Source organism: Salmonella sp. 32120201201600049SM (assembly GCF_017572835.1).
Lineage (GTDB): Bacteria > Pseudomonadota > Gammaproteobacteria > Enterobacterales > Enterobacteriaceae > Salmonella > Salmonella enterica.
Genome location: NZ_JAGESA010000008.1, coordinates 57,672 through 173,014, shown reverse-complemented (window position 1 = coordinate 173,014; position 115,343 = coordinate 57,672). Strand labels below are relative to the sequence as shown.

106 protein-coding genes, 7 tRNA genes and 1 pseudogene (2 of these 114 cut by a window edge) are annotated in these 115,343 nt (G+C 53.3%); 41 read left to right on the top strand and 73 right to left on the bottom strand.

What is annotated here, in order from left to right:
- Together entF and wzz(fepE) are read left to right on the top strand one after the other, a co-directional pair.
- Positions 1-2,269, top strand: the 3' portion of a protein-coding gene (entF, locus tag J4650_RS16625; RefSeq protein WP_023993233.1) for an enterobactin non-ribosomal peptide synthetase EntF. Its footprint begins 1,616 nt before the window's first position; 2,269 of the gene's 3,885 nt are visible here — the last part of the coding sequence; the start codon falls outside the window, past its left edge; it ends in the stop codon at positions 2,267-2,269.
- Positions 2,270-2,518: 249 nt separating this feature from the next.
- On the top strand, positions 2,519-3,655 hold the full coding sequence (gene wzz(fepE) / locus J4650_RS16620; RefSeq protein WP_001139579.1) for an LPS O-antigen length regulator Wzz(fepE): 1,137 nt from the start codon (positions 2,519-2,521) through the stop codon (positions 3,653-3,655).
- Between the two features lie 52 nt (positions 3,656-3,707).
- Here wzz(fepE) and fepC read toward each other — a convergent pair whose 3' ends face one another.
- The 3 genes from fepC to fepD are packed head-to-tail and all read right to left on the bottom strand — an operon-like array spanning position 3,708 to position 6,495.
- Entirely contained in the window at positions 3,708-4,502 is a 795-nt protein-coding gene (gene fepC, locus J4650_RS16615; protein WP_000140622.1) for an iron-enterobactin ABC transporter ATP-binding protein, read from the bottom strand.
- Positions 4,499-5,488, bottom strand: a complete 990-nt coding sequence (fepG, locus tag J4650_RS16610) for an iron-enterobactin ABC transporter permease (RefSeq protein WP_000480055.1) — start codon at positions 5,486-5,488, stop codon at positions 4,499-4,501. Before fepG ends, fepC begins: the two co-directional genes overlap by 4 nt.
- On the bottom strand, positions 5,488-6,495 hold the full coding sequence (fepD, locus tag J4650_RS16605) for a Fe(3+)-siderophore ABC transporter permease (RefSeq protein WP_001277869.1): 1,008 nt from the start codon (positions 6,493-6,495) through the stop codon (positions 5,488-5,490). The genes fepG and fepD overlap by 1 nt, the downstream gene beginning before the upstream one ends.
- Positions 6,496-6,605: 110 nt before the next feature.
- Here fepD and entS point away from each other — a divergent pair, with 110 nt between their 5' ends.
- On the top strand, positions 6,606-7,850 hold the full coding sequence (gene entS, locus J4650_RS16600; protein WP_023993231.1) for an enterobactin transporter EntS: 1,245 nt from the start codon (positions 6,606-6,608) through the stop codon (positions 7,848-7,850).
- A gap of 62 nt (positions 7,851-7,912) precedes the next feature.
- On the opposite strand, the gene fepB is transcribed toward entS, so the two are convergent.
- Positions 7,913-8,869 (bottom strand): Fe2+-enterobactin ABC transporter substrate-binding protein, encoded by a 957-nt coding sequence (gene fepB, locus J4650_RS16595; RefSeq protein ID WP_023993230.1) that lies wholly within the window; start codon positions 8,867-8,869, stop codon positions 7,913-7,915.
- A gap of 307 nt (positions 8,870-9,176) precedes the next feature.
- Here fepB and entC point away from each other — a divergent pair, with 307 nt between their 5' ends.
- From entC to J4650_RS16560, 7 genes are all read left to right on the top strand, one after another.
- Positions 9,177-10,352, top strand: coding sequence for an isochorismate synthase EntC (gene entC / locus J4650_RS16590; protein WP_000367596.1), 1,176 nt, complete (start codon positions 9,177-9,179; stop codon positions 10,350-10,352).
- 9 nt (positions 10,353-10,361) lie between these two features.
- Positions 10,362-11,972: a (2,3-dihydroxybenzoyl)adenylate synthase EntE gene (gene entE / locus J4650_RS16585; protein WP_023993229.1), complete on the top strand. Its 1,611-nt coding sequence runs from the start codon at positions 10,362-10,364 to the stop codon at positions 11,970-11,972.
- Between the two features lie 13 nt (positions 11,973-11,985).
- Positions 11,986-12,843 (top strand): isochorismatase, encoded by an 858-nt coding sequence (locus tag J4650_RS16580; RefSeq protein ID WP_001007166.1) that lies wholly within the window; start codon positions 11,986-11,988, stop codon positions 12,841-12,843.
- Positions 12,843-13,598: a 2,3-dihydro-2,3-dihydroxybenzoate dehydrogenase EntA gene (gene entA, locus J4650_RS16575; RefSeq protein WP_000145518.1), complete on the top strand. Its 756-nt coding sequence runs from the start codon at positions 12,843-12,845 to the stop codon at positions 13,596-13,598. Before J4650_RS16580 ends, entA begins: the two co-directional genes overlap by 1 nt.
- Before the next feature lie 2 nt (positions 13,599-13,600).
- Positions 13,601-14,014 (top strand): proofreading thioesterase EntH, encoded by a 414-nt coding sequence (gene entH / locus J4650_RS16570; RefSeq protein WP_000637966.1) that lies wholly within the window; start codon positions 13,601-13,603, stop codon positions 14,012-14,014.
- 181 nt (positions 14,015-14,195) lie between these two features.
- Complete coding sequence (gene cstA / locus J4650_RS16565; RefSeq protein ID WP_001043108.1) at positions 14,196-16,301, top strand: pyruvate/proton symporter CstA; 2,106 nt, start codon at positions 14,196-14,198, stop codon at positions 16,299-16,301.
- Between the two features lie 63 nt (positions 16,302-16,364).
- A complete protein-coding gene (locus J4650_RS16560) occupies positions 16,365-16,562 on the top strand; it encodes a YbdD/YjiX family protein (protein WP_000460619.1) in 198 nt (65 codons plus the stop codon).
- Positions 16,563-16,597: 35 nt separating this feature from the next.
- Here J4650_RS16560 and J4650_RS16555 read toward each other — a convergent pair whose 3' ends face one another.
- Positions 16,598-17,686, bottom strand: a complete 1,089-nt coding sequence (locus tag J4650_RS16555) for an oxidoreductase (protein ID WP_023993228.1) — start codon at positions 17,684-17,686, stop codon at positions 16,598-16,600.
- Between the two features lie 126 nt (positions 17,687-17,812).
- Here J4650_RS16555 and J4650_RS16550 point away from each other — a divergent pair, with 126 nt between their 5' ends.
- Positions 17,813-18,973, top strand: a complete 1,161-nt coding sequence (locus J4650_RS16550; RefSeq protein WP_023993227.1) for a pyridoxal phosphate-dependent aminotransferase — start codon at positions 17,813-17,815, stop codon at positions 18,971-18,973.
- Here the strand turns inward: J4650_RS16550 and J4650_RS16545 are convergent, their stop codons facing one another.
- From J4650_RS16545 to dsbG, 4 genes are all read right to left on the bottom strand, one after another.
- Complete coding sequence (locus J4650_RS16545; protein WP_001164756.1) at positions 18,974-19,591, bottom strand: ParB/RepB/Spo0J family partition protein; 618 nt, start codon at positions 19,589-19,591, stop codon at positions 18,974-18,976.
- Positions 19,564-20,799 carry a phosphoadenosine phosphosulfate reductase gene (locus tag J4650_RS16540; RefSeq protein ID WP_000118137.1) on the bottom strand — a complete coding sequence of 412 codons (1,236 nt, stop codon included), beginning with the start codon at positions 20,797-20,799 and terminating at the stop codon, positions 19,564-19,566. Before J4650_RS16540 ends, J4650_RS16545 begins: the two co-directional genes overlap by 28 nt.
- 165 nt (positions 20,800-20,964) lie before the next feature.
- On the bottom strand, positions 20,965-21,867 hold the full coding sequence (locus tag J4650_RS16535) for a LysR family transcriptional regulator (RefSeq protein ID WP_023993226.1): 903 nt from the start codon (positions 21,865-21,867) through the stop codon (positions 20,965-20,967).
- A gap of 316 nt (positions 21,868-22,183) precedes the next feature.
- A complete protein-coding gene (dsbG, locus tag J4650_RS16530; RefSeq protein ID WP_023993225.1) occupies positions 22,184-22,930 on the bottom strand; it encodes a thiol:disulfide interchange protein DsbG in 747 nt (248 codons plus the stop codon).
- A gap of 440 nt (positions 22,931-23,370) precedes the next feature.
- On the opposite strand from dsbG, the gene ahpC reads away from it, so the two are divergent.
- The 6 genes from ahpC to J4650_RS16500 all read left to right on the top strand — a co-directional run bounded on the left by ahpC (position 23,371) and on the right by J4650_RS16500 (position 30,227).
- A complete protein-coding gene (ahpC, locus tag J4650_RS16525; protein ID WP_000052802.1) occupies positions 23,371-23,934 on the top strand; it encodes an alkyl hydroperoxide reductase subunit C in 564 nt (187 codons plus the stop codon).
- A gap of 241 nt (positions 23,935-24,175) precedes the next feature.
- On the top strand, positions 24,176-25,741 hold the full coding sequence (gene ahpF, locus J4650_RS16520) for an alkyl hydroperoxide reductase subunit F (protein ID WP_000887644.1): 1,566 nt from the start codon (positions 24,176-24,178) through the stop codon (positions 25,739-25,741).
- Positions 25,742-26,073: 332 nt separating this feature from the next.
- Positions 26,074-26,634, top strand: coding sequence for a molecular chaperone (locus J4650_RS16515; protein ID WP_023993224.1), 561 nt, complete (start codon positions 26,074-26,076; stop codon positions 26,632-26,634).
- Complete coding sequence (locus J4650_RS16510; protein WP_124234982.1) at positions 26,627-28,906, top strand: molybdopterin-dependent oxidoreductase; 2,280 nt, start codon at positions 26,627-26,629, stop codon at positions 28,904-28,906. The genes J4650_RS16515 and J4650_RS16510 overlap by 8 nt, the downstream gene beginning before the upstream one ends.
- Positions 28,903-29,460 carry a 4Fe-4S dicluster domain-containing protein gene (locus J4650_RS16505; RefSeq protein WP_001250381.1) on the top strand — a complete coding sequence of 186 codons (558 nt, stop codon included), beginning with the start codon at positions 28,903-28,905 and terminating at the stop codon, positions 29,458-29,460. The genes J4650_RS16510 and J4650_RS16505 overlap by 4 nt, the downstream gene beginning before the upstream one ends.
- Positions 29,460-30,227, top strand: a complete 768-nt coding sequence (locus J4650_RS16500; protein WP_023993222.1) for a dimethyl sulfoxide reductase anchor subunit family protein — start codon at positions 29,460-29,462, stop codon at positions 30,225-30,227. The genes J4650_RS16505 and J4650_RS16500 overlap by 1 nt, the downstream gene beginning before the upstream one ends.
- 67 nt (positions 30,228-30,294) lie before the next feature.
- On the opposite strand, the gene uspG is transcribed toward J4650_RS16500, so the two are convergent.
- Entirely contained in the window at positions 30,295-30,723 is a 429-nt protein-coding gene (gene uspG, locus J4650_RS16495; protein WP_000278499.1) for a universal stress protein UspG, read from the bottom strand.
- Positions 30,724-30,945: 222 nt separating this feature from the next.
- Here uspG and J4650_RS16490 point away from each other — a divergent pair, with 222 nt between their 5' ends.
- Entirely contained in the window at positions 30,946-32,184 is a 1,239-nt protein-coding gene (locus J4650_RS16490; protein ID WP_000646118.1) for a zinc-dependent alcohol dehydrogenase, read from the top strand.
- Positions 32,185-32,266: 82 nt separating this feature from the next.
- On the opposite strand, the gene rnk is transcribed toward J4650_RS16490, so the two are convergent.
- The 9 genes from rnk to citC all read right to left on the bottom strand — a co-directional run bounded on the left by rnk (position 32,267) and on the right by citC (position 40,565).
- A complete protein-coding gene (gene rnk, locus J4650_RS16485; RefSeq protein WP_000089748.1) occupies positions 32,267-32,677 on the bottom strand; it encodes a nucleoside diphosphate kinase regulator in 411 nt (136 codons plus the stop codon).
- 234 nt (positions 32,678-32,911) lie between these two features.
- Positions 32,912-33,718, bottom strand: a complete 807-nt coding sequence (gene rna, locus J4650_RS16480; protein ID WP_001092579.1) for a ribonuclease I — start codon at positions 33,716-33,718, stop codon at positions 32,912-32,914.
- Positions 33,719-33,827: 109 nt separating this feature from the next.
- Entirely contained in the window at positions 33,828-35,291 is a 1,464-nt protein-coding gene (gene citT / locus J4650_RS16475; protein ID WP_000059029.1) for a citrate/succinate antiporter CitT, read from the bottom strand.
- 37 nt (positions 35,292-35,328) lie between these two features.
- Positions 35,329-36,225 (bottom strand): triphosphoribosyl-dephospho-CoA synthase CitG, encoded by an 897-nt coding sequence (citG, locus tag J4650_RS16470; RefSeq protein WP_023993221.1) that lies wholly within the window; start codon positions 36,223-36,225, stop codon positions 35,329-35,331.
- Positions 36,197-36,748 (bottom strand): citrate lyase holo-[acyl-carrier protein] synthase, encoded by a 552-nt coding sequence (citX, locus tag J4650_RS16465; RefSeq protein WP_023993220.1) that lies wholly within the window; start codon positions 36,746-36,748, stop codon positions 36,197-36,199. Before citX ends, citG begins: the two co-directional genes overlap by 29 nt.
- 3 nt (positions 36,749-36,751) lie before the next feature.
- On the bottom strand, positions 36,752-38,281 hold the full coding sequence (citF, locus tag J4650_RS16460; protein ID WP_023993219.1) for a citrate lyase subunit alpha: 1,530 nt from the start codon (positions 38,279-38,281) through the stop codon (positions 36,752-36,754).
- A 9-nt stretch (positions 38,282-38,290) separates the two neighbouring features.
- The gene (gene citE, locus J4650_RS16455) at positions 38,291-39,199 is read right to left on the bottom strand and encodes a citrate (pro-3S)-lyase subunit beta (RefSeq protein WP_000622342.1); all 909 of its coding nucleotides are present in this window, start codon (positions 39,197-39,199) and stop codon (positions 38,291-38,293) included.
- Positions 39,196-39,492 (bottom strand): citrate lyase acyl carrier protein, encoded by a 297-nt coding sequence (gene citD, locus J4650_RS16450; protein WP_000700679.1) that lies wholly within the window; start codon positions 39,490-39,492, stop codon positions 39,196-39,198. Before citD ends, citE begins: the two co-directional genes overlap by 4 nt.
- Entirely contained in the window at positions 39,489-40,565 is a 1,077-nt protein-coding gene (gene citC, locus J4650_RS16445; protein WP_000467872.1) for a [citrate (pro-3S)-lyase] ligase, read from the bottom strand. The genes citD and citC overlap by 4 nt, the downstream gene beginning before the upstream one ends.
- A 384-nt stretch (positions 40,566-40,949) precedes the next feature.
- Between citC and dpiB the strand changes: the two genes are divergently transcribed.
- Positions 40,950-42,611, top strand: coding sequence for a sensor histidine kinase DpiB (gene dpiB / locus J4650_RS16440; protein WP_023993218.1), 1,662 nt, complete (start codon positions 40,950-40,952; stop codon positions 42,609-42,611).
- The gene (gene dpiA / locus J4650_RS16435) at positions 42,580-43,260 is read left to right on the top strand and encodes a two-component response regulator DpiA (RefSeq protein ID WP_000138778.1); all 681 of its coding nucleotides are present in this window, start codon (positions 42,580-42,582) and stop codon (positions 43,258-43,260) included. The genes dpiB and dpiA overlap by 32 nt, the downstream gene beginning before the upstream one ends.
- A gap of 53 nt (positions 43,261-43,313) precedes the next feature.
- On the opposite strand, the gene dcuC is transcribed toward dpiA, so the two are convergent.
- Positions 43,314-44,699 carry an anaerobic C4-dicarboxylate transporter DcuC gene (gene dcuC / locus J4650_RS16430; RefSeq protein WP_000958619.1) on the bottom strand — a complete coding sequence of 462 codons (1,386 nt, stop codon included), beginning with the start codon at positions 44,697-44,699 and terminating at the stop codon, positions 43,314-43,316.
- Between the two features lie 376 nt (positions 44,700-45,075).
- Here dcuC and pagP point away from each other — a divergent pair, with 376 nt between their 5' ends.
- The gene (pagP, locus tag J4650_RS16425) at positions 45,076-45,648 is read left to right on the top strand and encodes a lipid IV(A) palmitoyltransferase PagP (RefSeq protein WP_001623090.1); all 573 of its coding nucleotides are present in this window, start codon (positions 45,076-45,078) and stop codon (positions 45,646-45,648) included.
- A 187-nt stretch (positions 45,649-45,835) separates the two neighbouring features.
- On the top strand, positions 45,836-46,045 hold the full coding sequence (gene cspE / locus J4650_RS16420; protein ID WP_000034826.1) for a transcription antiterminator/RNA stability regulator CspE: 210 nt from the start codon (positions 45,836-45,838) through the stop codon (positions 46,043-46,045).
- Between the two features lie 57 nt (positions 46,046-46,102).
- On the opposite strand, the gene crcB is transcribed toward cspE, so the two are convergent.
- Positions 46,103-46,486 (bottom strand): fluoride efflux transporter CrcB, encoded by a 384-nt coding sequence (gene crcB / locus J4650_RS16415; RefSeq protein ID WP_000939753.1) that lies wholly within the window; start codon positions 46,484-46,486, stop codon positions 46,103-46,105.
- 90 nt (positions 46,487-46,576) lie between these two features.
- On the opposite strand from crcB, the gene J4650_RS16410 reads away from it, so the two are divergent.
- Both J4650_RS16410 and tatE read left to right on the top strand, forming a co-directional pair.
- Complete coding sequence (locus J4650_RS16410) at positions 46,577-47,365, top strand: deaminated glutathione amidase (protein WP_023993216.1); 789 nt, start codon at positions 46,577-46,579, stop codon at positions 47,363-47,365.
- Between the two features lie 128 nt (positions 47,366-47,493).
- Entirely contained in the window at positions 47,494-47,697 is a 204-nt protein-coding gene (tatE, locus tag J4650_RS16405) for a twin-arginine translocase subunit TatE (protein WP_000503938.1), read from the top strand.
- 85 nt (positions 47,698-47,782) lie between these two features.
- Here the strand turns inward: tatE and lipA are convergent, their stop codons facing one another.
- From lipA to J4650_RS16350, 11 genes are all read right to left on the bottom strand, one after another.
- Positions 47,783-48,748, bottom strand: a complete 966-nt coding sequence (gene lipA, locus J4650_RS16400) for a lipoyl synthase (protein ID WP_000042640.1) — start codon at positions 48,746-48,748, stop codon at positions 47,783-47,785.
- Between the two features lie 205 nt (positions 48,749-48,953).
- Positions 48,954-49,907, bottom strand: a complete 954-nt coding sequence (locus tag J4650_RS16395) for a YbeF family transcriptional regulator (protein WP_023993215.1) — start codon at positions 49,905-49,907, stop codon at positions 48,954-48,956.
- A 301-nt stretch (positions 49,908-50,208) separates the two neighbouring features.
- The gene (gene lipB, locus J4650_RS16390) at positions 50,209-50,850 is read right to left on the bottom strand and encodes a lipoyl(octanoyl) transferase LipB (protein WP_000284009.1); all 642 of its coding nucleotides are present in this window, start codon (positions 50,848-50,850) and stop codon (positions 50,209-50,211) included.
- Positions 50,851-50,949: 99 nt separating this feature from the next.
- Positions 50,950-51,213 (bottom strand): DUF493 family protein YbeD, encoded by a 264-nt coding sequence (ybeD, locus tag J4650_RS16385; RefSeq protein ID WP_124234983.1) that lies wholly within the window; start codon positions 51,211-51,213, stop codon positions 50,950-50,952.
- Between the two features lie 107 nt (positions 51,214-51,320).
- A complete protein-coding gene (gene dacA, locus J4650_RS16380; protein ID WP_000858711.1) occupies positions 51,321-52,532 on the bottom strand; it encodes a D-alanyl-D-alanine carboxypeptidase DacA in 1,212 nt (403 codons plus the stop codon).
- A gap of 139 nt (positions 52,533-52,671) precedes the next feature.
- Positions 52,672-53,805, bottom strand: coding sequence for an endolytic peptidoglycan transglycosylase RlpA (gene rlpA, locus J4650_RS16375; protein ID WP_023993214.1), 1,134 nt, complete (start codon positions 53,803-53,805; stop codon positions 52,672-52,674).
- A 10-nt stretch (positions 53,806-53,815) separates the two neighbouring features.
- Positions 53,816-54,928 carry a peptidoglycan glycosyltransferase MrdB gene (mrdB, locus tag J4650_RS16370; protein WP_000131713.1) on the bottom strand — a complete coding sequence of 371 codons (1,113 nt, stop codon included), beginning with the start codon at positions 54,926-54,928 and terminating at the stop codon, positions 53,816-53,818.
- Positions 54,929-54,930: 2 nt separating this feature from the next.
- Positions 54,931-56,832 (bottom strand): peptidoglycan DD-transpeptidase MrdA, encoded by a 1,902-nt coding sequence (gene mrdA, locus J4650_RS16365; RefSeq protein WP_000828700.1) that lies wholly within the window; start codon positions 56,830-56,832, stop codon positions 54,931-54,933.
- 30 nt (positions 56,833-56,862) lie between these two features.
- Positions 56,863-57,330, bottom strand: coding sequence for a 23S rRNA (pseudouridine(1915)-N(3))-methyltransferase RlmH (gene rlmH / locus J4650_RS16360; protein ID WP_000776107.1), 468 nt, complete (start codon positions 57,328-57,330; stop codon positions 56,863-56,865).
- Between the two features lie 3 nt (positions 57,331-57,333).
- Positions 57,334-57,651, bottom strand: a complete 318-nt coding sequence (rsfS, locus tag J4650_RS16355; protein ID WP_001161670.1) for a ribosome silencing factor — start codon at positions 57,649-57,651, stop codon at positions 57,334-57,336.
- 328 nt (positions 57,652-57,979) lie between these two features.
- Complete coding sequence (locus J4650_RS16350) at positions 57,980-58,588, bottom strand: adenosylcobalamin/alpha-ribazole phosphatase (protein WP_023993213.1); 609 nt, start codon at positions 58,586-58,588, stop codon at positions 57,980-57,982.
- Between the two features lie 96 nt (positions 58,589-58,684).
- Here J4650_RS16350 and cobD point away from each other — a divergent pair, with 96 nt between their 5' ends.
- Positions 58,685-59,779: a threonine-phosphate decarboxylase CobD gene (gene cobD / locus J4650_RS16345; RefSeq protein WP_124234984.1), complete on the top strand. Its 1,095-nt coding sequence runs from the start codon at positions 58,685-58,687 to the stop codon at positions 59,777-59,779.
- On the opposite strand, the gene nadD is transcribed toward cobD, so the two are convergent.
- From nadD to leuS, 4 genes are read right to left on the bottom strand one after another with little or no spacing between them, the layout of a single operon-like run.
- Positions 59,754-60,395 carry a nicotinate-nucleotide adenylyltransferase gene (nadD, locus tag J4650_RS16340; protein WP_001518902.1) on the bottom strand — a complete coding sequence of 214 codons (642 nt, stop codon included), beginning with the start codon at positions 60,393-60,395 and terminating at the stop codon, positions 59,754-59,756. The genes cobD and nadD overlap by 26 nt on opposite strands.
- A gap of 1 nt (position 60,396) precedes the next feature.
- The gene (holA, locus tag J4650_RS16335; RefSeq protein ID WP_023993212.1) at positions 60,397-61,428 is read right to left on the bottom strand and encodes a DNA polymerase III subunit delta; all 1,032 of its coding nucleotides are present in this window, start codon (positions 61,426-61,428) and stop codon (positions 60,397-60,399) included.
- Positions 61,428-62,018, bottom strand: coding sequence for an LPS assembly lipoprotein LptE (lptE, locus tag J4650_RS16330; protein WP_001269950.1), 591 nt, complete (start codon positions 62,016-62,018; stop codon positions 61,428-61,430). Before lptE ends, holA begins: the two co-directional genes overlap by 1 nt.
- Positions 62,019-62,032: 14 nt before the next feature.
- Positions 62,033-64,615 (bottom strand): leucine--tRNA ligase, encoded by a 2,583-nt coding sequence (gene leuS / locus J4650_RS16325; protein WP_023993211.1) that lies wholly within the window; start codon positions 64,613-64,615, stop codon positions 62,033-62,035.
- Positions 64,616-64,851: 236 nt separating this feature from the next.
- Here leuS and J4650_RS16320 point away from each other — a divergent pair, with 236 nt between their 5' ends.
- The 5 genes from J4650_RS16320 (at position 64,852) to J4650_RS16300 (ending at position 69,947) form a co-directional block, all read left to right on the top strand.
- Positions 64,852-65,193, top strand: coding sequence for a UxaA family hydrolase (locus J4650_RS16320; protein ID WP_001574029.1), 342 nt, complete (start codon positions 64,852-64,854; stop codon positions 65,191-65,193).
- A gap of 16 nt (positions 65,194-65,209) precedes the next feature.
- Positions 65,210-66,382 (top strand): UxaA family hydrolase, encoded by a 1,173-nt coding sequence (locus tag J4650_RS16315; RefSeq protein WP_001670689.1) that lies wholly within the window; start codon positions 65,210-65,212, stop codon positions 66,380-66,382.
- Between the two features lie 49 nt (positions 66,383-66,431).
- Complete coding sequence (locus tag J4650_RS16310) at positions 66,432-67,385, top strand: 2-keto-3-deoxygluconate permease (RefSeq protein WP_023993210.1); 954 nt, start codon at positions 66,432-66,434, stop codon at positions 67,383-67,385.
- Positions 67,386-67,452: 67 nt separating this feature from the next.
- The gene (locus tag J4650_RS16305; RefSeq protein WP_001044182.1) at positions 67,453-69,381 is read left to right on the top strand and encodes a sigma-54-dependent Fis family transcriptional regulator; all 1,929 of its coding nucleotides are present in this window, start codon (positions 67,453-67,455) and stop codon (positions 69,379-69,381) included.
- A gap of 92 nt (positions 69,382-69,473) precedes the next feature.
- Positions 69,474-69,947 carry a zinc ribbon-containing protein gene (locus J4650_RS16300; RefSeq protein WP_001044885.1) on the top strand — a complete coding sequence of 158 codons (474 nt, stop codon included), beginning with the start codon at positions 69,474-69,476 and terminating at the stop codon, positions 69,945-69,947.
- 38 nt (positions 69,948-69,985) lie between these two features.
- On the opposite strand, the gene J4650_RS16295 is transcribed toward J4650_RS16300, so the two are convergent.
- Complete coding sequence (locus J4650_RS16295) at positions 69,986-70,981, bottom strand: tetratricopeptide repeat protein (RefSeq protein ID WP_023993209.1); 996 nt, start codon at positions 70,979-70,981, stop codon at positions 69,986-69,988.
- A gap of 124 nt (positions 70,982-71,105) precedes the next feature.
- Here J4650_RS16295 and J4650_RS16290 point away from each other — a divergent pair, with 124 nt between their 5' ends.
- Genes J4650_RS16290 through J4650_RS16275 form a run of 4 tightly spaced genes read left to right on the top strand, consistent with a single transcriptional unit; the run spans position 71,106 to position 75,419 of the window.
- Entirely contained in the window at positions 71,106-71,813 is a 708-nt protein-coding gene (locus J4650_RS16290; RefSeq protein ID WP_001575803.1) for a DUF1266 domain-containing protein, read from the top strand.
- Entirely contained in the window at positions 71,810-73,243 is a 1,434-nt protein-coding gene (locus J4650_RS16285) for a J domain-containing protein (protein ID WP_000845201.1), read from the top strand. Before J4650_RS16290 ends, J4650_RS16285 begins: the two co-directional genes overlap by 4 nt.
- A gap of 11 nt (positions 73,244-73,254) precedes the next feature.
- On the top strand, positions 73,255-73,950 hold the full coding sequence (locus tag J4650_RS16280; RefSeq protein WP_000356622.1) for a DUF1266 domain-containing protein: 696 nt from the start codon (positions 73,255-73,257) through the stop codon (positions 73,948-73,950).
- On the top strand, positions 73,947-75,419 hold the full coding sequence (locus tag J4650_RS16275) for a J domain-containing protein (protein ID WP_023993208.1): 1,473 nt from the start codon (positions 73,947-73,949) through the stop codon (positions 75,417-75,419). The genes J4650_RS16280 and J4650_RS16275 overlap by 4 nt, the downstream gene beginning before the upstream one ends.
- Positions 75,420-75,440: 21 nt before the next feature.
- On the opposite strand, the gene J4650_RS16270 is transcribed toward J4650_RS16275, so the two are convergent.
- From J4650_RS16270 to miaB, 12 genes are all read right to left on the bottom strand, one after another.
- Entirely contained in the window at positions 75,441-77,120 is a 1,680-nt protein-coding gene (locus J4650_RS16270) for a molecular chaperone HscC (protein ID WP_000368025.1), read from the bottom strand.
- A gap of 75 nt (positions 77,121-77,195) precedes the next feature.
- Entirely contained in the window at positions 77,196-78,434 is a 1,239-nt protein-coding gene (locus J4650_RS16265) for a hypothetical protein (protein ID WP_000498894.1), read from the bottom strand.
- Between the two features lie 31 nt (positions 78,435-78,465).
- The gene (rihA, locus tag J4650_RS16260) at positions 78,466-79,401 is read right to left on the bottom strand and encodes a pyrimidine-specific ribonucleoside hydrolase RihA (RefSeq protein ID WP_001207422.1); all 936 of its coding nucleotides are present in this window, start codon (positions 79,399-79,401) and stop codon (positions 78,466-78,468) included.
- A gap of 116 nt (positions 79,402-79,517) precedes the next feature.
- The gene (gene gltL / locus J4650_RS16255; protein ID WP_000631369.1) at positions 79,518-80,243 is read right to left on the bottom strand and encodes a glutamate/aspartate ABC transporter ATP-binding protein GltL; all 726 of its coding nucleotides are present in this window, start codon (positions 80,241-80,243) and stop codon (positions 79,518-79,520) included.
- Positions 80,243-80,917, bottom strand: a complete 675-nt coding sequence (gene gltK, locus J4650_RS16250) for a glutamate/aspartate ABC transporter permease GltK (RefSeq protein ID WP_000272794.1) — start codon at positions 80,915-80,917, stop codon at positions 80,243-80,245. Before gltK ends, gltL begins: the two co-directional genes overlap by 1 nt.
- Entirely contained in the window at positions 80,917-81,657 is a 741-nt protein-coding gene (gene gltJ / locus J4650_RS16245; protein WP_000020930.1) for a glutamate/aspartate ABC transporter permease GltJ, read from the bottom strand. Before gltJ ends, gltK begins: the two co-directional genes overlap by 1 nt.
- Positions 81,658-81,816: 159 nt before the next feature.
- Positions 81,817-82,725: an amino acid ABC transporter substrate-binding protein gene (locus J4650_RS16240; protein ID WP_001531395.1), complete on the bottom strand. Its 909-nt coding sequence runs from the start codon at positions 82,723-82,725 to the stop codon at positions 81,817-81,819.
- Positions 82,726-83,079: 354 nt separating this feature from the next.
- Positions 83,080-84,618 carry an apolipoprotein N-acyltransferase gene (gene lnt / locus J4650_RS16235; RefSeq protein ID WP_001575804.1) on the bottom strand — a complete coding sequence of 513 codons (1,539 nt, stop codon included), beginning with the start codon at positions 84,616-84,618 and terminating at the stop codon, positions 83,080-83,082.
- Between the two features lie 19 nt (positions 84,619-84,637).
- Entirely contained in the window at positions 84,638-85,516 is an 879-nt protein-coding gene (gene corC / locus J4650_RS16230) for a CNNM family magnesium/cobalt transport protein CorC (protein WP_001278615.1), read from the bottom strand.
- Between the two features lie 157 nt (positions 85,517-85,673).
- Positions 85,674-86,147: an rRNA maturation RNase YbeY gene (gene ybeY, locus J4650_RS16225; protein WP_023993207.1), complete on the bottom strand. Its 474-nt coding sequence runs from the start codon at positions 86,145-86,147 to the stop codon at positions 85,674-85,676.
- A complete protein-coding gene (locus J4650_RS16220; protein ID WP_001018045.1) occupies positions 86,144-87,190 on the bottom strand; it encodes a PhoH family protein in 1,047 nt (348 codons plus the stop codon). Before J4650_RS16220 ends, ybeY begins: the two co-directional genes overlap by 4 nt.
- A 204-nt stretch (positions 87,191-87,394) precedes the next feature.
- Positions 87,395-88,819, bottom strand: coding sequence for a tRNA (N6-isopentenyl adenosine(37)-C2)-methylthiotransferase MiaB (gene miaB / locus J4650_RS16215; RefSeq protein ID WP_001519200.1), 1,425 nt, complete (start codon positions 88,817-88,819; stop codon positions 87,395-87,397).
- Positions 88,820-88,962: 143 nt separating this feature from the next.
- Between miaB and ubiF the strand changes: the two genes are divergently transcribed.
- Complete coding sequence (gene ubiF / locus J4650_RS16210; protein WP_023993206.1) at positions 88,963-90,138, top strand: 3-demethoxyubiquinol 3-hydroxylase; 1,176 nt, start codon at positions 88,963-88,965, stop codon at positions 90,136-90,138.
- Positions 90,139-90,204: 66 nt separating this feature from the next.
- Here ubiF and J4650_RS16205 read toward each other — a convergent pair whose 3' ends face one another.
- The 13 genes from J4650_RS16205 to nagB form a co-directional block, all read right to left on the bottom strand.
- Positions 90,205-90,780, bottom strand: a complete 576-nt coding sequence (locus J4650_RS16205; protein WP_001109076.1) for a hypothetical protein — start codon at positions 90,778-90,780, stop codon at positions 90,205-90,207.
- A 135-nt stretch (positions 90,781-90,915) separates the two neighbouring features.
- A tRNA-Gln gene (locus tag J4650_RS16200) sits at positions 90,916-90,990 on the bottom strand.
- 43 nt (positions 90,991-91,033) lie between these two features.
- Positions 91,034-91,108 (bottom strand) — tRNA-Gln (locus J4650_RS16195).
- Between the two features lie 46 nt (positions 91,109-91,154).
- Positions 91,155-91,231: transfer RNA gene (locus J4650_RS16190), tRNA-Met, on the bottom strand.
- 15 nt (positions 91,232-91,246) lie between these two features.
- A tRNA-Gln gene (locus J4650_RS16185) sits at positions 91,247-91,321 on the bottom strand.
- A 35-nt stretch (positions 91,322-91,356) separates the two neighbouring features.
- Positions 91,357-91,431, bottom strand: a tRNA-Gln gene (locus J4650_RS16180).
- A gap of 23 nt (positions 91,432-91,454) precedes the next feature.
- Positions 91,455-91,539 (bottom strand) — tRNA-Leu (locus J4650_RS16175).
- Between the two features lie 8 nt (positions 91,540-91,547).
- A tRNA-Met gene (locus J4650_RS16170) sits at positions 91,548-91,624 on the bottom strand.
- 221 nt (positions 91,625-91,845) lie between these two features.
- Positions 91,846-93,510 carry an asparagine synthase B gene (asnB, locus tag J4650_RS16165; RefSeq protein WP_000337034.1) on the bottom strand — a complete coding sequence of 555 codons (1,665 nt, stop codon included), beginning with the start codon at positions 93,508-93,510 and terminating at the stop codon, positions 91,846-91,848.
- A gap of 289 nt (positions 93,511-93,799) precedes the next feature.
- Entirely contained in the window at positions 93,800-94,552 is a 753-nt protein-coding gene (nagD, locus tag J4650_RS16160; RefSeq protein ID WP_000153143.1) for a ribonucleotide monophosphatase NagD, read from the bottom strand.
- A 46-nt stretch (positions 94,553-94,598) separates the two neighbouring features.
- Positions 94,599-95,819 (bottom strand): DNA-binding transcriptional regulator NagC, encoded by a 1,221-nt coding sequence (nagC, locus tag J4650_RS16155; RefSeq protein ID WP_000187578.1) that lies wholly within the window; start codon positions 95,817-95,819, stop codon positions 94,599-94,601.
- Positions 95,820-95,823: 4 nt separating this feature from the next.
- Entirely contained in the window at positions 95,824-96,978 is a 1,155-nt protein-coding gene (gene nagA / locus J4650_RS16150) for an N-acetylglucosamine-6-phosphate deacetylase (protein ID WP_000271186.1), read from the bottom strand.
- Positions 96,979-97,037: 59 nt separating this feature from the next.
- A complete protein-coding gene (nagB, locus tag J4650_RS16145; protein WP_001237059.1) occupies positions 97,038-97,838 on the bottom strand; it encodes a glucosamine-6-phosphate deaminase in 801 nt (266 codons plus the stop codon).
- A 326-nt stretch (positions 97,839-98,164) separates the two neighbouring features.
- Between nagB and nagE the strand changes: the two genes are divergently transcribed.
- The 4 genes from nagE (at position 98,165) to chiQ (ending at position 104,444) form a co-directional block, all read left to right on the top strand.
- Positions 98,165-100,117, top strand: coding sequence for a PTS N-acetyl glucosamine transporter subunit IIABC (nagE, locus tag J4650_RS16140; RefSeq protein ID WP_124234985.1), 1,953 nt, complete (start codon positions 98,165-98,167; stop codon positions 100,115-100,117).
- Positions 100,118-100,327: 210 nt separating this feature from the next.
- Entirely contained in the window at positions 100,328-101,995 is a 1,668-nt protein-coding gene (gene glnS, locus J4650_RS16135; RefSeq protein ID WP_023993204.1) for a glutamine--tRNA ligase, read from the top strand.
- A gap of 660 nt (positions 101,996-102,655) precedes the next feature.
- On the top strand, positions 102,656-104,062 hold the full coding sequence (gene chiP, locus J4650_RS16130) for a chitoporin (RefSeq protein WP_001258803.1): 1,407 nt from the start codon (positions 102,656-102,658) through the stop codon (positions 104,060-104,062).
- A gap of 49 nt (positions 104,063-104,111) precedes the next feature.
- Positions 104,112-104,444 carry a ChiQ/YbfN family lipoprotein gene (chiQ, locus tag J4650_RS16125; RefSeq protein ID WP_000722260.1) on the top strand — a complete coding sequence of 111 codons (333 nt, stop codon included), beginning with the start codon at positions 104,112-104,114 and terminating at the stop codon, positions 104,442-104,444.
- A gap of 48 nt (positions 104,445-104,492) precedes the next feature.
- Here chiQ and tcuC read toward each other — a convergent pair whose 3' ends face one another.
- From tcuC to ybfF, 9 genes and pseudogenes are all read right to left on the bottom strand, one after another.
- Positions 104,493-105,797 carry a tricarballylate/proton symporter TcuC gene (tcuC, locus tag J4650_RS16120; protein ID WP_000057014.1) on the bottom strand — a complete coding sequence of 435 codons (1,305 nt, stop codon included), beginning with the start codon at positions 105,795-105,797 and terminating at the stop codon, positions 104,493-104,495.
- Between the two features lie 50 nt (positions 105,798-105,847).
- The gene (tcuB, locus tag J4650_RS16115) at positions 105,848-106,987 is read right to left on the bottom strand and encodes a tricarballylate utilization protein TcuB (protein ID WP_020839477.1); all 1,140 of its coding nucleotides are present in this window, start codon (positions 106,985-106,987) and stop codon (positions 105,848-105,850) included.
- Positions 106,974-108,377, bottom strand: a complete 1,404-nt coding sequence (gene tcuA, locus J4650_RS16110; RefSeq protein WP_000228705.1) for an FAD-dependent tricarballylate dehydrogenase TcuA — start codon at positions 108,375-108,377, stop codon at positions 106,974-106,976. Before tcuA ends, tcuB begins: the two co-directional genes overlap by 14 nt.
- Positions 108,378-108,474: 97 nt before the next feature.
- Positions 108,475-109,401 (bottom strand): tricarballylate utilization LysR family transcriptional regulator TcuR, encoded by a 927-nt coding sequence (tcuR, locus tag J4650_RS16105; RefSeq protein ID WP_000423371.1) that lies wholly within the window; start codon positions 109,399-109,401, stop codon positions 108,475-108,477.
- Positions 109,402-109,515: 114 nt separating this feature from the next.
- On the bottom strand, positions 109,516-109,968 hold the full coding sequence (fur, locus tag J4650_RS16100) for a ferric iron uptake transcriptional regulator (RefSeq protein ID WP_000131699.1): 453 nt from the start codon (positions 109,966-109,968) through the stop codon (positions 109,516-109,518).
- Positions 109,961-110,046: pseudogene (locus J4650_RS16095) on the bottom strand (ryhB-regulated fur leader peptide). The gene fur and the pseudogene J4650_RS16095 overlap by 8 nt, the downstream one beginning before the upstream one ends.
- A 203-nt stretch (positions 110,047-110,249) precedes the next feature.
- A complete protein-coding gene (fldA, locus tag J4650_RS16090) occupies positions 110,250-110,780 on the bottom strand; it encodes a flavodoxin FldA (RefSeq protein WP_001018621.1) in 531 nt (176 codons plus the stop codon).
- 150 nt (positions 110,781-110,930) lie between these two features.
- A complete protein-coding gene (gene ybfE, locus J4650_RS16085; protein WP_001040939.1) occupies positions 110,931-111,224 on the bottom strand; it encodes a LexA regulated protein in 294 nt (97 codons plus the stop codon).
- A gap of 133 nt (positions 111,225-111,357) precedes the next feature.
- Entirely contained in the window at positions 111,358-112,128 is a 771-nt protein-coding gene (ybfF, locus tag J4650_RS16080; RefSeq protein WP_000773245.1) for an esterase, read from the bottom strand.
- Positions 112,129-112,312: 184 nt separating this feature from the next.
- Here ybfF and seqA point away from each other — a divergent pair, with 184 nt between their 5' ends.
- Positions 112,313-112,855 carry a replication initiation negative regulator SeqA gene (gene seqA, locus J4650_RS16075; protein WP_000848395.1) on the top strand — a complete coding sequence of 181 codons (543 nt, stop codon included), beginning with the start codon at positions 112,313-112,315 and terminating at the stop codon, positions 112,853-112,855.
- Positions 112,856-112,879: 24 nt separating this feature from the next.
- Positions 112,880-114,520, top strand: coding sequence for a phosphoglucomutase (alpha-D-glucose-1,6-bisphosphate-dependent) (pgm, locus tag J4650_RS16070; protein WP_000974372.1), 1,641 nt, complete (start codon positions 112,880-112,882; stop codon positions 114,518-114,520).
- A gap of 114 nt (positions 114,521-114,634) precedes the next feature.
- Here the strand turns inward: pgm and J4650_RS16065 are convergent, their stop codons facing one another.
- On the bottom strand, positions 114,635-115,120 hold the full coding sequence (locus J4650_RS16065) for a pyridoxamine 5'-phosphate oxidase family protein (RefSeq protein ID WP_058109327.1): 486 nt from the start codon (positions 115,118-115,120) through the stop codon (positions 114,635-114,637).
- Between the two features lie 64 nt (positions 115,121-115,184).
- Positions 115,185-115,343, bottom strand: the final stretch of a protein-coding gene (gene potE / locus J4650_RS16060) for a putrescine-ornithine antiporter (RefSeq protein WP_000042658.1). 1,161 nt of this gene lie beyond the right edge of the window; 159 of the gene's 1,320 nt are visible here — the last part of the coding sequence; its start codon lies off the right edge, out of view — the gene reads right to left on this strand; the stop codon is at positions 115,185-115,187.

Genomic DNA, 115,343 nt, shown 5'->3' with positions numbered 1-115,343 from the left:
TCCTGACGATCGGCTGCGAATGATGCTGGAAGATGCGCAGCCGAAACTGTTAATTACGACTCAGGCGCAGCTGGCGCGCTTTCACGATATTCCGGGGATGGAATATTTGTGTTATAGCCAACCGCTACCGGTCAGTGACGCCACTCCGCTGGGGCTGTCGTTACCGCATCATACCGCTTACATCATTTTCACCTCTGGCTCGACGGGCAGGCCGAAAGGGGTGATGGTGGGACAAACGGCGATAGTCAACCGGCTGCTGTGGATGCAGGATCACTATCCGTTGACGGCGGATGATGTAGTAGCGCAAAAAACGCCGTGCAGTTTTGACGTCTCAGTATGGGAGTTTTTCTGGCCGTTTATCGCCGGGGCGAAACTGGTGATGGCTGAACCGGAAGCGCATCGCGACCCGCTCGCGATGCAGCGGTTCTTTGCGCAATACGGCGTCACGACCACCCATTTTGTGCCGTCGATGCTGGCGGCCTTTATTGCCTCGCTCACGCCAGCGTCGGCTGGGAAAAGCTGCGCTTCCTTAAAGCGCGTTTTCTGTAGCGGCGAGGCCCTGCCGACGGCGCTGTGTCGCGAATGGGAGACGTTAACCAACGCGCCGCTACACAATCTGTACGGGCCAACGGAGGCCGCGGTGGATGTGAGCTGGTATCCGGCCTGTGGCGATGAGCTGGCGGCTGTTGACGGCAACAGTATCCCGATTGGTTATCCCGTCTGGAATACCGGTTTACGTATTCTCGATGCACATATGCAGCCGGTGCCGCCGGGCGTGGCTGGCGATCTCTATCTTACCGGTATCCAACTGGCGCAGGGCTATCTGGGGCGTCCGGATCTTACCGCCAGCCGTTTTATCGCCGATCCTTTTGCGCCAGGCGAACGGATGTACCGTACCGGAGATGTGGCGCGCTGGCTGGATTCCGGCGCGGTGGAGTACCTGGGGCGCAGCGACGATCAGCTCAAAATTCGGGGGCAACGTATTGAACTGGGCGAGATTGACCGCGTCATGCAAACGCTGCCGGATGTTGAACAGGCGGTAGCACATGCCTGCGTCTTTAATCAGGCGGCGGCGACGGGCGGGGATGCCCGGCAACTGGTCGGCTATCTGGTGTCGCACTCCGGTTTGCCGCTGGATTTACCGGCGCTGCAGGAAAAATTACGCCAAAAACTTCCCGCGCATATGGTGCCGGTTGTGCTGTTGCAACTTGCCGGTTTGCCGCTTAGCGCTAATGGCAAGCTGGATCGCAAAGCCCTGCCGCTGCCGGACCTGACGCCGCGCGTGAAAGGGCGTGCGCCGCAGTCCGCAACGGAGATTGCTGTCGCCGCGGCGTTTTCCCGCCTGCTGGGCTGTGAGATTAACGACGTTGAAAGTGATTTCTTTGCGCTGGGCGGACATTCGCTGCTGGCGATGAAACTGGCCGCGCAGCTAAGTCAGACGTTTAACCGCCAGGTGACGCCGGGGCAGGTGATGGTGGCGTCTGACGTGGCGCAGTTGAGTAAGCTGCTCGATACTGACGATGACGAACGCTCGCGCAATCTGGGGTTCGGGCCGCTGTTGCCGCTGCGTGAAAGCGATGGTCCAACGTTATTTTGTTTCCATCCGGCGTCGGGGTTCGCCTGGCAATTTAGCGTATTATCACGCTATCTCAGCCCGTCGTGGTCGATTATGGGGATTCAGTCGCCGCGCCCCGCTGGCCCTATGCAAACCGCAGCCACTCTTGATGAGGTATGTGAACATCATCTGGCAACATTGCTCGCCCGGCAGCCGCATGGCCCTTATTATTTATTAGGCTATTCGCTGGGCGGGACGCTGGCGCAAGGGATCGCCGCCCGGTTGCGCGCGCGCGGCGAAACGGTGGCGTTTTTGGGGTTACTGGACACCTGGCCGCCGGAAACGCAAAACTGGCGGGAAAAAGAGGCGAATGGCCTCAATCCGGACGTATTGGCGGAAATTGAACGTGAACGAGCTGCGTTTGTCGCCGCGCAGCAGGGAAATGCCTCCGAAGCCTTATTTACCGCCATTGAAGGCAATTATGCGGATGCCGTCCGTTTGCTGACGACGGCGCATAGCGTACCGTTTGATGGACATGCCACGCTCTTTGTGGCGGATAAAACGGTGCCGGAAGGCGTATCGCCTGAACAGAGCTGGTCGCCGTGGATAGCGTCTTTGGCTATTTATCGCCAGCCGTGCGCGCATGTAGATATTATTTCTCCCTCCGCTTTTGAAACTATCGGGCCCATCATCAGCGAACTTATTAATAAATAACGGGCGTTGTTTCTGCCTTTAACAAATTAAATCCTGAAACCCATAATAATTACTAATTATTATGGGTTTTTTATTGCAACTATTAATTCTTTTAACATAAGTGATACATGCTACAGGCAAGTTTAATTCCGAATATTTAGCTTTTCGGGCACTGGCGCGTAAAGATTGTTTCGGATAATTCTGACTTGCTGTTAGAATCTCTGACAGGAATGTGTTCTTTCATTGGATAAAGTTTTCAGGTCATACGGCATGCCATCTCTTAATGTAAAACAAGAAAAAAATCAGTCATTTGCAGGTTACTCACTGCCGCCCGCCAACAGTCATGAAATCGATTTGTTTAGCCTTATAGAGGTGTTATGGCAGGCGAAACGTCGTATTCTTGCTACCGTTTTCGCCTTTGCGTGCGTGGGGTTGCTTCTGTCCTTTCTGCTGCCGCAAAAATGGACCAGCCAGGCGATTGTCACACCGGCGGAGTCGGTACAATGGCAGGGGCTGGAGAGAACGTTGACCGCGCTGCGCGTGTTGGATATGGAGGTAAGCGTTGATCGGGCCAGCGTATTTAATCTGTTTATTAAAAAGTTTAGCTCGCCCTCGCTGCTGGAAGAATATCTTCGTTCTTCTCCGTATGTCATGGATCAATTAAAAGGCGCGCAAATAGACGAGCAGGATCTTCACCGGGCGATTGTCCTGCTGAGCGAAAAAATGAAAGCGGTGGACAGCAATGCCGGCAAGAAAAATGAAACGTCGTTATTCACGTCGTGGACATTGAGTTTTACCGCGCCGACGCGGGAAGAAGCGCAAAAAGTGTTGGCTGGCTATATTCAGTACATCTCTGATATCGTCGTGAAAGAGACGCTGGAAAATATTCGTAACCAGCTGGAAATCAAAACCCGCTATGAGCAGGAAAAGCTGGCGATGGATCGGGTGCGTCTCAAAAACCAGCTTGATGCCAATATTCAACGTCTTCATTATTCGCTGGAAATCGCCAACGCCGCCGGCATTAAGAGACCGGTTTACAGCAATGGTCAGGCGGTAAAAGATGATCCGGATTTTTCTATTTCTCTCGGCGCGGATGGTATTTCCCGCAAACTGGAAATTGAAAAAGGGGTAACGGACGTGGCCGAGATCGACGGTGATTTGCGTAACCGTCAATACCATGTTGAACAACTGGCGGCAATGAATGTGAGCGACGTGAAGTTTACCCCGTTTAAATATCAACTGTCGCCGTCTCTGCCAGTGAAAAAAGATGGCCCGGGTAAAGCGGTCATTATTATCCTGGCGGCGTTGATTGGCGGTATGATGGCCTGCGGCGGCGTATTACTGCGTCACGCGATGGTCTCGCGTAAAATGGAAAACGCGCTGGCGATAGATGAACGGTTAGTCTGATTTACCCGAAAAGCCGGATAGCGATATCCGGCTTTGTCATCTGTGTGGGCGACTATCGCCGCCCCAGCGGTACCACCAGCGGCGTCCCGGCAACCGGATCGTCGATAATCATACAGCGCAGCCCATAGATTTTTTCGATAAGCTCTGCGGTAACAATCTCTTTCGGCGCGCCCTGCGCGACAATGTTACCTTCGCGTAATGCAATCAAATGCGTGGCGTATCGGCAGGCCTGATTCAGGTCGTGCAGGACGGCGGCGAGCGTATAGCCTTTTTCGCGGTTGAGATCGCTTAACAACTCCAGCAAATCAATTTGATGGCTAATATCCAGCCACGTTGTCGGCTCATCCAGCAGCATGATGGACGTTTCCTGCGCCAGCACCATGGCTATCCACGCCCGCTGGCGTTGGCCGCCGGACAGAGTATCTACGCTTTGCGTCGCCAGTGAGGTGATACCTGTTGCACGCATGGCACTGGCGACGGCGTCGGCATCTTCCTTACGCCAGCGGGTAAATAACGGCTGATGCGGATAACGCCCTCTGGCGACCAGCTCTTGTACGGTGATATCGCCCGGCGTAGTGGCGTTTTGCGCCAGCAATCCGATGCGCCGCGCCACCTCTTTACTGGCGTAACGCTGTATCTGTTCGCCATCCAGCCAGACATGGCCGTCAACAGGCGTCATCAGACGGCTTAGCGTGCGTAGCAACGTCGACTTGCCGCAGCCGTTAGGGCCGATGATAGCGGTAAAATGGCCGTCCGGAATCGAAACATTAAGGTTTTTTGCGACGGTATAGCTGCCATAACCCAGCGTTAACTGGTCGCCGCGCAAACGGGCTACGGATTCGGTCATTTTTTGCGGGACTCCTGAATTAACAAGACGATAAGGTAAATACCGCCGAGGCTGACGGTGACCACGCCCACTGGAAGCTGATAAGGCATAAACAGTTGCTGCGCGCACGCATCGGCGGCCAGTAGTAATAACGCGCCGCACAGCGCCGACTGGGTTAATCCCCAGCGCGCTGTGCCGCTAAGACGACGGGCGATGTGCGGCGCGACAAGGGCAATAAACGAGATGGGGCCAGCCAGTGCCGTTGCAGCTGCGGTGAGCGACACCGCCACAAGCATCAGCATCAGGCGTGACCGCTCCACGCTAACACCCAGCGCGCAGGCGCTGTCATCGCCCATCTCCAGCAGCCGCATACGACGCACCAGTAGCGCGGCGCCTGTCAGCATCACAATAATCAGCGGCGCCGAAGGCCAGGTTTTTGCCCATGTCAGACCGTTGAGCGACCCGGCGTTCCATAAGCCGGCGGTGAGCGCCGTTTCCAGCGACGCCTGCAACAGAAGCCAGGTATTAAAGGCGACTAACATCGCGCGGATGCCGATACCGATGATAATCAGCCGGAAAGTTTCAATCCCGTTACGCCAGGCGAGCAGCCAGACAATCAATGACGTGACGATACCGCCCGCCATTGCCGCCAGCGCGATCGCGGTAAGATGCTGGCCAAACAGGACCATTGCGACCAGTACGCCGCTCCAGGCGCCAGTATTAAAGCCCATCACATCAGGGCTGCCTAGCGGGTTACGCATCAACGACTGAAAAATCGCGCCACTGACGCCAAGCGCAGCGCCAATCAGCAGCGCCATTAATACGCGCGGTAGTCGCCATTCGGTTACGACAAGGGTGATGTTACGCGGCGCGTCGCCCAGCAGTGCGGCAATAATCTGCCCGGTATCAAGAGGCACGGCGCCGCTTTGCAGACTCCATAAGCCAATGGCGAAGCAGCCAGCCGCCAGAAGCAGGCAACTTACGATAAGCCGACGAGAAAGAAACATCACAGGCCGCCTCCGTTCGATTTACGGCGTACCAGAAAAATAAGTACCGGCGCGCCGATAAACGCACTGACGACCGATACGCGGAGTTCGCCCGGCACCAACAGACGACCAATAATATCGGCAAAAAGCAGCAGAGCAGGGGTTGCCAGTAGCGTCACTGGCAGCGACCAGCGGTGGTCTGCGCCCACCAGCCAACGCGCCATATGCGGCATCATCAGACCAATAAAGGCGATAGGGCCGACCAGCGCCGTTGCGCTGCCGCACAAGACGGTAATCGCCAGTAAACCGATAAGTTGGGTGCGCGCCACTTTACTCCCCAGCGCCGTCGCGGTATCGCTGCCGAGGCTCAGGCTGTTCAGCGCTCGGCTCAGAAATAGCGCCACGATCCCAGCGATAACCACGGGCGCGAGCGCGACTTTCAACGTTTGCAGGCTACGAATGTCCAGCGATCCCGCCTGCCAGAAGCGAAGCTGGTCATAGACTTCTGGATTTAACAGCGCGATGCCGCTGGTCAGTCCTTCCAGTACCGCGCCAAGCGCCACGCCCGCCAGTGTCAGGCGGACCGGGCTTAACTGGCCGCCGCCCTGACTACCGGTGAAGGCGACAATCAGCGATGCGATAAGCGCGCCGCTAAATGCCATGAAAAGCTGCTCCAGCGGCGTGGAGAAACCAAACAGCGCCGCGCCCAGTACAATGGCGAAGCTGGCGCCGTTGTTAACGCCCAGAATCCCCGGGTCGGCGAGCGGGTTGCGAGTAAGTGTTTGCATGAGCGCCCCGGCGAGACCCAACGCGCCGCCTGCCAGTAATCCGGCCAGCGTACGCGGCAAACGCGCATCCAGGACGATGGTGCAATCGGCGCTTTGGCACACGCCGGTGAACGCCTCCAGCACGGCGGCGGCGGGCAGCGGTTTCGCGCCAATGACCAGGCTTAAAACCGCGGCGAGACTCAGTAATAACAACAATCCGGGCACGGCAAACGCGCGCGTCACGGAAAACGAGCATGACATAGTAACTTCCCTGATAATGATAGTAATTATCGTTATCTATCTTATTTGGTTATGTTAGCATGTGCAGCCATTGAATGGATATTTAAAAAAACTCGCATTAAGGCGTTGTAATGAATCGACAATCCTGGCTGCTCAATCTCAGCCTGTTGAAGACGCACCCTGCATTTCGCGCAGTATTTCTGGCCCGTTTTATCTCTATTGTCTCGCTGGGGCTGCTTGGCGTGGCGGTTCCGGTACAGATCCAAATGATGACGCACTCCACCTGGCAGGTAGGGCTGTCGGTAACGTTAACCGGCGGCGCCATGTTTATTGGCTTAATGGTGGGCGGCGTACTGGCCGATCGCTACGAACGTAAAAAGGTGATTCTGCTGGCGCGCGGTACTTGCGGTATTGGCTTTATTGGCCTGTGCGTGAACGCGCTGCTGCCGGAACCATCATTGCTGGCGATATATCTCCTTGGCCTGTGGGACGGCTTTTTCGCGTCTCTGGGCGTGACCGCGTTACTGGCGGCGACGCCAGCGCTGGTCGGAAGAGAAAATCTGATGCAGGCCGGCGCGATTACCATGCTGACGGTACGTCTGGGATCGGTTATTTCCCCGATGTTGGGGGGCATATTGCTTGCCAGCGGCGGCGTAGCCTGGAACTATGGGCTGGCGGCCGCCGGGACGTTTATTACGCTATTGCCGTTACTGACGCTGCCGCGACTGCCTGTTCCTCCGCAGCCGCGGGAAAATCCATTTCTCGCGTTATTGGCGGCATTTCGTTTTTTGCTCGCCAGTCCGCTTATCGGCGGTATTGCGCTGCTTGGCGGTCTGGTGACGATGGCAAGCGCGGTACGCGTCCTCTATCCGGCGCTGGCGATGAGCTGGCAGATGTCGGCGGCGCAAATCGGTTTACTGTATGCGGCAATTCCGCTGGGGGCGGCCATTGGCGCGCTGACCAGCGGACAACTGGCGCATAGCGTTCGTCCGGGGCTCATTATGCTGGTTTCGACAGTCGGTTCTTTTCTGGCGGTGGGGCTGTTCGCCATCATGCCGGTCTGGATCGCAGGTGTTATCTGTCTGGCGCTGTTTGGCTGGCTTAGCGCCATCAGTTCGTTATTACAATACACCCTGCTGCAAACCCAGACGCCGGAAAATATGCTGGGGCGAATGAATGGCCTGTGGACCGCGCAAAACGTCACGGGAGACGCTATCGGCGCGGCGCTGTTAGGCGGTCTTGGCGCAATGATGACGCCGGTCGCTTCCGCGAGCGTGAGTGGATTCGGGTTGGTGATTATCGGTTTGCTGCTGCTGTTAGTGCTGGGCGAGCTACGTCGTTTTCGCCAGACGCCGCCGGTTAGCGATGCTGGCTGATGAAGGGACGTTTATCCGACTGACAAAATCGGTCTGGTCAGTCGGATAAGACTCCGATAAGGCTAAAACAGGGCGGCCAGCCGGTTAAGCAACAATGTTGCGCTGTAATAATCCAGACGGAACGTCTCCGTACCCAGGGCATAGACGCGCTTATTTTGCACCGCTGGCAGGTGCGCCAGCAGCGGATTGGCGTAAAGGGCCGCGACATCGTTGTTGTCGCCGGCAAACAGGAAAAGAGATTGGCCGTTTAACCCGGCGGCCAGATTTTCACCGCCAAGCTGAATGATATCGTGGCGCTTACCCTGGCTTTTGCTGGTTTGCAGCCCTTGGGGCAATGTCGCCAGCGTAAAGCCTAACTGCGTCAATAGCTTGCCTTGTGCTGATTCTGGCGTCCACAGATTGGCGCTATGCGCGGCAGGAGTATACACCAGCGCGCTAACCGGCTGCGGCGGCAGGGTGATTCGCTGTTTAACCGTCGTCAGTTGCGCCTCAAATTCCGCTATTCGCGCGGCGGCCTGTTTCTCCTGACCGGTGATCTCGCCAAGCTGCGTGAGCAAACTCTGCCAGCTTTTATCGTCATAATTGATGACGAGCGTCGGCGCGATAGCGGAGAGCTGATCGTAAAGCGCCAGCGCGGAGTCGCCGCCGGTGGCGCTAATCAAAATGAGATCCGGCATTTGCGCGGCGACCGTTTCGGCATTCGGTTCGCCGATGTACAGCCGGGCGACATGGCGAGCCTTTGCTACGTCGCTCCACTGGCGCATAAACCCTTGATCGTCGGCAAAGCGGTTATTCGGCGTAGTAGCCCCGCTGGCGACGACGGGCGCATCAATCGCCAGCAGCGAGCCTGTTAACGTCACGCTGGTAGAGACGATACGCGCGGGTTTGTGGTCCAGAGTATGAACGCCGCGGCTGTCCTGGATTTGCCGGGGCCAACCGGCGTCCTGGGCTAAGGATATTCCTGAAATTGATAAACCAACCACTAAAAGCAGCCAACGATAAAAGGCGGGGAGTCTCACAATAGCGTCCTGTTATTAATAAAGTTAATGCTTCTCATTTTCATGTCAGCGGCAGCGAGATGCAAGCCTTAGTGCCATTTAAGTCATGACCAGAGTTGACAGAGCGACGTTTTACTCTTAGGTTAGCGCACTAAAAATAGAAATAATAATCATTATTATACACAAAATCATTCAAGAAGCATCGCGACGGCAAGGGAAGAATCCCCGCGGGCATAGATAACTGTGTGACCGGGGTTTCTGAGCGCAGCCAACAAAGAGGCAGCTTGAAAGATGAAGTGTATATAAGCCTTTATCATTGGAGGATGATATGGATATGTCACTGGCCGAGGACGCTCAGGAGACAATGGCAACGCTTGCTCCCGATCGCTTTTTCTTCATGTCGCCGTATCGCAGTTTTACCACTTCCGGGTGCTTCGCCCGTTATACCGAGCCTGCGGTTGCCGGAGATTCGCCGGATAGCCCTTTCCAGCAGAAATTGCGCCAGCAGTTTGCCGAGGCCAAATCGCAGGGCATCGCCAACCCTATCCTGGTGGGGGCGATTCCCTTTGATACCCGCCAGCCGTCGTCGCTATTTATCCCGATGGCGTGGCAGTCCTTTTCCCGCCAGCAAAAGCAGCGCACGGCGCGTTATTTTACTGACCATCAGCCGCTGACGGTGACGGCGCGAAAGGCGATTCCGGAGCAGGATGCTTTTGAAGCGATGGTCGCACGCGCGGCTATGCTGACCGCCACGCCAGACGTCGATAAAGTGGTGCTTTCCCGGCTAATAGATATCACCACTGATGTGGCGGTGGATAGCGGAGCATTGCTGGAGCGGTTGGTTGCGCAGAATCCAGTTAGTTACAACTTCCATGTACCACTGGCGGATGGCGGCGTTCTGCTGGGCGCCAGCCCCGAATTGCTGCTACGCAAAGAGGGCGAGCGGTTTAGTTCGCTGCCGTTAGCAGGCTCGGCACGTCGACAGCCGGATGACGTTCTGGATCGCGAGGCGGGAAACCGACTGCTGGCTTCACAAAAAGATCGCCATGAACATGAGCTGGTGACGCAGGCGATGAAGCAGATCCTGCGCGATCGCAGCACGGAACTGCAATTACCTTCCTCTCCGCAGTTGATCACCACGCCGACGCTATGGCATCTCGGTACGCCGTTTGAGGGCAAGGCCAACGCCGGAGAAAACGCGCTGACGCTGGCCTGTCTGCTGCATCCGACCCCTGCGTTAAGCGGTTTCCCCCATCAGGTCGCGAAAAAGCTGATTGCTGAACTGGAACCGTTCGATCGTGAACTGTTTGGCGGCATTGTCGGCTGGTGCGACGCCGAAGGAAACGGCGAGTGGGTAGTGACGATTCGTTGTGCGAAATTGCACGGTAATCAGGTGCGCCTGTTCGCTGGCGCCGGGATTGTCCCTGCCTCTTCGCCAGTCGGCGAGTGGCGGGAAACCGGCGTCAAGCTCTCTACGATGTTGAACGTTTTTGGACTGCATTAAGGAACGATGATGCGTATACCTTTCACCCGTTGGCCGGATGAATTTGCCCGCCGTTATCGTGAAAAAGGCTACTGGCAAGACGTGCCGTTGACCGATATTCTGACCCGCCACGCTGGCAGCGACAAGACGGCGGTCATTGAAGGCGAGCGCGCATTCAGCTATCGCCAGCTCAACCAGGCCGCAGATAATCTGGCCTGCAGTTTACGCCGTCAGGGCATCAAACCTGGCGAAACCGCTCTGGTACAACTGGGGAATGTACCGGAACTGTATATCACCTTTTTCGCCCTGTTGAAGCTTGGCGTAGCGCCCGTTCTGGCGCTGTTTAGCCATCAACGTACCGAACTTAACGCCTATGCGATGCAGATCGCGCCGACGCTGGTGATTGCCGATCGCCAACATACGCTGTTCGCCGGGGAGGACTTTCTCAACACGTTTGTGGCTGAACACCGCTCTGTGCGGGTGGTGTTATTGCGCAACGACGACGGCGATCACAGCCTGGACGCGGCGATGCGGCAGGCGGCGGAAGATTTCACTGCCACGCCATCACCTGCTGACGAAGTGGCCTACTTTCAGCTTTCCGGCGGTACTACCGGCACGCCAAAGCTTATTCCCCGTACCCATAACGACTATTACTACAGCGTGCGCCGCAGCAATGAGATTTGCGGTTTCAACGAGGAGACGCGTTTTCTGTGCGCGATTCCCGCCGCGCATAACTACGCCATGAGTTCGCCGGGCGCGCTGGGCGTTTTTCTCGCCAAAGGAACGGTAGTGCTGGCGACCGATCCCAGCGCCACGCTCTGTTTCCCGCTGATCGAAAAACACCAGATTAATGCCACGGCGCTGGTGCCTCCCGCGGTCAGTCTATGGCTACAGGCTATCCAGGAGTGGGGCGGCAATACGCCGCTGGCGTCATTAAGGTTATTGCAGGTCGGCGGCGCGCGGCTTTCTGCGACGCTGGCCGCCCGTATTCCGGCTGAAATTGGCTGTCAGTTGCAGCAGGTCTTCGGCATGGCGGAAGGGTTAGTGAACTATACCCGGCTGGACGATAGCCCGGAACGGATTATCAATACCCAGGGAAGACCCATGTGTCCGGACGACGAAGTGTGGGTGGCGGATGCTGACGGGAATCCGTTGCCGCCGGGCGAGATTGGTCGTCTGATGACGCGCGGCCCCTATACTTTTCGCGGCTATTTCAACAGTCCGCAACACAATACCAGCGCCTTTGACGCCAACGGTTTTTACTGTTCCGGCGATCTGATCTCCATTGATCAAGACGGCTACATCACCGTTCACGGGCGTGAAAAAGATCAGATCAATCGGGGCGGCGAGAAGATAGCCGCCGAAGAGATAGAAAACCTGTTACTGCGCCACCCGGCGGTGATCCATGCGGCGCTGGTCAGCATGGAAGATGAACTGCTGGGGGAAAAAAGTTGCGCATATCTGGTGGTAAAAGAGCCGCTGCGAGCGGTACAGGTACGCCGTTTCCTGCGAGAGCAGGGCGTGGCGGAATTTAAATTACCGGATCGCGTGGAGTGCGTTGCGTCACTGCCGCTGACGCCGGTTGGTAAAGTCGATAAAAAACAATTACGCCAGCGGTTGGCGTCACGTTCACCGCTCTGAAGGAGAAAGAGAGATGGCAATCCCGAAACTACAGTCTTACGCGCTGCCCACCGCACTGGATATCCCGACCAACAAAGTGAACTGGGCATTTGAGCCGGAGCGCGCGGCGCTGCTCATCCACGATATGCAGGATTACTTTGTCAGTTTTTGGGGCCGCAACTGCCCAATGATGGACCAGGTGATTGCCAATATCGCCGCTCTGCGCCAGTACTGTAAGGAACATCATATCCCGGTCTATTACACCGCTCAGCCGAAAGAGCAAAGCGATGAAGATCGCGCGTTACTCAATGATATGTGGGGGCCGGGACTGACGCGCTCTCCGGAACAGCAGAAGGTGGTAGAAGCCTTAACGCCGGATGAGGCAGATACGGTGCTGGTGAAGTGGCGTTATAGCGCGTTTCACCGCTCGCCGCTGGAACAGATGTTAAAAGATACCGGACGTAATCAGCTCATCATTACCGGCGTGTATGCGCATATTGGCTGTATGACCACCGCTACCGATGCGTTTATGCGCGACATTAAGCCGTTTATGGTGGCGGATGCGCTGGCGGATTTCAGCCGGGAAGAGCATCTGATGGCGCTGAACTATGTGGCGGGGCGTTCAGGTCGCGTCGTCATGACTGAATCGCTGCTGCCGACGCCGGTTCCTGCCAGTAAAGCGGCGCTGCGGGCGTTGATTCTACCGTTGCTGGATGAGACCGACGAGCCGCTGGATGATGAAAACCTGATTGATTATGGCCTGGATTCAGTACGAATGATGGGGCTGGCGGCGCGCTGGCGTAAAGTACACGGCGATATCGACTTCGTGATGCTGGCGAAAAATCCGACCATTGACGCCTGGTGGGCGCTGCTTTCTCGCGGGGTAGAGTAATGACCGGCTTTGATTTTTCAGACAAAACGGTATGGGTGACCGGGGCGGGGAAAGGGATCGGTTACGCGACGGCGCTGGCGTTTGTTGACGCCGGGGCGCGGGTGATCGGCTTCGATCGCGAATTTACGCAAGAGAATTATCCCTTTGCTACCGAAGTCATGGATGTGGCGGATGCCGCACAGGTTGCTCAGGTGTGCCAGCGTGTGTTGCAAAAAACGCCGCGGCTGGATGTGCTGGTCAACGCCGCCGGTATTTTGCGTATGGGAGCGACCGATGCGCTTAGCGTCGACGACTGGCAGCAGACATTTGCAGTCAATGTGGGCGGGGCATTTAACCTGTTTTCGCAGACGATGGCGCAGTTTCGCCGTCAGCAGGGAGGGGCGATTGTCACCGTAGCCTCAGATGCGGCGCATACGCCACGTATCGGTATGAGCGCCTACGGCGCCTCTAAAGCGGCGCTGAAAAGCCTGGCGCTAACCGTAGGGCTGGAGCTGGCGGGCTGTGGGGTGCGCTGTAATGTGGTGTCGCCTGGTTCGACTGACACCGATATGCAGCGCACTTTATGGGTGAGTGAAGATGCCGAACAGCAGCGTATTCGCGGTTTCGGCGAACAGTTTAAGCTCGGCATACCGCTCGGTAAAATCGCCCGTCCGCAGGAGATAGCCAATACCATTTTGTTTCTTGCCTCCGATCTGGCCAGCCACATTACCTTGCAGGATATCGTGGTGGACGGTGGTTCAACATTGGGAGCCTGACAATGATCTGGAAACGGCATTTAACGCTGGATGAATTGAACGCTACCAGTCAGAACACGCTGGTGGCGCATCTGGGCATTGTTTACACCCGTCTGGGCGATGACGTGCTGGAGGCGGAAATGCCCGTCGATGCCCGCACTCATCAACCGTTTGGTCTGCTACACGGCGGCGCATCGGCAGCGCTGGCGGAGACGTTAGGATCAATGGCGGGTTATCTGATGACCCGCGACGGGCAGTGCGTGGTCGGGACCGAGTTAAACGCCACTCACCACCGCGCCGTCTCGCAGGGGAAAGTACGCGGCGTTTGCCTGCCGCTGCATCTGGGGCGGCAGAATCAAAGCTGGGAAATTACGCTCTTTGACGAGCAGGGGAGGCGCTGCTGCACCTGTCGCCTGGGAACGGCGGTAATGGGATAGTTCTGGCAAAGTAAAATGCAATTGCAGCATTAACCAAGAAAGGAAGTGATCTGGTTAACACTGTAATGTAAAAAATGGGTAACGATCCGGTTTTATCATGTTGTTGTGTTGTTAATTACGGTAAAGGTGTTATAGAAACAAAATGTAACATCTCTCTGGAACACCCAAACGGACAACAACTATGAATAAATCAGGGAAATACCTCGTCTGGACAGCGCTCTCAGTATTGGGTGCGTTTGCCCTGGGCTATATTGCGTTAAATCGTGGGGAACAGATCAACGCGCTATGGATCGTGGTGGCGTCGGTCTGTGTCTATCTTATTGCGTATCGTTTTTATGGGCTCTATATCGCCAAAAAAGTGCTGGCGGTTGACCCAACGCGTATGACGCCCGCGGTACGTCATAATGATGGTCTGGATTATGTCCCGACCGATAAGAAAGTGCTGTTCGGTCACCATTTTGCGGCCATTGCTGGCGCAGGTCCGCTGGTCGGGCCGGTACTGGCGGCGCAGATGGGCTATCTGCCGGGGATGATCTGGCTGCTGGCGGGCGTCGTGCTGGCGGGAGCGGTGCAGGACTTTATGGTGCTGTTCGTCTCGACCCGGCGCGATGGGCGTTCGCTTGGCGAGCTGGTTAAAGAGGAGATGGGCGCGACGGCAGGGGTGATCGCGCTGGTGGCCTGCTTTATGATCATGGTGATCATTCTGGCCGTCCTGGCGATGATCGTGGTGAAAGCGCTGACCCATAGCCCGTGGGGAACGTACACTGTCGCGTTCACTATTCCACTGGCGATTTTTATGGGCATCTACCTGCGTTATCTGCGTCCGGGGCGCATCGGCGAGGTGTCGGTCATTGGGCTGGTATTTCTTATTTTCGCTATTATTTCCGGCGGATGGGTGGCGGCAAGCCCAACCTGGGCGCCGTACTTTGATTTTACTGGCGTGCAGCTTACCTGGATGCTGGTGGGGTATGGTTTTGTCGCGGCGGTACTGCCGGTCTGGCTGCTGCTCGCGCCGCGTGATTACCTCTCTACCTTCCTGAAAATTGGTACGATTGTCGGTCTGGCGGTCGGGATTCTGATTATGCGTCCGACGCTGACTATGCCAGCGCTGACCAAATTTGTTGATGGTACCGGACCGGTCTGGACGGGCGACCTGTTCCCGTTCCTGTTTATTACCATTGCCTGCGGCGCGGTCTCCGGTTTCCATGCGCTCATTTCCTCCGGCACGACGCCGAAGATGTTGGCCAACGAAGGCCAGGCCTGCTTTATCGGCTACGGCGGGATGTTAATGGAATCTTTCGTCGCCATTATGGCGCTGGTCTCCGCCTGTATTATCGATCCGGGCGTTTACTTTGCGATGAATAGCCCGATGGCGGTACTGGCGCCAGCGGGGACAGCGGATGTCGTAGCTTCTGCCGCGCAGGTGGTCAGTAGTTGGGGTTTCGCTATCACGCCGGATACGTTACACCAGATTGCCAATGAAGTCGGCGAACAATCCATTATCTCCCGCGCAGGCGGTGCGCCAACGCTGGCGGTAGGGATGGCCTACATTTTACATGGCGCGTTGGGCGGCATGATGGATGTGGCGTTTTGGTATCACTTCGCCATTCTGTTTGAAGCGCTGTTTATTCTGACGGCGGTGGATGCGGGTACCCGTGCGGCGCGCTTTATGTTGCAGGATCTGTTGGGCGTAGTGTCGCCAGGGCTGAAACGTACCGATTCGCTGCCAGCGAACCTGCTTGCTACGGCATTGTGCGTGCTGGCGTGGGGGTATTTCCTCCATCAGGGCGTGGTCGATCCGTTGGGCGGTATTAACACCCTGTGGCCGCTGTTTGGCATCGCTAACCAGATGCTGGCGGGTATGGCGCTGATGCTTTGCGCCGTGGTACTGTTCAAAATGAAGCGTCAGCGTTATGCGTGGGTCGCGCTGGTGCCAACGGCCTGGCTGCTGATTTGTACGCTGACGGCGGGCTGGCAGAAAGCGTTTAGTCCGGATGCGAAAATCGGCTTCCTGGCCATTGCCAATAAGTTCCAGGCGATGATCGACAGCGGCAATATTCCGCCGCAGTACACCGAATCGCAGCTCGCGCAGTTGGTATTCAATAACCGTCTGGATGCCGGGCTAACCATCTTCTTTATGGTGGTGGTCGTGGTGCTGGCGGTCTTCTCTATTAAGACGGCGCTGGCCGCTCTGAAGATTGATAAACCGACGGCGAATGAAACGCCGTATGAGCCGATGCCGGAAAATGTGGATGAGATCGTGACGCAGGCGAAAGGCGCGCACTAATCTTTTTTCATCAATAGCCCTCTCCAGAATAAGGAGAGGGCGTTTGGATGACAGGTGACAACGATGTTCGATACGCTTTCGAAAGCCGGAAAATATCTGGGACAGGCCGCAAAAATGATGATTGGCGTGCCAGACTACGACAACTATGTGGAACATATGCGCATAACGCATCCGGATCAGACGCCGATGACCTATGAAGAATTTTTCCGCGAGCGGCAGGATGCGCGCTATGGTGGAAAAGGCGGCGCGCGTTGCTGCTGAGTGTTGCCAGGTCTGATAAGCGCAACGCCACCAGGCTATATTCTGAAAAATTCAACTTTTTCAAACGCCGCACGCAGAGTGTCTGGCGTTAACGTCACCGGTAAATAGTGGATGGATTCGACCGGGCGCAGGGTATGTGCGATTACCCTATCGATCTCGGCGGTGTTATGAATATCCACGTCCAGTTCGCTAAGCCGGGTCGGCAGATGAAATCGCCGGTACGCTGTAATCAATTGCGCCAGCACGTCATCTTGTCCCAGTAGCGCGCTTTGCACCAGAATGCCATAAGCCACTTTCGTTCCGTGCAGGAATTTTTCCGTTTGCGGCAGGACGGTCAGACCGTTGTGTACCGCATGGGCGGCGGCGACACGGGTATAGCGTTCCCCGAGGCCGCCGACCATACCGCCGCCAGCGATAATCGCATCCACCACGTCGCAAAATGCCTGGGTCAGCCGACGCTGCTGTTTATCCGCTAATGCTTGTTCGCTGCTGGTCAGCAGGAGATCGCGAATAGCGCACGCGCTGTTAATGCCCAGCCTTACGGTCAATGGCAACGTTTCAGGATGCGGCGCAAGCACAACGGCTTCATACCATTTCGCCAGCGTATCGCCAATGCCAGCTAACAGATAGTCATCGGGCGCCTGCAGAATAATGCGCGGTTCGACCAGCACCAGAAAATTGGCATCATCAAAAATTTCGAACTGTAACGCCTGTCCCGCGTCGTTATACCAGACGGAAAGCGGTGTCCAGGCGGCGCAGGTCGCCGCGATGGTCGGGATAGCGACAAACGGCAGTGCCAGACGGCGGGCGAGCGCTTTGGCGGTATCGAGCAGCGCGCCGCCGCCGACGCCTATCACCACCTGACGATCGTCGTTGCAGGCGTGCGCCAGTTGGGCAACATGGCGTTCGCTACAATGGCCGGTAAACTGCAGATGTTTTGCGCCAGCACGTTCAAACGCTTCCGGCAGGTAAGGCCGGGCGGCGGCAATCGCGCGTTCGCCGTACACCCAAACGGCGTGGGAAAGCTGTTCCGGCGTGAAAAAGTCGGTCAGTCTTTCGAGGCTTCCTGCATGGGAAAAATAATTCGCCGGGCCGGTAACGACGCGGATCTCAGTGTGGTTCATGTTGTGTTGTCCTCAGGGTCTTCTCACCGTTGTTATTATATTTAGACATCTAAACGTCTTGATTGCCAAATACTAACACCCTGTGATAGTGTGTCAACAACCACATCACTGGCGGGTATGAAGATAATGAGAAATAACCCACTGATTCCAAAGAGCAAATTGCCCAATCTTGGCACCACGATTTTTACGCAAATGAGCGCGCTGGCGCAGAAACATCAGGCAATAAATTTATCGCAAGGCTTCCCTGATTTTGATGGTTCTTCTTATTTGCACGAGCGGTTGGCTTATCATGTCGCGCAGGGCGCGAATCAATATGCGCCGATGACGGGCGCGCAGGCGCTGCGGGAGGCCATAGCCGATAAAACGGCGGAAATATATGGTTATCGACCCGATGACGTCAGTGATATCACCGTCACGGCGGGCGCGACAGAAGCGCTGTATGCGGCGATTACCGCGCTGGTGCGGGCAGGGGATGAGGTTATCTGTTTCGATCCCAGTTACGACAGCTATGCCCCAGCCGTGGCGCTCTCCGGCGGCGTGTTAAAACGCATAGCGCTTACGCCGCCGCATTTTCGCGTCGACTGGCAGGCGTTTTCGGCGTTGCTTAGCGAGCGCACGCGACTGGTGATCCTCAATACGCCGCATAATCCCACCGCTACCGTCTGGCGCCAGGCGGATATCGAGGCGCTGTGGCAGGCTATCGGCGAGCGGGAAATTTATGTATTAAGCGATGAAGTGTACGAACATATTTGTTTTGCCGCCGAAGGTCATGCCAGCGTACTGGCGCACCCTCAGTTACGAGAGCGGGCGGTTGCCGTTTCATCGTTTGGTAAAACCTTTCATATGACGGGATGGAAGATTGGTTACTGCGTTGCGCCTGCGGCTATTAGCGCCGAAATACGCAAAGTTCATCAGTACCTGACGTTTTGCGTCAATACGCCGGCGCAACTGGCGCTGGCGGATATGCTGCGCGCCGCGCCGGAACACTATCGCGCGTTACCCGATTTTTACCGGAAAAAACGCGATGTGTTGGTTAACGCGCTGGCGCAAAGCCGATTAAAAGTGCTGCCCTGTGAAGGTACCTATTTTCTGTTAATCGATTACAGCGCAGTGTCGACGCTAAATGACGTTGAGTTTTGTCAGTGGCTAACCGAAGAAGTCGGTGTCGCCGCTATTCCGCTCTCTGTCTTTTGCGCCGCCCCTTTCCCGCATCAGCTTATACGTTTATGTTTCGCTAAACAGGAATCAACGCTGCTGGCCGCCGCAGAGCGCCTGTGTAAACTGTAGTTATTTAACCGTCCACGCTCTGGAGAATCGACGGTCTGCAAAAAGCTCCTGCAGGCCGTTGATCTGTTTCAGGCGCAGGACTTCATCGGCGTCCATACCTAACTCCTGGCCGATTTTGCTCTCGTCCCAGCCTAGCAGAGAAAGTTCGCGCACGATTTCTGACATGGCGTGGATCTGGTGGCGCCCGCGCGCGCGGTTATGCCGAATGGTTGCCGCCATGCGTTCGTGACGTTCTCTGTCCAGACACGTTATCGGCAGGTAGCCTTTCAGACGCCTTTTCAGGGCCGCTTTTCCTTTGCCCAGCTCATGACGGTGAAAACCGTCTACAATCTCGTACTCCTCCGTATTGGCCTTTACCACCACGATCGGCTGAGTAAACCCATCTTGTTCAATCGATTTAAGCAGCAGTTTTTTCTCCGGCGGCGCAACGTTATTCGGGTTGTAGTCATTAGGTGAAATATGATCGTTTTTCACCCACAGGACACAATCGACAGGCTCATCGCGAAAAGGACTAACGCTATGTATCGCCATTCTAAATTCATTAATGGCGGCGATCCTCTCCTCTTCAGGCAGTTCAGAGAGAAAGTGAGTTATTTCGGTTGTGAGTCGGTGTTGCATAAGATCCCCCATTCCTGGCGTTTAGCTTTCATACGTTCGTTATAACGCTGGTAATTCTTAGGTTTTGTCGGACTGAATGACAGCGCCCGGCACCAGTAATCATTGTTCAGTAATACTTTGCAGATCCGTCGCCACGACGGAATATCGCGCGATCCGATATCGCCATGCTGCGTTTGTGGAATGGTGTGCATGCCTTTTTTCTTATACCACTGCAAATAAACGGCGATTTTATTACGGTAATGTTCGGCAGTGACTTCAGGCATACTGTGTAGCAGGAGCAGCGCGTACTCTTCCCAGTTAAGGTGATCGGGTTTTAAAATTTTCCGGTGGCCGTAAAAATGGCTGTCTTGTCCGGCGTATATTCCTCCGCTGAGTGCGCCGCTGACTCTGGCGCACATGGCCGCCCAGCGCTCAGGTTCGATAACATGATACAGCCATAACCCCTGTCGTTGTTCCGGGCCGAACGGTTCGCAAATACGCATGTAACGGGGCGGTACTCCAGCCTGATACATCAAATTATACAAAGGGTTACATGGTTTACCTGTTTTGGCGAACCAGGTCCAGATATCTGCGGTTTTCCAGTCATAGATGGGATAGATATACCAGGTGTGCCCCTTAGGGGCTAACGTGGTCCAGGGCTTATCGTCGGCAAAGCGCAGCTTATGCGAGTTAGCGATAGCGGCAAATCGGTTATAGGATTCGTCGGAACGAATACCGACCAGCATAGCGGCAGGACGTTTTTCTGAAAACCAGTCGGCAAAATCGCGAACGAACTGTTCAAAGGTCATGCCGTGTTGATAAAAGGAAAAAAAGGCCGGATCGGTAATCGCATCTTCTGGCGGTTGTCGTACCCAGTCGGTACCCGGCTGCCAACACTGCCACTCCGGCTGGTATTGTGAAAGGGAATTTTGTGTGGTTAAGGGTAATGCGACCCAATAAAAACGCTCAATAACGTCCGCGTAGTATTCACGTAACGATTCAATATAGGCGATGGTACAGGAGAATTGCGCTTCCCAGTCAATGAAGAGAACATGGATCTTTTTATTCATTTTGCGCGCCAACGTTGCCGTCAGGTGCAACATAAGTCCTGAATCTTTACCACCAGAAAATGAGACGCAGACCCGGGGTAAGGTTTCCAGGGTCCACATTATACGCTCTTGAGCCGCTTCCAGAACATTTTGCTCGAGCGGAACTTTATAAACCGACATCTCTGGATAGTCTCCGATGTGTTAACTACAGTATATTCGAAATAATTAACATAAAGGATAAGCAGATTAGATGAACTTGCAATGCTTTATTATATTTGTAAAATAAATATATCCCATAAACATATACATTAAATTTATATTAATATTCGTTATCTGACCTTCTTATTAATGTTTTTTTGTGATGTGCTCAATGAGCTCAGCAAATCCGCTATTATTCAGCGAAGCCCTATTATACATAAGATAGAATTGTATGGGAGCAATGGTAAAAGGTATGGTGACTTTTTTAAGTTTGATAGAGGAAGAGTAATAGTCAAAAAATGTTTGTGGTAAAAAACCAATAAGCTCCGTGGAGCTGATAGAGTTGGCGATGGTCATCAGCGATTTGCTTCTGAAACCAATTATTCTTTCCCCCAGCACATCATCCATAAGTGAATGATATTCTTTCATACCGGTTGCCCGGGAGACGAGTTGCGTAAATGACTCTTGTAGAATTTCGTCGATAGTGGCGGTGTCGCCTAGTCGGGGATGGTTTTCACTGCAAACCAGGATGCATTCTAGCCTATTAAAGTGAGTACAAACAATAGAACGATTATTCAGTGGGGCCATTGAAACCACAATATCTGCTTTGCGGTAGGCAAGCAGATCTTCAGGCAGTTCGTCAGTGGTCAAAATGTCGTGATGTTCAATTTCAACCTGTGGATCTTTGCGGATATATTTAACTAATTTCATCACATATTGGGTGATCAACAGCTGTGGGCTGTAGATAATAAATTTTTTCTTCAGGCTGGACTGATTCATTATATTAATAGTTTGTTCCAGGCTGTTAAGATTATTTTCTAAATGATAATGTAAATTAATGCCTGTTACGGTAGGCGTAATTCCTTTGCCTGAACGAATAAATAGAGGGTCGTTGAATTGCGTGCGCAGGCGTTGCAATGACTGGCTTACGGCAGAAGGTGTAATATAGAGTGTTTCTGCTGCTTTGCTAATTCTTAAATGTTGATAGATACATTCAAATATAACCAACAGGTTAAGATCAAATTTTTTAAGGTCGTAAAGGTTAGCCATAGTATGTTCCCGGCATTATCATGGTATCTTCCATGATTATGACTTAATCTCAATAATTTACCAGAGTTATGTTTATTAAACTTAATGTAGAGTTTATTTAAACTAAAATACCACAGTTATGAATATTTTAGCGAGTAAATAATTACAGTAAAGGCGGACATAACGTACACTTTTATAACCACGCCGTTAGTCTAAAAAGGCTGTGTCGGATGACATGCTGGTCTGGCGTTGCGTTAATGCCAGTCAGAGGTTGGCCCGACAAACGTAGCGCTATCGGGCGTGGTACGGTTAAGCTCCAGCTTTGCTAATTTCTGCGTTAAGGCTGCCCCATCATGGCGTCCAGTTGCGCTTTTTCCGGTAAACCCACAACCTGTTGCAAAATCTTATCTTTATTCATGTAATAAATTGCTGGCGTCGCGTTAGCGCCAAGATCGTCCATTAGCTGCTGATTCTGATTAATGACTTTCATCTGCGCCGGGGGGATGGACGCCGGAACCTTCAGCTTCATCTTTCCTGCGGAGGCTTCATAGTCATGCCAGGTTTTCGCCGGGTCTTTCGCGGCTAAAATCGCTGCGGCTGTGGCCGGGCTTTCCGGTTTAATCACGCCGACCAGTAATGTGCGTAATTGTACCTTGCCGGATTCGACCCACGGACGAGCTTGTTGCCAAAACTGCTTACAATAGGGGCAGAAAGGGTCGGCGAAGACATACAGCACCACCGGCGCGTCTTTTTTACCGTCGAGTATCCATGACGCTTTTTCCATTTTCTGCCACATTTCTCGTCCGGCCGGCGCATAGATCTCTTTTTCTATCAGGGCGTTGCTAAGATTTTCGCCTTTTTCATTATACATATAGCCGGAAATCGCGTGTTTACCGTCCGGCGTCAGGTAAATCGTGACGCCCATATCCTGATACTTTCCGAGATAGCCCTTCATGCCCCCCGGCGCCTCGAAGGATTTCAGGATAGTTATGCCCTGTTTTTCAATGGCTTTAACTGGCGCAGGCAGTTCTTCCGCGTGGGCGAGAATGGGCAGCATAGCAAGCAGCAATGTACGTTTAATCATATTTTTTCCTTTTAAGATCAAAGCGAAAAGAGTATTAATGATGATGCCTATCACAGACATAGGTAAGAGCTGGCGTGCCAGGATTGCCCTTTCTATGCTGGGGTGATGTAATCCTTTTCGCTGTTACAGCCTTTGTTAAGGTAATGTAGAGCGCAACACTTAGCCAGCATATACGCTATGGATTTCGAGTTGCAGACAATACGTCTGTAATTTGCAAGACGAGTCGTACTGGCTCTGAAGTTACCTACGGGTAGTTCAGGTAATGGGGCCGCCTGTCAGGCGGCCTTTTTACTTTAGATGGCTGACAGGGCGCAGTGTTCACAATGTCGCCCGAATCGGGTTGTTAGTTAACGCTTATTGATTTGATAATGGAAACGCATTAGCCGAATCAGCAAAATTTCGTTAACTTACTCCTCAACGAAAACACGGAGGAAGTATAGATGTCCTTAATTAACACCAAAATCAAACCTTTCAAAAACCAGGCGTTCAAAAACGGTGAATTCATTGAAGTCACCGAGAAAGATACCGAAGGCCGCTGGAGCGTCTTCTTCTTCTACCCGGCCGATTTTACCTTTGTTTGCCCGACTGAACTGGGTGACGTTGCCGACCATTACGAAGAACTGCAGAAGCTGGGCGTAGACGTTTATTCCGTCTCAACCGATACTCACTTCACGCACAAAGCATGGCACAGCAGCTCTGAAACTATCGCAAAAATCAAATATGCGATGATCGGCGACCCGACTGGCGCCCTGACCCGTAACTTCGACAACATGCGTGAAGATGAAGGTCTGGCAGACCGTGCGACCTTTGTTGTTGACCCGCAGGGTATCATCCAGGCGATCGAAGTTACCGCTGAAGGTATCGGCCGTGACGCGTCTGACCTGCTGCGTAAAATTAAAGCAGCACAGTATGTTGCCGCTCACCCAGGCGAAGTATGCCCGGCGAAATGGAAAGAAGGTGAAGCGACTCTGGCTCCATCTTTAGACCTGGTCGGTAAAATCTAAATTTCCGTCGTCTTTCACGCCATAGCTGCGTTGGCGTCGCCTGCTCACCCCGGTCACTTACTTCAGTAAGCTCCCGGGGATTCTCAGGCTAGCCGCCTTACTCTGACGTGAAATACTTTGGAAATTGTTTCAGTCATGGGCGCACCCGCGCCCATTTCATTTCAGCACCATGACGCAAGTTGCATTAATGCAGTCCCGCGAAGTCGGCTTGCATGATGATGTTTTCAGAGAGGGAAGAAGAATGCTCGACACAAATATGAAAACCCAGCTCAGGGCTTACCTTGAGAAACTGACCAAACCTGTTGAGCTGATTGCCACGCTGGATGACAGCGCTAAATCGGCGGAAATTAAGGAACTGCTGGCTGAAATCGCCGAGCTGTCCGACAAAGTCACGTTTAAAGAAGACAATACTCTGCCGGTGCGCAAGCCGTCTTTCCTGATTACGAATCCAGGTTCTCAGCAAGGGCCGCGCTTTGCCGGTTCTCCGCTGGGCCACGAATTTACCTCGCTGGTTTTGGCGCTGCTGTGGACCGGCGGTCATCCGTCAAAAGAAGCGCAGTCGCTGCTGGAGCAGATTCGCGATATTGACGGCGATTTTGAATTCGAAACTTATTATTCACTCTCCTGCCATAACTGCCCGGACGTAGTGCAGGCGCTGAACCTGATGGCGGTGCTGAACCCGCGTATTAAACATACGGCAATTGATGGCGGCACCTTCCAGAACGAAATCACCGAACGTAACGTGATGGGTGTTCCGGCGGTATTTGTTAACGGTAAAGAGTTCGGCCAGGGACGTATGACTCTGACCGAGATTGTCGCCAAAGTGGATACTGGCGCAGAAAAACGCGCGGCGGAAGCGCTGAACAAACGCGATGCGTATGACGTGCTGATTGTCGGCTCCGGCCCGGCGGGCGCGGCGGCGGCGGTCTACTCGGCGCGCAAAGGCATCCGTACCGGTCTGATGGGCGAGCGCTTCGGCGGTCAGGTGCTGGATACCGTGGATATCGAAAACTATATCTCGGTGCCGAAAACCGAAGGCCAGAAACTGGCGGGCGCGCTGAAAGCGCATGTCAGCGATTACGACGTTGACGTTATCGACAGCCAGAGCGCAAGTAAACTGGTTCCGGCCGCGACAGAAGGCGGCCTGCATCAGATTGAAACGGCGTCCGGCGCAGTATTGAAAGCGCGCAGTATCATCATCGCCACCGGCGCGAAATGGCGCAATATGAATGTGCCGGGCGAGGATCAGTATCGCACCAAAGGCGTCACCTATTGCCCGCACTGCGACGGTCCGTTATTTAAAGGGAAGCGTGTGGCGGTCATCGGCGGCGGCAACTCTGGCGTTGAAGCGGCTATCGATCTGGCAGGTATTGTAGAACACGTTACGTTGCTGGAGTTCGCGCCGGAGATGAAGGCGGATCAGGTGCTACAGGACAAAGTGCGTAGTCTGAAAAATGTCGATATCATTTTGAATGCGCAAACGACAGAAGTGAAGGGCGACGGTTCGAAAGTGGTGGGGCTGGAGTATCGTGACCGTGTCAGCGGCGATATTCATAGCGTCGCGCTGGCAGGCATTTTTGTGCAGATTGGTCTGTTGCCGAATACCCACTGGCTGGAAGGCGCGCTTGAGCGTAACCGCATGGGCGAGATCATTATAGACGCCAAATGTGAAACCAGCGTTAAGGGCGTCTTCGCCGCAGGCGATTGTACCACCGTTCCTTACAAACAGATTATCATCGCCACAGGCGAAGGGGCGAAAGCCTCGTTGAGCGCCTTTGATTATCTGATTCGTACCAAAATCGCATAAAAAGAAGTAAGCACACCTGCAAGGTCAGTTAACTGGCCATCGTAAATGGCCCGATAGTGTAAGCTATTCGGGCCTGCGGTGTTTATGCCCGGGGAACGCCGCCGGCTAAAACACGTTCTTCATTATCAATACTCTGAAACCGTCTGTTAATAACAGACGGTTTTTTATTTCAACGGTCTTCTGTTTTTAAACTTTGAAACAATAAAAAAGTCTTCTACGGATTTAACTGGAATTTTTCTGTTTTTTTATCAAAGAAAGATTAAGCGCTTCCGTTAACATGCCCATTCTTTTTTCTTGATTTATATTGCATTTGTATGTGAGGTTATTTATTCATGGATTCAATCTATGAATCACTGACGGAATTAGAAAAAACAGGGCTTACATTGCGTGATTTTTTTAATTCTCATGATAGTCGTTCACTGAAATCTGCCTACGTGAGATTAAATCCCACTGCTGCGGTAAACCTTACCGACCGGGCGTGGCTGGAAGCGGAGTATGACTTTAATGCGCTATTCGTCGGCCCTGGCAAGCTGCTGGCTGCGCCTTTCGCTTCAGTGTATCTGGAAGAGGATGCGCTGGTGATGGGAAAGGCGACGCTGGAGATACGGGATTTTATGGCAGCGTTGGGATTATCGGTTAATCAGGAGAGCAATATCCCTGACGATCATATTTCCTGCGTGCTGGAATTGACCACACTATTACTGGCTAATACCCGGCAAACGTCACCATACCGATCTACTCTCACTCAATATATCAATAACTATTTAACAAAGTGGGTGCCATTATATATCGAAAAAATAAAAACTCATGCACAAACGACCACGTTATATACGGTGGCGGACATCTTATTTTATTGGCTTGATGAATTAAAACGAGAGTATCAATATGAGTAATGAGACAGGACATCTGAACAGACGTTCTTTTTTAAAGGGGATAGTGGCACTGGGCGCCGTTGCGGCTTTACCCGGAGGATTACTGACCTCCCGATGCGCGCTTGCGCAGCCGCCTGTTCCCTTTAACCCTAAAACGTACAAAATTTATCGTAACGCGTGTCCGCGTAACTGCTATGACACCTGTAGCCTCAAGACGTGGGTAAAGGACGGGGTCATTACTTTCGTGGAAGGCGCGCCGGAATCAACATTTACTCACGGTACCCCTTGCGTCAAAGGGTTAAGCTATCCGCGCCGGGTTTATAGCCCCGATCGTATTAAATATCCCATGGCGCAGGACGTTCGCGGTAGCGGCAACTGGCGTAGCATCTCATGGGAAGAGGCGATGCAGCGCATTGCCGCCAAGATGCTGGAGATTAAGAAAAAAGACGGTTCTATGCTCGGTCTGGCGCTGACCAAATATTCCGGTAAGTTTGGCGTGCTGAACTATGCCGTTGAAGGGATGATGTCCTCGCTTGGCTATACCACCCGTTTTGCCGGTACGCCGTGCTGGCCTGCCGGTATCGACGCGCAAAACTACGACATGGGCGACATGTGGTGTAACGACCCGGAAGATATGGTGAAAGCGAAATACATCATTATCTGGGGCGCCAACCCGGCCTGGTGCTCAATGCACAGCATGAAGTACATCTATCAGGCGCGCGAGAAAGGGGCGAAGGTCGTCGTTATCGACCCGCTGCTGTCGCAGACTGCCGCCAAAGCCGATCTCTACCTGCGCGTGCGGTCTGGCTCAGACGGCGCGCTGGCGCTGGGAATGGCGCGTCATCTGGTGGATAAAGGCCTGGTGGATCAGAATTTTGTCAACAACGATGCTCACGGCTATCCGGAATTTGAAGCCTATCTGCGCAATAACGTCACCGTGGAATGGGCGGCAGAAATCTGCGGCCTGTCTACGGATGTCATTCGCCAGCTGGCGGAAGAGTTTACGGCGGTTAAGCCGGCCACGGTCTGGATTGGTTACGGGATGCAGCGTCATGTCAACGGCGGCGCCAACGTTCGCGCTATCGATGCCTTTGTCGCTATGACCGGCAACATCGGTGTCGAAGGCGGCGGCGCGCGTTATGGCCATCTGCATACCTGGGGCTTTAACTATAACGCCATGCTGCAGAAGCCGCCGGTGGGCGCTATTGGCATACCTGGAGCGGCGGGCACCACCAGTGAATTCGGGGCTGCCGCTGGCAGCGACGCCGTGCAGTACTCCGATCGCTCTCTGAATATCAACCAGACGGCGCAGGGGATTCTGGAGGCCAACGATCCGCCGGTTCGTATGCTGTGGGTCGCCTGTAAAAACCCGTTTGCCCAGGATTTCGATCGCAGCAAGATGAAAAAAGCGTTTGAAAAACTGGAAATGGTGGTCTGCGCCGATCAGTTCTTCAACGAAACGGTGCAACACGCTGATATCGTGCTGCCCGTTACCACCGCGTTTGAAGAGTGGAACGTGGATGCTTCTTACTGGCACTACTGGCTTTCCATTAATCAGCCGGCGATTAAGCCGATGTATGAAGCAAAATGCGACCTTGAAATCGCTACCATGCTGTCGCGCACCATTAATAAGATGGCGCCGGGTTCCTGTTCCTTCCCGCAAGAGTTCGATCACAAGCGTTGGCTGGATCAGGAGTTCAACGACGGAATGGCGAAAATGTTCGGCATCTCTTCCTGGGACGATCTGCTGGACGGGCCGAAAAAAGCGATTCTGCCAAGCTCTGCCGCCTGGTACGACCGCAAATTCAAAACGCCGTCAGGCAAGTATGAATTTAAATCTGAACTGGCGGAGAAAAACGGCCACACCGCGCTGCCGGAATACAAACCGGAAGCCGAGAGCAAACTGCCTTTCCATCTGTTTACGCCGCACGTGCAGTTTGGCCTGCACTCGCAGTTTATCAACCTGGACTGGATGCAGGTGTTCTACCCGGAACCGTTCGTTTATATCCATCCTTCTTCCGCACAGAAAAAAGGCATCAGCGAAAACGATCTGGTCAAAGTTTTCAATGGCACCGGTGAAGTTGAGCTGCGGGCAAAAGTCACCACCAACGTGCCGGAAGATTTTCTGGTGATGTATGAAGCGTGGTTCCCGAAACGGCAGTACAACGTGCAAAACGTCGTGGCCGATACGCCTGCTGATATGGGGCTGATGAAAACTGGCGCGCCGGGCGCCGCTATCCACAGTCAGTTTGCTGACGTTGTATTGATCGGTAAAGGGGAATCCGTAGCATGAGACGTGCGTTTTTAGTGAATAGCGATAAGTGCATCGGCTGCCGCGGCTGTGCTATGGCGTGTAAAAGCTTTAACCAACTGGAGCCGGATCGCTTCTGGCGCTACGTTTATCCGTTGGATAAAGACATCTATCCACATGAAGAGCGGGCGTTTTACTCGCTGGCCTGTAACCACTGCGAACATCCGGCCTGCGTCGCCGCCTGTCCGGTCGAAGCCTATACCAAACGTGAAGATGGGGTGGTGGTGCATAACCCTGAGCGCTGCATTGGCTGCAAAAACTGTATTCGTAACTGTCCTTATGGCGCGCCGCGTTTTAATGAAGAGACACGTAAAGCGGAAAAATGCAGTATGTGCTACGAGCGTCTTGATATCGGTATGAATCCGGCGTGCGTAAACGCCTGTCCGGTGGGTGCCTTGTCGATTATCGATTTGGATGCCGATCCTGTGCCCGATAATGCGGTGCAGTATCCGCCAGGGTTCCCGCATATGCCACAGCTCAATCCAGGAACGCGCTTTATTCTGGCGCGCCAGCCTAAGCAGCCGGAGGACAAGTAATGGAAAAATATGAACTGCCGCTGGTGTTTTTTACGATATTAAGCCAGATGTCTGTCGGGATGGCTTTGGTACTGACATGGCGTACGCTGCGTGGTGAAGTGGAAGGCCAGCGTTTCTATTGGTTGGCCACCGGGCTGGTGCTGGCATTGGCGTCTATTGCCGCGATTCTGCATCTGGCGCATCCCGATCGCGCTTATAATGCGCTGATTAACCTGCGACATGCCTGGTTAAGTCGGGAAATCCTTGGCGCCACGTTGTTTGGCGCAGCGGTCGGCGTAACGTTCCTGGCAAAGGGACATAAAGCGATGGCTCTTATCGCCTCCGTGTTCGGCGTGTTACTGGTGGCGGTGCAGGGGATGACCTACGCCGCGCCAGCGATGGTAGCTATCGCTAATGGATTTACCATGCTGTTATTTTTTATTACGGTATGGGTCATGGGTTGCGCGGCGATTCCGCTGTTAAGACTCAGGCCTGCCGTTCCTGCGTTACGCCAGGGAATTGTGGTGTGTATCGCGGTACTTATCGCGGCGCCGCTGGTGTGGTTAAGCGGGGGAACGGTCATGCAGATGACGGCGCGTTCATGGCTGGCTTCACCGTTTTACCTGGCAAGCCTGGTCTGCCTTGCGCTCGCTTTTGTCGCCAGCCGTCACGGTGATTCGCGCCCGAAACTCCTGTTCGTCTTGTTATTCGTCGGCGTATTTCTGAGTCGGCTGGTCTTTTTTGGCGACACGGTGAGTACTATTGTGAATATCGGGCATTTGTACTAACGATGATGCAGTAAAAAGCCCTGCCAGGCGTGACCTGGCAGGGCGTGTCAGTTTTTAGCCGCCAGGGTTAACGCACAACCAATACTGGCAGCGTCGCATGGCGCACCACGCTTGAGGCGTTAGACCCCAACAGGTGTGTCGTGATGGACGGATTACGCGAACCGATTACCACGACATCCGCATCCAGTTCTTCGCCCATCTCATTGACGACATCGCGCACGCTACCAAAGCGAACATGCGTTTTAATTCGTGAAGGATCGATACTGAAGTGTCCCACCATCGTTTGCAGACGCGTTTCCGCCTCATGCTGTAAATGTTCTTCAAAGCGACGCACGTCGGCGGCAAAGCGGTGCAGACTCATGCTCGCGGACCCAGGCAGTACATGCAACAGATGAATGACGCCATCCTGTTGCGCCAGAAACTCAGCGTGGCGAATAGCTTTATCGCTAAGTTCCATTTCAAAAACATCAACCGGCATAATGATTGTCTTATACATACCCGTTACTCCCTGTTAATCAATACTGAATTTATTCAAGCATATAATAATGTTTCTTTCTGCTATTTGTCTGGCAATTTTAAATATTACGGCAACCTGACGTTAAAAAAGTCGTGTATTTTCCAGGAAAAATCCTAAAGCCGCCTGTTTTGCCGGCAGTCTCTCCGGGATAGCTACCCTTTTATAGTCGAACGCAACATTCACCGTTACCCCGGAGGCTGCATGAAAGCATTGACGTATCACGGTCCACATCACGTAAAGGTTGAAAACGTACCCGATCCCGGCATTGAGCAGCCTGACGATATCATTTTGCGTGTTACCGCCACCGCGATTTGCGGATCTGATTTGCATCTCTATCGCGGCAAGATCCCACAGGTAAAACATGGTGATATTTTCGGCCATGAATTTATGGGCGAGGTGGTGGAAACCGGACATGATGTGAAGAATATTCGGAAAGGGGATCGGGTCGTTATCCCGTTTGTCATTGCCTGTGGTGACTGCTTTTTCTGTCGGCTACAGCAATATTCAGCGTGTGAAAACACTAACGACGGACACGGCGCGGCGATGAATAAAAAACAGATCCCGCCACCGGCGGCGCTGTTTGGTTATAGCCATCTGTATGGCGGCGTTCCCGGCGGACAGGCCGAATATGTTCGCGTGCCAAAAGGTAATGTTGGTCCATTTAAGGTGCCGCCGCTGTTATCTGACGATAAGGCGCTGTTTCTTTCTGATATTTTGCCTACCGCCTGGCAGGCGGCAAAAAATGCCCAGATTCAGCAAGGTTCCAGCGTGGCGGTTTTTGGCGCAGGGCCGGTAGGATTACTGACTATCGCCTGTGCGCGACTGCTGGGCGCGGAGCAGATCTTCGTCGTTGATCACCACGCCTGGCGCCTGCGTTTCGCCGAAGAACGTTATGGCGCGATACCGATCAACTTCGATGATGAGAACGATCCGGCGGAAAAAATCATCGAGCAGACGGCAGGCCACCGCGGCGTGGACGCGGTAATTGATGCCGTAGGCTTTGAAGCGAAAGGCAGCATGACGGAGACGGTGCTGACGAACCTTAAACTGGAAGGCAGCAGCGGCAAAGCGCTGCGACAATGTATCGCGGCGGTCAGACGCGGCGGCGTGGTCAGCGTGCCCGGCGTGTATGCCGGTTTTATTCACGGCTTTTTATTCGGCGACGCCTTTGATAAGGGGCTAACTTTTAAAATGGGTCAAACCCATGTTCACGCGTGGCTGGGGGAATTATTACCGCTTATTGAAAAAGGGTTGCTGAAGCCGGAGGAGATTGTCACGCACTATATGCCGTTTGAAGAGGCGGCGCGCGGCTACGAAATTTTCGAAAAACGCGAAGAAGAGTGCCGGAAGGTTATCCTGGTGCCGGGAGCGACGTCGGCACAAGCGGCGCAGAAACAGGCGACGGGAGTAATCAACCCGATGCCAGGCGGCGTTGTCTGAAGCAGGCAGAAATGAAAGGGCTAACGGAAAGAGGATGCGCAGGCATCCTCTGTGTAAACGCATTAACGCTTATGCAGATGGTTTAACGCAGGAAGTCGCCCGCGGCTTCAGGCTGATATTCGAGTTCCAGCACTTCGAGATGGGTGGAGGCACCGCCCGGCAGTTCCCAGTGAATGGTGTCGCCGACGCGCAGTCCCAGCAACGCCGCGCCGACGGGCGCCATTACCGAAAGCTGGGTACTGCTGTCCGTCATATTGGCGGGATACACCAGCGTCCGCACGCGTGTTTCACCATCGCTCAAATTGCGGAATTTAACGCGGCTGTTCATGGTGACGACATCGTTCGGCATCTCTTGTGGCGAACACATTTGCGCGCGATCCAGTTCGGCGTTGAGCGCGTCGGCAATCGGCAGATCCGCATACGCAGGCTGTTCCAGAAGACGATCAATACGTTCGGCGTCAAGGTCGTTAATGATAATAGTGGGTCTGGACATTTCTTACTCCATGTCATCGATACTGCGAGTAGTGCAGGTAAATGGTCCCAAAAGAAAACCCTCACCGTCTGGCGGCGAGGGTTTAACTCTCATGATGATACTGAGACTTACCCCGTCTTTGAAGTGATTTAGTTCACATTCGGGTAAATCCTCAAACGTCATAGCCCTGAGTGAATTTTAGTCTACATTCGGGCGTGTTCTCAAATGTGGCTACGGTTTTAAACCTCTGCTTCGTCAATAACCGGCTTTATCGATAATAAACTGTTTCCCGCAGTTGCCGGGATGCGGCTGCGGCAGGAATGAGGCAGAGGAGAGCGGGGCGTTAATCATCGACGCCTTTAATGAAAACTGAATCTCTGTTAAATAGGCGGGATTGCCATGGCAGTTTACTTTAACGGATTTGACATTATCCTGGCCCCACATTTGTGCGACGACGCTATCAAACTCAGCGCGGCTAACGGTCTTGCCGTAATTATCCGCCAGAAACTGCCCCAGCGCGCTGTCTTTTATCGCCTTATCCAGCCGTATCATGGTGCCGAAATAGGCATTGGGATCAAACCCGAAACAGGCGCCATGTTTGGCATATTCGTAGCGCTCCAGACAGGAATTCCCCCCCGCGCCGGGCATCACTTCCTTAAGCGCTGCCGCGATGTCAGGCGAAAGTCCGGGGGCGGAGGCTGAGCATTTCCGGCTGGCCTTGACTTCAGGCAGATTCGGGATTGGCCGCGTCGCACAACCAAAGCGCTGCCAGCGTCTCTGGTCAACACCGCGTGCGGCGATAGATTTGGGTAATCCTGGCCACAGGCCGTGGACGGTCAGAAAGTCTGCTTTGTTGGCTGGCTCTTTTTGCAGACGGCACTCATCGGGCTCCCGATGGCGGCGTTCATGCTGGCTTTGACAAAAACCGGTTTGCCAGGAAAGCGCCAGCACATAGTCAGTGAAATCACCGTACTGTTGCGCCTGAAGTTCGTCGGCGTTGGCGGCAAAAATCGGGGTTAAGAGGGCAGCCAGCAGCGGACTGTAATGCCATATTGTGTTCATGATGAATTCGATAATTTATACACATTATGAATGTTACCCATTTAATCATAAAAAATGCCGCTCAGGTGAACCTGAACGGCATCATTTTTAACCTGCGTTGGCGTAATGTTTAATTCCACATTGCCAGAATCGGCCAGCCCACCAGCAACAGCATCGCGATATAGATAACGCCAAAGATTGCGCCAAGCCGCCAGTAGTCTCTGGATTTCACGTAACCGCAGCCGTAGATAATCACACCAGGGCCGGTGGCATACGGCGTCAGACAGCCCATGATACCGATAGACAGCACCAGCAGAATACACAGTTGTTCCATCGGAACGCCCGGAATGCCTTTACCCACCGCCAGAATGACCGGCAGCATGGTCGCGGTGTGAGCGGAAAGACTGGCGAACAGATAGTGCGCGAAATAGAACACCAGTACCAGTACAATCACGGTTGCATCCGGCGAGAAACCTTCCAGATGCGTACTCATGGTATTGGCGAACCAGTCAATAAAGCCGGAGCGGGTTAAGCCATTGGCCATGACCACCAGCGTAGCGAGGTTCACCAGGGTGTTCCAGGCGCTGTTGTAGCGCGTAATGTCTTTCCACGGCACAACATGCAACGCCAGCATCAGCGAGACGGCCAGCAGACCCACGGCAGTGGCGTTGATGATTTTTCCACCAAAAACCCACAATCCTAAGCTAAGCAGCACCAGGCCAATCAGCGTCCACTCTTTGCGGGACAGACGCCCCATGTTTTTTAACTCGCCGCCAGCCCAGGCCGCGACTTCCGCACTGTGGGTCACTTCAGGTTTATAAAGTACATAGGAGAGCCACGGCGCAACGATCAGTAAAATAATCCCTACCGGCAGAAAGCTGAGAAACCACTGCAGCCAGCTAATCTGGACGCCAGCGATCTTGCTGACGAACTCCAGACCTAATACGTTCGGGGCCGCGCCAGTGACAAACATCGAAGAGCTCAGGCTGGTACTGATCACCATCATCCACATCAAATAACCGCCGATGCGGCGTGCGGAAGGATCGTTTGGAAACGATTTAAACAGTGGCGGCAGGTTCTTGATGACCGGGAAGACAGTCCCGCCGGTACGAGCCGTATTGGAGGGAGTAAACGGCGCCAGCAAAATATCGATAATGACAATCGCATAGCCGAGCGTCAGCGTGCGTTTACCCATGAATTTTACCAGAAACAGCGCAATGCGGCGCCCCAGCCCGGTCACTTCGTAGCCCAGCGCGAAAATAAACGCGCCGAAAACCAGCCAGACCGTGGTGCTGGAGAAACCGGCAAGCCCCCATTTCAGCGCCTGTTTACTGGCTTTAAACGCCGGATCGGCCAGTTCTGAAGCGTCAAATAGCAGGTAATTGCTGCCGATAACGCAAATGGTTACGGCGATAAAACTGATCGCTGTCGCCGGGATCGGCTCCAGGATCATACCGACAATCATCGCGACGAAAACCGCAAAATAGTGCCAGGCCTGCGGCGGCATACCATCTGGAACAGGAATTAGCAACATGACGCCCATCACCACTAATGGGGCCAACAACTTCCATATATTATCTTTGGATAAAGACATAAATGACTCTCCGGAAAGGATATTTTCTATAATTGTGTTAATGATTAACTTGCGAAATTTGCGCTAAAAACCAGGTCACGATCAGCAGATCGGCGCTACCGCCTGGGCTGAGATTGCGTTCAATGCATTGCTGATCGAACCGGTGGAGATAAACGAGATCGTCAGGCGTCCGTATGCCGCCCTGATGTAATAAGACCGCCGCCTGCTGCTGTAACCAGCGCAGACCGTCCGCCCCGCCGCGCGACGCGACGTTGGTATCGCCGTTAAGCGACATCAGCAGCAGTAAGGTATCAAGCAGCGCCAGTTCCGGATCGCGCCCCTGCGCCAGCAATGCGCGGTAGTGCGGCAACGCGTGGCGGATGACCAGCGGATAGCCCGCTTCCGCTTCACCGCGCGCGCCGGTTAATCCCAGTTGCTGATACAGCCGCTGGCCTGCGGTGAGCTGTAGGTTGTTCTGGCGCAGTTCGCGCGTGGTCAGGCCGCGGCAAAAATCGGCGGCGGTAGTGCAGAGTGTTTCTGCAGCGATCGGCTGGCGTAGCTGATACAGGCGGCCAATGGCGGCGCACAGTAACCCCAGCGAGAAAATGCTGCCTTTATGGGTATTGACGCCCGCCGTTGCGCGAAACATCGCTGCTTCACAGGCCATCCCCAATGGACGCAGGCCCGCCAGAACTGACTCTGGCGGCAGGCGCGTGCAGCTGGCGCCATATTCCATAAAGCGCGGCAGCCAGTGTCGAATCGCCTCCGCGCTGCGGTGAAAATCCGCCAGCGCCATATCTTTGTGCGCGCCGCAGTTTAGTCGGTCTACCAGACCGGGTTTTGGCGATAAATTTACCTCGGTCAGCATGGCGCGCCAGGCCAAATCGGCCCAGGCGTCATACAGCGACTGAGGCTGAATGGAGGCGTTAGTCGGGTTGGCGGGAATCGGCATCATGCAGCAGCGCCTCCATATGAATCAGTAAATCAGTCAGCGCGTGGGTTTTACCCCGCGCGCATTCAGCCGCGCTTTGCCCGCACAGCAGACAGCGGCGAGCGGGAAGCGCGAAATGGCGGCGGGAGAGTATTTCGCCTTCCGCCGTCAGGACATCGATATCCCACAGGCGCCCCAGTGGATAACGCTGTTCAAGCGCGATGGTCGCCTGTTTGAGCGCCTGAGCGGGCGCCTCAATCGCCAGCAGTCCTTCCGGCCCGCTGGCGGAAGCCAGTGCAGCCTGCTCCCGGATGGTCCAGCCATACTCTTCTGCCAGCGTGTGCAGGGCAGTCACGCCGTGATTAAAGATCCGGCGGGTTAACGCGCTGTCTTTCATCGGGCCTGGCGCCACCACGGTAAAGGAGACCAGCGGAGTGGCGTGGCGCGTTAGCCAGGCGCGCTGTCTTGCTTGTCTCTCATCCCGGCTGGCGAGCAGCTCAGGAATAGAAACGTCGTGACAGGTGGCGAGTTCAGGAAACAGGCGCATGGCTTATTCCTTCACCTGATGCACCACATCGATCACTGAACCGTCGCGATAACGCACGACAGCAATCACGCGGTCGGTGAATTCGATAGGGCGGGGCTGACCGGTAAGCAGTTGCGCGCGTTCGCGCAGCCACTCAATCGATACCACTTTCATTCCCGCTGCTTTCAGGCGTTCAGCCAACTCCGGACGCGCCGGATTGACGGCGATACCGTGATCGGTGACCAGAATGTCGACGCTGGAGCCCGGTGTGACGCAGGTGGTGACGTTATCAACCAGCGTTGGGATGCGACCGCGTACCAGCGGCGCGACGATGATGGACAGCGCCGCCGCGACGGCGGTATCGCAGTGACCGCCGGACGCGCCGCGTAGAACGCCGTCGGAGCCGGTCAGCACGTTAACATTGAAGTGGGTGTCTACTTCCAGCGCGCTCAGCACCACCACGTCCAGACGGTCGACGGAAGCACCTTTAGAGCCCCAGTTGGCGTACTGGTTAGCGCTGATTTCGATATGGTTCGGGTTGCGGGCCAAAGATTGCGCAGCGTTACGATCGAAGCTCTGCACGTCAAGCAGTTTGCGGATTAAGCCCTTTTCATGCAGGTCGACCATGGTGGCGGTGATACCGCCCAGCGCGAAATTAGCCACAATGTTGCGGCTACGCATTTTGTCTTCCAGGAAGCGGGTGACCGCCAGCGATGCGCCGCCGGTGCCGGTTTGCAGGGAGAAACCTTCGTTGAAGTAGCCGGAGTGAGCAATGACTTCCGCCGCGCTGCGGGCGATCAGCAGTTCACGCGGATTAGTGGTCATGCGGGTCGCGCCAGCGCCGATTTTGTTTGCATCACCGACTTCTTCGATTTGCACGATCAGATCAACCTGATCCTGAGAGATGCTTGCCGGGTTATGCGGATACGGCAGCAGTTGCTCCGTCAGCATCACGACCTGCTTCGCGCTGTCGGCATCCACCATCGCGTAGCCCAGTGAACCGCAACAGGCCTTGCCGGTATAACCATTAGCATTACCGAATTCATCGCAGGAGGGCACGCCAAGAAACGCAACATCAATGTTGAGTTCGCCGCTTTGTACCAGATGTACACGGCCGCCGTGGGAGTGAATCTGAACCGGCTCAGCCAGCAGGCCGCGAGAAATTTCTTCCGCCAGCGGGCCGCGCAAGCCTGACGTGTAGATGCGGCTGACCACCCCGTTACGAATGTGTTCAACCAGCGGCGCATGGCAGTCGCTCAGCGAACTGGAGGCCAGGGTCAGGTTTTTGAAGCCCATCTTCGCGATGGTTTCCATCACCAGGTTAATCGTCAGATCGCCGCCGCGAAACGCATGGTGAAAGGAGACCGTCATGCCGTCGCGTAAACCGGAACGGCGGATGGCCTCTTCCAGGCTGGCGCACAGTTTGTGGTCGCGCGGTTTTTGCGCTTGTAGATCCAATTTTGCCGCACTGTGGTAAGCGCTCAGTTCGCTTTCAGCGTGACGGCTCCAGGCGGCTACGCGATCCTGGCGTTGAGATTCATTTTTCTGCGTCATTTTTTTGCCTTATTCTTCGCGAATACCGGAAAGTTCTGCACGGGAGAGCACCAGACGGGCGCGTTCAATCACCGGGCTGTCGACCATCTTGCCGTTAAGGGAAACGACGCCGAGACCTTCGCGGGCGGCGGCTTCTGCGGCCTCAACGACCAGACGCGCATGGGCGACCTCTTTACGCGTCGGCGCATAAAGGTTGTGCAGCAGTTCTATCTGGCGGGGGTTGATCAGTGACTTACCGTCAAAGCCCAACTGTTTAATGTGGGCGGCTTCTTGCAGGAAACCGGCTTCGTTGTTGGCGTCGGAATAGACGGTATCGAAGGCCTGAATGCCGGCGGAACGCGCGGCCTGCAAAATGGCGCAGCGGGCGAACAGCAGTTCGGTGCCTTCCGGAGAGCGTTCGGTGCGCAGGTTGCGAACATAGTCTTCCGCGCCCAGCGCAATCCCGATCAACCGTTCAGAGGCGTGGGCGATTTCTACCGCGCGGGTAATACCCAGCGGCGATTCCACGGCAGCTAACAGGCCGGTACTGCCCGGTTCGCGACCGCAGGCGTTTTCAATGCGCAGAATTTCGTTTTCGATATCAATGACGTCCTGCGCGGTGTCGGTTTTCGGTAAACGCACCACGTCCGCGCCGCCGCGCACGACCGCTTCCAGATCGTTGACGCCCCATTCGGAATCCAGCGCATTCACGCGGACGATGGTTTCGACGTCACGGTAAAGCGGGTGTTGCAGCGCGTGATATACCAGACGGCGCGCCGCGTCTTTTTCGCGTAATGCAACGGAGTCTTCCAGGTCGAACATCAGCGCGTCGGCCGGGTAGATAAACGAATTGCTCACCATCGCCGCGTTGGCGCCCGGTACGAATAACATACTGCGGCGGGTGCGGGTTTTACGTTGTTGCAGAGAGGCGGAAATCATTGGCGATCCTCCCAGGGCAGAGCGGCAATACCGCTGGCGCGCGCCAGTAGCGTTTCCAGTCGGGCGCGCAAAATGCAGTCCAGAGCGCCTTTATCATCGACGTTCAGTTGTACGCCGCGCACGTCGTAGCGAGAAAGCACCTCCAGGATGGTGGCGCGAATGGCCTCGCCAAACTGTTTTTCAACGCTACTGTTGATTTGCAGGTCAATATCCTGCGTATCGAGCGGCGCAATGCGTATCATCACATCGCCGGACTCAAGCGTGCCTGCGACGGCTAGCTGGTTTATTTTCATTTTTCACCTGTTGCTAATACGGGGGACTTTTGACGGGCTGCCGCGCTGCCCGGATGGCGTTCGACCATGCCCTGCAAATAGCGCAGGGTGGCGTCGGGAACCAGCGGCGCGATAGCCGTGAGATCGTGTTTAACCAGCAGCTTGCGTACCCAGGAGGCGGATATCGGCGTCTCCTGGAAGCAAAGCCGCTCTATTTCCACCAGCGTAATGGGTGGGGCGGGAAGCGTTGGCGTCTCCAGCCAGAAACGCATATCAAGGTTGTACTGGGCGGTAACGGTACAAAACGGTTCCGTACCGACAAAGCGGTGTGTGATGCCAAGCGCGGGCGCCAGATACTGGCGAAAAATCTTCAGGTCGATTTCGGTATAACAGTGATTAATGACGCTCTGCTCTTTAATGAAATAGCAGGGGAACGTCGCCCGAGAAATAATGTATTCGGAGCCGCGGTGAACGGTTAAGCGCGGGATATCGGTGGTCCCTTTAAGAACCAGATCGAGTCGGTCTTCATAGGGAAAGCGTGATGTATCTTCTTTGACCAGGAACAGATGCAGCCAGTCGCACTGTGCCGCCGCCTGTTGGATCAGATAGCGATGGCCGTGCGTGAAAGGATTGGCGTTCATCACAATACAGCCAATTTTCTTTCCCTCATGACGCAATGTCGCCAGCGATTCCGCATACCGTTTCAACCGGGTCGCGCTATTTTCCATTAAGACCATTACGCCAGGGACGCTGGCTATCGTCGAAAAGCTGCACTGTTTAAACAGCGCTTCGTATTCCGTTTTGGTATAAATAAAAAGATGGGTGCAGTGCCGCTCCCAGGCGAGATTAATCAATTCCGTCGCCAGCGTTAACGCTAAGCCTTCGCCGCGTACTGATTCGCTAATGGCCACGCATTTAATGATATTTCCGGCAATACCGCCGCAGGCAATAAGACGGTCATCACGGCTGACGGTAATAAACACTTCTACAGTGGTATCGACGCTTAAATCATTCTCTTTGAGAAAGTGAGCGATCTCCGCCATTTTTTTATTTTCAGAGCGTTTTACCCGAGTGAATACATTATTGCCAAACATAGTAAGAAATATCCTGGTGATATGCTTGTTGCCACTTTTCTGTATATGTTGCGCTGTGTTGCAACTTGATAACTTTTTCTTTTCAGTCAGAGTGGGAGTTTTTTTATGACGAGTTATTTATTTTTCTCTCTGACGTATACATCGTAAGGAGTATTTTGGTGGTAAATTTTGATTTATTTCACAAAGCGTTAGATGGTTTTTAAGTGTTTTATGGTTTTAAGTTTTTTAATTAATTTAATCGCCATTCCGGCGGTGGGTTTTAGTTGTTTAATTGATTTAATGTGGGGAATCTGTAACGATTGGTTTTTATATGCATCAAGATGCTGAAAACATTTTTATTACATTTGCGATAAATCTGAAGAGAAATGCCCATAAGGAACCTTAATGTCCTATCAGAAAAATAAAAAGCTGTTTCCTTTTTTTCGGCAACTCGCGTTTCCGTTACGTATTTTTCTGCTCATTCTGGTGGTTTCTGTTTTCATCGTGGCAGCGTTAGCACAATATTTGTCTGCCAGTTTCGAAGATTATCTGGCGTCCCATGTTCGTGATATGGCGATGAATCAGGCAAAAATTATTGCTTCTAACGACAGCATTATCGCTGCCGTAAAAAACCGGGACTATAAACGCCTGGCGATAATTGCGAATAAACTGCAGCGCGGGACGGATTTTGACTATGTGGTGATAGGCGATCGCCACTCGATCCGGCTTTACCATCCGAATCCGGAAAAAATCGGCTATCCCATGCAGTTTACGAAACCCGGCGCGCTGGAAAGAGGAGAAAGTTATTTCATTACCGGTAAGGGCTCAATAGGGATGGCGATGCGCGCCAAAACGCCTATCTTTGACAACGAAGGCAACGTGATCGGCGTTGTTTCAATTGGCTATCTGGTCAGTAAAATCGACTCCTGGCGGCTGGACTTCTTATTACCGATGGCGGGGGTTTTTGTCCTGTTGCTGGTGGTATTAATGCTGCTTTCCTGGTTTTTCGCCGCGCATATCCGCCGACAAATGCTGGGCATGGAGCCGAAACAGATTGCGCGCGTGGTACGCCAGCAGGAGGCGTTATTTAGCTCGGTTTATGAAGGGCTGATCGCCGTTGATCCGGAGGGACATATCACCGCGATTAACCGCAGTGCGAGAAAAATGTTGGGGCTGCCGTCGCCGGGGCGTCAGTGGCTGGGCAAGCTGATAGCGGAAGTCGTCAATCCGGCAGACTTTTTTACCTGCCAGATCGCAGAAAGACGCCAGGACGTGATGGCTAACTTCAATGGCCTGAGCGTCATCGCCAATCGTGAGGCTATCCGTTCCGGCGAGGAGCTGCTGGGCGCTATTATTAGTTTTCGCAGCAAAGATGAAATCGCGACGTTGAACGCGCAGCTAACCCAGATTAAACAGTATGTTGAGAGCCTGCGCACGCTACGCCATGAGCACCTGAACTGGATGTCGACTCTGAACGGCCTGCTGCAAATGAAAGAGTATGATCGGGTCAGAAAGATGGTGCAGGGCGAATCGCAGGCGCAGCAGCAACTTATTGATAGTTTACGCGGCGCCTTCGCCGATCGTCAGGTGGCCGGTTTGCTGTTTGGCAAAGTTCAGCGCGCGCGTGAACTGGGGCTCAAGATGGTGATTGTTCCCGGCAGCCAGCTACATCAACTGCCGGAGGGGCTGGATAGCACGGAGTTCGCCGCCATCGTCGGGAATCTGCTGGATAACGCGTTTGAGGCGAGTTTGCGTACACAGGAAGGCGACAAGACCATCGAACTTTTCCTGAGCGACGAGGGCGACGAGGTGGTAATAGAGGTCGCCGACCAGGGCTGCGGCGTTCCTGAAGCGCTGCGGGAAAAAATTTTTGAACAGGGCGTAAGTACCCGAACCGACGAACCCGGTGAGCATGGTATCGGGTTATATCTGATTGCAAGTTATGTGGGGCGCTGTGGCGGGGTCATTACGCTGGAAGACAATGATCCTTGTGGCACCTTATTTTCTTTATTCCTTCCGAAAGTGAAAAAAAACGATGACAGAACCATTAACCCTATTGATCGTTGAGGATGAAACGCTGCTGGCGGAGATGCACGCAGAATATATCCGCCATATTCCTGGCTTTAAGCAGATATGGCTGGCGGGCAATCTGGCGCAGGCGAGAATGATGATTGACCGGTTCAAACCTGGATTAATTCTGTTGGATAATTATCTGCCGGATGGGAAGGGGATTACGCTGCTGCATGAATTAATGCAGTCGCGCTATCCCGGCGGCGTTGTGTTTACGACCGCCGCCAGTGACATGGAGACGGTAGCGGAAGCGGTACGTAGCGGCGCGTTTGATTATCTGGTCAAACCTATTGCTTATGAGCGTTTGGGGCAGACGCTGACCCGCTATCAACAGCGCAGACGTATGCTGGCGAGCGCGGATAGCGCAAGTCAGAAGCAGATAGATGAAATGTTCAACGCCTATGCGCGCGGCGAACCGAAAGGGGATTTGCCGACCGGTATTGATGCCTTAACCCTTAATGCGGTGATGAAGCTGTTTGCCGATCCAACCGTACGCCATACGGCTGAAACGGTCGCGCAGGCCTTAACGATAAGCCGCACCACATCCCGACGCTACCTGGAATATTGCGCGAGTCAGCATCTGATTGTCGCAGAGATTATTCATGGCAAAGTGGGCAGGCCGCAGCGTATTTACCACGGCGGCTAAGCCTGGTTTAAGATGCCGGGGCGATGTTTTCCCTCGCCCCGGCTTACCGGCTATCAGCCGCCGGTAACGGCGGAAGAGGCGCCTGGCACCATAATTTCCGTGGCGATAATGACGATCAACAGACCGACGATGACCGGAACGGACGTGCGCTTCACCACTTCAAACGGTGATATTTTAGCCATCCCGGCGACAGCGACCACGACGCCGGAGACCGGCGAAATCGTGCGCCCCAGGTTTGAGGCTTGCAGCATTGGGATGGATAAATAGGCTGGGTTGATACCGGAGGAGTGCGCCAGTTTAGGGATCATCTCAACAAAGGCGTAAAAAGGCGCATTGCCTGAACCGGTGGTCATCGCGGCCAGCATGGTTAAAATCACTAAGACCAGCATCAGAATAATGCTGGCGGAGCCAAAAGAAGTGGCAATCGAGATCAGACTTTGGATAAAGCCAATGGTGCTCAGCCCCTGGGCGAAAACGCCCGCCGCGACCAGCAGCATCACAACGCCGGCAAACGCATCCGCCATGCCGCGATAAGCCACTTCCAGGCCGGAAAACACATTTTGCGTGTTGAAGCCGCGCACGAATTCCAGCACGGCGGCCAGCAGCATACAGATCACCAGAATGGTAATAATGTGCAACTGCGGCCCCCATTTACCGTCAAAAATCAGTACGCCGATAATGGGCGTGAACGGTAAAAGGGCATAAAACGCCGGGGCTGTGGTGGTAATCTCCGCCACGTCCAGCATCTCATGTGAAATGTTCTCTTTTTTATCCAGATAGCGTTGCCAGAAAAAGTGCGCAATCGCCATACCGATAATGGCGGCGATGGAAATTGGCAGCGTGGTTTTGAACGCGAAATCGATTAACGGCATCTCCGCCGCTTTTGCGGCTAAAACCACATCGCCAGACGTTGGCGAGAGGATAATGGCGGCCGGAGAGGCGCAAATAGCCGCCGCCGCGCCGCGGCTAATGCCGACGTTGACCATCACCGGGAAGAGAGTAGCCATGAGCAGTACGCCAAGCCCCGTCGCGGAAGAGACGGCCAGCGACATCAGGCAGGCGACAAAATAGGCGGCAATCATCAACAGGTAGGGCGAGTTTATATACTGTAAAGGTTTCGACGCCAGCTTCACAACCATATCATTTGCGCCGATATGCGTCATATAGGCGGCAAAGCCGCATAGCATCATGATCATCATGCCAAGATCGCCGCCGCGACTCATAAGCAAAATTTTGATGTATTCAACAATATCTGTTGCGGTATAGCCGGTACTGGTTTCGCTGGCAGGTAATACCTTATGCCCCATCAGCGCGCTGATAATAAGCAGAACCAGACCGCCGACAAATAAAACGCCAGTGGCGGAATATCCCTTAATGATGTAGCGTGCTACACCCACAATAACGACGACTCCGATAAGGAGTTCTATAACTGTTAGCATTGTTTCCCCTGTCTTATCGACACCCAGAGTAAAAATAAGAACCACAAAAGTGGTATAAAAATGTACCGAATAAAGGATGGCGCCTTACTGATTAAAATCACGGCGCGGTTATTTTTTCATGTCATCGCTAAAGATGAAATATGTTTATACGAATTTTCTGTAGCGCTATAAGTATTAATTTATTGTTATTTTATTGTTTTATTTGTTGTGCTTTGTTTTGTGTTTTTTGTGAAAGCTTATTAAGGAGCGCGACGGTTCTGAGTGCTAAATCAAACGCCGTTAACCCGATACTCTCTCAGATTATTCTCTGTTTATAGTTTGTTAAGATTTTATTCAGGTTAATGTTGTTATTATCACAGTCGAATTTTTGAACGGTATGGCTGTTGTGATGATTATCAGAAAGTATTTTCTTATTATTGCTCTCCTTGTTATGCCATGGCTGGCTATTCCTTCAGTCTCTGCGGCGGATAAAGGGTGGTTTAACACGTTTACCGATAACGTCGCAGAAACGTGGCGACAGCCTGAGCATTATGATTTGTATGTCCCCGCCATTACCTGGCATGCGCGCTTTGCCTACGATAAAGAGAAAACGGATCGCTATAACGAGCGGCCGTGGGGCGTTGGTTTTGGTCAGTCGCGCTGGGATGACAAAGGCAACTGGCATGGCCTCTATATGATGGCCTTTAAAGATTCATTTAACAAATGGGAACCCATAGGCGGTTATGGTTGGGAAAAAACCTGGCGACCGCTGGAAGACGATAATTTTCGTCTGGGACTGGGCTTTACCGCAGGCGTTACCGCGCGCGACAACTGGAATTATATTCCCATCCCTGTGTTGTTGCCTTTAGCGTCGATAGGCTATGGTCCCGCTACCTTTCAGATGACCTACATTCCGGGTTCGTATAACAACGGAAACGTCTATTTCGCCTGGATGCGTTTCCAGTTTTGACGGGGAAGGGCATTGTTCTGTTGTGAATTAAAAAGCTTTAAAAAACAATAAGTAGACAGGGTTAGCTAAAAATTAACGCGATATTTATCACTTTTTCGCAAAGTTCGACTGGACAAAATGCATCACAATTGTTGTACTGGTATCCGACACAGCATTTGTGTCTATTTTTCATGTAAAGGTAATTTTGATGTCTAAGATTAAAGGTAACGTTAAGTGGTTTAATGAATCCAAAGGATTCGGTTTCATTACTCCGGAAGATGGCAGCAAAGACGTGTTCGTACACTTCTCTGCAATCCAGACCAATGGTTTTAAAACTCTGGCTGAAGGTCAGCGCGTAGAGTTCGAAATCACTAACGGTGCCAAAGGCCCTTCCGCTGCAAACGTAACTGCTCTGTAAGCATACGTCCGACAGCAAGATTTCAAAACCCGCCCTTTCGGCGGGTTTTTTTTGCGCTTAACGCGCCGCTGCGGCGGAAAATAGCCAGAATGCCAGCGCTGTCATGGCAAACGAACCCAACAGGTTAATCAGCACATTCAGCAGCGCCCAGCCAAAGCGCCCCTCTTGCAGCAAGAATACCACTTCAGCAGAAAAAGTAGAAAAGGTCGTCAGGCCGCCGCAAAAGCCGGTCGTGATGAGCACTTTCCACATCGGATCGATATGTGTCATGCGGTTAAACCAGGCGAACCCCATGCCGATAATAAACGCGCCAAGCAAATTTGCTGTTAGCGTACCGATGGGAATCGCCTGATGAAGCGGATTAAAACGCATACTTAGCATCCACCGGGCTACGCTCCCCGTTCCACCGCCGATAAAAACTGCTAAAAGAAGCTGTAACACTGCCGAATCCTTTATTTAATTGCTATACAGGAGGAGTGTAACGCCGAACACGCATAATTGGCGAGTCCTGACAGAGGTGTGGGAGGGGATATGTTCGTTGCAGCCGGGCAGTTTGTGGTGAGTTCTGTATGGGAAGAGAATGCGCAAGTTTGCGTTTCGTTAATGGCTCAGGCGGCGGGCCGCGGCGTATCGCTTCTGGTGTTGCCTGAGGGGATATTAGCGCGAGATGACATCGACCTTGACCTGCCGATTCGCGCCGCGCAGCCGCTGGATGGCGCGTTTATGACGCGGCTTCTGGAAGAAAGCGCTCATAATAATATGACGACGATATTCACTGTCCTTGTCCCGTCAACGCCTGGACGGGCGGTTAATATGCTGGTGGCGCTACGGGCGGGTCACATTGTCGCGCGTTACGCGAAGCTGCATCTCTATGATGCGTTTTCGATGCAAGAATCCCAAAGTATTGATGCCGGAACCGTTATCGCGCCTGTGCTGGACGTGGAGGGGGTTAAGGTGGGGCTTATGACCTGTTATGACCTGCGCTTTCCGGATATGGCGTTAGCGCTGGCTTTACAGGGGGCTGACGTATTGGCGCTGCCGACGGGCTGGGTTCGCGGCCCGTTGAAAGAGCAGCAGTGGTCGACGCTGCTGTCGGCGAGAGCGCTGGATTCCACCTGCTATATGATTGCGGCCGGGGAGTGTGGTAATCGTAATATTGGTCAAAGTCGTATTATCGATCCGTTGGGGGTAACGATAGCCGCGGCAGCCGATCGTCCGGCGCTGATCGTCGCGGAAATATTCAGAGAACGAATAGACCAAGTGCGGGAGCAACTTCCTCTTTTGCAGCAACGACGATTTGCGCCACCGCAATTATTATGATGTTTTTTTACGCAAAGCTTGATTCACCTTGTTACAGATTGCTATTGTGTGCGCGCGTCGAAAGACCGTTAATATTCTCAGGTTAATCCGGCGCGTTACGCAGCCTGTTTTTAGTGAAGAAGGTATCTATGGGTGAGATTAGTATTACCAAACTGCTGGTGGTTGCCGCACTGGTTGTTCTGCTGTTTGGTACCAAGAAGTTACGTACGCTGGGCGGAGACCTGGGCACGGCGATTAAAGGATTCAAGAAAGCAATGAACGATGAAGACGCGGGCGTTAAGAAAGACGTCGACGGTAGCGTTCAGGCTGAAAAACTCTCGCACAAAGAGTAATAGCGCGATGCGCTTGCTCCGCAGAGTAAAAAAACCGGCGAGTTGCCGGTTTTTTTTGCCTGAAATGTAAGCGTCTATTACACGATCATTTCACTTCCATGCCTTTGGCCTGGAGATCAGCATGGTACGAAGAACGCACAAAGGGGCCACAGGCGGCATGGGTAAAGCCCATCGCCAGGGCTTCCGCTTTCATCTCGTCAAACTCTTCCGGGCTGACATAACGCTGTACCGGCAGGTGATGGCGGCTTGGCTGTAGATACTGACCAAGCGTCAGCATGGTAACGCCGTGACGGCGTAAGTCGCGCATAACCTCAATGATTTCCGCATTGGTTTCGCCTAAGCCCACCATCAGACCCGATTTTGTCGGAATTTCCGGGTGCGCTTCTTTGAAGCGTTCCAGTAATTTCAGCGACCAGTTGTAATCGGCGCCCGGACGAACCTGGCGGTAAATACGCGGCACGTTTTCCAGGTTGTGGTTAAACACATCCGGCGGCGTCGCGTTAAGGATATCCAGCGCGCGATCCATACGTCCACGGAAGTCTGGCACCAGGGTCTCTATTTTTATCTCCGGGCTTTTGGCACGGATGGCAGTGATGCAGTCAGCAAAATGCTGGGCACCGCCGTCACGCAGATCGTCACGGTCGACAGAGGTGATGACCACATAGCGTAGCGCCATGTCGGCGATCGTTTGCGCCAGTTTCTGCGGCTCTTCCGCATCCGGCGCAACGGGGCGGCCATGGGCGACATCACAGAACGGACAGCGGCGAGTGCAAATGGCGCCAAGGATCATAAACGTAGCGGTACCGTGGTTGAAACATTCAGCCAGGTTTGGGCAAGACGCTTCCTCGCAGACAGAATGCAGGCCATTTTTGCGCATTGCGGCTTTGATGCCCTGGATACGGGTAGAATCCGCCGGAAGTTTTATTTTCATCCATTCCGGTTTACGTAGTAGAGCGTCGCGCTCTGTGACCACATTTTTAACCGGGATAAGAGCCATCTTATCGGCATCGCGGTATTTTACACCGCGTTCCATCACAATGGGTTTACTCATAGCGTGCGTGTTCCAGTTGCGAATAACGAAGGAAAGCGTTTCAATTCAAGGGAAAGTTGTATTTATCAACTATTTTTGAATTTGTGACACGCAGTATATCATTGATAAGGGCCATAAAGCAGCCTGACAGCCCGGCAAAATGTAAAATAGTTGTTGTTTTGTGCTGTTTGCCCATATCTTCCGTGACCTGAATGCAACATTTTTGTCAGAACGCCTCACGAATGATATCAATGACGTTCTCCAGCACCGGATCGCGCAGACTCAGTTTATTGTAATGCAGCGAGAACTCGACCTGTTCACTATTCACCGGCGCGTAGGGAAGGCGCTCAAGCGGCCAGCAGCGGCTAAATAAGTCGTAGAAGCGGGTGGGCATCAGTCCCAGCAGATCGCTGCTGGCGATCAGCGAGGCAATGGTAAAAATATTGTAGCTGCTAAAACTGATTTGCTGATCGGGAAATGTCTCCTGCAGTCGCTGGCGCAGGAGGGAAAGATGTTGTCCCTCCAGCATCAGAAAGGTGTGATCCGCGTTGTTCAGTCTCTCTTCAGTAATGGCGTTCGCCAGACACGGGTGATGCTGGCGGCAGACAATCTCAAGCGTATCGCTAAACAGGACGTGATGCTGGATGCTCCGGTTGTTATAGCTATGGGTATTGATAATGAGATCGGTCTGAAACTGGCTAAGCTGGCTTTCGGCATCGTCTACCGGAATGTTGCGCAGCAAAAGCTGAGGATAACGCGGCCTGATGGCCTGGTAAATAATCGGCATCACTAGCGCGCCGACCGAAGGCGTCGTGCCAATTGTAATGGTGCGTTGCTTATCATAGCTGCCCGTAAGATCCAGGGCGCCAAGAATAGATTCCAGCCCCTGGCTGATGTATTCGTGCAGATGCGTAGCATACGTCGTGGGCGTTACGCCCTGGCCTTTGCGAATAAACAGCGGATCGGGAAATATAGTCCTTAATTTTTGAATGGACTGGCTAATGGCTGACGGCGTCAGGTTAAGAATTTTCGCTGCATTGACGATCCCTTTATGGACATATACGGCCTCGAAAATCGTCAACAGATTGAGGTCAATATTTCTCAGTGTTCTGAAAATTTGCGGTTTGTCTTGTAGGTGTTGATCGGCCGGTTGTCTTTCTGCCTGATTATTATCACTCACGCTCTGGCTCCGAATTCATTCGTATTATGAATAATAGATGAAATAGTATATTTTGCATTTATGAGTTGGTTTTAAAATTACTCTTATGAATGTATTTTTAGTCATTTCAATAAGATAAGTAACAGCAAGGCCGGGATTTTGTTCACGGAAAATTCCTCATCATGAGGACTGAAGAGGCCATGCCGCCTGGCGGCTACAGCAGGGATATAACGAAAATATAGAAAGCGGGGGGAGAAGTAAAGCATTCAAATCATATATGATTAATGACCCATAAATTTCTTGGGCCATTATATTTTACGCATTAAGCAGCAATATATTCATACGGTGGATTATTTAGCAGAGCTAAAATATTCGCCAGCAAGCGGGGCGCAATATTATCCGTGGTAGCATCTTCCTTCCACTGCGTTATTTTGGCCATTTCCATGCCGGCATAACCACACGGGTTGATACGCAGGAAAGGAGAAAGATCCATGTTAACGTTTAGCGCTAAACCGTGGAATGAGCAGCCGCGACGGATACGTAAACCCAGCGAGCAGATTTTCTTTTCACCCACATAGACGCCCGGCGCATCGGCGCGCGGATGCGCCTCAATACCAATTTCAGCCAGCGTATTCACCACGGTCTGTTCAAGTAGGGTGACTAAATCACGCACGCCCAGTTTACGTCGTTTCAGGTTAAGTAAAACGTACATTACCTGTTGGCCCGGACCATGATAGGTCACCTGTCCTCCACGATCGCTCTGCACAACGGGAATATCGCCAGGCATCAATATATGTTCCGCTTTACCGGCCTGGCCCTGGGTAAACACCGGGTAATGCTCAACCAACCAGATTTCATCATGGCTGTTTTCATCGCGCATATCGGTAAAGTTATGCATGGCCTGAGAGATAGCTTCATAGGGCTGAAGGCCGAGCTGGCGGACAAGGATTTTATCCTGATACAAAACGGCATCTCCGTAGAGAATGAAAAAAGAGAGGAAAGTATATCACAGCGGGGGAGGCGGGGAGTTACCCGGATAAGACCGGGTAACCGTCTGGATGTATTACAATACCATTCGCACGATATCAATATTGCCCAGTTCTTCGTACAGCGTTTCAACCTGTTCAATATGGGTGGCATTAATGGTGATAGAGACCGAGTGGTAGTTGCCTTTGCCGCTCGGTTTTACCGTCGGAGAGTAATCACCAGGCGCATGGCGCTGTACCACTTCAACCACCTGATCAACCAGCTCAGGTAACGCCTGCCCCATTACTTTGTAAGTAAATGGCGTAGGGAATTCAAGCAGTTCGTTAAGTTTGGTTTTCATGTCAGCTCCGGCATTACGTAAAAAAATAACAACTCCCGCCACAGGGCGGGAGTTTTACTGATGCATAGTATATGGGGACGAAAATCACACTTTCAAGCGTGCAATTTTTATCCAAACCAGTGATGGAACATTAATTTAATGTAATCAATGATTTTACCGAAGAAGTTCCCTTCCGGGATCTCTTGCAGTACGACCAGCGGACGCTGCTCGATGGTTTTACCGTCCAGCTGGAAGTTGATGGTGCCGACCACCTGGTTTTTCTGCAGCGGCGCGTGCAGTTCTGCGGTATTCAGTACATAGCTCGCTTTCAAATCTTTCATGCGACCGCGAGGGATCGTCAGGTAAACGTCTTTATCGACGCCCAGCGAGGCGCGATCGGTATTACCAAACCAGGCGGGTTCAGAGGCGAACTCTTTACCAGCCTTCAGCGGATTAACGGTTTCAAAGAAACGGAAGCCCCACGTCAGCAGTTTTTTGCTTTCTGTTTCACGGCCTTTATAGGTCCGTCCGCCCATCACGGCGGAAATCAATCGCATCTGGCCTTCGGTTGCGGAAGCGACCAGATTATAGCCCGCTTTGCTGGTATGGCCGGTTTTGATGCCGTCCACATTCAGGCTGTTATCCCACAGCAGACCGTTACGGTTTAACTGGCGAATGCCGTTAAAGGTGAACTCTTTTTCTTTATAAACGGCATATTCGTTAGGCACATCGCGAATTAACGCCTGACCAATCAGCGCCATATCGCGAGCTGAACTGTATTGTCCGTCGGCGTCCAGGCCGTGTACGGTCTGGAAGTGGGTATTTTTCAGCCCCAACGCGTTCACATAGCTGTTCATCAGCCCGACGAAAGCATCCTGGCTACCGGCGGCGAAATCAGCCATCGCCACACAGGCGTCATTGCCGGATTGCAGATTGATGCCGCGTATCAACTGAGAGACCGGTACCTGCATTCCCGGCTTGAGGAACATCAGCGAGGAGCCTTTAAATACCGGATTGCCGGTGGCCCAGGCGTCATTACCGACGGTAACCAGGTCGGTTTCTTTAAATTTACCCGCTTTCATTGCCTGTCCGATGACGTAACTGGTCATCATCTTTGTCAGACTGGCCGGGTCGCGACGTTCGTCGGCGTTTTGTTCCGCCAGAACTTTGCCGGAGTTGTAGTCGATCAGGATGTAGGATTCCGCATCGATCTGCGGAACGCCCGGGATCATAGTTTTGATATTCAGGTCATCGGCATGTGCGGTTGAGATAAACGCGGCACAAAGCGCCGTGGTGAGCGCCATGCGCTGCATAAAACGAGCGGAAAAAGTGGTCTTCATGGTCTGAACTACGACGTCCGTGATGAAATTAAAAAAAGAGCCCTACTATAGCAAAAGCATAACTGGCAGGCATCTGACTTTCCGCGTGACTTTGTTAATGTCATTTACAGAAATTGACAGTACAGATACCTGCGATCGGTTACTGCGCGCTGGCGATAAAGGACTGTAATTGTGCTTCTGTTTGCAAACGTTGCTGTAACGCGCTGGCTTCGGCTTTACTGGCAAAAGGCCCCAGTTGAATACGCCAGACCGCGCCGTTTTGTATTACGCGCCCTGGTACACTGAACTGCTGGCTTAAACGCTGTTGGTATTGCTGCGCACGCGTTTGATCGCTGACGGCGCCGACCTGGACGACGAAACGACCGCTCGCCGCGGTGGCTGGTGCGCTCACCGGGGCAGATACCGGGGCTGCGGCGGCAGGCGCGCTCACCGGTGTCGCAGTCGCTGGAGCCGCCACCGGCGCGGAAACCGGCGCTGGCTGTGGCGCCGGCGTCGGTTCATTACTCTCCAGCACACCAGGCGCCAGCGTGGTCGGCGCGCCGAGGAAACCGCTGCTGCTCACCGGCGCGCCGGTGGTGTCGTCACTTTTCAACGTGGAATTACTGACCGGAAGCACGTCGCCTTGCGGTTGCGCAGGCGCTGAAGAGGCGCTTCCCATTCCGCCGCTTAAATCAGGGCGAGGGGGCAGAGCGTAGGTCTGTTTCGCCACCGTCGTACAGGCCATCCCCGGGCCGGAGAGCGAACCATCCGGCGCCACGATAATAGGGTCAATCCGTACTTTAGTATTATTCGAGGTATTCAGACGATCCGCCGCCGCGCGGGACAGGGAGATGACCCGATCGGTGCCATAGGGGCCGCGATCGTTAATACGCACGACGATCATGCGACCGTTGGCCAGGTTGGTGATTCGCGCATAGCTGGGGATAGGCAGTGTCGGATGGGCGGCGGTAAGCTGCATCGGATCGAACATCTCCCCGGAGGCGGTTAAATTACTGCCGGGTTCCGCATCATAAATAGCGGCCAGGCCAGCCTGGCTAAAGCGGGACGGGTCCTGAACGATTTTATAACTTTTACCGTCACGCTGATAATCCTGGTTTGCGGTCGGATTCAGAGGTTCATAACGCGGTTCCGCTCCGCTGATTTCCACAGTCGGACCATTACATACCGCAGGTTGCGGCGCGACGGTGGTTTGCTGCTGACCGCCGTCATTAGTACATGCCGCGAGTAGTACTATCCCTGCCGCGACGCAGATTACAGGCAACTGCTTACGCATTGCGCACCCCTTATACGCTTTTCGACAACATTTTTCTGTGGGTGTGGATCGACATCACAATCCCGAACCCGGCCATCAGCACAATCAGTGCGGAGCCCCCGTAGCTGACCAGGGGTAAAGGTACTCCAACCACAGGCAGAATACCGCTCACCATACCAATATTTACGAAGACATAAACGAATAATATTAACATTAATCCGCCAGCCATCACGCGACCAAATGTAGTTTGCGCTCTGGCGGCAATCCACAGACCGCGCATTATTAGCAAAATATAGAGCGCGAGCAGAATCAGGATGCCCACCAGACCGAGCTCTTCCGCCAGTACCGCGAAAATAAAGTCGGTATGGCGTTCGGGTAAAAACTCCAGCTGCGACTGGGTGCCGTGGAGCCAGCCTTTACCGCGCAGGCCGCCTGAGCCAATGGCGATTTTAGACTGAATAATATGATAGCCCGCGCCCAGCGGATCGGTCTCCGGATCAAGGAGCATCATGACGCGCTGGCGTTGGTAATCGTGCATCAGGAAAAACCACAAAATAGGAATAAATGCAGCGATCAATACAATGGCGACCCCAATTAAGCGCCAGCTCAGACCAGACAAAAATAGGACAAAGAGACCGGAAAGGGCGACCAGAATAGACGTCCCCAGGTCCGGCTGGGCGGCGACCAGCAGGGTAGGCATAAAGATTAATACCAGGGCGATGGCGGTATTTTTCAGCGAGGGCGGGCAGACGTCACGGTTAATAAAGCGGGCGACCATCAGCGGCACGGCGATTTTGGCTATTTCCGAAGGCTGAAAGCGAACGATTCCCAGATCGAGCCAGCGCTGCGCGCCTTTGGATATTGCGCCGAAGGCATCAACGGCGACCAGCAGAATGATACAAATGATATAGAGATAGGGCGCCCAGCCTTCATACACGCGCGGCGGGATCTGCGCCATCACCACCATGACCACCAGCCCCATCGCAATCTGACCGATTTTACGCTCCATCATGCCGATGTCCTGGCCGCTGGCGCTCCAGATGACCAATGCGCTGTAAACCAGTAACGCCAGCAGAATAAGTAGCATCGTGGGATCGATATGAATTTTATCCCAGAAGGTTTTTTTGTTCGGATTATCCGTCATGATTATTGGTCCTCCGCCGCTGCAACCACCGGGTTTTCCGCAGGCAAATGGGTGTTGTTGTCGCCCAGCATGATGTGATCAAGGATTTGGCGCATGATCGTGCCTACTGCCGGGCCTGCGCCGCCGTTTTCAAGGATGATCGCGACGGCGACCTGGGGATTGTTATACGGCGCAAAGGCGGTCATCAATTTATGGTCGCGCAGGCGCTCGGCGATTTTATGCGCATTGTACGTTTCGTTGGCCTTCAGGCCAAAGACCTGCGCGGTGCCCGACTTCGCCGCGATTTTATAGGGCGCGCTGGCAAAATATTTATGCGCCGTGCCGTTAGGGCGGTTGGCGACGCCATACATGCCATCTTTCGCAATTTCCCAGTAGCCGGAGTGAATATCGCCCACCGGCGGCTCATGCGGCTGTACCCACGGCACCTGTTTACCGTTTTCCGCGGTGCTCATTAACAGGTGCGGGACTTTAACTACGCCGTCGTTAATAAGGATCATCAGCGCCTTACTCATCTGAATCGGCGTTGCCGTCCAGTAGCCCTGGCCGATGCCCACCGGAATCGTATCGCCCTGATACCACGGTTTTTTAAAGCGTTTCTGTTTCCACTCGCGGGTCGGCATATTACCAGAGCGCTCTTCTGCGAGATCAATTCCGGTATAGTGACCATAGCCGAACTTACCCATCCATTCTGACAGGCGATCGATCCCCATGTCATAGGCTACCTGATAGAAGAAGGTATCCGCCGACTCTTCAAGGGATTTGGTGATATTCAGATGCCCGTGGCCCCATTTTTTCCAGTCGCGATAACGTTTCTCAGACCCCGGCAACTGCCACCAGCCAGGGTCGAAAAGACTGGTGTTACGGGTGATGACGCCAGCGCTTAACGCCGATACGGCGACGTAAGGCTTAACGGTAGAAGCGGGTGGGTAGACACCCTGAGTCGCGCGGTTCACTAATGGCGTGTTCGGGTCGTTAAGCAGCCCGGAGTAATCTTTGCTGGAGATGCCGTCCACGAAAAGGTTAGGGTCGTAACTTGGCATGGAGACCAGCGATAGCACGCCGCCGGTACGCGGATCGGTGACAATCACCGCCGCGCGACTGCCTGCCAGCAGCGTTTCAATATACTGCTGGAGCTTGAGATCCAGCGTCAGGTAGATATCGTGTCCGGCCTGCGGCGGCACCTCTTTAAGCTGGCGAATAACGCGACCGCGGTTGTTGACTTCAACCTCTTCATAACCGGTTTGCCCATGCAGAATATCTTCATAGTAGCGCTCAATGCCCAGCTTGCCGATGTCATGGGTGGCGGCGTAGTTCGCCAGTTTGTTTTCTCTGTCGAGACGCTCGACGTCTTTATCATTGATTTTCGATACGTAGCCGATAACGTGGGTCAGCGCCGATCCGTATGGATAATAGCGGCGTTTATAGCCTTTGACTTCGACGCCCGGAAAACGGTACTGGTTGACAGCAAAGCGCGCGACCTGAACTTCCGTCAGGTTTGTTTTCACCGGAATAGAAGTAAAGCGATGGGATCGGGCGCGCTCTTTTTTAAAGGCGGCGATATCGTCGTCGTTTAAATCGACCACACTGCGTAGCGCATCCAGCGTTTGCTGAACGTTATCCACCTTTTCCGGCATCATTTCAATCTGATAGATAGTGCGGTTCAGCGCAAGGGGAATGCCGTTACGGTCGTAGATTATCCCGCGGCTTGGCGCAATTGGCACCAGCTTGATACGGTTTTCGTTCGAGCGGGTCTGGTAATCGGTAAAACGGAGAATTTGCAGATTATACAAATTGGCGATCAGTACGCCGGTCAGCAGCAAAATACCCAAAAAGGCGACCAGCGCCCGACGCACAAACAGTGCGGACTCAGCCGTATAGTCACGAAAAGAATTTTGTCGTTTCATCCGCTGCTTAATCTTCTCAAGACTTCACGATCACTCACGGTGATAAGGGTGGTTGGTTGTGATGCTCCACGCCCGGTACAAACTCTCCGCAACCAGAACCCGAACCAGCGGGTGAGGGAGCGTTAACGCCGAGAGCGACCAGCTCTGTTCCGCTGCCGCTTTGCAGGCGGGAGATAATCCTTCCGGGCCGCCAATCAGCAAACTGACGTCGCGCCCGTCCTGTTTCCAGCGCTCCAGCTCATTGGCTAACTGCGGCGTATCCCACGGCTTGCCTGGAATATCCAGGGTAACAATGCGATTCTTACCGGCGGCGGCCAGCATCTGCTCGCCCTCTTTGTCGAGAATGCGTTTGATATCCGCGTTCTTGCCGCGTTTGCCCGCAGGGATTTCGATCAGCTCAAAGGGCATATCTTTCGGAAAACGACGCAGATATTCCGTAAATCCCGTTTGAACCCAGTCGGGCATCTTCGTGCCGACAGCGACAAGTTGCAGCTTCACGCATTAACTCCAGAGTTTTTCCAGTTCATACAGGCGGCGACTTTCTTCCTGCATGACATGCACAATCACATCGCCCAGATCGACGACAATCCAGTCAGCCGCATTTTCGCCTTCGACGCCCAATGGCAGCATACCGGCCGCGCGCGACGACTGCACCACGTGGTCGGCAATAGACATAACGTGACGGCTGGAGGTGCCGGTACAAATAATCATACAGTCGGTGATACTGGATTTACCCTGAACATCTAAGGCGATGATGTCCTGACCTTTCAGGTCATCAATTTTGTCGATAACAAAATCCTGGAGTGCTTTACCCTGCAAGTTTTCCCCCTGGGTGAATAATTGCGTTATAACGATAGAAAAAAGGCCAACAGGCTGGACCGGTAAGGCGTTGCGAGTTAACGCTAACCTTCCGGCGGGACGCCGTGTAGTATACCTGAATCAGCGGCGATACCGGGACTTATGTCGCCGGATCGGCGTTTAAAACCAGATTATCATCCCATCCCACGTCACAGAAAGCATCGCCATTTTTGTAAAACAATTTCTGCAAAGCTCTGCAAGGTGAAAAAAGCCTGGCTGCGGAGAATAACAGCCTGTCGGGGGCTGTCAATGGGCGAAACCGCTGCGGCGAGAAAAAACGGAAAATTCATCACTCAGGCCGCCAGACGGCACGACTATTTAATACTTTCAGGGTGGCGAACCCTTCGCACAGGTCGATTGCGCTCCAGCATCCCTGTTCTACCCGGAAATGCCATAGCGAGGCGGCGGGCATTGCGAGCAGACGGGCAATTAACAGGCTGAGTACGCCCTGATGGCTGACGATCAGCAGGTTCTGGCAATCGCTAAACGCGTCGAGTCGCGAGATAAAGCGCTCTACGCGCCGGGTAAAAGCCTGAAAACCCTCGCCATTGGTCGGAACCGCATTCTGCCAGTCCGTACACCAGGCGGCATAGCTTTCGGCATCTTCATGGGTGAGGTCGCGGTGATGGCGCATTTCCCAGTCGCCGAAGTACATCTCATTAAGCTCAGGTAAGATGTGTTGCGGCGTATCCCGGCCCTCCAGTACGAGCCGGGCGGTATGGCGCGCGCGTTCCAGCTCGCTGCATAACACCCGGTCAAATGGCGCGTGGCGCAATAAAGTATGTAGCGTTTTCGCCTGGCCAATCCCATTTTCCGTTAACGGCGTGGGAGCATGTCCGCTATACAACCCGGCGACATTGGCCTCGGTTTCGCCATGACGCACCAGCCACAATCGCATGGTATTCCTCATGAGGTTAAATGCGCAAAACATGATAATGCCCCTGATTGCGCAACGTTTTTTTCACTAAAATAGCGTTTTTTGGCCGGAGGCATAATGGCGTTATTCAACAGCGCGCATGGCGGTAATATTCGGGAAGCCGCGACGGTGTTGGGCATCTCGCCTGACCAGTTACTGGATTTTAGCGCAAACATTAATCCGCTGGGTATGCCTGTCAGCGTGAAACGCGCGCTTATCGACAATCTGGACTGCATTGAGCGCTACCCGGACGCCGATTATTTTCATTTGCACCAGGCGCTGGCGCGTCATCATCAGGTGCCGGCATCGTGGATACTGGCGGGAAATGGCGAGACGGAGTCAATCTTTACCGTGGCGAGCGGTCTTAAACCGCGTCGTGCAATGATTGTCACGCCAGGTTTCGCGGAGTATGGCCGGGCGCTGGCGCAAAGTGGCTGTGAAATTCGTCGCTGGTCTCTACGCGAAGCGGATGGCTGGCAGCTTACCGATGCCATTCTTGAGGCGTTGACGCCCGATCTGGACTGCCTGTTTCTGTGTACGCCCAATAATCCTACCGGCCTGCTGCCGGAGCGGCAGTTATTACAGGCCATTGCCGATCGCTGCAAATCGCTGAACATTAACCTGATCCTGGATGAAGCGTTTATCGATTTTATTCCGCATGAGGCGGGCTTTATTCCTGCTCTTAAAGATAATCCGCATATCTGGGTGCTGCGTTCGCTGACCAAATTTTATGCCATTCCCGGCCTGCGGTTGGGATATCTCGTCAACAGCGATGACGCGGCGGTGGCGCGGATGCGTCGCCAACAAATGCCGTGGTCGGTTAACGCGCTGGCGGCGCTGGCCGGTGAGGTAGCGTTACAGGATAGCGCCTGGCAACAGGCGACCTGGCATTGGTTACGGGAGGAGGGCGCCCGGTTTTATCAGGCGCTTTGTCAGCTCCCCCTGCTGACGGTCTATCCCGGGCGGGCAAACTATCTGTTGTTACGCTGTGAGCGAGAGGATATTGACCTGCAGTGGCGGTTGCTGACGCAGCGGATTTTAATTCGTAGCTGCGCTAACTACCCGGGGCTGGACAGCCGCTATTATCGTGTGGCGATACGCAGCGCTGCGCAAAACGAGCGTCTGCTGTCGGCGCTGCGCAATGTGCTTACCGGTATAACCCCTGCTGATTGATGTAGTTCAGCACGTTTTCCGGCAACAGATCGTCGCAGGATTCGCCTTTTTCCAGCCGTTCGCGGATGAGGGTTGCGGAGATATTAAGCCAGGGCGTTTCCGCCAGGTAAATTTTACCGGCTGGCAACTGGTGCAGATCGTCCGGCGTATGGGTCAGATGCTGTTCCAGCCACTGCTGGTGTTGCGCCTGCGTCATTTCAAGGGGATAGCCGGGACGACGACAAACGATCAGGTGAGTGTTATCAAGGATGGTGTCGTAATCATGCCAGGTGGGGAAGTTAAGCAGCGAGTCCTGGCCGATAATAAACGCCAGCGGCGCTTCGGGACCCTGTTCTTCGCGCCATGCTTTCAGCGTTTGCGCAGTGTAAGAGGGCGCGTTTCGCTGTAGCTCGCGTTCATCCAGCGTAAAAAGCGGCTTATCGGCGATAGCCAGCTCCAGCATATATTTACGCTGCGCGCTGGAGGCTTCCGGCTGGGGGCGATGCGGTGGCACATTGTTAGGCATAATAATCACCCGCGATAAGCCGATCAGATTCGCCAGCGTTTCAACAGGTTTAAGATGTCCATAATGCACCGGATCAAAGGTGCCGCCGAATAAAGCCTGTAACGATTTCATATCACCCATCAATAAATACGTCTGCCAGCGCCTTATGGCAGAGCAGGAGCGACAGCCCTTCAAGATCTGCCCATACCGACTGACCATGATCCTGTTTGAGCGTAATTTCTGTACGCGTCAGTAACTGCACGGCCTGGCGAAGCTGTGCAGGATGGAGACGCTGCAACGCGTCGCCGATCATGGGGCGACGGTTTTGCCAGACCCGGTGTTTATCAAACAGCGCGCGTAACGGCGTATGCGCGGACTGACGTTTGAGATTTACCAGTAGCAGCAACTCTCGCTGGAGGGTCCGCAGCAGAATGACCGGCTCGCTGCCTTCAAGGCGTAGCTGTTGCAGAATATGCAGCGCGCGTTTGCTTTTCCCCATCAGTAACGCATCCACCCAGTGGAAAGGGGTAAAGTGGGCGGCGTCATTGACGGCCTGCTCCACGCGAGGAAGCGTTAACTTACCGTCAGGCCAAAGCAGCGACAGCCGTTCCAGCGCCTGCGCCAGCGCCAACAGATTGCCCTCATAGCAATAGCACAGCAGTTGGTTCGCGGCGTCATCCAGTTGCAAATTCTGTGCTTTCGCTCTGGCGGCCACCCAGCGGGGAAGCTGCGCCTGCTCCGGCGTCTGACAACTGACCTGAACGCTACGGTCTGCCAGCGCGGTATACCAGGCGGCGTTTTCCTGCGCTTTGGTGAGCTTGTTTCCGCGTACTATTAATAACAGGTCGTCATGCAGCAGCTCGCTCAGCGTGGCGAGTTGCTCATTCATTGCCGCGTTAGGCCCGTTTTCCGGCAGTTGCAGCACCAGCGTTTGACGGCTGGCGAACAGGCTCATCGCCTGGCAGAGTGAGAAAAGCGATCCCCAGTCGGTACTGGGATCGAGAGTAAAAGCGTGGTGCTCTTCGAAGCCTTGCGACGCAGCCGCCAGACGAATAGCGTCCTGACTTTCCTGCAGCAGCAGCGGATCGTTGCCCAATAGCAGATATGCCGCGCGCAGCCCTTCGTTGAGCTGCGCGCGGAGTTGTTCAGGATACAACCTGATCATTAGTTACTCAGCGTAGTGGAGACGCGTGCTGGCGTAGAGGCGGGCGCCGCCGTCTCATTGTCGGCGGTAGCCTCCTCTTTCGTCGCCTGAATATCCGCCGCGCGGACGCTGGTCAGCTTACGAATCAGCTGTTCAGCGGCTTTGTCGTACATCTCCTGAACGATCATGGCCTGCTCGTTATCCTTCGCCAACGCCATCTGCGGGTTATCGAAGAACGAACGGTACACTTTCGTGCTGATAGGATAGATGTCATGGCCCGGAATCAATACCGAGGCATTGACGGTCATCACCATCTGATATTCCGCCGTCTGGCCGTCCTGGAACACTGACGCCGTATCCTGCGAAATAGTCACCGTTCCAAGCCGCAGAGACGGAACGTCTTTGCGCGTTGTGTCTTTATCAAGCAGGTTTACGTTATTCAGCCGTAACTGATTACGTACCGCACGACTTAGCGGACCGTTCGGATCGCCGGAATCGAGGATCATCGTTTTCATTGAAGCCGGAACCTGCGTAGTGCTACGCAGATGCCAGCCGCATCCGGCGGTGACCAGCACCGCCAGAGATAACAACAGTGTTACCAGATATCGCACGCTTCCTCCCGCGCTTAGCCAACAACCAGATTGAGGAGTTTACCCGGAACGTAAATCACTTTACGCACGGTAACGCCATCAAGATATTTTGCCACCAGATGTTCCTGGCCTGCACGTTCACGCACCTGTTCTTCGGTGGCATCCACCGCAACGGTGATCTTACCGCGAACTTTACCGTTAACCTGCACGACAACCAGCGTGGTGTTTTCCACCATTGCCTGCTCGTCGGCAACCGGCCACGGCGCGTTGTCGATATCACCTTCGCCGCCCAGTTCCTGCCACAAGGTAAAGCAGACGTGCGGGGTGAACGGGTTAAGCATACGCACGACGGCCTGCAGCGCTTCCTGAAGCAGTGCGCGGTCTTGTTCGCCTTCCTGCGGGGCTTTCGCCAGTTTGTTCATCAACTCCATGATCGCCGCAATGGCGGTGTTGAACGTCTGACGGCGGCCGATATCATCGGTCACTTTGGCAATGGTTTTATGCACATCGCGACGCAGCGCTTTTTGATCTTCGCTCAGCGCATTGACGTTCAGCGCCGCGACAGGACCTTTAGCGGTGTGTTCGTAAACCAGCTTCCAGACGCGTTTAATAAAGCGGTTTGCGCCTTCTACGCCGGACTCCTGCCATTCCAGAGTCATATCCGCCGGAGAAGCGAACATCATAAACAGGCGTACCGTGTCCGCGCCATAACGTTCAACCATTACCTGCGGGTCGATACCGTTATTTTTCGACTTGGACATTTTACTCATGCCAGTGTAGACCAGCTCATGACCCGCTGCGTCTTTTGCTTTGACGATGCGGCCTTTTTCATCGCGCTCGACGATAGCGTCAACTGGCGAAACCCAGTTACGTTCGCCGTTCTCGCCGACATAATAGAACGCATCCGCCAGCACCATGCCCTGACACAGCAACTGCTTAGCCGGCTCGTCAGAGGTGACCATGCCCGCATCGCGCATCAGCTTATGGAAGAAGCGGAAGTAGAGCAGGTGCATGATGGCATGTTCAATACCGCCGATGTAGATGTCGACTGGCAGCCAGTAGTTTGCCGCTTTCGAATCCAGCATTCCTTCCTGATACTGCGGGCAGGTGTAACGCGCGTAGTACCATGACGATTCCATAAAGGTGTCGAAGGTGTCGGTTTCACGCAGCGCCGGCATACCGTTAACGGTGGTTTTCGCCCACTCAGGATCGGCCTTGATCGGGCTGGTGATGCCGTCCATGACGACGTCTTCCGGCAAAATAACCGGTAGTTGATCTTCCGGCGTCGGCAGCACGGTGCCGTCTTCCAGGGTGACCATCGGGATCGGCGCGCCCCAGTAACGCTGACGGGAAACGCCCCAGTCACGCAGACGATAGTTCACTTTACGTTCGCCGACGCCTTTTTCCGCCAGTTTATCGGCAATGGCGTTAAACGCCGCTTCAAAGGCCAGACCGTCGAACTCGCCGGAGTTAAACAGCACGCCTTTTTCGGTCAGCGCCTGTTCGGAAAGATCCGGCTCGGAACCGTCAGCGGCCAGAATCACCGGCTTGATGGTCAAACCGTATTTGGAGGCAAATTCGTAGTCGCGCTGATCGTGACCCGGAACGGCCATCACCGCGCCAGTGCCGTACTCCATCAGGACAAAGTTTGCCGCCCAGACCGGGATCTCTTCGCCAGTTAACGGATGAATCGCTTTATAGCCGGTGTCGACGCCTTTTTTCTCCATGGTCGCCATTTCGGCTTCGGCCACTTTGGTGTTACGGCATTCGTCGATGAACGCCGCCAGCTCGGCGTTGTTCGCCGCCGCTTTTTGCGCCAGCGGATGACCGGCGGCCACTGCCAGGTAGGTGGCGCCCATAAAGGTATCCGGACGGGTGGTATAGACGGTCAGCGTGTTATCGTAACCCTTCACATCGAAGGTGATTTCCACGCCTTCAGAGCGGCCAATCCAGTTGCGCTGCATCGTTTTTACGGTATCAGGCCAGTGGTCCAGCTTATCCAGATCGCGCAACAGCTCGTCTGCGTAAGCGGTGATTTTGATAAACCACTGTGGGATCTCTTTACGCTCAACTTTGGTGTCGCAACGCCAGCAGCAGCCGTCGATCACCTGTTCGTTGGCGAGAACGGTCTGATCGTTCGGGCACCAGTTAACGGCAGAAGTCTTCTTGTACACCAGGCCTTTTTTATACAGCTCGGTGAAGAACTTCTGTTCCCAACGGTAGTATTCCGGGGTGCAGGTCGCGATTTCACGGCTCCAGTCATAGCCAAAACCCAGCGTTTTGAGCTGGTTTTTCATATACGCGATGTTGTCGTACGTCCACGGTGCCGGCGCGGTGTTGTTCTTCACCGCCGCGCCTTCCGCCGGCAGGCCGAAGGCGTCCCAGCCGATTGGCTGCAGCACGTTTTTGCCCAGCATACGCTGGTAGCGGGCAACCACGTCGCCGATGGTGTAGTTACGTACGTGGCCCATGTGTAGTCGGCCAGAAGGATAGGGAAGCATCGACAGGCAGTAATACTTCTCTTTGCTCTCGTCTTCGGTCACTTCAAATGTGCGCTTCTCATCCCAGTGAAGCTGTACTTTGGATTCTATCTCTTCCGGGCGGTATTGCTCTTGCATGGCAGCCAGTAGTCCTGTTTTCGATACAGCTACAAATGTAGCTTTAGAGGTGGTGTTTAGATCCGCATAGCATAGCCCAAACACGCACGTCAAAACAGGGGGTAGAACATTTGTCGCGCCAGGCGTCCATGAGCAGGTGACGCAAAATGCGACACGACTGAGGCAAATTACCGCAGTTCCTGTCATCGCCAGATCATCTCATGAAAATAAAGTCATATAAATCATGTTGTTAAAAAGTGGCACGTCTTTTGATTAGGGAAGACAGGACTAAAGCAAAGGAGTTAATCGTGAAAAAAAATGCAGTGGTGATTCACCCTCAGGATTGCGTCGCGACGGCTATTACGGCGCTCAAGGCCGGCGAAACCGCCACAATGTTCATTGGCGAACGCGAGATAAGCGTTGTGTTACATCAGGATGTGCCATTTGGTCACAAATTCGCCATCTGCGATGTGCCTTTTCATGGCGAAGTTTATAAATATGGCGAATCCATTGGCCGCGCCACTCAGGAAATAAAAAGTGGCGACTATGTACACGTCCACAATGTGGAAAGTGAACGCGGACGTGGTGACTGGAAATAATATAAAACAAGGGAAAATGATTATGAGCAATGAGACTTTTTTGGGTTTCCGCCGCCCTGACGGCCGTTTTGGCATCCGTAATTATGTACTGATTTTACCTACCAGCGTTTGTGCGAATAAAGTTGCCCAGGATATTGCCCGGCAGGTAAAAGGCGCGACATGGGTGAATAACGATTTTGGCTGCTGCCAGGTAGCAGGCGATGCGCGTCTGACGGAAAAGACATTGATTAATGTGGCGAATAATCCCAACGTCGGCGCTATTGTGGTTGTGGGCTTAGGCTGTGAAGGCGCGGAGCCGCTGCGCATCGCAGAAGAGATTACCGCATTTGGCAAACCGACTTCCTGCATTACCATTCAGGAAGAGGGCGGCACGCTTAAATGTCAGGCCAGGGGGATTTCGCTGGCCCGCGACTATGCGCAACAACTCTCCATGCAAAAACCGCAGCAAGCACCGGTTAGCGAGCTGCTGCTGGCGATGGAGTGCGGCGGGTCAGATACGACATCGGGGCTGGCGTCTAACCCTTCCTGCGGGGTCGCCTCGGATAAGCTGATACGCTGCGGCGGAAGCTCAATTCTTTCTGAAACGACGGAATTTATTGGCGCCGAGCATGTGATGGCGAAACGCGCGGTGACGCCGGAGGTTGGTCAACAGCTTATTGATTTAGTGGTCGGCTGCGAGGCGCGAGCAAAAGCGCTGGGCGAGGATATTCGCGGGGGACAGCCGACGCCGGGCAATATTAAAGGCGGGTTGACTACCATTGAAGAAAAATCGTTAGGCTGTATGCATAAAGCAGGTCATGCGCCGTTACAGGGCGTCCTGGAATATGCCGATAGTCCAACGCATCCGGGCCTGTGGATTATGGATACCCCGGGGCAGGATATTGAATCTATTTCCGGCATGGTGGCGGGTGGAGCGCAGATCGTTATTTTTACTACGGGTCGCGGAACGCCTGCCGGTAACCCAATAGCGCCGGTAATAAAAATTACGGGTAATAAAGCAACGTGGGAAATGATGCAGGACAATATTGATATTGATGTGTCCGCCATTATGTCTGGCGAGGCTTCTATTACACAAATGGGCGAGGAAATTTATCAGGAAATTTTACGTGTCGCGAATGGGAAAACGACTAAATCAGAAGATTTAGGTCATAACGAATTCTCTATTTATAAGATCGCGCCGACGTTCTGATATCAAATCGGGCAGCACAAGCTGTCCGGTTATCTCCTGGGAATAAGCTATGAAAATTAAAAAAACACTGGAACGTTTTCCTGGTGGTATGATGGTTGTACCGCTAATCATCGGCGCATTGTTTAAAACCTTTGCCCCGGAGGCGCTGGAAATAGGCGGTTTTGTCACTTCTATTTCGCATGGCGCAATGGCGATTTTAGGCATGTTTTTAGTCTGTATGGGCGCGGATATCCAGTTTAAAGCCGCGCCGAAAGCGCTGAAAAAAGGCGCTGCTATCACCTTTGCGAAATTTGCCAGCGGCGTGATTATTGGCATTCTGGTCGGAAAATTTTGCGGCCCGGATGGGTTATTAGGTCTGTCGGCTTTAGCGATTATTTCGGCGATGACCAACTCGAACAGTGGGTTATATGCAGCGTTGGTGGGGGAGTACGGCGATGAAACCGACGGCGGCGCGATTGCGGTAATATCGTTGAACGATGGTCCCTTTTTCACCATGCTGGCGTTAGGATCGGCAGGCATGGTGTCGATACCCTTTATGAATCTGGTGGCGGTTATTATTCCCATTATCATTGGCATGATTTTGGGTAATCTGGATGAGGACATGCGCAAGTTTCTTAAACAGGGCAGCGTGGTAACGATTCCCTTTTTTGCCTTTGGGTTAGGATACGGTATTGATTTCGCAAGACTTATCACGGCAGGTTCTTCAGGCATTTTACTGGGACTCATGACGGTGGCGATTGGCGGATTTTTTAATATTTTCGCCGATCGTGTGACGGGAGGCAGTGGCGTGGCAGGCGCGGCGGTATCCACCACCTCTGGCAACGCCGTCGCGACGCCAGCGGCAATCGCGCTGCTCGATCCGTATTTTACCGACCTGGCGTCGACGGCGGCGGCACAGGTGGCGGCCTCGACGATTATTACCGTTCTGTGCGCCCCCTTCCTGACCGTATGGATAAAAAAACGCTACGATCGTAAACTGAACCCAGCCGCCGCAGGCGGTTAGCGTTTCGGCGGAAAATAAATCACGACGGGCGGTCTCGCCCGTTCATAAACCAACAGGATGGTGAGTGATGAATAAGACGAAAGATATAGCCGCATCTCCTCTCTGTTTTGTCTCTCCTTACCCGCAACTGGCAAAGGCTGCCGAGGCGCTGGTCGCGCAGTTGGATTACGCCGTCACTATTCATCAAACGACGCTTAATCGTATCCTGGATGAGCTACCTTTATTAGAGTCCCGTGGGCACCAGGTACTGATTAGTCGTGGCGGCTGTGCGGAAATATTAAAAAAGCACAGTAAATTACCGGTAGTCGAAATTAAAATGTCCGGCTACGACATTCTTGATGCGCTTATCCCTTTTAAAGGACAAAAAGGCACTGTCGGTATTGTCGGCTTTTCCAGTGTGATCAAAGGATGCGCGCGCGTAGCGGAACAGTTAAATATTAACTATAAAATTTTTACCTTACAGGGAAATGATAAAGAAACGATTTCTTGCCTGAAGCGGCAATTAGCGTCCACGCCATTAGATTGCATTGTTGGCGATACCGTTTGTCAGGATTATTTTTCACCGCTGGGCTCGCAATTCCGTTTACTTGATTCCAGCCCCGCCTCAATAACCGAAGCTCTGGAAGAAGCCCGCTCATTATATCTGGCTTTTCGCAGCCAATTACTGGAGCGCCATCATCTGCAGCTGATTCTCGATCAGTTTGATAAAGCTGTTATCACGCTTGATGATACCGGCGCGTTACTGCATTACAATAAATATGCGAGCCAACTTTTTAAAATTAACGCCTCCGGTGAAATTTATGACGCATCTTTCCTGAAACAGGTATTGCACCAGGAGCGGCATACATTACGTGAGGGAAAAACCGTCAGCGCGAAAGTCGTCGATACGCCGCAAGGCGCGATGGTGGTTAATCTGTATCCGGTATTTGCGGCCAGACAGTTAAGCCGGGTGGTGTTGACGATGCAAACCGTCTCCAGTTTACAGGGGGCGGAACATCATGTTCGCCGCCAGGAACTGTCTCGCCGCGGCTTGAGCGCCCGCTATCATTTCGACGATCTGCTTACCGAAAACCCGGAAATGCTGCGTCGTCTGGCGATCATTAAAAATTATGCCGGTACGGACGCGACTATCTTAATTAATGGCGAAAGCGGGACGGGGAAAGAGGTGCTGGCGCAAAGTATTCATAATGCCAGCCAACGCGTCAACGGCCCGTTTGTCGCCATTAACTGCGGCGCGATGGCCCCTCAGATTCTGGAGAGCGAACTCTTTGGCTATGTCGCCGGCGCATTTACCGGCGCGTCGCCGAAAGGCAAAATAGGCCTGTTTGAATTAGCGCACCACGGTACCATTTTTCTGGATGAGATTAGCGAGCTGGATAAACCGCTACAGACGCGCTTATTACGGGTATTGCAGGAGCGGCAGATTATGCGGCTGGGCTCAGACCAGATGATACCTGTTGATATTCGCGTGATTGCGGCGACCAATCAGACGTTAACGAAGCTCATTGCGGACGGGACATTTCGCGAAGATCTTTACTATCGGCTTAACGTATTAAAAGTGACCACCATCCCGCTACGCAAACGTCCGGAGGATATCAAAGCCATCGGCCTGTCGCTGCTTACTAGTTTCAGCCAGCATTATAAACGCCCGGCACTAACGTTAACCCCGGCGCTGTGGCAAGAGCTTCAGCGCTTCGCCTGGCCCGGAAACGTCAGGCAGTTAAGCAATATTATCGAACGGCTGGTACTCTCTATTGATCACTCCCCGGCAACGCTGGATGAGGGTCGCCTCTTGCTGGACGATCTGGAAGAGGGGAGCCGACGCGAGCCAACTACCTGCCACGACTGCCAGATGCTGGCTGGCGATTATAAAACGATTCGCCTGCGTATTTTGAGAAAATTATTAGAGGCGGAAAGGGATAATAAATCGTTAGTGGCGAAACGATTAAATGTCGATCGTACCTCGCTGACGCGCTGGATACGTGAGTCGGCCTGACAAGAATTTACAGACTCTGTGGGCAGCCTTGCAAAGCGTAACGCAAATAACGTCTATTATTATAGACAGTTAACGATCCAAGAGGTGAAGTGATGAACAAGGTTGCTCAATATTACCGTGAACTGGTGGCCTCATTAAGCGAGCGTTTACGCAATGGCGAGCGCGACATTGATGCGCTGGTGGAGCAGGCGCGCCAGCGCGTGATGCAAACAGGGGAGTTAACGCGAACCGAGGTGGACGAACTGACGCGCGCTGTCAGACGCGATCTGGAAGAGTTCGCCATGAGCTACGAAGAGAGCCAGGAAGATAGCGTCTTCTTGCGGGTGATTAAAGAGAGTCTCTGGCAGGAACTGGCGGACATTACCGACAAAACCCAGCTGGAATGGCGTGAAGTCTTCCAGGATTTGAATCACCACGGCGTGTATCACAGTGGCGAAGTGGTGGGATTGGGGAATCTGGTGTGCGAGAAGTGCCACTATCATCTGGCGGTGTACACGCCGGATGTGTTGCCGCTCTGCCCGAAGTGTGGCCACGATCAGTTTCAGCGCAGGCCGTTTGAGCCGTAAGGTTTATTATCGTGAGCGGACGGGGACCGTCCGCCATGTTAAGCATTCAACTGTGCCTCTAGTTGGCGAATCTCTTCGTCGACGTCCCATTTGCCCGTGGGCTGTGCTTTTTTGAACCAGTAGAGCGCTTGTTGTAGGTCTTGTGCGGTACCGTATCCATCTCTGTACATGCATCCGAGGTTGTACCAGCCCGATGGATTGTTACATTCTGCTGATTTGTGGAACCATTCCAGTGCTAGCGAATAATTTTGCTCGACGCCATGACCGCATTTGTACATCCAGCCGATACTGTTATAGGCATCATCGTCACCCTGGTCTGCCGCTTTTCGAAACCAGTATATTGCCTGCTGGTAATCTTGTTTGATACCTTTTCCGATGTAATAACAATAGCCCATCTGATATTGCGAGTAGCTGCTCTCTTGTAGCGCGCTCTTCTTGTACCAAAGGGCGGCAAGGGATAAATTTTTTCGACATCCTTTCCCATTGCCATACATATACGCCAGTCTTTCCTGGCTGGCGCAATGGCCTTGTAATGCTGCCTGTTTAAACCAGTAGAGTGCCTGTGTATCATTTTGCTCTACGCCAGTTCCTGAATGATACATTCTCCCGAGATTATATTGCGCAAGGTTGTGGCTCTGTTCTGCTCCTTTGCGATACCAGGCAACGGCCTGGGCATAATCTGGCGCCATCCCGGTTTCTCCTTCCTGAACCCAGCCTAATGTGTTGAAAGCGTGGCGGTGTCCTTGCTGTGCGGCTTTTTCTGACCAGAATAAAGCCAGCGTATTATCTTTCATGTCGGTAGGCGTGTCTTTGTATCGTAAGCCGAGCCAATATTGCGCCTCGCAGTGTCCTTGTTCAGCTGCCTGCTGCAACCAATAAAAAGAGAGCTTATCCTCTTCGCTGCCATCTATACGTTCGTCATTATATAAACGGCCTAATATATATTGAGCTTCACTATTTCCTGACTGCGCCAGTTCGGTTAATTGTGCTAAAGATACGTTGTCGCAGGGATGACTGGTTATGGAATGATTCATTTTTTAATTTATCCCGCCATTGTTTTTTAGATTAATAATATATTGCGATTTGGCTTTGTTGTACTCTATTTTAGTTTTCAATTGCGTTTTTATTTGTGGTGTGAATATATTTTGGCGATTTATTATGGATAAAGAATCACAATATTTACTCTTTGCACTTTCCTCGCCGATGGAAGTATTGAACGAGGACTGTTTACCTTCACATTCGTCACCGAAAATGTATTTAGGTGTAAAACGTTTCGATCTTGAATCGTCGTGGGGTATTGAAAATCGCGATGAACTGCTTCAGACCATTTCCCGCATGACGGATGACGGTCATGCCACGCAACTGGAATGGCTATATCGCCGCTGGTTTAGGTATGCGCCGCAGGAGTGGCAGGAGTATACCGACGCGCTGGACGAGGGAGATCGCATTTATGCCCGATTCGTCGCCGATACCGCCGTGTGTTGTGGCGAAGGTGGTATTCGCAGTTGGGATTATGTGCGGATGGGATTTCTCTGCCGCATGGGCGTGCTCAATGAATGGCTGACGGAAGAGGAGAGCCTGTGGCTGCAGTCGCGGATACAGCTTCGCGCGCTCAGCTATTATTCCGGCTGGTTGCCGTATTTCAGCGCTTATTACACCGGGCGTTTGTACTGGCAGTTACGGAATGGCGATAACCTACCGTTACTACGCGAGACATTCGCCCGTAAGGAGTTTGACGACGCGGGGCGACGTATGATGAATAAGCTGATCGCAGGGAAGGACAGTTTTTACGCCACGCTGCCGTGGCGCTACTTGCCCCATTACCCTGAATGCCCGGACACGCTTCAGGAGGTGAGCGATCTATGAAAACCTGTTGGCAAGTCCTTGGCATTGAGGCCACCACGGATACCGACGCCATTCGTCAGGCTTATCTGGCGCTGCTGCCGTCATTTCACCCGGAAACCGATCCGCAGGGTTTTAAGCAATTGCGAGAAGCCTATGAGAATGCATTGCAGGGGACAACATCGCCCGCCATTACGGTGGTTGATGAGGATCCCGATACCCCGTGGGTGAATTATCTCAGGGAGATATTCGGTGATTTGCTGGCGGATGGCGAACGGCGCTTTCAGCCGCAGGCATGGCAGGAGTTTATCCAACAGATCAATAAATTATCGATTTCACAGGTCGAAAAATCGCGCTGGTGGCTGTGCGCTATCGCGATGAAGACCTTTCCTATTTCGTACTCGTGTCTGAAACTGCTGTCAGATCGCCTGGCCTGGGAACAGGGGAGTGATAATCGAGATGTCGATGCCGAGGAGGTGGAGGATCTTTTGTTTGAAATCCGCCGTGGCGACCTGTTTGATTATTCGCTATTGCTGCATTTGCCAGTGGCGGTACAAAACCAGACCATTGCTTTTTATGATGCCCTGGACAACACCTTTTTCGAGCATCCTCTCTATTTCGCCCAACTTATGGCGCAGCACGGCGCCTGGATTATCCCGGACAATCTACGCTTTCAACGACGTCTGTTACGCTGGTTCAGCACCTTGCACTGGGGTATTGCGGAGCTGCTGCCTGTCGCCCTGGCATGGCAGGAAGCCGAACCCGATAACGCAACGCCGGGTTATTACTACTTAGCCCAGCGCGTATTTTGCGGTGAAGGCGATAGCCTGCTGCCAGAACTTTACGCGCAGTGGTGGGCGCATCCTTCTACCCAGCTTGACGATCTGTTGCTGCGCTGGTGCCGTCAGCATCGACCGGACTTTTTCCCGCTGCTGGTGATGGCGGTTGAGGGGCGTGAGCAGGTGGATATTAACGCTGAACAGCTGCTGTATATTCCCGGCTCAAGCGCTCGTTCCTGCTTGCTGTGGGCCGAGGCGCTGCACAGCGGCGCATTATCGCCGCTAAGCGAAAGTTTTATTGCGCGGCGTTTGAATTATGGCGCGCCAGCGGTGAGTGAGGCGCATAGCCAGCATCCATACTGGCTGTTGTATCAGGTGGCGGATAGCCTGGCGTGCGCCGAGGAGCCGTCAGCGGCATTGTTACAGAGTCTGGTAACGAAGCTTGATGCGCCGGATATCTGCCCGTTGGAAGCGCTGGTTATTCGCGGGTTGCTGGGGCGGGCTGCGGCTGTCGCCACACCGTGTGAAGCTGTAGTCGCAGATGAAGAACCGGTGACGACGGTGACTTCGCCGAGTACGGAGGAATCTGGCGGCGGCTTTGGCCTCTGGCAGGTGATTAAAATCATTTTATTTATTGGCGTTGTCGGCCATGTATTACGCCAGTTTATGCATTAGGGATATCGAATATGGACAAGGAAGAACAATATTTACTTTTTGCGCTCTCCACGCCGATGGAGGTGCTATATATCGGCAATGAGCCTTCGCATACCTCTCCAGCAATGTATACCGGAATTCCTGCTGTCGATCTCTCCGATTCATGGGGGATTGATAATCGTGAAGATCTTATTCAAACCATCTATCGAATGACGGACGACGGTCATGCGGCAGATTTGGCTCCCTTTTATATCCGCTGGTTTACGCTATCTCCTCATCAATGGCGCGAATTCACCGCACAGCTTAGCGAACAGGGCCAGATTTATGCGCGATTTGTTGCCGAAACCGCACTATGCTGCGGGCGTGGCGGCATTAAAGCCTGGGACTATGTGCGTATGGGGTTTTTATGCCGGATGGGGGTGTTGAATCAATGGCTGACGGAAGAGGAAAGCCTGTGGCTGCAATCGCGTATCTATGCGCGGGCGTACTATTTTTACGACGGTTGGACGCAATATTTTGCCGCCTATTCGTTGGGTCGGCTGTACTGGCAGGCTAAAGGGGACACCATACAGGCATATTTCGCTCACCTAAAGTACGACGCTTCAGGCGCGCGGATGTTTAATGAACTGGCCTCTACGACAGAGAGTTATTATGCGCAGCTACCGTGGCGTCCGCTCAACGAACAACCGACATGCCCGGAAACGCTTAAAGGAGTGAGCGATTTATGAATATCTGTTGGGAAATCCTGGGCATTGAACCTACCACCGATCTGGAATGTATCCGTCAGGCTTATCTTGCCCTGTTGCCCTCATTCCACCCTGAGAGCGATCCGCAGGGTTTTAAGCGATTGCGCCAGGCCTATGAAGAAGCGCAGCACTGGGCCGCCTCGCCTGCGGAGGACGCAAAAACGGAAGAGGTGGGCGACGAACATGAAATACTGGTGGCGTTCAGGGAATTGCTGGCATCAGAGCGCGATCGCTTTCAACCCTCGGCATGGCAGAAATTTATTCAGCAATTGAACCAGTGTTCAATGGATGAGATAGATAAGCTGCGCTGGCAGTTGTGCGACATCGCCATGAAAACGGAAACGATCTCGCTGTCTTGCCTGGCATTGTTGGCGCAGCGTCTGAACTGGCAGCCGCAGGAAGCAGACGATGATGCTGAGGGAGAAGAGCTGGAAGCATTTCTGGAGACCGTAAAGCGGGGCGATGCGTTTGATCTGCTAAGTCTGGCCAAATTGCCTCTTGTTGTTCAAGACCAAACTGACGCCTACTTTTTTAAGCTTGAGCATATCTGGCGCTTTTATCCCGAACATTTTGCCGACGCTCTACAGGTTCAGGGAGCCTGGATAATTCCCGATGATAAACAGCTGCATCGTAAACTATTACACTGGTTTAGCGCCGAGCAGTGGGGCATGGCGGAACTGGCCGATATTGCTCGTCGCTGGCAGGCCGCGGAGCCGGATAACGAAGATGCGCACTATTACCTGTGCAAACAGCGTTTGCTCTGCGGTGAAGGGGAAAGCCTGTTGGCCGATCTTTGCGATTTCTGGCAGCGTTATCCCTCCACGCAGGCGGACGACCTGTTGCTGGGCTGGTGCCGCCAGCATCGGCCCGATTTCTTCCCGCTGGCGGTGATGGCGGTCGAAGCGCGCTGTATGGCGGATGCCGAATATGTGCCCGGTGAAAGTGCGCGCACGCGTTTACTGTGGGCCGACATTTTGCACAGCGGTAGGTTATCACCGCTGGGGCGTTCATTTGTTGACTCCCTGTTTTATAAGCGAAAAGCGATGGCGTGGGCAAATTCACGGCTGAGTACCCAGGGGGAACCCGAAACGCCGCTGTTGGATCTGTACCGGACGGCGGAGCAGGTGGTGCTGGAAGCGTTTCCCAAAGAAAAGCCCTTTTTCCGCCTGCTGATCCGGCTGGAGGAGGGGCAAGCCTGTCCGCTGGAGGCGCTGATAACACAGGCATTGTCATCTAAAATCGCCATGAAGCCAGGCGATATTCGTGACAAAAAGGAGCTGGCGGAAGAGCTCAGGCTGGCGGCTGAGAAAGAAGAGAAAAAATTGTCTTCTGAAGCGAAAACCGAAGCACCCCGTCAGGCGGAATCTGGCGGGGTGATGAAAATCATGAAGATTGTCGGTTTGATCGCGTTGATTGTCTGCGCGTTAAATCGATTCTTCCATTTTTTCTGAACAGGGGCAGTGAAAGCGCCGTTACGGCGCTTTCGGCTCGTCAATACCCAGATATTCACAGGCGCGACGGCGCACGTCATCGACGCGCTGCATATCATTAGACAGCAGGGCCGCGTCGAAATCGGTAATAATCTCCCCCAGCATTTCGCGCTCATCGCCTAACGCGCGTGACCACTGCTCCTCTAACTGGGCTTTAAACGTCCGGTTAATCAGCATATCGCGGGGATAAATTTTCAGCGCCAGCAGCCGCTCGCGGCTGGCGTCGATTTGCTGCGTCGTCAGTGAGGTGGCATTGTGACTGATGATTCTGGATTCACTCTTGCCGTCTTCCAGCAGCACGTCAACTTCCAGCAGACCATTAATATCGTAGCTAAAACGAATATCAATGGCCTGAATGTGCCCGTTCGGCTTCAGCATGACGTCAAAAGAATCAATCAGGATATTATTTTTCACCTTGTGACTTTCGCCCTGGTATACCCTGACGCAAATAGAGTCCTGCTCAGGGTGCATGGTGGAGTACGTTTCCACTTTTGACACCGGAACGGTGGTATTGCGTTCAATGATGGGCGAGAAGATACCAGGCACGCCCTGTCGGTTGACTTCCACGCCCAGCGAGTAGGGGCAGATATCTGTGAGGATCACCTCTTCAACGTCTTCATGGCGCAGGCGACAGGCGGCCTGAGTTGCGGCGCCAAGCGCCACGATGGTGCTGGGATCGTAACTTTGATAGGGCAATTTACCGAATAAGCGCACCGCGATGCGTTGCACCAGCGGCATCTGTGACGCGCCGCCGACCAGCACCAGGCTGTCAATTTGCTCCGGTTTGAGTCGGGAGTCGCGCAGCGCCTGCTCAATGGGCGTGCGCAGCCGATTGAGCAACGGTAGCCACAGGGCTTCCAGCTCATCGTCATAAAACGTGCTTTCCAGCGCGCGCTCCTGATAAAGCCAGCTCATGCGCAGCGGGGAGCCGCTGGCGCATTTTGCGGCTTCAACACAGGCATACAGCGCAGCCAGATCGCTATCCGTCAGCGCTGATTTATCGAGGTTCCAGCGTTTCAGCACTTCATCAAGCAACAAATGCGTGAAATCTTCGCCGCCGAGGTAGTTATCGCCAGCGGAGGCGTGAACTTCGATAATCGGCGTAGCGTATTCCAGAACGGTCACATCAAAGGTTCCGCCCCCCAGATCGAAAACCAGCGAACGGCTGTTTTGCTGCGTATGCAGGCCATAAGCCATTGCCGCCGCCGTGGGTTCATTGATCAAGCGCACGGCGTTTAACCCCGCAAGCTCAGCGGCAAGGCGTGTATGCTTACGCTGCTCATCGCTGAAATAAGCCGGAACCGAGATCACGACGTCCTTGATTGGCTGCTGAAGGTAGTCTTCCGCATCTTCTTTCAGCGAGCGTAACACCAGCGAAGATAATTCCGGCGCATTAAACGACTCTTCACCCAAATGCCAGTGAGTATTACTGCCCATTGCGCGTTTAAATAAGGCAGCGGTTTTATCTGGATGAGATGTTTTACGAGCTGCGGCAGGTTTTCCCACCAGAATTTGTTTATTTTCATCCATACTAATTATGGATGGTGTTAAATATTCACCAAATTTATTAGGTATTAATTGTGCGGCTCCGTCTTGCCAGACGGCGATTAAACTATTAGTGGTGCCGAGATCGATACCAATCGCTAACGTTGCATTATCCATTGCGTTTAATTTATCGGGAAAGAGAGTTCATAGAATAAAGAACACCACCCTCTGGCGTGGTGATCTTTATCAATGTCATGCCTGGCGAAAGTATTCATCCATAATATTCGTTAATTCCGGGCGCTCGCCGTCATCATTGATGGCGAAATCGAGGAAAAAAGCATCGGCCTGTGGCGTGCGTTTCTGGGCCAGTAAACGAAACGCCAGCGGGTAGTGGCAAGCATAACCGGGTGCGCGAGTCAGAAAACGGATAAAATCAATCAACAAGGGAGAATGGGTATAAAACAGCGCGCGTAACAGTACGGCGGGAAATCCCTCTTCGGTGATCCCTTGCGCCATGATTTTGTTGAGGCCGGCCTCGCTCAGATCGCCTGCGGCAATAATATCTGCGCAGGCCGCAAGATCGGGATAATGCGTTGCGCAGTTAGCCAATGCGTTCGGCCAGTTGACGTGGGTATAACGTCCGTCATGGCGAGTAAAGTAATCCTCCCAAAGGGATGGCGGTAGTTTTTCGTACTGTATTTTCAGGGGGATGCGGCGCTGAAACTGGGCTTCTTCCAGGCGCTCGCCGTCATAAAATCGCAGGTATTGCTGCCGCGTCTCGTAGCATGTCATCGCCACCGGCTGGCTGATGACCCAGGTTTTCACGGGCCGGCCTTCCAGCGCGGCGGCGGTGGCTTTATGGTGACCATCAAGCAGGACGCAAAGCCAGCTGTCATTCATATGCCAGGCCAGCGCGTGGCTCTCTGGCTTATCGCGATAATACCCGGCGCGTTGTGGGTTAAATCGCGATGGGGGCTGGCCTGGCAGTAAAAAACAGGGTTCGCCGGACTGGTAGTGATAGTCCACGTCAGCAATCCACCGCCCTGTGGTCGCGGGATTCGGTTGTTTTTCGTTACCCACCGCCCAGAAAAAATGTCCGTTGCCATCTGTGGGATAAAGTTCGCGTTCTTCCAGCCGGTAATAGCCATCGGCAAAGAGCGAAAACAGCGGCGTCAGGGCGGTAAATGCTTCGTTCAACCCGACTCCTGGCTGATTCCACTCGGCAAGTGAGGATAAAAACTCCGCGGCGCCTTCATCATCATTGCTAAAACCGGCATAAACAAATTCTGCGCAGGTTGGGCACCAGGCTTCAGTGTAAAAACGAATCAGCGGCGAGCCATGCCAGGAGAGCGTATGAATACCGGCGTCAGAGTCGGGATCGTGGATAACGCTGGGACGAAGCAATGCTTTTCCGTTACGTACTGAAAACGTTATATGGGCTACATCGTGCTGTAGCATGCTGATTTCAGGTCTATTGTTACGCCAAAACATCGCTGTTCATCCCTGGATTCTACTTTGCGCTTTATGCGTAGTATTGCAGCCGTTCCGCCAGCAAATCGACAAATCCCTGGCGGTCTACATCGACCATCACCGTCGCATTCGGCTTATTCCCCGTCAGGAAATAATAATCCACCACCGTCATCCCCTGGGTGTATTTCCCCTGGGTTTCCACGCCAACCCAACGCTCAACGGTGGTGAAAATCTCGGGCTTGAGCAGCCAGGCGATGGTGCACGGGTCGTGCAGCGGTGCGCCGACAAATCCCCATTTTTCGTCTTTGTGGTACTCCATAAAGAAGTCCAGCAGTTCGGCGACGATGGTGGAAATCGGGTTGCCGATGGCGCGAAAGCGTTCGATATCGGCGGCGTGAATCTGTGCCTTATGAGTGACGTCCAGCCCGGCCATCACCACCGGAATGCCTGACTGGAAGACAATTTCTGCCGCTTCCGGGTCGACGTAAATATTAAATTCCGCAGCGGGCGTCCAGTTACCCAGCGCCATCGCGCCGCCCATGATCACAATGCGGGCGATTTTCGTATGCAGTTCCGGATGGCTATTCAGCAGCAGCGCCACGTTGGTCTGTGGGCCAGTGGAGACGATGGTGACCGGTTGTGCGCTCTCGCGCAGCGTTTTTGCCATCAGCTCAACGGCAGTGCCGCTTTGCGGGGCGAATGACGGTTCGGGCAGCGCCGGGCCGTCGAGGCCGCTTTCGCCGTGAACGTTATCGGCGATAATCAGTTCGCGCATGAGAGGTTTCACCGCGCCGCCCGCCACCGGAATATCCGGGCGTTTGAGCAGTGTCAGCATCCGCAGCACGTTGCGCAGGGTCTTCTCCGGCGTCTGGTTGCCGGCGGAAGAGGTGATCGCTTTCACTTCCAGTTCAGGGGAGGCGAGGGCGAGAACGAGGGCGATCGCGTCATCATGACCCGGATCGCAATCAATAATAATGGGCAGTGCCATTGTGGCTCCTTGTAAGCGGTACTTTGTGACAAGGTTAACGCCCGGCTGGATACGTTTCGAGAAGCGAAGCGGTAAAGCGTGAGATAGCGCGCACTCTGACATGCGCGCCGGGAAGATTAGTGCAGGATTTTCGCAAGGAAGTCTTTTGCGCGATCGGAACTGGGGTTAGCGAAGAACTCCTCTTTTGGCGAATCTTCGACGATTTTACCTTCATCCATAAAGATCACCCGGTTAGCCACTTTACGGGCAAAGCCCATTTCGTGCGTCACCACCATCATGGTCATCCCTTCGTTCGCCAGTTCGACCATCACGTCCAGCACCTCGTTGATCATTTCCGGATCGAGCGCGGAAGTCGGTTCATCGAATAACATGGCAATGGGGTCCATACATAGCGCGCGGGCGATCGCCACGCGCTGCTGCTGGCCGCCGGAAAGCTGCGCCGGGAACTTGTTGGCATGTGCAGACAGGCCAACGCGCTCCAACAGCTTCAGGCCTTTATCGCGGGCGGCGGCCTTATCGCGTTTCAGCACTTTCACCTGCGCCAGCGTCAGGTTTTCGATGATCGACAGGTGGGGAAACAGCTCGAAGTGTTGGAATACCATGCCCACGCGGGAACGCAGTTTCGCCAGATCGGTTTTTTTGTCGTTCACAATAATGCCGTTAACGGTAATTTCGCCTTTTTGCACCGGCTCCAGACCATTGACGGTCTTAATCAGCGTGGATTTACCGGAACCCGATGGCCCGCAGACTACCACCACCTCACCTTTTTTCACTTCTGTTGAACAATCGGTCAGCACCTGAAAGTGACCATACCATTTTGAAACATTTTTCAGGGTAATCATTAAACTGTCCTTTTCTTCAAATAGCTGACCAGCAACGACGCGCTCAGGCTGATAACAAAATAAACGGCGCCGGCGAACAGAATCATTTCGACCTGAGTACCGTCACGCTCGCCGATAGTCGACGCGGTGCGGAAGAAGTCCGCCAGGCTGAGTACATAAACTAAAGAGGTGTCCTGAAATAGCACGATGCCCTGCGTAAGCAACAGCGGCACCATCGCCCGAAACGCCTGCGGCAGAATAATGAGCTTCATCGACTGCCAGTGGGTCATCCCCAGCGCCAGCGCGGCGCTGGACTGCCCGCGGGAAATACTTTGAATACCGGCGCGAATAATCTCGGAATAGTAGGCCGCTTCAAACATGGAGAATGCCACCATCGCGGAGATCAGGCGGATATCGGTTTTCGGCGATAGTCCCAGCACGTTTTGCAGAAAGCCGGGTACAATCAGATAGAACCACAGCAAGACCATCACCAACGGGATGGAACGGAAAACGTTAACATACGCTTTAGCAAACCAGGCGATAGGGGCAAAGCTTGAGAGGCGCATGACGGCCAGAATGGTTCCCCAGACTATCCCCACGATAACGGCGGTGACGGTGATCTTCAGCGTGATGACCAACCCGGCCAGTAGGTAAGGCAGTGAGGGGATAATCGAACTCCAGTCAAATTCGTACATTATTTGCTCCCCACGTTGCCCGGCAGGCGGACTTTGCGTTCAACCAGGCTCATGACCAGCATGATAACGGCGTTAATCAGCACATAGGCCAGCGTAATGGCGGTGAAGGATTCCCAGGCGTGCGCCGAGTAATCCAACAGTTTGCCTGCCTGCGCCGCCATATCCACCAGGCCGATGGTTGAGGCAATAGCCGAGTTTTTCACCAGGTTCATCATCTCTGACGTCATTGGCGGTACGATAACGCGATAGGCATTCGGCAGCAGGACATAGCGATAAGCCTGCGGCAGCGTTAGCCCCATCGCCAGCGCCGCGTTCTTCTGCCCGCGAGGCAGAGACTGAATCGCGGCGCGCACCTGTTCGCAAACGCGGGCGGCGGTAAACAGTCCCAGACAGATCATTGAGGAGAGGAAAAACTGAATATTGGGATCGAGTTCCGCCTTAAACCACATGCCAAGATCTTCCGGCAACAGTTCAGGCACCACCAGGTACCAGGTGAAGAATTGCACGATCAGCGGCACATTACGGAACAGTTCTACGTACAACGTGCCCAGTCCGGAGAGGAAACGGTTGGGAACGGTACGTAAAATGCCGAAAATAGATCCTACCAGGAAAGCGATAATCCAGGCGGTAATCGAAAGGGCGACGGTGACCTGAAAACCACTCCATAGCCAGCCGAGATAGGTGGTATTGCCGAAGGGGGCTTCCTGTAAAAAAATACCCCAGTTCCAGTCTATTGACATACATCTACTCCGAAAAAAAAGGGTAGCAGCGCTACCCTCGAAGATTGTTGCCCGGCGATTTTCGGCTTCAGGCCCGATGGGGAACGACCATCAGGCTTATAGTCTGTCCGTGCTGAGCGACAATCGAGAGGACAGGAGTCCCGTCCCATTTAGTTTTAGTTAGTTAAGCGCTTTATCATTCGGTGCTTTGAACAGGGCTTTCATCTCGTCAGACAACTCGAAATTCATGTTCAGGTTTTTCGGTGGGATCGGATTTTTAAACCACTTATCAAACCACTTTTCCGCTTCGCCGGAGGTTTGCGCCTGGGCGATGGTATCGTCCATCAGCTTTTTAAACTCAGGGTCGTTTTTACGCAGCATACAGCCGTAGGCTTCCTGGGACTGCGGTTTACCGACAATCTCCCAGTTATCCGGTTTCTTGGCTTTGGCGCGCTCGCCGGCCAGCAGCGCGTCATCCATCATAAAGGCGACGGCGCGACCGCTTTCCAGGGTGCGGAACGAGTCACCGTGGTCTTTCGCGCTAATAATACGCATCCCCATCTTTTGCTCTTCGTTAAGCTTATGCAGCAGAATTTCAGAGGTCGTCCCGGAGGTGACGACGACCGCTTTGCCTTTCAGATCCGGGAAATCTTTAATATCGCCGCCTTTTTTAGTCAGCAGTCGCGTCCCGACGACGAAAATCGTATCGGAGAAGGCGGCCTGTTTCTGGCGCTCAAGGTTGTTAGTCGTTGAACCACATTCAAAATCGAAGGTTCCGTTTTGCAACAGCGGAATACGGTTTTGCGAGGTGATCGGGATCAGCTTCACCTGCAGATCGGGCTTGTTAAGTTTCTTTTTTACCGCTTCCACAATGGCGTTGGAGTAGTCCTGGGAATAGCCGACCACTTTCTGCTGGTTGTCGTAATAAGAAAAGGGCACAGAAGATTCGCGATGCCCGACGACGATCACGCCATTTTTAGCGATCTTGTCCAGGGTGCTACCAGCGGCAGGCGCGCCATCTTCTGCGTGCGCAAGGCCCGCAGACAGTCCCATGGCCAGCATTGCTGTGGTTAGCTTACGTAATTGCATATCCAACTCCTTTATCATATGCGCCGTCGACGCATTGATAGCTATTGTGATGTTGTTATTGCCTGCAACTTGCGCGTGCAGTGTTATGTGTGTTTGTTAACATTTAGTGTGGCTTGTTGTAAATATTTTGCTGCGATATTGTTTATTTTTGCGAAGTGCGCCGCACCGTTCAGAGGCAAAAATCCTACATTGCACCGTTCAGGTGCTACCGATGATCGTTTTTGGTGCGACCCGGTTGCACAAGCAGCCAGAACAGGTTTGCCATGTTTAACAAAGCAATAGACGTGCCAGAATGAGGGAAAAAGGAGGATTTTCAGGCCGGATAAATGAAGCGCTATCCGGCCTGGGGAGAGATTATTTCCGTCGTTGTCGCAGACTCATCACTACCGCGCCAAAAGCAAACAGCGCGGTCAGTACCCATAGCGGCCAGTTGCCGGTACGGGCATAGGGAGTTAAACCCGTGGTTGGCGTGACATTGGTGGTCAGTACCTGGCGTGTGAACTGCGGGATCATCGCCTGAATTTCGCCCTGCGGGCCAATCACCGCCGTAATACCGTTATTAGTACTGCGCAGTAACGGACGCGCCAGCTCCAGCGAACGCATCCGCGCCATCTGGAAATGTTGCCACGGGCCAATGGACTTACCAAACCAGGCGTCGTTAGAAATCGTCAGCAGGTAGTCGGTGTCCGGGCGGAAGTTATCCCGCACCTGCTCGCCAAGAATAATTTCATAACAGATTGCCGCCGTCAGCTTATAGTCGTGCGCATGTAACTGCGGCTGGATATAAGGGCCGCGGCTAAAGGAGGACATGGGCAGATCGAAGAACGGCGCCAGCGGACGCAGGATAGACTCCAGCGGAACGAACTCGCCAAAGGGCACAAGGTGATTTTTATTGTAGCGATTGGGCGAGTCATAACTGTATGGATTATCCTTGCCCAACGTAATAATCGTATTGTAGGTGTCGTATCGATTCTGTTTATTGAGACGCGCATCGACAATACCGGTGATCAGCGTGCTATTTTTTTCGCGTAACATCTCGTCCAGCGAACGAAGGAAAGGCTGCTGATTGATTTCGAGATCCGGAATCGCCGACTCAGGCCAGATAATAATCTGTGATTTGCCTAACTCTGGGCGAGTTTCGTTGAGATAAATTTTTAGCGTATTCAGTAGCTGGTTTTCGTCCCACTTCAGCGACTGCGGGATATCGCCCTGCACCAGCGATACCTGGGTCGCTTTGGCCGGTTCCAGCGTAAACCACTGGATATAACGTAGCGGAAAGGGCAAAGCAAACAGAATCACGGCGACAGCCAGCGGACGCCAGTTCCGCGTCGCCAGTGCCAGCGCTAACAGGCCGCTGACCATCATCAGCAGGAAGTTGATCGCTTCGACGCCCATTACCGGCGCCAGGCCTTTTAGCGGGCCATCGACCTGACTATAGCCAAATTGCAGCCAGGGGAAGCCGGTCAGCACCCAGCCGCGTAAAAATTCGGTGATTTGCCATATTGCAGGCGCGGCGATAGCGACGCGCAGCCAGTTGGTTTTTGGCCACAGGCGCGACAAAATCCCGGCAAACAGTCCGGTATACAGCGAGAGATAAGCTGCAAGCAGCACCACCAGAAAAACGTTAACCGGGCCCGGCATGCCGCCAAACTGCGCGATACTGACATAAACCCAGTTAATCCCGCTACCGAAAAGTCCGAGTCCCCAGCAATAGCCGATGGCGGCAGACTGGAGCGGGCGGCGATTAAACGTTAAGGCCTGCAGCCCGATAAGCGATACTATCGCTGCGGGCCAGACGTCATACGGAGAGAAAGCCAGTGTTCCGCAGGCGCCGAATAATAACGCCAGCAGCAGGCGAATACGCTGGCGTTCAATTAACGAGGCAAATGCCATTTTTAGTCCACTATTGCTGTTATTCGTCCAGTTTTGGCTGGGGCGAGTCATCCGGGATCCTGACATGCACCTGAATAATACGACGACTATCGGCCATCGCCACTTTGAACTGGTAACCATCAATGTCAATGGTTTCGCCGCGGGCCGGTAAATGGCCGAACGCCTGCATCACCAGCCCGCCGATGGTATCGACCTCTTCATCGCTGAAGTGGGTGCCGAAAGCGTCATTGAAGTCTTCAATCGACGCCAGCGCGCGAATCGTCCAGGTATGGCGGCTAAGCTGACGGAAGTCGATATCGTCTTCTTCGTCATACTCATCTTCAATTTCACCGACAATCAGTTCGAGGATGTCTTCGATAGTCACAAGGCCGGAAACGCCGCCAAACTCATCGATAACGATGGCCATATGGTAGCGCTGGGAGCGGAATTCCTTGAGCATACGGTCAACCCGTTTGCTTTCCGGTACGACAACCGCGGTGCGTAACACTTTGTCCATGCTGAAGGCTTCGGCATCGCTGCGCATAAACGGCAGCAAATCTTTGGCCATCAGAATCCCTTCAATGTGATCTTTATCTTCGCTGATCACCGGAAAACGCGAGTGGGCGGACTCGATGATAACATCGAGACATTCGTCCAGCGTCTGGTTGCGTTTCAGGGTAATCATCTGGGAGCGCGGGATCATAATATCGCGAACGCGCTGGTCGGCGATGTCCATTACGCCTTCGAGCATATCGCGCGTATCTTCATCGATAAGCTCGTTCTGCCCGGAATCACGGATCAGCGCCAGCAACTCATCACGGTTTTTAGGTTCACCGTGGAAAAGCTGGCTGAGTAGCAGGGAAAAAAATCCCTTTTTACTGTTTACTGTGTCACTACTGTGTGAATTGTCGTCGCTCATGGCGTCGTATGGGTTCTCATGTTAGTTAATACAAAGCTCGTCATGCGTATACTCAGCTGTGACGGCATGTTTTGCCTGATGACGCTACGCTTATCAGGGCTACAAAAGGCATGAATGTAGGCCGGATAAGGCGCAAGCGCCGCCATCCGGCAAGCTACTATTCTGCAATCTTCTCGGCAATGTACGGATCCTCATAGCCCATAGCAAGCATAATCTCCGTTTCGAGAGACTCCATCTCTTCCGCTTCGTCATCGTCGATATGATCGTAACCCAGCAAATGCAGGCTACCGTGCACGACCATGTGCGCCCAGTGCGCCTCCAGCGGCTTGATCTGTTCCTGCGCTTCCTGCTCCACGACCTGACGGCAAATAATCAGATCGCCCAGTAGCGGCATTTCAATGCCGGGGGGCGCTTCAAACGGGAAGGAGAGAACATTAGTGGGTTTATCTTTCCCGCGGTACGTCAAATTAAGGTCGTGGCTTTCGGCCTCATCCACCAGACGGATTGTGACTTCCGCCTCTTCCTGAAACTGCGGAATAACGCCGTCCAGCCAGCGTTGAAACTGAGCTTCATCCGGCAGGCCCGCGTGGTTTTCACAGGCCAACTGTAAATCGAGGATCACCTGGCTCATTTCTGTTCCTGCTCCTGGGCTTCACGCTTACGCTCTGCCGCCAACGCCGCTTTGCGTTTTTGTTCGGCCTCTTCCCAGGCTTCATAGGCGTTAACAATGCGGGCAACGACCGGATGGCGCACCACGTCTTCGCTGTGGAAGAAGTTGAAACTGATTTCATCGACTTCCGCCAGCACTTCAATGGCATGACGCAAGCCGGATTTGGTGTTGCGTGGCAGGTCAATCTGCGTCACGTCGCCGGTGATCACCGCTTTCGAGTTAAAGCCGATACGCGTCAGGAACATCTTCATCTGTTCGATAGTGGTGTTCTGGCTTTCATCCAGAATGATAAAGGCGTCGTTTAACGTGCGTCCGCGCATATAGGCCAGCGGTGCGACTTCAATCACATTGCGTTCAATCAGCTTCTCGACTTTTTCAAAGCCGAGCATTTCGAACAGCGCGTCATACAGCGGACGCAGGTACGGGTCCACCTTCTGACTTAAATCGCCTGGCAGAAAGCCGAGTTTTTCGCCCGCTTCCACCGCCGGACGGGTCAGTAGAATACGGCGAATCTCCTGGCGCTCCAGGGCGTCTACCGCAGCGGCGACCGCAAGATAAGTTTTACCGGTACCCGCCGGGCCGACGCCAAAGGTAATATCATGATCGAGAATATTGGCGATGTACTGCGCCTGGTTCGGGGTACGCGGTTTAATCACGCCGCGCTTGGTTTTGATATTAATAGCTTTGCCATAGTCAGGCACGCTTTCCGCGCTCTGTTCCAGCACCCGCGCTTCTTTGATCGCCAGATGAATTTGTTCCGGTTCGATATCCTGAGTCTGGCCGCGCATCGGTGCGGTATCGACATACAGACTTCGCAAAATATCTGTCGCCGCGGTCACGCAAATCGGACGACCGGTCAGTTTAAAGTGATTGTCACGGCGGTTGATTTCAATACCGAGACGACGTTCGAGCTGTTTAATATTGTCATCAAACGGCCCGCAAAGGCTCAACAGACGGGCGTTGTCTGCGGGCTCAAGGGTAATTTCGCGAGTGTCTATATTCAAACTGTTCCTCTTGTGTCTGTATCGCCGGACGCTGAACATTTACCGGCATCTAAGGAAATTATTCACGCCATAGGGAAAAGGCGCAAGCATTGCAATGAAGATGGGGATGAAGAGGGAAAATTGCAAGGCCCGTCGGGCGACAGGCCATGACCAGGAAGCCCGACAGGCGTAGCGCCATCGGGCATTATTGCCTTTCCTGCAGGATTAAGGCTGGTAGAATCCTACGCCCAGCTCATTTTCTTTACGGGTACGGGCAATGACGGACTCCGGCGTTTCGGCGACGCGCAGACCCATTTCATCTTCGGTACGCACCACTTTTCCGCGCAGGGAGTTCGGATAGACGTCAGTAATTTCCACATCGACAAACTTACCAATCATCTCCGGCGTGCCTTCAAAGTTCACCACCCGATTGTTTTCGGTACGGCCAGACAGTTCCATAATGTTTTTACGTGACGTGCCTTCCACCAGAATGCGCTGTGTCGTGCCGAGCATACGGCGGCTCCATGCCATCGCCTGCTGATTGATACGCTCTTGCAGAATATACAGACGCTGCTTCTTCTCTTCTTCCGGTACGTCATCAACCATATCGGCAGCCGGCGTTCCCGGACGCGCAGAGAAGATAAAGCTGTAGCTCATATCAAAGTTGACGTCAGCGATAAGCTTCATGGTTTTTTCGAAATCATCGGTAGTTTCGCCAGGGAATCCGACGATAAAGTCAGAGCTTATCTGAATGTCCGGCCGCGCCGCGCGCAGTTTACGGATGATTGCTTTATATTCCAGCGCAGTGTGGGTGCGCCCCATCAGATTCAACACGCGATCGGAACCGCTCTGTACCGGCAGATGCAGGAAACTGACCAGTTCCGGCGTATCGCGGTATACCTCGATAATATCGTCGGTGAACTCAATCGGATGGCTGGTGGTAAAGCGAATACGGTCAATGCCGTCGATGGCGGCAACCAGACGCAGCAGATCGGCAAAGGTACCGGTGGTGCCGTCGTAGTTTTCTCCGCGCCAGGCGTTAACGTTCTGGCCCAGCAGGTTGACCTCACGCACGCCCTGCGCCGCTAACTGGGCGATTTCGAACAGGATATCGTCTGAGGGACGGCTGACTTCTTCACCGCGGGTATACGGTACCACGCAGTAAGTACAATATTTATTGCAGCCTTCCATGATAGAAACGAAAGCGGTCGGGCCTTCTGCGCGCGGTTCCGGCAAACGGTCGAACTTCTCGATTTCCGGGAAGCTGATATCGACCACCGGGCTACGGTCGCCACGCACGGAGTTAATCATCTCCGGCAGGCGGTGTAAGGTTTGCGGGCCAAAAATAATGTCGACGTAATGGGCGCGTTGACGAATGTGCTCGCCTTCCTGGGAAGCCACGCAGCCGCCGACGCCGATAATCAGATCGGGATTTTTCTCTTTTAACAGTCTCCAGCGACCTAATTGATGGAAGACTTTTTCCTGAGCCTTCTCGCGGATTGAGCAGGTATTCAACAGCAGCACATCCGCCTCTTCCGCCACGTCGGTCAGTTGATAGCCGTGGGTGGCGTCCAGCAGATCGGCCATCTTCGATGAATCGTACTCGTTCATCTGACAGCCCCAGGTTTTAATATGGAGTTTTTTAGTCATCGACTTGCTCTTGCGAAATAGTGGCTGAAAAGCAGGGCGCATAGTGTAATGCTTTGGCGCGGTTGTGACCAGTATGACTGACGTCAGCCCTAATGGGTAAAAAATCCTGTAAACTTGTCTAAAACGTAACAGGATGAATGACCATGACAAATCAACCAACGGAAATTGCCATTGTCGGCGGGGGAATGGTCGGCGGCGCGCTGGCGCTGGGTCTGGCGCAGCAAGGGTTTACGGTGATGGTAATAGAACATGCCGCGCCTGCGCCGTTTGTGGCTGACAGCCAGCCTGACGTGCGGATTTCGGCCATTAGCGCGGCATCCGTGGCGCTGCTCAAGGGGCTGGGCGTTTGGGAGGCGGTGCAGGGGATGCGTAGCCATCCTTATCGGCGACTGGAGACCTGGGAGTGGGAAAACGCCCATGTGGTGTTCGACGCCGCTGAACTCAAGCTGCCGCTGTTAGGCTATATGGTAGAGAACAACGTCCTGCAACAGGCGCTGTGGCAGGCGCTGGAAGCGCACCCCGGCGTGACGCTGCGCGTTCCGGCCTCACTGGCGGCATTGCACCGCCGCCACGATGGTTATGCGCTGGAACTGGCCGACGGCGAATGGGTAACGCCGAAGTTAGTGATTGGCGCCGACGGCGCGAATTCGCAGGTTCGGCAACTGGCGGGAATTGGCATTCATGCCTGGCAATATGCACAGTCGTGTATGCTTATCACCGTCAAGTGTGAAAATGCGCCAAGCGACAGCACCTGGCAGCAGTTTACGCCAACGGGGCCGCGCGCCTTTTTGCCGCTGTTCGACGATTGGGCGTCGCTGGTGTGGTATGACGCTCCGGCACGTATTCGCCAGCTACAGAATTTATCGATGACGCAATTGCAGGTGGAAATTAACCAGCACTTTCCGGCGCGTCTGGGGGCGGTGATGCCTGTCGCGGCGGGCGCGTTTCCGCTAACCCGTCGTCACGCGTTGCAGTATGTACAACCGGGGCTGGCGCTGGTAGGCGACGCGGCGCATACCATTCATCCGCTGGCCGGGCAGGGCGTCAACCTGGGGTATCGGGATGTTGATGCGTTGATTGATGTGCTGGCGAGTGCCCGTAGCTATGGCGAGTCCTGGGCCAGCCATTCGGTGTTGAAACGCTATCAGACGCGGCGCATGGCAGATAATTTTATGATGCAAAGTGGAATGGATCTGTTTTATGCCGGGTTCAGCAATGAACTGCCGCCGCTGCGTATTTTACGCAATATGGGGCTGATGGCGGCGCAGCGCGCAGGCGTGCTAAAACGTCAGGCGCTGAAGTATGCGTTGGGGTTGTAACCCGCTGAATGCCTTACCCGGTTTGTAAAAACGCTCAATTGCAGGTCGGGTAAGAGTATTGACATCTTACTTTACTGCAAATAAAGCACATAAACCTAATTTCCCTTTAAAATCAATTTCATACCAAGGTGATGCCATTTCAATTGTGCATACGTTGTATTGGCAACGTACTACTTTATGTAGCATCAGTAATGTGGAACTCATTGATTTTACCAGAATCGCCAGGGTGATTAATGCGGCGAGAATCCGATACCACGTCAGTGTTGCATGTTGGACATCAAACCACAGAATATAAAAAGTGATGATGTGAAGAATGACTTTGCTGGACAGAGCGCGAATATAGAATCCACGCAGCGCCCTTTTCGAGGAAAACGCGACATTAATCAGCGCGCTTTGTTTTTCTTGCACAGGGATCCCTGGCAGATACACTATCCATTCCGCACTATTCTGGCGCAACATGACGGCCTTTTTCTGGTGCAGTATATGTAGCCTCATTGACACTGCCACGGGGTAAACCAGACCCAAAATAATCAACCAGGCGGCGCTGGCCGTGATATCAATGAAGGTGAAAGCGCAGAGCAAGACGACCATAAAAAATGTTAATGGCCGCAAAAAGAGATACCAACAAAACTGGTAATTCATTGTGAGGTTACCGAACGATCCCTGTAAGGCTTTATCATAGCGTTTTACTGATAGCAGGGCATTGAGGGGGAAACCTCTTTCGGAATTTATAAACGCAGAAAAGCAAAAAGCTCGCCGAAGCGAGCTTTTTAAAGGTGGCTGGGGTACGAGGATTCGAACCTCGGAATGCCGGAATCAGAATCCGGTGCCTTACCGCTTGGCGATACCCCAATTGTCGTACTTCTTGCGCTCGTTAGCAGAGCGTCTTTAAAACTGGCTGGGGTACGAGGATTCGAACCTCGGAATGCCGGAATCAGAATCCGGTGCCTTACCGCTTGGCGATACCCCAACAAATTATTTTCGAACCGGTCGAATACCTCGACGCGTTCTGAATATGGTGGCTACGACGGGATTCGAACCTGTGACCCCATCATTATGAGTGATGTGCTCTAACCAACTGAGCTACGTAGCCAGATGATTTCTTCGATGGCTGGGGTACCTGGATTCGAACCAGGGAATGCCGGTATCAAAAACCGGTGCCTTACCGCTTGGCGATACCCCAATACCGTCGCGGTGAACCGCAAACTCGAAGAAATATGGCTGGGGTACCTGGATTCGAACCAGGGAATGCCGGTATCAAAAACCGGTGCCTTACCGCTTGGCGATACCCCATCCGTACAACGCTTATCGGTGAATGGTGCGGGAGGCGAGACTTGAACTCGCACACCTTGCGGCGCCAGAACCTAAATCTGGTGCGTCTACCAATTTCGCCACTCCCGCAAAAAAGATGGTGGCTACGACGGGATTCGAACCTGTGACCCCATCATTATGAGTGATGTGCTCTAACCAACTGAGCTACGTAGCCATCTTTTTTCGCGTTACCTTATCGGCGTTGCGGGGCGCATTATGCGTATTGAGCCTTGAAGCGTCAACCTCTTTTTCATCGAAAAACGTCGGAAAGTGTCTGTTTGGTTAGGTTGCGAACAGCGTGGCGCAATATTCGGCAATTATTGGTTATTAATCGTTTTTCTGAAAGTGGTTTGCTATAAAAAAAGAGCCCCTAAGGGCTCTTTCGTCATCGTTAATTTACTGGTACGCCGATTGATGCACGCCGACCGCGCGGCCTGACGGGTCATCCATCGTTTTGAATGCTTCATCCCACTCAATGGCTTTGGCGGAAGAACAGGCCACGGACGGGCCGCCGGGTACGCATTCCGCCGCGCTCGGCACCGGGAACAATTCTTCAAAAATTTCCCGGTACAAGTACGCCTCTTTAGACGACGGCGTGTTGTATGGAAAGCGGAAGCGGGCGGTTTCCAGTTGTTGATCGGAAATCTGTTTCGCCGCCACTTCTTTCAGCGTATCGATCCAGCTGTAGCCTACGCCGTCAGAGAACTGCTCTTTCTGACGCCACGCGACGCTTGCTGGCAGATAAGACTCGAAGCACTCGCGCAGCACGTGTTTTTCCATCTTGCCGTTGCCGCACATTTTATCCTGTGGGTTGATACGCATCGCCACGTCGAGGAATTTTTTATCCAGGAACGGTACGCGCGCTTCCACGCCCCAGGCGGACATCGCTTTGTTGGCGCGGGCGCAGTCATACATATGCAGCGCCTGTAGCTTACGGACCGTCTCTTCATGTAACTCTTTGGCGTTCGGCGCTTTATGGAAGTACAGGTAGCCGCCAAACACCTCATCGGAACCTTCGCCGGAGAGCACCATTTTGATGCCCATCGCTTTGATCTTACGCGACATCAGATACATCGGCGTTGAGGCGCGGATAGTGGTCACGTCATAGGTTTCAATGTGATAGATAACATCACGAATGGCATCAAGGCCTTCCTGCACGGTGAAGTGAATTTCATGGTGCACGGTGCCGAGGTGGTTAGCCACTTCCTGGGCCGCCTTCAGGTCAGGCGAACCTTCCAGACCGACCGCAAAAGAGTGCAACTGTGGCCACCAGGCTTCGGAGCGCTCCTGATCTTCGACGCGACGGGCGGCGAATTTTTTGGTGATTGCCGAAATAACCGACGAGTCCAGACCGCCGGAGAGCAGCACGCCATAGGGCACGTCGGACATCAGGTGGCTTTTCACGGATTCTTCCAGCGCCTGACGCAGCGCGTTTTTGTCGGTGACGTTGTCTTTTACCGCATCGTAATCGAACCAGTCGCGCTGATAGTACTGACGAATTTCGCCGTCTTTGCTCCACAGGTAGCTGCCCGCCGGGAACTCTTTAATGGTGCGGCAGACCGGGGTCAGCGCTTTCATTTCTGACGCTACGTAGAAGTTGCCGAATTCGTCATAGCCCATATAGAGCGGAATAATACCGATATGGTCACGACCAATCAGATAAGCGTCTTTTTCGCTGTCATACAGGGCGAAGGCGAACATCCCCTGTAAATCGTCAAGGAAATCCGGCCCTTTTTCCTGATATAGCGCGAGAATAACTTCGCAGTCGGAGCCTGTCTGGAACGCGTAACGATCGCCATACTCCGCGCGTAACGTCTGATGGTTATAAATTTCACCGTTCACCGCCAGCACGTGGGTTTTCCTGGCGTTATACAGGGGCTGGGCGCCGGCGTTAACATCAACAATCGACAAGCGTTCATGTGCGAGAATCGCGTTATCGCAAGCGTAGATGCCGGACCAGTCCGGGCCGCGATGGCGCATCAGGCGTGACAGTTCAAGGGCTTTTTTACGCAGTTCCGCTGCATCTGTTTTGATATCGAATACGCCGAAAATAGAACACATAACCTTCTCCGTTAATCTGTTGCGTCGTACTTTTTGTGTTTGCTTGACTAAAAAATGCCGCAAAGGCGTGGAAGGCGCAAGGGGATTACGGTCTGAAAAATGAAAAATGCAATCGTCATTGTTGATTAGTGAAAAATGATTACGTATTGCGCGGATTTATTGATGGTTCTTCAGTTTTATCGTGGATTAATTGAATTATGTTTTTCATGATGGCGTTTCGCTTATCAGACCTACAATGTTGTTCGAACCGTAGGCCTGAAAGCGGCGCGTCATCAGGCAGGGGACAGGTTTAGATAACGTCTATCTCGGCGACGGAAGGGTAAATCCAGCTTGGGCGGAACGGCATACTGTCAATATCATTGATTGTTGATACGCCTGAAAGCACCAGAATGGTCTCCAGACCGGCCTGGAACCCCGCCAGAATGTCGGTGCGCAGGTTGTCGCCGACGATAACGGTCTCTTCCGAGTGCGCCTGCATTTTGTTTAACGCCGCGCGGATGATCCACGGGCTGGGTTTGCCGACATAAAACGGCTTCCGGCCGGAAATTTTTTCAATGCCTGCGCACAGCGCGCCGCAGGCCGGATAAAAGCCGCGACCGTGGGTATCCGGGTTGGTGGCGATAAAGCGCGCGCCATTGGCGACGAAAAATGCTGCTTTATGCATCATGTCCCAGTTGTAGGAGCGGGTCTCTCCAACGATGACAAAATCAGGGTTCACATCGGTAATAGTAAAACCCGCTTTATAGAGCTCGTGAATAAGCGCGCCTTCGCCCACGACATACGCTTTTTTACCTTCCTGACGGCGCAGAAAATCGGCTGTCGCCATTGCTGACGTATAAAACACGCTGTCCGGCACGTTAACGCCAGCGGTAGCAAAACGGTTCGCCAGATCCTGGCCGGTTTGCGACGGGTAATTGGTCAGCAGCACCAGCGGCAGACCTTTTTCCAGAATCCCCGTCAGAAATTCCGCCGCACCGGGTACGGCTACGTTGTCGTGCATCAGCACGCCGTCGATATCGCAGATTACATTCTTGATGGTCATGAACTACCCAGGGAATTTGTGAATAATCCGATACTATAAGAGCGCATCAACTTTCCAGCAAACGTTGCAGCAATGTTCCGTTGAGCATGGCGCGTTTAACTAAGGCAAATGCGCCGATAGCAGAACGGTGATCCAGCGTGGAGCGTACCACCGGCAAATTTTTGCGAAATGCCTTTAACGCCTGAGTATTGATACAGCTTTCGATAGCGGGCAACAGGACTTTATCGGCTTCAATGATCTCGCCGGCAATGACGATTTTTTGCGGATTAAACAGGTTGATAGCAATGGCGATCGTTTTGCCCAAATGGCGACCAACATGCTCAATGACTTCCGAGGCCAGGCTGTCACCCCGGTTTGCCGCCTTACAGATGGTTTTAATCGTGCAGTCGTCAAGCGGAACACGGCTTTGATACCCTTGTTTAAGCAAATTCAGCACCCGTTGTTCAATCGCCGCATTGGCGGCAATGGTTTCCAGACAGCCGAAATTACCGCAGTGGCAGCGCTCGCCCAACGGCTCCACCTGAATATGCCCAATTTCGCCGACGTTGCCGTTACGGCCAATGAAGATGCGTCCGTTGGAGATAATCCCGGCGCCTGTACCACGATGAACGCGCACCAGAATCGAGTCCTCGCAATCCTGACTGGCGCCGAAGTAGTGTTCCGCCAGCGCCAGGCTACGAATATCGTGTCCCACGAAACAGGTAACGTGAAACCGTTTTTCCAGCGCTTCGACCAGTCCCCAGTTTTCAACCTGAATGTGCGGCATGTAACGAATCACGCCACTTTCCGGATCGACAAGCCCTGGCAGGATCACCGAGATAGCGATCAATTCACGAATTTTACGCTGACAGCTATCAATAAAGACGGCGATAGTGTTGAGCAGCGCATGTTCCAGCGTCTCCTGGGTGCGCTCCGGCAGCGGATAATGCTCCTCAGCGACCACTTTACTGCTCAGATCGTAGAGCGTTAAAGTGGTGTCATGACGGCCCAGGCGAACGCCAATGGCGTGGAAGTTACGGGTTTCCGTGACGATAGAGATAGCGCGGCGGCCTCCAGTAGAGGCCTGCTGATCGACTTCTTTGATCAGCCCGCGTTCAATGAGTTGACGCGTAATTTTCGTTACGCTGGCGGGAGCAAGCTGGCTTTGCTCGGCAATTTGTATGCGCGAGATAGGACCATGCTGGTCAATCAGGCGGTAAACGGCCGCGCTGTTAAGCTGTTTTACGAGATCAACGTTACCTATCTGAGCTTGTCCGCCTGGTGTCATATTCTCACTTACTCAAGTCAACGACCTCGTCACCATTAACGATGGTCTTGATAATTTTAAAATCGTGGGTGAACGCGGTCAGGTTGGCGACTTTACCCGGCGCAATGCTACCGAGATGCTTATCAACGCCGATAGCGCGTGCCGGATAGAGCGTTGCCATGCGCAGCACTTCATCCAGCGCGATGCCGCAATGCGCGACCAGGTTGCGTACGCCTTCAATCATGGTTAAGGACGAACCGCTCAACGTACCGTTTTCATCCACACACAGTCCATTGCGGTAGTATATTGTTTTACCTGCGAAAATGAACTGCTCAATATTGGCCCCCGCCGGTGCGGTGGCGTCTGTCACCAGACAAAGTTTGTCGCCTTTAAGGCGTTTGGCATTGCGAATGTTGGCGTAGTCGACATGCAGACCATCGGCGATAACGCCGCAATAAATATCCGCTTCGTCCAGAACAGCGCCAGCAAGGCCCGGCTCACGCCCTGTAATGTACGGCATCGCGTTAAACAGGTGAGTCGCAAAGGTAATCCCGGCGCGGAAGCCCGCTTTCGCCTCTTTTAACGTCGCGTTGGAGTGACCTGCGGAAACCACAATGCCCGCATTCGCCAGTTTAGCGATTACGTCAGCAGGCACCATTTCCGGCGCGAGTGTGACTTTGGTGATGACGTCGGCATTATCGCACAAGAAATCGACCAGCGCAGCGTCTGGTTTACGCACGAAATCAGGATTATGGGTGCCTTTTTTTACCAGATTAAGCCAGGGGCCTTCCAGGTGGAGACCCAGCGCCTGGTGTGGATGTTTTTCCAGGTATTCGCGCATGACGCGAATGCCCTGTTTCATCAATTCGTCGCTGGTAGTGATAAGCGTTGGCAGAAAGTTAGTACAGCCCGATTTTTCATTGGCTTTCTGCATAATTTCCAGCGTTTCAACGCTGACGGCTTCTGCGGTATCGTTAAACTGCACGCCGCCGCAGCCGTTTAGCTGCACATCAATAAAACCGGGGGAGAGAATGGCCCCATTCAATGAGCGTTGTTCTATTCCCGGCGGCAGTTCAGCCATCGGACAAACGCGGTCAATCAGGCCATTAGCGACAACAAGCGCATGGTCATCAAGAATTTCGTGACCGGTAAAGATCCGGCCCTGGGTTAAAGCATACATTCCGACCCCCGATATCAAAAATTTACCGCCCCGCATTGACTGGCGGGGCGGAGACAACATTACAGACCTTTAATATTCTCTGCTTCTAATTCATTGAAATATTTCAATGTTTTAACTTTAAGTTCCATTGTGGAAGGCTCATCGCATACCACAACCGCTTTCGGATGGAGTTGCAGGCAGCTAATGGTCCACATGTGGTTGACGTTGCCTTCAACCGCCGCCTGCAGCGCCTGGGCTTTCTGATGGCCCAGCACCAGAATCATCACTTCTTCCGCATCCAGCAGCGTGCCTACGCCTACCGTCAGCGCGTATTTCGGCACCTGGTTTACGTCACCGTCAAAGAAGCGGGAGTTCGCTACGCGAGTATCATGGGTTAACGTTTTGATACGGGTACGGGAAGCCAGGGAAGACGCCGGTTCGTTAAAGGCGATGTGACCGTCGTTGCCGACGCCGCCCATAAACAGATGGATTTTACCGTAAGAACGAATTTTTTCTTCATATTGACGGCATTCCGCATCGATATCCGGTGCGTTACCGTTGAGAAGATTGATGTTTTCTGCTGGAATATCAACGTGATCGAAAAAGTTACGATGCATAAAGCTGTGGTAGCTTTCCGGGTGCTCTTTCGGCAGGCCAACATATTCGTCCATATTAAAGGTGACCACATGCTTAAAGCTGACCTCGCCCGCTTTGTGCATCTCAACCAGCGCTTTGTACGCCGTTAGCGGCGTGCCGCCGGTAGGCAGCCCAAGGACAAACGGACGATCGGCGGTCGGTTTGAACGCATTAATACGGTTAACGATATGGCGAGCGGCCCATTTGCCAACCTGTTCTGCGGTACTCAGGGGGATCAGTCTCATTCTTCACCTCAATAATCAATGTCAAAATTTGGCGGATCGTATTAAGCGTAACCTGGATATCCAGGGTTCGTGTTCAATCCGTCCTGATTTTTTGAATCATAAAATAAGTTTTCCGTGTTAGCCAGTGGATGGTGGGGGTAATTACGATATTTAGTGATTATAATCACAAAAAACACCCGTTTAATTTGCGAGGCGAATTAATTTTCCACACACTCTGCAGAAGATGATCTCACCGTTCGATTACAGAACATCACGTTTTTAACGTTTGCAGCACAATAAAAAACGGCTTCAAAGAAGCCATATCGGCGTCTCGTAGGGGGAATAAGATGAATATTTTAGGTTTTTTCCAGCGGCTGGGTAGGGCGTTGCAGCTCCCTATCGCCGTGTTGCCGGTGGCAGCGTTGTTGCTGCGATTCGGCCAACCAGATTTGCTGAATATGCCGTTTATCGCGCAAGCGGGCGGGTCTATTTTCGATAACCTGGCGTTGGTTTTCGCTATCGGCGTGGCCTCCAGTTGGTCTAAAGATAGCGCAGGCGCGGCAGCGCTGGCGGGAGCCGTGGGTTACTTCGTCATGACCAAAGCGATGGTGACGATTAACCCGGAAATCAACATGGGCGTGCTGGCGGGGATTATTACCGGTCTGGTCGGCGGCGCGGTTTATAATCGCTGGTCTGGTATCAAACTGCCTGATTTTCTCAGTTTCTTCGGTGGAAAACGTTTTGTGCCGATCGCAACGGGCTTTTTCTGTCTGGTGCTGGCCGCTATTTTCGGTTACGTCTGGCCGCCGGTACAGCATGGCATTCATGCGGGCGGTGAATGGATCGTTTCCGCAGGCGCGCTGGGTTCCGGTATCTTTGGCTTCATCAACCGTCTGCTGATCCCCACCGGTCTGCATCAGGTACTGAACACCATCGCCTGGTTCCAGATTGGCGAATTCACCAATGCCGCAGGCACTGTATTCCACGGCGACATCAACCGCTTCTATGCTGGCGACGGCACGGCGGGGATGTTTATGTCCGGCTTCTTCCCGATCATGATGTTTGGCCTGCCGGGCGCCGCTCTGGCGATGTATTTCGCCGCGCCGAAAGAACGTCGTCCGATGGTGGGCGGTATGCTGCTGTCTGTCGCGATCACCGCGTTTCTGACCGGCGTAACCGAGCCGCTGGAATTCCTGTTTATGTTCCTGGCGCCGCTGCTGTACCTCGTGCACGCCATTTTGACCGGTATCAGCCTGTTCGTCGCGACGTTGCTGGGTATCCATGCGGGCTTCTCTTTCTCGGCAGGCGCGATCGACTATGTTCTGATGTATAACCTGCCAGCGGCCAGCAATAACGTCTGGATGTTGCTGGTGATGGGCGTTGTATTCTTTATCATCTACTTCCTGCTGTTCAGCGCGGTTATTCGTATGTTTAACCTGAAAACGCCGGGCCGCGAAGATAAAGTTGATGAGATGGTAACGGAAGAAGCCAACAGCAACACCGAAGAAGGGTTAACGCAACTGGCGACCAGCTATATTGCTGCGGTTGGCGGTACGGACAACCTGAAAGCGATCGATGCGTGTATTACCCGTCTGCGCCTGACCGTGAACGACGCTGCTCGCGTCAACGATGCGGCCTGCAAACGCCTCGGCGCTTCCGGCGTGGTGAAACTGAACAAACAGACCATTCAGGTTATTGTCGGCGCGAAAGCGGAATCGATTGGCGATGAAATGAAGAAAGTGGTGGCGCGGGGGCCGGTCGCGGCAGCGTCTGCTGATGCGGCTCACGTTGCGACACCTGCTCCGGCGGCCAAACCCCAGGCGGTGCCGAATGCGGTGACTATCGCTGAACTGGTCTCTCCGATTACCGGTGAGGTAGTGGCGCTGGATCAGGTACCGGATGAAGCTTTCGCCAGCAAAGCGGTCGGCGACGGCGTGGCGGTGAAACCCACCGATAAAACCGTGGTTTCTCCGGCGGCGGGTACTATCGTGAAAATCTTCAACACTAACCACGCGTTCTGTCTGGAAACCGAAAAAGGCGCGGAGATCGTTGTCCATATGGGTATCGATACCGTCGCGCTGAACGCTCAGGGCTTCAAGCGTCTGGTAGAAGAGGGTGCGGAAGTCACGGCGGGTCAGCCGGTTCTGGAACTGGATCTGGACTTCCTGAATGCCAATGCGCGTTCCATGATAAGCCCGGTTGTTTGCAGCAACAGCGATGACTTCAGCGCTCTGGTCATCAAAGCGGATGGTCACGTGGTAGCGGGTCAAACGCCACTGTACGAGATTAAGAGCAAATAATCGCTTCCTGGCCGGATAAGGCGTAAGACGCCATCCGGCGATATCACAGAAAACATAAGCGGCAGAGGGAAACCTTCGCCGCTTTTTTTTACCGCAATTAGCCCCAATATTTTCTGCAAAGCCACTTTTTAAGTAACTAAAGGTTGTCAGTCTGTCCGGCTTATAAGATCATATGCCGTTATACGTTGTTTACGCTTTGAGGAATCCACGATGAGTGAGGCTGAAGCCCGCCCGACTAACTTTATTCGTCAGATTATTGATGAAGATCTGGCGAGTGGTAAACATACCACTGTCCATACCCGTTTTCCGCCGGAGCCGAATGGCTATCTGCACATCGGCCACGCGAAATCTATCTGCCTGAACTTTGGCATCGCGCAAGATTATCAGGGCCAGTGCAACCTGCGTTTCGATGACACCAACCCGGTAAAAGAAGATATCGAGTACGTTGATTCGATCAAAAACGACGTCGAGTGGTTAGGCTTTCACTGGTCTGGCGATATTCGCTACTCCTCCGATTACTTTGACCAACTGCACGCCTATGCGGTCGAGCTGATCAATAAAGGCCTGGCCTACGTTGATGAGCTGACGCCGGAGCAGATCCGCGAATACCGCGGTACGCTGACCGCGCCGGGTAAAAACAGCCCGTTCCGCGATCGCAGCGTGGAAGAAAACCTCGCGCTATTTGAAAAAATGCGTACCGGCGGTTTTGAAGAGGGTAAAGCCTGTCTGCGCGCTAAAATCGACATGGCGTCGCCGTTTATCGTGATGCGCGATCCGGTGCTGTATCGCATTAAATTCGCCGAGCATCATCAGACCGGCACGAAGTGGTGCATCTATCCGATGTACGACTTTACTCACTGCATCAGCGATGCGCTGGAAGGCATTACTCATTCTCTGTGTACGCTGGAGTTCCAGGATAACCGTCGTCTGTACGACTGGGTGCTGGACAACATCACCATTCCGGTTCACCCGCGCCAGTACGAATTCTCGCGGCTGAATCTGGAATACACCGTGATGTCCAAGCGTAAGCTGAACCTGCTGGTGACCGATAAACACGTCGAAGGTTGGGACGATCCGCGTATGCCGACTATTTCCGGTCTGCGCCGTCGCGGCTATACCGCGGCTTCTATTCGTGAGTTCTGCAAACGCATCGGCGTCACCAAGCAGGACAACACCATTGAGATGGCGTCGCTGGAATCCTGCATTCGCGAAGATCTGAACGAAAACGCGCCGCGCGCGATGGCGGTAATCGATCCGGTAAAACTGGTTATCGAAAACTACCCGCAGGGTGAGAGCGAAATGGTTACCATGCCTAACCATCCGAATAAACCGGAGATGGGCAGCCGTGAAGTGCCGTTTAGCAGTGAGATCTGGATCGATCGCGCAGATTTCCGCGAAGAAGCGAACAAGCAGTACAAGCGTCTGGTGATGGGCAAAGAAGTGCGTCTGCGTAATGCCTACGTCATTAAAGCGGAGCGCGTAGAGAAGGATGCCGAAGGGAATATCACCACCATCTTCTGTACCTATGATGCCGATACGCTGAGTAAAGATCCGGCTGACGGGCGTAAAGTGAAAGGCGTAATCCACTGGGTTAGCGCAGCACATGCGCTGCCGATTGAAATTCGTCTCTACGACCGTCTGTTCAGCGTGCCGAACCCGGGCGCCGCGGAGGACTTCCTGTCCGTTATCAACCCCGAATCATTAGTGATTAAGCAGGGGTATGGCGAGCCGTCGCTGAAAGCGGCGGTAGCAGGGAAAGCTTTCCAGTTTGAACGTGAAGGCTACTTCTGCCTCGACAGCCGCTATGCAACGGCCGATAAGCTGGTCTTTAACCGCACCGTGGGCCTGCGTGATACCTGGGCGAAAGCGGGCGAATAAGCACTGCGCCAACAGGCGAATGCTGTAAAAATACCTTGACAACGCCGCGTTCTGCGGCGTTTTTTCTCTGCATTTCTAAGAGCCTATCCCATTAGGGCTATTTTACTTGCCATTTTGGACCTGGGCAGTGCTCGCCAAAACGCGTTAGCGTTTTGAACGCCGCTAGCGGCGGCCCGAAGGGCGAGCGTAGCGAGTCAAACCTCACGTACTACGTGTACGCTCCGGTTTTTGCGCGCTGTCCGTGTCCAAACTGGCTGCGCCAATAACGCCTGGTGGGATAGGCTCTAAGTCGATTCTCTTTTTTGCGAGGCGAATTAATTATTTTCTGAAAATTATTGATCTGATAAATGATTATTAATCTAAATGTTATAAGCGTCAGGTCAACAGGAGACAATTATTTTCATGCCTATGGAAAACAAGTCAATTTTCTTTCTGGCGGTCTGCTTCCCCCACCAGCAGTCGAATGTAACAGAAAGCAATTAAATATGTGCGGTTGCTCATATTATTACATACTGGTTACAGAAAGAGATTGATAATTCGCATCGCGAAAAATAGTCTATTTAACGTAGTAAATGAGATTTCTCAGCGCTACTTTTTATTTTTATTTTTTCGCTGTTCGCTTTTGTCGGCAGCAATTTATACGTCAAAGAGGATTAACTTATGCGTACGTTTAGTGGCAAACGTAGTACGCTGGCTCTGGCTATCGCCGGTATCACAGCAATGTCGGGGTGGATCGTTGTTCCGCAGGCGCAAGCCTCCGGCTTTTTCGACGACTCCACGTTAACGGGCGGCATCTATTATTGGCAGCGTGAACGCGATCGCAAAGATGTGACCGACGGCGACAAATATAAAACTAACCTTTCTCATGCGACCTGGAACGCTAACCTGGATTTTCAGTCTGGTTACGCTGCGGATATGTTCGGTCTGGATATCGCGGCGTTTACCGCGATTGAAATGGCAGAAAACGGCGACAGCGGTCATCCAAACGAAATTGCTTTCTCGAAAAAGAATAAAGGCTACGACGAAGACTATTCCGGCGATAAGAGCGGTATCAGTCTTTATAAAGCCGCCGCGAAATTTAAATATGGCCCGGTCTGGGCGCGCGCCGGTTATATTCAGCCTACCGGTCAGACGCTGTTAGCGCCGCACTGGAGTTTTATGCCGGGTACTTATCAGGGGGCGGAAGCCGGCGCCAGTTTTGACTATGGCGATGCGGGCGCGTTAAGTTTTTCCTACATGTGGACTAACGAATATAAAGCGCCGTGGCATACCGAAATGGATAAGTTTTATCAGGCGGATAAAAAAACCAATGTGGACTACCTCCACTCCATCGGCGCGAAGTACGACTTCAAAAATGATCTGGTGCTGGAAGCGGCGTTTGGTCAGTCCGAAGGCTATGTCGATCAATATTTCGCAAAGGCCAGCTATAAATTTGATTTAGGCGGCAATCCGTTCACCACCAGTTACCAGTTCTACGGCGCGCGCGACAAAGTAGACGATCGCAGCGTGAATGATATTTACGACGGTACGGCCTGGCTGCAGGCGTTGACCTTCGGCTACAAAGTCGCGGAAGTGGTTGACCTGCGTCTGGAAGGCACCTGGGTGAAAGCGGACGGTCAGCAGGGCTATTTTCTGCAACGTATGACGCCAACCTACGCCTCTTCAAACGGTCGTCTGGATATTTGGTGGGATAACCGCTCCGACTTTAACGCTAACGGTGAAAAGGCGGTTTTCTTCGGCGCGATGTATGACCTGAAAAACTGGAATCTGCCGGGCTGGGCTGTGGGCGCGTCTTACGTTTACGCCTGGGATGCTAAACCGGCAACCTGGCAAAGTAACCCAGATGCTTACTACGACAAAAACCGCACTATCGAAGAGTCCTCATACAGTCTGGATGCGGTCTATACCCTGCAGGAGGGGCGTGCCAAAGGCACCATGTTCAAACTGCACTTCACCGAATATGACAACCACTCCAATATTCCAAGCTGGGGCGGTGGTTACGGCAACATCTTCCAGGATGAGCGTGACGTGAAATTTATCGTTATTGCGCCATTCACTATTTTCTGATGTCAGATGCGGCAGGCTGCCGGTCTGCCGCGCTGTTGAGGAACGACCTATGAAAAAAATTTTACTCATCGCCAGCATGACCGCCGGTTTGACGGCCTGCGCGTCATCACCCGCGCCGGAAGAAGATAGCCGGCTGAAAGAGGCGTACAGCGCCTGTATCAATACCGCACAGGGCTCGCCTGAGAAGATAGAGGCCTGCCAAAGCGTACTGAATGTCCTTAAAAAAGAGCGCAAACATCAGCAATTTGCTAACGAAGAAAGCGTGCGGGTACTGGACTATCAGCAGTGCATTCAGGCGACGCGCACGGGTAACGATCAGGCGGTCAAGGCTGACTGCGATAAGGTCTGGCAGGAAATTCGCAGTCATAATAACGTGCAATAAAACCCTGCCTTGCCACCCACGGGCGAATGTTTTCCGCCCGTGGTTTTTTCAGGCTTTATTTTCTGCCGCGATATAGCCGCGACTCAGACGTACAAACAGCATCGCCGTCGCGGCAAGTCCACATAACGCTGCGCACATCAGCCACCAGCCGGGCGAGCTTTTATCGCCGGTTAACTTTACCAGCGCGGTAGAGATGGCCGGCGTCAGGCCGCCAAAAATTGCCGTCGCCAGGCTAAAGGCCAGCGAGAAACCAACGGTACGCACATAGACTGGCATCACTTCGGTTAACGCCGCGACCATTGCGCCGTTATACATGCCAAAAAAGAAAGAGAACCACAGCAGTACCAGCGTCATGCGGGTAAAGTCGGGCGCGGCGGTCAGCCACTGCATGACGGGCCAGGTGGTGATCAGCGCCAGCAACGTAATGCCCATTAACACGGCGCGACGGCCAATCCGGTCGGAAATCGCGCCGCCAATGGGTAACCAGATAAAATTGGATACCCCCACCAACATGGTGACGATCAAACTGTCCCGCGCGCTGAGATTAAGCACGGTTCTGCCATAGGTCGGCGTATAAACGGTGATAAAATAAAACGTTGTGGTGGTCATCGCCACCAGCAGCGTTCCGGCCGTAATAATGCGCCAGTTTTTGGCGATAGTTGCAAAAATTTCCCTGGTGTCGGGGCGATGCTTGCGTTGTAAAAACGCTTCTGTTTCTTGTAATGAACGACGTAAAACAAAAATCAGCGGAATGATCATACAGCCGATAAAGAACGGAATCCGCCAGCCCCACTCCGATATCGCGTCGTGTCCCAGCGTGATATTCAGGCTATAACCAATCAACGCGGCGACAACGATCGCGACCTGCTGACTGGCAGATTGCCAGCTGGTATAAAACCCTTTATTGCCTGGCGTTGCGATTTCGGACAGATAGACCGAGACGCCGCCTAACTCAACGCCCGCAGAAAATCCTTGTAATAACCGGCCCAACAGCACCAACGCAGGCGCTGCCAGGCCGATCGTCTGGTAGCCGGGGACGAGGGCGATGAGCAACGTACCGCAGCCCATAATCGCCAGCGTCACCATCAGCCCTTTACGGCGTCCGATTCTGTCAATATAGGCGCCAAGCACAATCGCGCCGACGGGGCGCATTAAAAAACCGGAGCCAAAGACGGCAAAGGTCAACATTAATGAGGCAAATTCGCTTTCCGCCGGAAAAAACGTTCTGGCGATATAGGTGGCGTAAAATCCGAACAAGAAAAAATCAAACTGTTCAAGAAAATTGCCGCTTGTCACGCGCAGTATTGCGCCGAACGTGCCGGCGCGCGATGTTGCAGGTGTGTGTTGTGCCATAGGGTTTGCTCTCCACTGTCTTTATTGTTTTATGGGTAAGATGTTGCGGGTCAGTTGCCTGTATCCCCCGCATGTTTTCCGCGTCGCTTCTCAACTGCCCATTTGAGTAAGGCCGCGCAGCGGAAAAATCCGTGGGCGAATTTTCCGTAGGGAAGGGTGAGAAAGAGCGCCATCACCACGCCTAAATGGAGCGCCAGCAGTATGCCCATTCCGCTGGTGTCTCTGCCTGCCAGCAGCGCCAGCCCGGTAAGACTGGTTAAGAACAGCAGCAGAATAAAGCCGCGATCCATGGGTTTCTGGCGCACATCGCCATGTAACGGCGACCGCCGCAGATTGAGCCACAGTAGCCCGGCCGGGCCGATAAGCAGACCGATACCGCCCAGCGTGCCGAGCATGACCGGCAGGCTAAAGAACGGGTAGGGCGCTTCCCAACCGGCGACGTAGTGATAGCCCGTCGCCACGACCGTGGCGGCAAAACAGAGCATAAAACCGTAGAAGGTAAAGTGATGAAAGCGACGGCGCAGCAGCGTGAACGCATCGTCCGCTTCGTTACAGCCTTTGCCGTGACCGCCGTCGAGATATTTCAGCGTTAACGCATTGTGCGACGCTTCCGCAATCTCCGCCGAACGCGGTACACCCGGCGAGATCTCACGCCAGAAGCGGATTACGCCCGCCATAAGCAAACCGATTGCCAGCACAAAAACTGAGCCAAACATCCATGCCAGCAGGCTATGCGGAAAAATTTGATAGAAGTCACCGGCCAGCGGCGGATGAATCAGCGACCCTTTCAGCGCCATCGCCAGTAATAAAAAGAGCGTCAGACCGACTATCAGCGCCAGCGCGACGGTAATCCCCGCCCGACGGTATAACGCGCCAAAAGCGGCGGGCTGGGCATACTGTTGATATGTCTCCAGGCGGGCTTGCGCCATCGCTTTCGGCACGTTAATGGCAAATTCATGAGGCGGCGCATACTGGCATGCGTGCAGGCAGGCGCCGCAGTTATGACATAAATTCGCCAGATAATGAATATCGGCTTTACCGAATTCGAGCCGCTGGGTCATCGCCGGAAATACCGCGCAAAAACCTTCGCAGTAGCGACACGCGTTACACACTTGCATGACGCGTTCGACCTCGGCTTCCGGTTCGGTAAGCACGGTGGCCTCAATGATTAATTTTTCAAGCTGTTTCATGCTGCGCCTCCTTGTGCGCCGCGCGGGCGGCTTCTATTCCCGCAATGCGGCCAAAGGTTGTGCCGATAGACATGCCTACGCCTGCGGTATACCCCTTGCCCAGTACATTTCCTGCCATCATCTCGCCGGCAACAAACAGGTTGCGGCTTGGATGACCGGCAAAATGCACCGCGGCACGTTCATTGACTTTCAGACCCAGGTAGGTAAACGTGATGCCGGGGCGCAGCGCATAACCGTAGTAGGGCGGCGCATCAAGCGGGCGCGCCCAGTGGGTTTTCGCCGGCGTCAGGTTTTTGGTGGCGCAGTCATCAAGCAAGGTATGATCAAAATGACCGGGTTGGCAGGCCTGGTTATACTGCGTGACGGTATGGGTAAATTTTTCCGCGTCCAGCCCCAACTGGCAGGCCAGTTCAGCCAGCGTATTGGCCTGCGCGCCAGGAAAAACCGGCGGCATAAAGTGGCCGATGGCTTTACTGTCAATAATCGAATAGCCAATTTGTCCTGGCTGTTGAGCCACCAGCCGCCCCCAAATGGCGTAACGTTTCGGCCAGAAATCTTCGCCTTCATCATAAAAACGTTCGGCGTCGCGATTCACGACAATACCCAGCGATACGCAATCCACGCGAGTACAAATACCGCCGTCGTACAGCGGCGCCCTGGCATCAATCGCTACGCAGTGCGACTGGGACGGATCGCCAATGATATCCGCGCCGGCATCCATCATAAATTTGAGTAATACGCCCTGGTTAAAACGCGTGCCGCGAATCAGGAAATTATCCGCGGGCCATTCGCCGCGGGCGTTTTCTCCCCAGGCCTCCCGCAGCCATTCACGGTTTGATTCGAAACCGCCAGCCGCTAATACGCAGGCTTTGGCGGTAATACGTTCGCTACCTGCCAGCGCTGCCACGAATTCGCCGTCATGAAGTTCAAGCGCGTGAACCGGCGTGTTATAGCGAATCTGTACGCCCAGCCGTTCGGCGCTACGGTAATAGGCATTGACGAGCGCTTTCCCGCCGCCCATAAAAAACGCATTGGTGCGCGCAACGTGGAGCGCCCCAGATAGCGGCGGTTGAAAGTTAACGCCATGTTTGCGCATCCAGTCGCGGCATTGCGAAGAGGTGCGAATGACCAGTCGCGCCAGCGCTTCGTTGGTGTTGCCGTCGGTGACTCGCCACAGATCCTGCCAGAATTCCTCTTCAGGATAGCTTTCTACCAGCACATCCTGCGGCGCATCATGCATACAGCGCAGGTTTCGTGTGTGCTGAGAATTTCCGCCGCGCCATTCCCGCGGGGCAGCCTCCAGCAGCAGAACCGATGCGCCCGCTTCCCGTGCGGTCAGGGCGGCGCATAATGCGGCATTGCCTCCGCCTATCACCAGTACATCAACCATCTTATACTCCCGTACCATTTAACTATTTGTTAAATTTGTAATTGAAATGTATACGGATAAATAAGCGGCGCGCTATCAGGTAGCGCTAAACAGGGGTTTAGTAAGCGTAAAGGGTTGCGCCTGGCCATTCACCGGCGTCGACTAACTGACGCATAACTTTGGTAAGGACTACTCTGGCGGCAAGGCCGGCGGGCGTCAGTTCATCATCCGACAGGCTGACTAAAAAATTGGGGCGGCTGAGTACCGGATTATGGACGCCGATCACGCGTAGCGCGTCGTTATCCAGATGAGAAATCGCCGCGCCGGGCTGCAACGTGGCGCCAAGACCGTCGCGCACGGCGCGCATCAACAACGCCAGGCCGTCAATTTCCGCGACGATTTCAACGTTAAGCGCATGTTCCTGGCAGACAGCGTCCAGCCTGCCGCGCAGCCCATGTCCCTGGCTTGGCATAATGAGCGGAATGCCTGCCAGTTGTTCAGGTGTGATCGGGTTATCAGGAAGCGCCGCCAGCAGGGCATGGGAGCCAATCAGAAAAAGCTGTTCTTCAAGGATCGGTCTGGCGCTCCAGCGCAGGATTTTATCTTTTTGAAAGACAACGGCTAAATCAATCTGGCGGGTATTGATCATTCTTTCCAGATTACCGGACAAGCTTTCCACCACATGCAGTCGGACATCGGCATAGTTTTCCTGCATGGCATGGATAAACGGTATACCCAGTATGGAGGCGGTACTGGGGGCCATTCCTACGCTCACATGACCGGAAAGGCGCGCTTCTCTGGCTGCGAGAATCGCGTCGTCGGCATGACGCAGGGCGAGTTGCGCCTGTGAATAAAAGGCCAGCCCGGCGTTGGTTGGCGTTACGCCGCGCGAGGTGCGCTGCAGCAGACGGATAGCAAGCTCGTTTTCCAGACGGGACATCTGTTGACTTAAGGCTGAAACGCCAATATCAAGATCCTGTGCGGCGCTGCCCATACTGCCGGTTTCAATAATACGCACGAAATAGCGTAACTGGCGAAGCTCCATTCCTGCTCTCCTGAGATGCGATAGCGTTTTTTACATTAAATCAACATCAAGCGGCAGGAAAGGGGAGGATATAAAAAAGCCAACCGGGCGGTTGGCTCTTCGAAAGATTTACACTTATTTAGTCGCGTCATCGTGCGCGTGCTCGTCTTCGCGGCAGTCGCCTTCAGCGCAGTGGCCGTAAAGATAGAGGCTGTGATTAGTTAAACGAATACCGTGTTTCGCCGCAATTTCACGCTGGCGCGCTTCAATAGAGTCATCACTAAATTCAATCACTTTTCCGCAATCAAGGCAGATAAGATGGTCGTGATGATGCTGTTGCGTCAGTTCAAAAACGGATTTACCGCCTTCAAAATTATGGCGGGTCACGATACCGGCATCGTCAAACTGGTTCAGCACACGGTATACGGTTGCCAGACCGATTTCTTCACCCATGTCGATCAGGCGTTTGTATAAATCTTCCGCACTGACGTGATGGTTATCTGGTTCCTGAAGAACTTCCAGAATTTTTAAACGAGGAAGCGTTACTTTCAGGCCAGCCTTCTTTAATGCGGTATTGTTGTCAGTCATGCGGAATCTGTCCTGTTGCTAAACGATTCACTTCATTAGAGAAGTGACAGAAATTGCACTCAAGATAATGCGTATCATTATAGGACTGCCATGCCGAAATGAAAACCGCAAGTCTCTCGCAGATATTAATAAAACTGTGGTTTTGCCTGCAAATTTTGGCGCCACCTGATTACACCCGGACATTGTACAGGGATGGGTGCGAAAGTTACAAATTTGTAGCAATTATTTTGATTGGTCTTGTCTATTGATGCGGCGCAGATATAACGCTGCGCCGCATAAGATTAGGCGTTGAGGATGTCGTCGAGGTGCAATTCAGCCGAAACTTGCTTAACCCATTTTTCAACACGCTCGGCGGTCAGTTCAGGCTGACGGTCTTCGTCAATCGCCAGACCGACAAAATGATCGTCGTCAGCCAGACCTTTAGAGGCTTCAAAATGATAGCCTGCAGTTGGCCAGTGACCCACAATCGTGGCGCCGCGCGGCTCAATAATGTCGCGAATCGTGCCCAGCGCATCACAGAAGTATTCCGCGTAGTCTTCCTGATCGCCACAGCCAAACAGCGCCACCAGCTTACCGTTAAAGTCAATCTCTTCGAGAGTCGGGAAGAAGTCATCCCAGTCACATTGCGCTTCGCCATAGTACCAGGTTGGGATGCCCAGCAGCAGAATGTCGTACCCTTCCAGGTCTTCTTTACTGCTTTTTGCAATGTCATGCACATCGGCAACGTCTTTACCAAGCTGTTTTTGAATCATTTTTGCGATATTTTCGGTATTACCGGTGTCGCTGCCGAAAAAGATGCCAGTGATTGCCATGAGTAAAATAACCTCTTGAAACTTATTGAAATGGTGGTGGCGAATTGCCCACGGATAAGGGCAATCATAGCAGAACAGGCAGATATGCGGAAACAGCAATCACGCGGGACTGCACGCTCTGCTACACGAAATATGAAACAAAACTTATTTTCAGACTAAACCCTGGCCGCGCAGCGCCATAAGCTGCTTCATTAATATTTCTTCAATGAGCTCGCTGCGGCTAATGTTGCGCGCTTCGGCCAGCTCATTCAGCGCGTCAACCGCTTGTGCGTTGAGTTTTAATTCGACACGCTTGAGGCCACGAACTTTGTCGCGTTTTAACTGGTTGCGCTTGTTGATGCGTAACTGTTCATCGCGCGAAAGCGGATTCGTTTTAGGTCGTCCCGGGCGACGCTCGTGCGCGAACAGATCTAATGTCGTACGGTCCGTTTGTTCTTTGGCCATGATTTTGGTGACTTCGGGGGAAACAATCAGCCAGGCTTATGCCCGGATGGATAGCGCGCCATCATACATCAGCGAGGAAGCGACGCCAACGCCCGCGCGCGTAATCGCGCACAGGCGATGAGTTTTTAATCAGTTAGCGTTTATCGTGCAGATAACGGCGGATGGCGCGCAGAACCGCCTCTGGTTTTTCAGCATGTACCCAGTGGCCCGCGCCGGCGATCACATGCGCGCGCGCCAGAGGGAATTGCGCCAGCAGCGCGTCGCGGTACGCTTCGGTCACGTACGGCGAGTTACCGCCTGGAATAAACAGCGCCGGATGTTCCCAGGGCGGAATGGTTTCCCAGCCGACGATATGCGGATACTGCTCCCATAATACCGGAACATTAAAACGCCATTCGCCTTCAGCCCAGGATTTTAACAGAAACTGGATCACGCCTTCTTCGTTGAGGTGTTGGCGCATAATCCCTGCCGCCTGTTGGCGGGATGTCGCGTCGGATTCGCTGACGGCATTAATGGCCGCGAAAATGCGATCGTGGCGGCGAACGTGATAATCCACGGGGGCGATATCAATCGCGACCAGACGATCGATGCGATCGGGCGCCAGCGCCGTCAGCGCCATTACCGCTTTTCCACCCATGGAATGACCAATAAACGTCGCTTTTTCAATCTGCTGCGCGTCAAGCGTATCCAGAAGATCCTGGGCCATTGCCGGATAATCCATGACCGGATCGCGCGGCGATAAACCATGATTGCGCATATCGACCTGAATAATGTCGTGATCGGTCACCAGATCCCGCGCCAGTACGCCGAGGTTGTCCAGGCTGCCAAACAGACCATGAACGAGAACGATGGGGGAATTATTGTGCAGGTTTTGTGCAGATTGCGCTCGGATGTTTAATTTCATGGCAAAGTTCTTTTTTTCGCTCTGTCGGGTTAGGGTATTATGTTGACCATTCTGCCACTGGGCTGCAACCTCTAAGGTTTACTCCGAGTTTTTTTGTCAGCCGGGCTTAACGCTATCCGCTGTTGGGATTTGTTCCTATAATCCCAATGACTTGTATTCAGCAAAGACATCGCACTGGATTAAGATGAAAACGATTGAAGTTGATGATGAACTCTATAGCTATATTGCCAGCCACACCAAGCATATCGGCGAGAGCGCATCCGACATTTTACGGCGTATGTTGAAGTTTTCCGCCACGACACAGCCAACGGCTTCAGCGGTGAAGGGGACGCCTGCGGCGCAACCCGTTGCCGAAGCGAAACCAGTTAACCCGGTAAAAGACAAAGTTCGCGCGATGCGTGAGCTGTTGTTGTCTGACGAATATGCCGAGCAGAAAAAAGCGGTCAACCGCTTTATGCTGATTCTGACTACACTCTATTCACTGGATCACCACGCGTTTGCGGAGGCGACGGAGTCGTTGCATGGCCGCACGCGCGTCTATTTTGCGGCGGATGAACAAACGCTGCTGAAAAATGGGAATCAAACTAAACCTAAGCACGTTCCCGGCACGCCGTACTGGGTGATCACCAACACCAACACCGGCCGTAAATGCAGCATGATCGAACACATCATGCAGTCAATGCAATTCCCGGCGGAATTGATTGAAAAGGTTTGCGGAACAATTTAATCCTTGCATTAGAAGGACCAGGCAATGGCAATCCACAACCGCGCAGGACAACCCGCGCAACAGAGTGATTTGATTAACGTCGCCCAACTGACGGCGCAGTATTATGTACTGAAACCGGAGGCAGGGAATGCAGAACATGCCGTGAAATTTGGCACTTCCGGCCATCGCGGCAGCGCAGGTCGTCACAGTTTCAACGAACCGCATATTCTGGCGATCGCCCAGGCGATTGCTGAAGAGCGGGCGAAAAATGGCATTACCGGCCCCTGCTATGTGGGGAAAGACACCCATGCGCTCTCGGAACCGGCCTTCATTTCCGTGCTGGAAGTGCTGGCGGCAAACGGCGTAGACGTTATCGTGCAGGAAAATAATGGCTTTACGCCAACGCCTGCCGTGTCAAATGCTATCCTGGTCCATAACAAAAAAGGCGGCCCGCTGGCTGATGGTATTGTCATTACGCCGTCGCACAACCCGCCGGAAGATGGCGGTATTAAATATAATCCGCCCAATGGCGGCCCGGCGGACACCAACGTCACTAAAGTGGTAGAAGATCGCGCCAATGCGCTGCTGGCGGATGGCCTGCAAGGCGTTAAGCGCATCTCTCTGGATGCGGCTATGGCCTCGGGCCACGTTAAAGCGGTAGATCTGGTACAGCCGTTTGTCGAAGGGCTGGCGGATATCGTTGATATGGCGGCGATTCAGAAAGCCGGTCTGACGCTGGGTGTCGATCCGCTGGGCGGCTCCGGTATTGAATACTGGAAACGTATCGCTGAGCATTACAAGCTTAACCTGACGTTAGTTAACGATCAGGTTGATCAAACCTTCCGCTTTATGCACCTTGATAAAGATGGCGCGATCCGTATGGATTGCTCCTCCGAATGCGCGATGGCGGGTTTGCTGGCGCTGCGTGACAAGTTTGACCTGGCCTTCGCCAACGACCCGGACTACGACCGTCATGGCATCGTGACGCCTGCAGGGCTGATGAACCCGAACCATTATCTGGCGGTCGCCATTAACTATCTGTTCCAGCATCGTCCGCTGTGGGGCAAAGACGTGGCTGTCGGTAAAACGCTGGTCTCTTCCGCGATGATTGACCGCGTGGTGAATGACTTGGGACGCAAGCTGGTGGAAGTGCCGGTAGGCTTCAAATGGTTTGTTGACGGTTTGTTCGACGGCAGCTTTGGTTTCGGCGGGGAAGAGAGCGCGGGCGCTTCGTTCCTGCGTTTCGACGGTACGCCGTGGTCTACCGATAAAGACGGTATCATCATGTGCCTGCTGGCGGCGGAAATCACCGCCGTTACCGGGAAAAACCCGCAAGAGCATTACAATGAACTGGCAGCGCGTTTTGGCGCGCCGAGCTATAACCGTCTGCAGGCGGCAGCGACCTCGGCCCAGAAAGCGGCATTGTCTAAACTGTCTCCGGAAATGGTGAGCGCCAGCACGCTGGCAGGCGACCCGATTACCGCGCGTCTTACCGCAGCGCCGGGTAATGGCGCATCGATTGGCGGCCTGAAGGTAATGACCGACAACGGCTGGTTCGCCGCGCGTCCATCCGGTACGGAAGACGCTTACAAGATCTATTGCGAAAGCTTCCTGGGGGAAGAACATCGCAAGCAGATTGAGAAAGAAGCCGTTGAAATCGTTAGCGAAGTATTGAAAAACGCCTGATGGGCGATATGGAAGAAAAAGGAGCCTTACGGCTCCTTTTTTGTATTAACGGCGCTGCGCTTATCAGGCCTGTAAACCGCCTCCTGGCCGGATAAGGCGCTTGTGATATCTGACTTATTCGCTCTGAGTCGCCAGATGTCGGCGGCAGGTGAGGGCGTCGCATTCAATACGCACCACGCAAACCGCTTTCATCATATCTTCCCGATAACTGAAGGTTTTTCCCGGATCGGTCTGACGCATAATGACGTCCAGGCCGTGGCGCATCTCCTCGCGCGTTTGCAATATCGATGCCAGTCCGGTGGCGAAAACGCTGGTGTAGGCGTAGCTATAATCACAGGGGGCATCGGCACGTAGTAATGCATGGTCGCCGTCCATTTCAATGCATACTGCCGGGTTCTTACGTAACAGACGCATCTTTTTCCCGGTGCGTGCGCCGTGAAAATAAAATATCCAGCGTCCGTTCTGATACTCGTAGCCAAAATTTACGGGGACAACATACGGGCAGAGATTGTCATTAAACCCTATCCGACACACTTCGTGTTTACTGAGAATAGCCAGTATTTCTGCTATATCAGTGACTTCCCGTTCTGGATTACTCATTTCTATTATCTTATTCAAAGAGTGAAAATGCCCGGACTACCGTTACCGCAGCCCGGGCGCGCCATCAGCCGTGTTTATTTTTCAATTCAAAACGCGGTGAGACCAGGCCGTATAACGTCCAGCCGAGGAAGGTCACAATTGAGCCGTACAGCATGGCTTCTTCACCGGAGGAATATAGCGCGTAGAAGCTATACATGGCGCCAACGAAGGCCACGAAGTTAGC

What these genes read in the sequence shown, in the direction of transcription:
- chiQ (WP_000722260.1), top strand. Translation starts at nt 104,112, where the DNA reads ATGAAAAAAATTTTACTCATCGCCAGCATGACCGCCGGTTTGACGGCC.
- mrdA (WP_000828700.1), bottom strand. Translation starts at nt 56,832, where the DNA reads ATGAAACGACAAAATTCTTTTCGTGACTATACGGCTGAGTCCGCACTG.
- J4650_RS16540 (WP_000118137.1), bottom strand. Translation starts at nt 20,799, where the DNA reads ATGTCGGTTTATAAAGTTCCGCTCGAGCAAAATGTTCTGGAAGCGGCT.
- J4650_RS16505 (WP_001250381.1), top strand. Translation starts at nt 28,903, where the DNA reads ATGAGACGTGCGTTTTTAGTGAATAGCGATAAGTGCATCGGCTGCCGC.
- gltL (WP_000631369.1), bottom strand. Translation starts at nt 80,243, where the DNA reads ATGATTACCCTGAAAAATGTTTCAAAATGGTATGGTCACTTTCAGGTG.
- entS (WP_023993231.1), top strand. Translation starts at nt 6,606, where the DNA reads ATGAATCGACAATCCTGGCTGCTCAATCTCAGCCTGTTGAAGACGCAC.
- gltK (WP_000272794.1), bottom strand. Translation starts at nt 80,917, where the DNA reads ATGTACGAATTTGACTGGAGTTCGATTATCCCCTCACTGCCTTACCTA.
- pagP (WP_001623090.1), top strand. Translation starts at nt 45,076, where the DNA reads ATGGCTGTTGTGATGATTATCAGAAAGTATTTTCTTATTATTGCTCTC.
- tcuA (WP_000228705.1), bottom strand. Translation starts at nt 108,377, where the DNA reads ATGGTTGATGTACTGGTGATAGGCGGAGGCAATGCCGCATTATGCGCC.
- J4650_RS16295 (WP_023993209.1), bottom strand. Translation starts at nt 70,981, where the DNA reads ATGAATCATTCCATAACCAGTCATCCCTGCGACAACGTATCTTTAGCA.
- J4650_RS16515 (WP_023993224.1), top strand. Translation starts at nt 26,074, where the DNA reads ATGGATTCAATCTATGAATCACTGACGGAATTAGAAAAAACAGGGCTT.
- rnk (WP_000089748.1), bottom strand. Translation starts at nt 32,677, where the DNA reads ATGTCCAGACCCACTATTATCATTAACGACCTTGACGCCGAACGTATT.
- J4650_RS16305 (WP_001044182.1), top strand. Translation starts at nt 67,453, where the DNA reads ATGAATAAGACGAAAGATATAGCCGCATCTCCTCTCTGTTTTGTCTCT.
- nagD (WP_000153143.1), bottom strand. Translation starts at nt 94,552, where the DNA reads ATGACCATCAAGAATGTAATCTGCGATATCGACGGCGTGCTGATGCAC.
- citE (WP_000622342.1), bottom strand. Translation starts at nt 39,199, where the DNA reads ATGATTTCCGCCTCTCTGCAACAACGTAAAACCCGCACCCGCCGCAGT.
- J4650_RS16205 (WP_001109076.1), bottom strand. Translation starts at nt 90,780, where the DNA reads ATGAATTACCAGTTTTGTTGGTATCTCTTTTTGCGGCCATTAACATTT.
- J4650_RS16490 (WP_000646118.1), top strand. Translation starts at nt 30,946, where the DNA reads ATGAAAGCATTGACGTATCACGGTCCACATCACGTAAAGGTTGAAAAC.
- tcuB (WP_020839477.1), bottom strand. Translation starts at nt 106,987, where the DNA reads ATGAAACAGCTTGAAAAATTAATCATTGAGGCCACCGTGCTTACCGAA.
- entH (WP_000637966.1), top strand. Translation starts at nt 13,601, where the DNA reads ATGATCTGGAAACGGCATTTAACGCTGGATGAATTGAACGCTACCAGT.
- asnB (WP_000337034.1), bottom strand. Translation starts at nt 93,510, where the DNA reads ATGTGTTCTATTTTCGGCGTATTCGATATCAAAACAGATGCAGCGGAA.
- dacA (WP_000858711.1), bottom strand. Translation starts at nt 52,532, where the DNA reads ATGAAGACCACTTTTTCCGCTCGTTTTATGCAGCGCATGGCGCTCACC.
- ybfF (WP_000773245.1), bottom strand. Translation starts at nt 112,128, where the DNA reads ATGAAATTAAACATCCGAGCGCAATCTGCACAAAACCTGCACAATAAT.
- entE (WP_023993229.1), top strand. Translation starts at nt 10,362, where the DNA reads ATGCGTATACCTTTCACCCGTTGGCCGGATGAATTTGCCCGCCGTTAT.
- nagC (WP_000187578.1), bottom strand. Translation starts at nt 95,819, where the DNA reads ATGACACCAGGCGGACAAGCTCAGATAGGTAACGTTGATCTCGTAAAA.
- leuS (WP_023993211.1), bottom strand. Translation starts at nt 64,615, where the DNA reads ATGCAAGAGCAATACCGCCCGGAAGAGATAGAATCCAAAGTACAGCTT.
- J4650_RS16280 (WP_000356622.1), top strand. Translation starts at nt 73,255, where the DNA reads ATGGACAAGGAAGAACAATATTTACTTTTTGCGCTCTCCACGCCGATG.
- nagA (WP_000271186.1), bottom strand. Translation starts at nt 96,978, where the DNA reads ATGTATGCTTTAACCCAGGGCCGGATCTTTACCGGTCACGAAATTCTT.
- lipA (WP_000042640.1), bottom strand. Translation starts at nt 48,748, where the DNA reads ATGAGTAAACCCATTGTGATGGAACGCGGTGTAAAATACCGCGATGCC.
- dpiB (WP_023993218.1), top strand. Translation starts at nt 40,950, where the DNA reads ATGTCCTATCAGAAAAATAAAAAGCTGTTTCCTTTTTTTCGGCAACTC.
- J4650_RS16510 (WP_124234982.1), top strand. Translation starts at nt 26,627, where the DNA reads ATGAGTAATGAGACAGGACATCTGAACAGACGTTCTTTTTTAAAGGGG.
- rlpA (WP_023993214.1), bottom strand. Translation starts at nt 53,805, where the DNA reads ATGCGTAAGCAGTTGCCTGTAATCTGCGTCGCGGCAGGGATAGTACTA.
- rihA (WP_001207422.1), bottom strand. Translation starts at nt 79,401, where the DNA reads ATGGCACTGCCCATTATTATTGATTGCGATCCGGGTCATGATGACGCG.
- rna (WP_001092579.1), bottom strand. Translation starts at nt 33,718, where the DNA reads ATGAACACAATATGGCATTACAGTCCGCTGCTGGCTGCCCTCTTAACC.
- fur (WP_000131699.1), bottom strand. Translation starts at nt 109,968, where the DNA reads ATGACTGACAACAATACCGCATTAAAGAAGGCTGGCCTGAAAGTAACG.
- J4650_RS16310 (WP_023993210.1), top strand. Translation starts at nt 66,432, where the DNA reads ATGAAAATTAAAAAAACACTGGAACGTTTTCCTGGTGGTATGATGGTT.
- nadD (WP_001518902.1), bottom strand. Translation starts at nt 60,395, where the DNA reads ATGAAATCGTTACAGGCTTTATTCGGCGGCACCTTTGATCCGGTGCAT.
- J4650_RS16285 (WP_000845201.1), top strand. Translation starts at nt 71,810, where the DNA reads ATGAAAACCTGTTGGCAAGTCCTTGGCATTGAGGCCACCACGGATACC.
- chiP (WP_001258803.1), top strand. Translation starts at nt 102,656, where the DNA reads ATGCGTACGTTTAGTGGCAAACGTAGTACGCTGGCTCTGGCTATCGCC.
- J4650_RS16555 (WP_023993228.1), bottom strand. Translation starts at nt 17,686, where the DNA reads ATGAACCACACTGAGATCCGCGTCGTTACCGGCCCGGCGAATTATTTT.
- entA (WP_000145518.1), top strand. Translation starts at nt 12,843, where the DNA reads ATGACCGGCTTTGATTTTTCAGACAAAACGGTATGGGTGACCGGGGCG.
- J4650_RS16300 (WP_001044885.1), top strand. Translation starts at nt 69,474, where the DNA reads ATGAACAAGGTTGCTCAATATTACCGTGAACTGGTGGCCTCATTAAGC.
- citF (WP_023993219.1), bottom strand. Translation starts at nt 38,281, where the DNA reads ATGACGCAGAAAAATGAATCTCAACGCCAGGATCGCGTAGCCGCCTGG.
- dsbG (WP_023993225.1), bottom strand. Translation starts at nt 22,930, where the DNA reads ATGATTAAACGTACATTGCTGCTTGCTATGCTGCCCATTCTCGCCCAC.
- nagB (WP_001237059.1), bottom strand. Translation starts at nt 97,838, where the DNA reads ATGAGACTGATCCCCCTGAGTACCGCAGAACAGGTTGGCAAATGGGCC.
- entC (WP_000367596.1), top strand. Translation starts at nt 9,177, where the DNA reads ATGGATATGTCACTGGCCGAGGACGCTCAGGAGACAATGGCAACGCTT.
- dcuC (WP_000958619.1), bottom strand. Translation starts at nt 44,699, where the DNA reads ATGCTAACAGTTATAGAACTCCTTATCGGAGTCGTCGTTATTGTGGGT.
- ybfE (WP_001040939.1), bottom strand. Translation starts at nt 111,224, where the DNA reads ATGGCCAAAGAACAAACGGACCGTACGACATTAGATCTGTTCGCGCAC.
- miaB (WP_001519200.1), bottom strand. Translation starts at nt 88,819, where the DNA reads ATGACTAAAAAACTCCATATTAAAACCTGGGGCTGTCAGATGAACGAG.
- J4650_RS16500 (WP_023993222.1), top strand. Translation starts at nt 29,460, where the DNA reads ATGGAAAAATATGAACTGCCGCTGGTGTTTTTTACGATATTAAGCCAG.
- corC (WP_001278615.1), bottom strand. Translation starts at nt 85,516, where the DNA reads ATGAGCGACGACAATTCACACAGTAGTGACACAGTAAACAGTAAAAAG.
- tcuC (WP_000057014.1), bottom strand. Translation starts at nt 105,797, where the DNA reads ATGGCACAACACACACCTGCAACATCGCGCGCCGGCACGTTCGGCGCA.
- ybeY (WP_023993207.1), bottom strand. Translation starts at nt 86,147, where the DNA reads ATGAGCCAGGTGATCCTCGATTTACAGTTGGCCTGTGAAAACCACGCG.
- cspE (WP_000034826.1), top strand. Translation starts at nt 45,836, where the DNA reads ATGTCTAAGATTAAAGGTAACGTTAAGTGGTTTAATGAATCCAAAGGA.
- J4650_RS16550 (WP_023993227.1), top strand. Translation starts at nt 17,813, where the DNA reads ATGAGAAATAACCCACTGATTCCAAAGAGCAAATTGCCCAATCTTGGC.
- citD (WP_000700679.1), bottom strand. Translation starts at nt 39,492, where the DNA reads ATGAAAATAAACCAGCTAGCCGTCGCAGGCACGCTTGAGTCCGGCGAT.
- J4650_RS16580 (WP_001007166.1), top strand. Translation starts at nt 11,986, where the DNA reads ATGGCAATCCCGAAACTACAGTCTTACGCGCTGCCCACCGCACTGGAT.
- J4650_RS16240 (WP_001531395.1), bottom strand. Translation starts at nt 82,725, where the DNA reads ATGCAATTACGTAAGCTAACCACAGCAATGCTGGCCATGGGACTGTCT.
- fepD (WP_001277869.1), bottom strand. Translation starts at nt 6,495, where the DNA reads ATGTCATGCTCGTTTTCCGTGACGCGCGCGTTTGCCGTGCCCGGATTG.
- citC (WP_000467872.1), bottom strand. Translation starts at nt 40,565, where the DNA reads ATGTTTGGCAATAATGTATTCACTCGGGTAAAACGCTCTGAAAATAAA.
- lnt (WP_001575804.1), bottom strand. Translation starts at nt 84,618, where the DNA reads ATGGCATTTGCCTCGTTAATTGAACGCCAGCGTATTCGCCTGCTGCTG.
- ahpF (WP_000887644.1), top strand. Translation starts at nt 24,176, where the DNA reads ATGCTCGACACAAATATGAAAACCCAGCTCAGGGCTTACCTTGAGAAA.
- J4650_RS16265 (WP_000498894.1), bottom strand. Translation starts at nt 78,434, where the DNA reads ATGTTTTGGCGTAACAATAGACCTGAAATCAGCATGCTACAGCACGAT.
- pgm (WP_000974372.1), top strand. Translation starts at nt 112,880, where the DNA reads ATGGCAATCCACAACCGCGCAGGACAACCCGCGCAACAGAGTGATTTG.
- fepG (WP_000480055.1), bottom strand. Translation starts at nt 5,488, where the DNA reads ATGTTTCTTTCTCGTCGGCTTATCGTAAGTTGCCTGCTTCTGGCGGCT.
- fldA (WP_001018621.1), bottom strand. Translation starts at nt 110,780, where the DNA reads ATGGCAATCACTGGCATCTTTTTCGGCAGCGACACCGGTAATACCGAA.
- nagE (WP_124234985.1), top strand. Translation starts at nt 98,165, where the DNA reads ATGAATATTTTAGGTTTTTTCCAGCGGCTGGGTAGGGCGTTGCAGCTC.
- gltJ (WP_000020930.1), bottom strand. Translation starts at nt 81,657, where the DNA reads ATGTCAATAGACTGGAACTGGGGTATTTTTTTACAGGAAGCCCCCTTC.
- citX (WP_023993220.1), bottom strand. Translation starts at nt 36,748, where the DNA reads ATGCGCCTGTTTCCTGAACTCGCCACCTGTCACGACGTTTCTATTCCT.
- J4650_RS16275 (WP_023993208.1), top strand. Translation starts at nt 73,947, where the DNA reads ATGAATATCTGTTGGGAAATCCTGGGCATTGAACCTACCACCGATCTG.
- uspG (WP_000278499.1), bottom strand. Translation starts at nt 30,723, where the DNA reads ATGTATAAGACAATCATTATGCCGGTTGATGTTTTTGAAATGGAACTT.
- ubiF (WP_023993206.1), top strand. Translation starts at nt 88,963, where the DNA reads ATGACAAATCAACCAACGGAAATTGCCATTGTCGGCGGGGGAATGGTC.
- fepC (WP_000140622.1), bottom strand. Translation starts at nt 4,502, where the DNA reads ATGACCGAATCCGTAGCCCGTTTGCGCGGCGACCAGTTAACGCTGGGT.
- J4650_RS16290 (WP_001575803.1), top strand. Translation starts at nt 71,106, where the DNA reads ATGGATAAAGAATCACAATATTTACTCTTTGCACTTTCCTCGCCGATG.
- cstA (WP_001043108.1), top strand. Translation starts at nt 14,196, where the DNA reads ATGAATAAATCAGGGAAATACCTCGTCTGGACAGCGCTCTCAGTATTG.
- mrdB (WP_000131713.1), bottom strand. Translation starts at nt 54,928, where the DNA reads ATGACGGATAATCCGAACAAAAAAACCTTCTGGGATAAAATTCATATC.
- J4650_RS16410 (WP_023993216.1), top strand. Translation starts at nt 46,577, where the DNA reads ATGTTCGTTGCAGCCGGGCAGTTTGTGGTGAGTTCTGTATGGGAAGAG.
- cobD (WP_124234984.1), top strand. Translation starts at nt 58,685, where the DNA reads ATGGCGTTATTCAACAGCGCGCATGGCGGTAATATTCGGGAAGCCGCG.
- ahpC (WP_000052802.1), top strand. Translation starts at nt 23,371, where the DNA reads ATGTCCTTAATTAACACCAAAATCAAACCTTTCAAAAACCAGGCGTTC.
- J4650_RS16535 (WP_023993226.1), bottom strand. Translation starts at nt 21,867, where the DNA reads ATGGCTAACCTTTACGACCTTAAAAAATTTGATCTTAACCTGTTGGTT.
- J4650_RS16315 (WP_001670689.1), top strand. Translation starts at nt 65,210, where the DNA reads ATGATTATGAGCAATGAGACTTTTTTGGGTTTCCGCCGCCCTGACGGC.
- citT (WP_000059029.1), bottom strand. Translation starts at nt 35,291, where the DNA reads ATGTCTTTATCCAAAGATAATATATGGAAGTTGTTGGCCCCATTAGTG.
- ybeD (WP_124234983.1), bottom strand. Translation starts at nt 51,213, where the DNA reads ATGAAAACCAAACTTAACGAACTGCTTGAATTCCCTACGCCATTTACT.
- glnS (WP_023993204.1), top strand. Translation starts at nt 100,328, where the DNA reads ATGAGTGAGGCTGAAGCCCGCCCGACTAACTTTATTCGTCAGATTATT.
- holA (WP_023993212.1), bottom strand. Translation starts at nt 61,428, where the DNA reads ATGATCAGGTTGTATCCTGAACAACTCCGCGCGCAGCTCAACGAAGGG.
- citG (WP_023993221.1), bottom strand. Translation starts at nt 36,225, where the DNA reads ATGATGCCGATTCCCGCCAACCCGACTAACGCCTCCATTCAGCCTCAG.
- J4650_RS16270 (WP_000368025.1), bottom strand. Translation starts at nt 77,120, where the DNA reads ATGGATAATGCAACGTTAGCGATTGGTATCGATCTCGGCACCACTAAT.
- seqA (WP_000848395.1), top strand. Translation starts at nt 112,313, where the DNA reads ATGAAAACGATTGAAGTTGATGATGAACTCTATAGCTATATTGCCAGC.
- J4650_RS16560 (WP_000460619.1), top strand. Translation starts at nt 16,365, where the DNA reads ATGTTCGATACGCTTTCGAAAGCCGGAAAATATCTGGGACAGGCCGCA.
- J4650_RS16545 (WP_001164756.1), bottom strand. Translation starts at nt 19,591, where the DNA reads ATGCAACACCGACTCACAACCGAAATAACTCACTTTCTCTCTGAACTG.
- J4650_RS16350 (WP_023993213.1), bottom strand. Translation starts at nt 58,588, where the DNA reads ATGCGATTGTGGCTGGTGCGTCATGGCGAAACCGAGGCCAATGTCGCC.
- tatE (WP_000503938.1), top strand. Translation starts at nt 47,494, where the DNA reads ATGGGTGAGATTAGTATTACCAAACTGCTGGTGGTTGCCGCACTGGTT.
- J4650_RS16065 (WP_058109327.1), bottom strand. Translation starts at nt 115,120, where the DNA reads ATGAGTAATCCAGAACGGGAAGTCACTGATATAGCAGAAATACTGGCT.
- dpiA (WP_000138778.1), top strand. Translation starts at nt 42,580, where the DNA reads ATGACAGAACCATTAACCCTATTGATCGTTGAGGATGAAACGCTGCTG.
- tcuR (WP_000423371.1), bottom strand. Translation starts at nt 109,401, where the DNA reads ATGGAGCTTCGCCAGTTACGCTATTTCGTGCGTATTATTGAAACCGGC.